Origin of the sequence: Rhizobium sp. J15 (assembly GCF_002531825.1) — a bacterium.
Lineage (GTDB): Bacteria > Pseudomonadota > Alphaproteobacteria > Rhizobiales > Rhizobiaceae > Rhizobium.
In genome coordinates, this window is the sequence record NZ_NWSX01000008.1 from 111436 (window position 1) to 221328 (window position 109893).

General features: G+C 62.3%; 118 protein-coding genes, 2 tRNA genes and 1 pseudogene (2 of these 121 cut by a window edge). 54 read left to right on the forward strand and 67 right to left on the reverse strand.

Features of this window, described 5'->3' with window-relative positions:
* Nucleotides 1-1255 carry the 3' portion of a nicotinate phosphoribosyltransferase gene (gene pncB / locus CO670_RS09625; protein ID WP_088676459.1) on the forward strand. It extends 50 nt beyond the left edge of the window, so the window shows 1255 of its 1305 coding nt (coding positions 51-1305); its start codon lies beyond the left edge, outside the window; its stop codon occupies nt 1253-1255.
* On the opposite strand, the gene CO670_RS09630 is transcribed toward pncB, so the two are convergent.
* The gene (locus CO670_RS09630; RefSeq protein ID WP_088686693.1) at nt 1237-1476 is read right to left on the reverse strand and encodes a CrpP-related protein; all 240 of its coding nucleotides are present in this window, start codon (nt 1474-1476) and stop codon (nt 1237-1239) included. The two genes, pncB and CO670_RS09630, sit on opposite strands and share 19 nt — an antisense overlap.
* Before the next feature lie 372 nt (nt 1477-1848).
* On the reverse strand, nt 1849-2058 hold the full coding sequence (locus CO670_RS09635; protein ID WP_097590031.1) for a KTSC domain-containing protein: 210 nt from the start codon (nt 2056-2058) through the stop codon (nt 1849-1851).
* A gap of 265 nt (nt 2059-2323) precedes the next feature.
* Between CO670_RS09635 and CO670_RS09640 the strand changes: the two genes are divergently transcribed.
* Nucleotides 2324-3085 carry a hypothetical protein gene (locus tag CO670_RS09640; RefSeq protein WP_097590032.1) on the forward strand — a complete coding sequence of 254 codons (762 nt, stop codon included), beginning with the start codon at nt 2324-2326 and terminating at the stop codon, nt 3083-3085.
* A gap of 241 nt (nt 3086-3326) precedes the next feature.
* On the opposite strand, the gene CO670_RS09645 is transcribed toward CO670_RS09640, so the two are convergent.
* Nucleotides 3327-3416 (reverse strand) — tRNA-Ser (locus tag CO670_RS09645).
* Between the two features lie 227 nt (nt 3417-3643).
* Between CO670_RS09645 and CO670_RS09650 the strand changes: the two genes are divergently transcribed.
* The 9 genes from CO670_RS09650 (at nt 3644) to deoA (ending at nt 12355) form a co-directional block, all read left to right on the forward strand.
* Nucleotides 3644-3961, forward strand: a complete 318-nt coding sequence (locus CO670_RS09650; RefSeq protein ID WP_097590153.1) for a hypothetical protein — start codon at nt 3644-3646, stop codon at nt 3959-3961.
* 319 nt (nt 3962-4280) lie between these two features.
* On the forward strand, nt 4281-5273 hold the full coding sequence (locus CO670_RS09655; protein WP_088686585.1) for a BMP family ABC transporter substrate-binding protein: 993 nt from the start codon (nt 4281-4283) through the stop codon (nt 5271-5273).
* An 88-nt stretch (nt 5274-5361) separates the two neighbouring features.
* Nucleotides 5362-6873: an ABC transporter ATP-binding protein gene (locus tag CO670_RS09660; RefSeq protein ID WP_097590033.1), complete on the forward strand. Its 1512-nt coding sequence runs from the start codon at nt 5362-5364 to the stop codon at nt 6871-6873.
* A gap of 7 nt (nt 6874-6880) precedes the next feature.
* Entirely contained in the window at nt 6881-7984 is a 1104-nt protein-coding gene (locus CO670_RS09665; RefSeq protein WP_097590034.1) for an ABC transporter permease, read from the forward strand.
* A gap of 11 nt (nt 7985-7995) precedes the next feature.
* On the forward strand, nt 7996-8967 hold the full coding sequence (locus CO670_RS09670) for an ABC transporter permease (protein WP_097590035.1): 972 nt from the start codon (nt 7996-7998) through the stop codon (nt 8965-8967).
* 2 nt (nt 8968-8969) lie between these two features.
* Nucleotides 8970-9359 carry a cytidine deaminase gene (locus tag CO670_RS09675; protein WP_097590036.1) on the forward strand — a complete coding sequence of 130 codons (390 nt, stop codon included), beginning with the start codon at nt 8970-8972 and terminating at the stop codon, nt 9357-9359.
* Nucleotides 9356-10156, forward strand: coding sequence for a purine-nucleoside phosphorylase (locus CO670_RS09680; RefSeq protein WP_097590037.1), 801 nt, complete (start codon nt 9356-9358; stop codon nt 10154-10156). Before CO670_RS09675 ends, CO670_RS09680 begins: the two co-directional genes overlap by 4 nt.
* 113 nt (nt 10157-10269) lie before the next feature.
* On the forward strand, nt 10270-11046 hold the full coding sequence (gene deoC / locus CO670_RS09690; protein WP_097590039.1) for a deoxyribose-phosphate aldolase: 777 nt from the start codon (nt 10270-10272) through the stop codon (nt 11044-11046).
* A 1-nt stretch (nt 11047) separates the two neighbouring features.
* Nucleotides 11048-12355 (forward strand): thymidine phosphorylase, encoded by a 1308-nt coding sequence (gene deoA / locus CO670_RS09695; RefSeq protein WP_097590040.1) that lies wholly within the window; start codon nt 11048-11050, stop codon nt 12353-12355.
* Nucleotides 12356-12361: 6 nt separating this feature from the next.
* On the opposite strand, the gene CO670_RS09700 is transcribed toward deoA, so the two are convergent.
* From CO670_RS09700 to CO670_RS09730, 7 genes are all read right to left on the reverse strand, one after another.
* Nucleotides 12362-12931 carry a TIGR02281 family clan AA aspartic protease gene (locus CO670_RS09700; protein ID WP_097590041.1) on the reverse strand — a complete coding sequence of 190 codons (570 nt, stop codon included), beginning with the start codon at nt 12929-12931 and terminating at the stop codon, nt 12362-12364.
* 127 nt (nt 12932-13058) lie between these two features.
* Nucleotides 13059-13688, reverse strand: a complete 630-nt coding sequence (gene upp, locus CO670_RS09705; RefSeq protein WP_004674949.1) for a uracil phosphoribosyltransferase — start codon at nt 13686-13688, stop codon at nt 13059-13061.
* Between the two features lie 131 nt (nt 13689-13819).
* Complete coding sequence (locus CO670_RS09710; RefSeq protein ID WP_097590042.1) at nt 13820-14788, reverse strand: adenosine deaminase; 969 nt, start codon at nt 14786-14788, stop codon at nt 13820-13822.
* Complete coding sequence (locus CO670_RS09715; protein WP_097590043.1) at nt 14785-16005, reverse strand: phosphopentomutase; 1221 nt, start codon at nt 16003-16005, stop codon at nt 14785-14787. Before CO670_RS09715 ends, CO670_RS09710 begins: the two co-directional genes overlap by 4 nt.
* A gap of 113 nt (nt 16006-16118) precedes the next feature.
* Nucleotides 16119-16700 carry a TadE/TadG family type IV pilus assembly protein gene (locus tag CO670_RS09720; RefSeq protein WP_097590044.1) on the reverse strand — a complete coding sequence of 194 codons (582 nt, stop codon included), beginning with the start codon at nt 16698-16700 and terminating at the stop codon, nt 16119-16121.
* On the reverse strand, nt 16700-17335 hold the full coding sequence (locus CO670_RS09725; protein WP_097590045.1) for a TadE/TadG family type IV pilus assembly protein: 636 nt from the start codon (nt 17333-17335) through the stop codon (nt 16700-16702). The genes CO670_RS09720 and CO670_RS09725 overlap by 1 nt, the downstream gene beginning before the upstream one ends.
* 116 nt (nt 17336-17451) lie before the next feature.
* A complete protein-coding gene (locus CO670_RS09730; RefSeq protein ID WP_097590046.1) occupies nt 17452-17859 on the reverse strand; it encodes a pilus assembly protein N-terminal domain-containing protein in 408 nt (135 codons plus the stop codon).
* Between the two features lie 390 nt (nt 17860-18249).
* On the opposite strand from CO670_RS09730, the gene CO670_RS09735 reads away from it, so the two are divergent.
* The 10 genes from CO670_RS09735 (at nt 18250) to CO670_RS09780 (ending at nt 27851) form a co-directional block, all read left to right on the forward strand.
* Entirely contained in the window at nt 18250-18438 is a 189-nt protein-coding gene (locus CO670_RS09735; RefSeq protein ID WP_088676474.1) for a Flp family type IVb pilin, read from the forward strand.
* Between the two features lie 124 nt (nt 18439-18562).
* The gene (locus CO670_RS09740; RefSeq protein ID WP_097590047.1) at nt 18563-19075 is read left to right on the forward strand and encodes a prepilin peptidase; all 513 of its coding nucleotides are present in this window, start codon (nt 18563-18565) and stop codon (nt 19073-19075) included.
* A gap of 110 nt (nt 19076-19185) precedes the next feature.
* Nucleotides 19186-20001 carry a Flp pilus assembly protein CpaB gene (gene cpaB / locus CO670_RS09745; protein WP_097590048.1) on the forward strand — a complete coding sequence of 272 codons (816 nt, stop codon included), beginning with the start codon at nt 19186-19188 and terminating at the stop codon, nt 19999-20001.
* 12 nt (nt 20002-20013) lie between these two features.
* The gene (locus tag CO670_RS09750; protein ID WP_097590049.1) at nt 20014-21504 is read left to right on the forward strand and encodes a type II and III secretion system protein family protein; all 1491 of its coding nucleotides are present in this window, start codon (nt 20014-20016) and stop codon (nt 21502-21504) included.
* On the forward strand, nt 21501-22259 hold the full coding sequence (locus CO670_RS09755; RefSeq protein ID WP_097590050.1) for a CpaD family pilus assembly protein: 759 nt from the start codon (nt 21501-21503) through the stop codon (nt 22257-22259). Before CO670_RS09750 ends, CO670_RS09755 begins: the two co-directional genes overlap by 4 nt.
* A gap of 14 nt (nt 22260-22273) precedes the next feature.
* On the forward strand, nt 22274-23551 hold the full coding sequence (locus CO670_RS09760) for a CpaE family protein (RefSeq protein WP_097590051.1): 1278 nt from the start codon (nt 22274-22276) through the stop codon (nt 23549-23551).
* A 22-nt stretch (nt 23552-23573) separates the two neighbouring features.
* On the forward strand, nt 23574-25049 hold the full coding sequence (locus CO670_RS09765) for a CpaF family protein (RefSeq protein ID WP_088676480.1): 1476 nt from the start codon (nt 23574-23576) through the stop codon (nt 25047-25049).
* A 4-nt stretch (nt 25050-25053) separates the two neighbouring features.
* Complete coding sequence (locus CO670_RS09770) at nt 25054-26061, forward strand: type II secretion system F family protein (RefSeq protein WP_097590052.1); 1008 nt, start codon at nt 25054-25056, stop codon at nt 26059-26061.
* A 15-nt stretch (nt 26062-26076) separates the two neighbouring features.
* Nucleotides 26077-27063, forward strand: a complete 987-nt coding sequence (locus CO670_RS09775) for a type II secretion system F family protein (protein ID WP_097590053.1) — start codon at nt 26077-26079, stop codon at nt 27061-27063.
* A gap of 155 nt (nt 27064-27218) precedes the next feature.
* Nucleotides 27219-27851, forward strand: coding sequence for a LysE family translocator (locus CO670_RS09780; RefSeq protein WP_097590054.1), 633 nt, complete (start codon nt 27219-27221; stop codon nt 27849-27851).
* Between the two features lie 7 nt (nt 27852-27858).
* Here the strand turns inward: CO670_RS09780 and CO670_RS09785 are convergent, their stop codons facing one another.
* Nucleotides 27859-28695, reverse strand: a complete 837-nt coding sequence (locus tag CO670_RS09785; protein WP_097590055.1) for a tetratricopeptide repeat protein — start codon at nt 28693-28695, stop codon at nt 27859-27861.
* Between the two features lie 144 nt (nt 28696-28839).
* Here CO670_RS09785 and CO670_RS09790 point away from each other — a divergent pair, with 144 nt between their 5' ends.
* From CO670_RS09790 to CO670_RS09800, 3 genes are all read left to right on the forward strand, one after another.
* Complete coding sequence (locus tag CO670_RS09790; protein ID WP_097590056.1) at nt 28840-30231, forward strand: M17 family metallopeptidase; 1392 nt, start codon at nt 28840-28842, stop codon at nt 30229-30231.
* Between the two features lie 114 nt (nt 30232-30345).
* A complete protein-coding gene (locus tag CO670_RS09795) occupies nt 30346-30696 on the forward strand; it encodes a MarR family winged helix-turn-helix transcriptional regulator (RefSeq protein ID WP_088676486.1) in 351 nt (116 codons plus the stop codon).
* Between the two features lie 10 nt (nt 30697-30706).
* A complete protein-coding gene (locus CO670_RS09800; RefSeq protein ID WP_097590057.1) occupies nt 30707-31564 on the forward strand; it encodes an NlpC/P60 family protein in 858 nt (285 codons plus the stop codon).
* Here the strand turns inward: CO670_RS09800 and CO670_RS09805 are convergent, their stop codons facing one another.
* The 11 genes from CO670_RS09805 to CO670_RS09855 form a co-directional block, all read right to left on the reverse strand.
* Nucleotides 31565-32428, reverse strand: a complete 864-nt coding sequence (locus CO670_RS09805; RefSeq protein ID WP_097590058.1) for an ABC transporter permease — start codon at nt 32426-32428, stop codon at nt 31565-31567.
* A gap of 2 nt (nt 32429-32430) precedes the next feature.
* Nucleotides 32431-33378: an ABC transporter permease gene (locus tag CO670_RS09810; RefSeq protein WP_097590059.1), complete on the reverse strand. Its 948-nt coding sequence runs from the start codon at nt 33376-33378 to the stop codon at nt 32431-32433.
* Between the two features lie 257 nt (nt 33379-33635).
* Nucleotides 33636-35162, reverse strand: a complete 1527-nt coding sequence (locus tag CO670_RS09815; protein WP_176538911.1) for an ABC transporter substrate-binding protein — start codon at nt 35160-35162, stop codon at nt 33636-33638.
* A 144-nt stretch (nt 35163-35306) separates the two neighbouring features.
* Nucleotides 35307-36227: a LysR family transcriptional regulator gene (locus tag CO670_RS09820; protein WP_097590061.1), complete on the reverse strand. Its 921-nt coding sequence runs from the start codon at nt 36225-36227 to the stop codon at nt 35307-35309.
* A gap of 202 nt (nt 36228-36429) precedes the next feature.
* Entirely contained in the window at nt 36430-37425 is a 996-nt protein-coding gene (locus tag CO670_RS09825; RefSeq protein WP_097590154.1) for a P1 family peptidase, read from the reverse strand.
* A 125-nt stretch (nt 37426-37550) separates the two neighbouring features.
* A complete protein-coding gene (locus tag CO670_RS09830) occupies nt 37551-37745 on the reverse strand; it encodes a hypothetical protein (protein ID WP_003544544.1) in 195 nt (64 codons plus the stop codon).
* 520 nt (nt 37746-38265) lie between these two features.
* The gene (locus CO670_RS09835) at nt 38266-41193 is read right to left on the reverse strand and encodes an aminotransferase (protein WP_097590062.1); all 2928 of its coding nucleotides are present in this window, start codon (nt 41191-41193) and stop codon (nt 38266-38268) included.
* Nucleotides 41194-41313: 120 nt separating this feature from the next.
* Nucleotides 41314-42198, reverse strand: coding sequence for a formyltetrahydrofolate deformylase (gene purU / locus CO670_RS09840; protein ID WP_097590063.1), 885 nt, complete (start codon nt 42196-42198; stop codon nt 41314-41316).
* A 218-nt stretch (nt 42199-42416) separates the two neighbouring features.
* Nucleotides 42417-43433 carry an acyltransferase gene (locus tag CO670_RS09845; RefSeq protein ID WP_097590064.1) on the reverse strand — a complete coding sequence of 339 codons (1017 nt, stop codon included), beginning with the start codon at nt 43431-43433 and terminating at the stop codon, nt 42417-42419.
* A gap of 166 nt (nt 43434-43599) precedes the next feature.
* A complete protein-coding gene (locus CO670_RS09850) occupies nt 43600-44880 on the reverse strand; it encodes a hypothetical protein (RefSeq protein ID WP_097590065.1) in 1281 nt (426 codons plus the stop codon).
* A 2-nt stretch (nt 44881-44882) separates the two neighbouring features.
* The gene (locus CO670_RS09855) at nt 44883-45941 is read right to left on the reverse strand and encodes a glycoside hydrolase family 5 protein (protein WP_097590066.1); all 1059 of its coding nucleotides are present in this window, start codon (nt 45939-45941) and stop codon (nt 44883-44885) included.
* Between the two features lie 136 nt (nt 45942-46077).
* Between CO670_RS09855 and CO670_RS09860 the strand changes: the two genes are divergently transcribed.
* The gene (locus CO670_RS09860; protein ID WP_097590067.1) at nt 46078-47685 is read left to right on the forward strand and encodes a GumC family protein; all 1608 of its coding nucleotides are present in this window, start codon (nt 46078-46080) and stop codon (nt 47683-47685) included.
* A gap of 61 nt (nt 47686-47746) precedes the next feature.
* On the forward strand, nt 47747-48079 hold the full coding sequence (locus tag CO670_RS09865; RefSeq protein ID WP_097590068.1) for a hypothetical protein: 333 nt from the start codon (nt 47747-47749) through the stop codon (nt 48077-48079).
* Nucleotides 48080-48084: 5 nt separating this feature from the next.
* On the opposite strand, the gene CO670_RS09870 is transcribed toward CO670_RS09865, so the two are convergent.
* From CO670_RS09870 to rfbF, 8 genes are all read right to left on the reverse strand, one after another.
* Complete coding sequence (locus tag CO670_RS09870) at nt 48085-48759, reverse strand: GNAT family protein (RefSeq protein ID WP_097590069.1); 675 nt, start codon at nt 48757-48759, stop codon at nt 48085-48087.
* A 25-nt stretch (nt 48760-48784) separates the two neighbouring features.
* Nucleotides 48785-49543: a CmcI family methyltransferase gene (locus tag CO670_RS09875; protein ID WP_097590070.1), complete on the reverse strand. Its 759-nt coding sequence runs from the start codon at nt 49541-49543 to the stop codon at nt 48785-48787.
* 32 nt (nt 49544-49575) lie between these two features.
* Nucleotides 49576-50724, reverse strand: coding sequence for a DegT/DnrJ/EryC1/StrS family aminotransferase (locus CO670_RS09880; RefSeq protein ID WP_097590071.1), 1149 nt, complete (start codon nt 50722-50724; stop codon nt 49576-49578).
* Between the two features lie 75 nt (nt 50725-50799).
* The gene (locus tag CO670_RS09885) at nt 50800-52038 is read right to left on the reverse strand and encodes a glycosyltransferase family A protein (RefSeq protein WP_097590072.1); all 1239 of its coding nucleotides are present in this window, start codon (nt 52036-52038) and stop codon (nt 50800-50802) included.
* A complete protein-coding gene (gene rfbC / locus CO670_RS09890; protein WP_097590073.1) occupies nt 52025-52576 on the reverse strand; it encodes a dTDP-4-dehydrorhamnose 3,5-epimerase in 552 nt (183 codons plus the stop codon). The genes CO670_RS09885 and rfbC overlap by 14 nt, the downstream gene beginning before the upstream one ends.
* Complete coding sequence (locus CO670_RS09895) at nt 52573-53808, reverse strand: class I SAM-dependent methyltransferase (RefSeq protein ID WP_097590074.1); 1236 nt, start codon at nt 53806-53808, stop codon at nt 52573-52575. Before CO670_RS09895 ends, rfbC begins: the two co-directional genes overlap by 4 nt.
* The gene (gene rfbG / locus CO670_RS09900) at nt 53805-54869 is read right to left on the reverse strand and encodes a CDP-glucose 4,6-dehydratase (protein WP_097590075.1); all 1065 of its coding nucleotides are present in this window, start codon (nt 54867-54869) and stop codon (nt 53805-53807) included. The genes CO670_RS09895 and rfbG overlap by 4 nt, the downstream gene beginning before the upstream one ends.
* Nucleotides 54860-55633 (reverse strand): glucose-1-phosphate cytidylyltransferase, encoded by a 774-nt coding sequence (rfbF, locus tag CO670_RS09905; protein WP_097590076.1) that lies wholly within the window; start codon nt 55631-55633, stop codon nt 54860-54862. The genes rfbG and rfbF overlap by 10 nt, the downstream gene beginning before the upstream one ends.
* A 359-nt stretch (nt 55634-55992) precedes the next feature.
* Between rfbF and CO670_RS09910 the strand changes: the two genes are divergently transcribed.
* Nucleotides 55993-56283: a DUF982 domain-containing protein gene (locus CO670_RS09910; protein WP_097590077.1), complete on the forward strand. Its 291-nt coding sequence runs from the start codon at nt 55993-55995 to the stop codon at nt 56281-56283.
* Between the two features lie 169 nt (nt 56284-56452).
* On the opposite strand, the gene CO670_RS09915 is transcribed toward CO670_RS09910, so the two are convergent.
* A tRNA-Leu gene (locus CO670_RS09915) sits at nt 56453-56537 on the reverse strand.
* Between the two features lie 168 nt (nt 56538-56705).
* Here CO670_RS09915 and CO670_RS09920 point away from each other — a divergent pair.
* Entirely contained in the window at nt 56706-57119 is a 414-nt protein-coding gene (locus CO670_RS09920; protein WP_097590078.1) for a BA14K family protein, read from the forward strand.
* Between the two features lie 11 nt (nt 57120-57130).
* On the opposite strand, the gene CO670_RS09925 is transcribed toward CO670_RS09920, so the two are convergent.
* Nucleotides 57131-57424, reverse strand: coding sequence for a SelT/SelW/SelH family protein (locus CO670_RS09925; RefSeq protein ID WP_088676501.1), 294 nt, complete (start codon nt 57422-57424; stop codon nt 57131-57133).
* A 128-nt stretch (nt 57425-57552) separates the two neighbouring features.
* On the opposite strand from CO670_RS09925, the gene CO670_RS09930 reads away from it, so the two are divergent.
* The 3 genes from CO670_RS09930 (at nt 57553) to CO670_RS09940 (ending at nt 59385) form a co-directional block, all read left to right on the forward strand.
* Nucleotides 57553-58290, forward strand: coding sequence for a type 1 glutamine amidotransferase (locus tag CO670_RS09930; RefSeq protein WP_097590079.1), 738 nt, complete (start codon nt 57553-57555; stop codon nt 58288-58290).
* An 11-nt stretch (nt 58291-58301) separates the two neighbouring features.
* The gene (locus tag CO670_RS09935) at nt 58302-58859 is read left to right on the forward strand and encodes a sugar O-acetyltransferase (protein WP_097590080.1); all 558 of its coding nucleotides are present in this window, start codon (nt 58302-58304) and stop codon (nt 58857-58859) included.
* A gap of 73 nt (nt 58860-58932) precedes the next feature.
* Nucleotides 58933-59385, forward strand: a complete 453-nt coding sequence (locus tag CO670_RS09940; protein ID WP_097590081.1) for a GFA family protein — start codon at nt 58933-58935, stop codon at nt 59383-59385.
* A gap of 2 nt (nt 59386-59387) precedes the next feature.
* Here the strand turns inward: CO670_RS09940 and CO670_RS09945 are convergent, their stop codons facing one another.
* The 4 genes from CO670_RS09945 to tenA form a co-directional block, all read right to left on the reverse strand.
* Nucleotides 59388-59687 carry a CcdB family protein gene (locus tag CO670_RS09945; protein ID WP_097590155.1) on the reverse strand — a complete coding sequence of 100 codons (300 nt, stop codon included), beginning with the start codon at nt 59685-59687 and terminating at the stop codon, nt 59388-59390.
* On the reverse strand, nt 59687-59917 hold the full coding sequence (locus CO670_RS09950) for a type II toxin-antitoxin system CcdA family antitoxin (RefSeq protein WP_007634006.1): 231 nt from the start codon (nt 59915-59917) through the stop codon (nt 59687-59689). The genes CO670_RS09945 and CO670_RS09950 overlap by 1 nt, the downstream gene beginning before the upstream one ends.
* Nucleotides 59918-59975: 58 nt before the next feature.
* Complete coding sequence (lepA, locus tag CO670_RS09955) at nt 59976-61808, reverse strand: translation elongation factor 4 (RefSeq protein ID WP_088676506.1); 1833 nt, start codon at nt 61806-61808, stop codon at nt 59976-59978.
* Nucleotides 61809-61885: 77 nt separating this feature from the next.
* Nucleotides 61886-62584 (reverse strand): thiaminase II, encoded by a 699-nt coding sequence (gene tenA, locus CO670_RS09960; RefSeq protein ID WP_097590156.1) that lies wholly within the window; start codon nt 62582-62584, stop codon nt 61886-61888.
* A gap of 135 nt (nt 62585-62719) precedes the next feature.
* On the opposite strand from tenA, the gene CO670_RS09965 reads away from it, so the two are divergent.
* The gene (locus CO670_RS09965; RefSeq protein ID WP_097590082.1) at nt 62720-63289 is read left to right on the forward strand and encodes an XRE family transcriptional regulator; all 570 of its coding nucleotides are present in this window, start codon (nt 62720-62722) and stop codon (nt 63287-63289) included.
* A gap of 24 nt (nt 63290-63313) precedes the next feature.
* Entirely contained in the window at nt 63314-63832 is a 519-nt protein-coding gene (locus tag CO670_RS09970; protein ID WP_097590083.1) for a GNAT family N-acetyltransferase, read from the forward strand.
* Between the two features lie 15 nt (nt 63833-63847).
* Here CO670_RS09970 and CO670_RS09975 read toward each other — a convergent pair whose 3' ends face one another.
* Entirely contained in the window at nt 63848-64459 is a 612-nt protein-coding gene (locus CO670_RS09975) for an HAD-IA family hydrolase (RefSeq protein ID WP_097590084.1), read from the reverse strand.
* Nucleotides 64460-64592: 133 nt separating this feature from the next.
* On the opposite strand from CO670_RS09975, the gene CO670_RS09980 reads away from it, so the two are divergent.
* From CO670_RS09980 to CO670_RS09990, 3 genes are all read left to right on the forward strand, one after another.
* Nucleotides 64593-65618 (forward strand): histone deacetylase family protein, encoded by a 1026-nt coding sequence (locus CO670_RS09980; RefSeq protein WP_097590085.1) that lies wholly within the window; start codon nt 64593-64595, stop codon nt 65616-65618.
* Between the two features lie 9 nt (nt 65619-65627).
* Nucleotides 65628-66179 (forward strand): recombination regulator RecX, encoded by a 552-nt coding sequence (gene recX / locus CO670_RS09985; RefSeq protein WP_097590157.1) that lies wholly within the window; start codon nt 65628-65630, stop codon nt 66177-66179.
* A 93-nt stretch (nt 66180-66272) separates the two neighbouring features.
* The gene (locus CO670_RS09990; protein WP_097590086.1) at nt 66273-67166 is read left to right on the forward strand and encodes an EamA family transporter; all 894 of its coding nucleotides are present in this window, start codon (nt 66273-66275) and stop codon (nt 67164-67166) included.
* A 4-nt stretch (nt 67167-67170) separates the two neighbouring features.
* Here the strand turns inward: CO670_RS09990 and CO670_RS09995 are convergent, their stop codons facing one another.
* Nucleotides 67171-67638: a truncated hemoglobin gene (locus CO670_RS09995; protein ID WP_097590158.1), complete on the reverse strand. Its 468-nt coding sequence runs from the start codon at nt 67636-67638 to the stop codon at nt 67171-67173.
* Between the two features lie 170 nt (nt 67639-67808).
* Between CO670_RS09995 and mbfA the strand changes: the two genes are divergently transcribed.
* Nucleotides 67809-68792, forward strand: a complete 984-nt coding sequence (gene mbfA / locus CO670_RS10000) for an iron exporter MbfA (RefSeq protein WP_088676512.1) — start codon at nt 67809-67811, stop codon at nt 68790-68792.
* Between the two features lie 219 nt (nt 68793-69011).
* On the opposite strand, the gene CO670_RS10005 is transcribed toward mbfA, so the two are convergent.
* Both CO670_RS10005 and CO670_RS10010 read right to left on the reverse strand, forming a co-directional pair.
* On the reverse strand, nt 69012-69611 hold the full coding sequence (locus tag CO670_RS10005; protein ID WP_088676513.1) for a transglutaminase-like cysteine peptidase: 600 nt from the start codon (nt 69609-69611) through the stop codon (nt 69012-69014).
* Nucleotides 69612-69771: 160 nt separating this feature from the next.
* Nucleotides 69772-70596, reverse strand: a complete 825-nt coding sequence (locus CO670_RS10010) for an alpha/beta hydrolase (RefSeq protein WP_097590087.1) — start codon at nt 70594-70596, stop codon at nt 69772-69774.
* A gap of 176 nt (nt 70597-70772) precedes the next feature.
* Here CO670_RS10010 and infC point away from each other — a divergent pair, with 176 nt between their 5' ends.
* The 5 genes from infC to pheT all read left to right on the forward strand — a co-directional run bounded on the left by infC (nt 70773) and on the right by pheT (nt 75939).
* Nucleotides 70773-71309, forward strand: coding sequence for a translation initiation factor IF-3 (infC, locus tag CO670_RS10015; protein WP_082928759.1), 537 nt, complete (start codon nt 70773-70775; stop codon nt 71307-71309).
* Between the two features lie 310 nt (nt 71310-71619).
* A complete protein-coding gene (gene rpmI, locus CO670_RS10020) occupies nt 71620-71823 on the forward strand; it encodes a 50S ribosomal protein L35 (protein WP_004108077.1) in 204 nt (67 codons plus the stop codon).
* 39 nt (nt 71824-71862) lie between these two features.
* On the forward strand, nt 71863-72267 hold the full coding sequence (gene rplT, locus CO670_RS10025; RefSeq protein ID WP_064693455.1) for a 50S ribosomal protein L20: 405 nt from the start codon (nt 71863-71865) through the stop codon (nt 72265-72267).
* A 149-nt stretch (nt 72268-72416) separates the two neighbouring features.
* Entirely contained in the window at nt 72417-73499 is a 1083-nt protein-coding gene (pheS, locus tag CO670_RS10030; protein WP_097590088.1) for a phenylalanine--tRNA ligase subunit alpha, read from the forward strand.
* 16 nt (nt 73500-73515) lie between these two features.
* On the forward strand, nt 73516-75939 hold the full coding sequence (gene pheT, locus CO670_RS10035; RefSeq protein WP_097590089.1) for a phenylalanine--tRNA ligase subunit beta: 2424 nt from the start codon (nt 73516-73518) through the stop codon (nt 75937-75939).
* Between the two features lie 54 nt (nt 75940-75993).
* Here pheT and CO670_RS10040 read toward each other — a convergent pair whose 3' ends face one another.
* Together CO670_RS10040 and CO670_RS10045 are read right to left on the reverse strand one after the other, a co-directional pair.
* Entirely contained in the window at nt 75994-76353 is a 360-nt protein-coding gene (locus CO670_RS10040; RefSeq protein WP_097590090.1) for a nuclear transport factor 2 family protein, read from the reverse strand.
* 84 nt (nt 76354-76437) lie between these two features.
* Nucleotides 76438-77433 carry an aldo/keto reductase gene (locus CO670_RS10045; protein ID WP_097590091.1) on the reverse strand — a complete coding sequence of 332 codons (996 nt, stop codon included), beginning with the start codon at nt 77431-77433 and terminating at the stop codon, nt 76438-76440.
* Nucleotides 77434-77562: 129 nt separating this feature from the next.
* Between CO670_RS10045 and CO670_RS10050 the strand changes: the two genes are divergently transcribed.
* Nucleotides 77563-78471, forward strand: coding sequence for a LysR family transcriptional regulator (locus CO670_RS10050; RefSeq protein WP_097590092.1), 909 nt, complete (start codon nt 77563-77565; stop codon nt 78469-78471).
* A gap of 31 nt (nt 78472-78502) precedes the next feature.
* Here CO670_RS10050 and CO670_RS10055 read toward each other — a convergent pair whose 3' ends face one another.
* Nucleotides 78503-79000 (reverse strand): ferritin-like domain-containing protein, encoded by a 498-nt coding sequence (locus CO670_RS10055; protein WP_097590093.1) that lies wholly within the window; start codon nt 78998-79000, stop codon nt 78503-78505.
* Between the two features lie 147 nt (nt 79001-79147).
* On the opposite strand from CO670_RS10055, the gene CO670_RS10060 reads away from it, so the two are divergent.
* Entirely contained in the window at nt 79148-79765 is a 618-nt protein-coding gene (locus tag CO670_RS10060; protein WP_097590094.1) for a hypothetical protein, read from the forward strand.
* Here CO670_RS10060 and CO670_RS10065 read toward each other — a convergent pair.
* Both CO670_RS10065 and CO670_RS10070 read right to left on the reverse strand, forming a co-directional pair.
* Nucleotides 79755-80198, reverse strand: coding sequence for a GNAT family N-acetyltransferase (locus CO670_RS10065; RefSeq protein WP_097590095.1), 444 nt, complete (start codon nt 80196-80198; stop codon nt 79755-79757). The two genes, CO670_RS10060 and CO670_RS10065, sit on opposite strands and share 11 nt — an antisense overlap.
* A 13-nt stretch (nt 80199-80211) precedes the next feature.
* On the reverse strand, nt 80212-81159 hold the full coding sequence (locus CO670_RS10070) for an aldo/keto reductase (protein ID WP_097590096.1): 948 nt from the start codon (nt 81157-81159) through the stop codon (nt 80212-80214).
* Between the two features lie 234 nt (nt 81160-81393).
* Here CO670_RS10070 and CO670_RS10075 point away from each other — a divergent pair, with 234 nt between their 5' ends.
* A complete protein-coding gene (locus CO670_RS10075; RefSeq protein ID WP_097590097.1) occupies nt 81394-82380 on the forward strand; it encodes a Gfo/Idh/MocA family oxidoreductase in 987 nt (328 codons plus the stop codon).
* Here CO670_RS10075 and CO670_RS10080 read toward each other — a convergent pair whose 3' ends face one another.
* Nucleotides 82381-82758, reverse strand: a complete 378-nt coding sequence (locus tag CO670_RS10080; protein ID WP_088676526.1) for a GtrA family protein — start codon at nt 82756-82758, stop codon at nt 82381-82383. It abuts the gene before it with no gap.
* Nucleotides 82755-83762 carry a glycosyltransferase gene (locus tag CO670_RS10085; protein WP_097590098.1) on the reverse strand — a complete coding sequence of 336 codons (1008 nt, stop codon included), beginning with the start codon at nt 83760-83762 and terminating at the stop codon, nt 82755-82757. Before CO670_RS10085 ends, CO670_RS10080 begins: the two co-directional genes overlap by 4 nt.
* Nucleotides 83763-83922: 160 nt before the next feature.
* On the opposite strand from CO670_RS10085, the gene CO670_RS10090 reads away from it, so the two are divergent.
* Nucleotides 83923-85770, forward strand: coding sequence for a hypothetical protein (locus CO670_RS10090; RefSeq protein WP_097590099.1), 1848 nt, complete (start codon nt 83923-83925; stop codon nt 85768-85770).
* A 15-nt stretch (nt 85771-85785) separates the two neighbouring features.
* Here the strand turns inward: CO670_RS10090 and CO670_RS10095 are convergent, their stop codons facing one another.
* Nucleotides 85786-86028 carry a hypothetical protein gene (locus CO670_RS10095; RefSeq protein WP_097590100.1) on the reverse strand — a complete coding sequence of 81 codons (243 nt, stop codon included), beginning with the start codon at nt 86026-86028 and terminating at the stop codon, nt 85786-85788.
* Between the two features lie 307 nt (nt 86029-86335).
* Between CO670_RS10095 and xseA the strand changes: the two genes are divergently transcribed.
* Nucleotides 86336-87916, forward strand: a complete 1581-nt coding sequence (gene xseA / locus CO670_RS10100) for an exodeoxyribonuclease VII large subunit (RefSeq protein ID WP_097590101.1) — start codon at nt 86336-86338, stop codon at nt 87914-87916.
* 2 nt (nt 87917-87918) lie between these two features.
* Entirely contained in the window at nt 87919-88509 is a 591-nt protein-coding gene (locus CO670_RS10105; protein ID WP_097590102.1) for an NAD(P)H-dependent oxidoreductase, read from the forward strand.
* On the opposite strand, the gene CO670_RS10110 is transcribed toward CO670_RS10105, so the two are convergent.
* The gene (locus CO670_RS10110; RefSeq protein WP_097590103.1) at nt 88510-89007 is read right to left on the reverse strand and encodes a MarR family transcriptional regulator; all 498 of its coding nucleotides are present in this window, start codon (nt 89005-89007) and stop codon (nt 88510-88512) included.
* Nucleotides 89008-89088: 81 nt separating this feature from the next.
* Between CO670_RS10110 and CO670_RS10115 the strand changes: the two genes are divergently transcribed.
* Nucleotides 89089-90000 (forward strand): EamA family transporter, encoded by a 912-nt coding sequence (locus CO670_RS10115; RefSeq protein ID WP_097590104.1) that lies wholly within the window; start codon nt 89089-89091, stop codon nt 89998-90000.
* Here CO670_RS10115 and CO670_RS10120 read toward each other — a convergent pair.
* Entirely contained in the window at nt 89948-91201 is a 1254-nt protein-coding gene (locus tag CO670_RS10120) for an aminopeptidase (RefSeq protein WP_097590105.1), read from the reverse strand. The genes CO670_RS10115 and CO670_RS10120 overlap by 53 nt on opposite strands.
* A gap of 123 nt (nt 91202-91324) precedes the next feature.
* Complete coding sequence (locus tag CO670_RS10125) at nt 91325-92008, reverse strand: glutathione S-transferase family protein (RefSeq protein WP_097590106.1); 684 nt, start codon at nt 92006-92008, stop codon at nt 91325-91327.
* A gap of 105 nt (nt 92009-92113) precedes the next feature.
* On the opposite strand from CO670_RS10125, the gene CO670_RS10130 reads away from it, so the two are divergent.
* On the forward strand, nt 92114-92557 hold the full coding sequence (locus CO670_RS10130; RefSeq protein WP_097590107.1) for a MarR family transcriptional regulator: 444 nt from the start codon (nt 92114-92116) through the stop codon (nt 92555-92557).
* 46 nt (nt 92558-92603) lie between these two features.
* On the opposite strand, the gene ybaK is transcribed toward CO670_RS10130, so the two are convergent.
* The 4 genes from ybaK to CO670_RS10150 form a co-directional block, all read right to left on the reverse strand.
* On the reverse strand, nt 92604-93077 hold the full coding sequence (ybaK, locus tag CO670_RS10135; protein WP_097590108.1) for a Cys-tRNA(Pro) deacylase: 474 nt from the start codon (nt 93075-93077) through the stop codon (nt 92604-92606).
* Between the two features lie 3 nt (nt 93078-93080).
* Nucleotides 93081-93431, reverse strand: coding sequence for an ArsC family reductase (locus CO670_RS10140; protein WP_097590109.1), 351 nt, complete (start codon nt 93429-93431; stop codon nt 93081-93083).
* Between the two features lie 101 nt (nt 93432-93532).
* Nucleotides 93533-94591, reverse strand: a complete 1059-nt coding sequence (locus CO670_RS10145; protein ID WP_097590110.1) for a succinylglutamate desuccinylase/aspartoacylase family protein — start codon at nt 94589-94591, stop codon at nt 93533-93535.
* A 95-nt stretch (nt 94592-94686) separates the two neighbouring features.
* A complete protein-coding gene (locus tag CO670_RS10150; protein WP_097590111.1) occupies nt 94687-95295 on the reverse strand; it encodes a 2'-5' RNA ligase family protein in 609 nt (202 codons plus the stop codon).
* 167 nt (nt 95296-95462) lie between these two features.
* On the opposite strand from CO670_RS10150, the gene CO670_RS10155 reads away from it, so the two are divergent.
* Nucleotides 95463-96026 (forward strand): methylated-DNA--[protein]-cysteine S-methyltransferase, encoded by a 564-nt coding sequence (locus CO670_RS10155; RefSeq protein ID WP_097590112.1) that lies wholly within the window; start codon nt 95463-95465, stop codon nt 96024-96026.
* Nucleotides 96027-96059: 33 nt separating this feature from the next.
* Here CO670_RS10155 and CO670_RS10160 read toward each other — a convergent pair whose 3' ends face one another.
* The 3 genes and pseudogenes from CO670_RS10160 to CO670_RS10170 all read right to left on the reverse strand — a co-directional run bounded on the left by CO670_RS10160 (nt 96060) and on the right by CO670_RS10170 (nt 97380).
* Nucleotides 96060-96794, reverse strand: a complete 735-nt coding sequence (locus tag CO670_RS10160) for an SDR family oxidoreductase (protein WP_097590113.1) — start codon at nt 96792-96794, stop codon at nt 96060-96062.
* A 56-nt stretch (nt 96795-96850) separates the two neighbouring features.
* A pseudogene (locus CO670_RS10165) lies at nt 96851-97006 on the reverse strand (short-chain dehydrogenase/reductase); the annotation flags it as partial.
* Entirely contained in the window at nt 97006-97380 is a 375-nt protein-coding gene (locus CO670_RS10170; RefSeq protein ID WP_097590114.1) for an Atu4866 domain-containing protein, read from the reverse strand. The pseudogene CO670_RS10165 and the gene CO670_RS10170, both read right to left, overlap by 1 nt.
* A gap of 125 nt (nt 97381-97505) precedes the next feature.
* On the opposite strand from CO670_RS10170, the gene CO670_RS10175 reads away from it, so the two are divergent.
* Nucleotides 97506-98414: a LysR family transcriptional regulator gene (locus tag CO670_RS10175; RefSeq protein WP_097590115.1), complete on the forward strand. Its 909-nt coding sequence runs from the start codon at nt 97506-97508 to the stop codon at nt 98412-98414.
* 24 nt (nt 98415-98438) lie between these two features.
* Here CO670_RS10175 and CO670_RS10180 read toward each other — a convergent pair whose 3' ends face one another.
* Nucleotides 98439-98981, reverse strand: a complete 543-nt coding sequence (locus CO670_RS10180) for a hypothetical protein (protein WP_097590116.1) — start codon at nt 98979-98981, stop codon at nt 98439-98441.
* A gap of 77 nt (nt 98982-99058) precedes the next feature.
* Between CO670_RS10180 and CO670_RS10185 the strand changes: the two genes are divergently transcribed.
* Nucleotides 99059-99985, forward strand: a complete 927-nt coding sequence (locus tag CO670_RS10185; RefSeq protein ID WP_097590117.1) for a LysR family transcriptional regulator — start codon at nt 99059-99061, stop codon at nt 99983-99985.
* A gap of 101 nt (nt 99986-100086) precedes the next feature.
* On the opposite strand, the gene guaA is transcribed toward CO670_RS10185, so the two are convergent.
* The 3 genes from guaA to CO670_RS10200 form a co-directional block, all read right to left on the reverse strand.
* Nucleotides 100087-101649, reverse strand: a complete 1563-nt coding sequence (gene guaA / locus CO670_RS10190; RefSeq protein WP_097590118.1) for a glutamine-hydrolyzing GMP synthase — start codon at nt 101647-101649, stop codon at nt 100087-100089.
* 112 nt (nt 101650-101761) lie between these two features.
* On the reverse strand, nt 101762-102400 hold the full coding sequence (locus CO670_RS10195) for a 5'-methylthioadenosine/S-adenosylhomocysteine nucleosidase (RefSeq protein WP_097590119.1): 639 nt from the start codon (nt 102398-102400) through the stop codon (nt 101762-101764).
* Nucleotides 102397-102846 carry a PaaI family thioesterase gene (locus CO670_RS10200; RefSeq protein WP_088676547.1) on the reverse strand — a complete coding sequence of 150 codons (450 nt, stop codon included), beginning with the start codon at nt 102844-102846 and terminating at the stop codon, nt 102397-102399. Before CO670_RS10200 ends, CO670_RS10195 begins: the two co-directional genes overlap by 4 nt.
* A gap of 238 nt (nt 102847-103084) precedes the next feature.
* Here CO670_RS10200 and CO670_RS10205 point away from each other — a divergent pair, with 238 nt between their 5' ends.
* Nucleotides 103085-104161, forward strand: coding sequence for a DUF2252 family protein (locus tag CO670_RS10205; protein ID WP_088676548.1), 1077 nt, complete (start codon nt 103085-103087; stop codon nt 104159-104161).
* Here the strand turns inward: CO670_RS10205 and CO670_RS10210 are convergent.
* The 5 genes from CO670_RS10210 to CO670_RS10235 form a co-directional block, all read right to left on the reverse strand.
* Entirely contained in the window at nt 104143-105240 is a 1098-nt protein-coding gene (locus CO670_RS10210) for a DUF1513 domain-containing protein (RefSeq protein ID WP_097590120.1), read from the reverse strand. The genes CO670_RS10205 and CO670_RS10210 overlap by 19 nt on opposite strands.
* Nucleotides 105241-105244: 4 nt before the next feature.
* Entirely contained in the window at nt 105245-106345 is a 1101-nt protein-coding gene (locus CO670_RS10215; protein ID WP_097590121.1) for an imelysin family protein, read from the reverse strand.
* Nucleotides 106345-108081 carry a di-heme oxidoredictase family protein gene (locus CO670_RS10220; RefSeq protein WP_176538907.1) on the reverse strand — a complete coding sequence of 579 codons (1737 nt, stop codon included), beginning with the start codon at nt 108079-108081 and terminating at the stop codon, nt 106345-106347. The genes CO670_RS10215 and CO670_RS10220 overlap by 1 nt, the downstream gene beginning before the upstream one ends.
* A gap of 43 nt (nt 108082-108124) precedes the next feature.
* The gene (locus tag CO670_RS10230) at nt 108125-109402 is read right to left on the reverse strand and encodes an imelysin family protein (protein WP_097590122.1); all 1278 of its coding nucleotides are present in this window, start codon (nt 109400-109402) and stop codon (nt 108125-108127) included.
* A gap of 192 nt (nt 109403-109594) precedes the next feature.
* A protein-coding gene (locus tag CO670_RS10235; protein ID WP_097590123.1) for an RsmB/NOP family class I SAM-dependent RNA methyltransferase crosses the window boundary here: on the reverse strand, nt 109595-109893 show its 3' portion. It continues 991 nt past the right edge of the window; the window shows 299 of its 1290 coding nt (coding positions 992-1290); its start codon lies off the right edge, out of view; its stop codon occupies nt 109595-109597.

A 109893-nucleotide genomic window follows, 5' to 3' on the forward strand; every position in this document is an offset into this window, starting at 1 on the left:
CGACCCGATCATCCGCAGCCTGATCGATACCGACTTCTACAAGCTCCTGATGCTGCAGATGATCTGGAAGCTCTATCCCGATGTGAACGCCTCCTTCACGCTGATCAATCGGACCAAGCGCGTGCATCTCGCCGAGGAGATCGACGAGGGCGAATTGCGCGAACAGCTCGACCATGCCCGTACGCTCCGGCTCTCGAAGAAAGAGATGATCTGGCTTGCGGGTAACAGTTTCTATGGCCGCGCCCAGATCTTCGAACCGGAATTCCTCGCCTGGCTTTCCAACTTCCAGCTACCCGAATACGAGCTGTCGAAGAAGGACGGGCAGTATGTCCTGGATTTCCACGGGTCGTGGAAAGAAACCACCATGTGGGAGATCCCGGCACTTGCCATTGTCAACGAGCTGCGTTCGCGCTCGGCGATGAAGGCGCTCGGCCCCTTCACCCTCGATGTGCTCTATGCCCGCGCCAAGGCGAAGATGTGGTCGAAGGTCGAGCGGCTGAAGGAGCTTCCCGGCTTGCGCATCTCGGATTTCGGCACCCGCCGCCGCCACAGCTTCCTCTGGCAGCGCTGGTGCGTCGAGGCGCTGAAGGAGGGCATCGGCCCGGCCTTTACCGGCACCAGCAACGTATTGCTGGCGATGGATTCCGATCTCGAAGCGGTCGGCACCAATGCCCATGAACTGCCGATGGTAGCCGCAGCACTGGCGGAAACCGACGAGCAACTGCGCAACGCGCCCTACAAGATCCTGCGCGACTGGAACAAGCTCTATGGCGGCAACCTTCTGATCGTCCTGCCGGATGCTTTCGGCACCGCGGCCTTCCTGCGCGACGCGCCGGAATGGGTCGCCGACTGGACTGGCTTCCGCCCGGACAGCGCACCGCCGATCGAAGGCGGCGAAAAGATCATCGACTGGTGGAAGAAGATGGGCCGCGATCCGCGCCAGAAGCTCTTGATCTTTTCCGACGGCCTCGATGTCGACGCCATCATCGATACCTACCGGCATTTCGAAGGCCGCGTGCGCATGAGCTTCGGCTGGGGCACCAATCTGACGAATGATTTTGCCGGCTGCGCGCCGACCGAAATATCAGGCCTCAACCCGATCTCCGTCGTCTGCAAGGTCAGCGACGCCAATGGCCGACCGGCGGTAAAACTCTCGGACAATCCGCAGAAGGCAACCGGCGAACCGGCGGAGGTCGAACGCTACCTGAAATTCTTCGGCGCCGAGGATCGGGTCGATCAGACCGTCCTGGTATAGGCGCGCGGCGCGGCGCGGCCGTCCCGGGGCATATCGATATGCCCCGCCATCGCATCCTCGATCGACCAGCCGAAGCGCCAGGCGTCGAACATCGAATACCATTCCTGCAGATCGGTGATCGGCAGCACATCCGGCTTCGACATCGGATTGTCGGCCAAGGTACGGCCAAGTGCACGGTCGCGCACGCCGCGCTCCTGCATCTCAAGCAGATTCTCGAACATCATCACCCCGACCCTCCATTCGATGTGTTTATGCAATCATGCTAATGAAGCATTGTCGAGTCCGGATATCGCCATTCCGGTTTTTCACAGGATTAGCCCCAATTCGCTATTTTGGGCCGATGACGGCCCGATCTGAGGTCGATCTCAGTGTAACGGAGGGAGCGTGACGGGGAGGTCCGGTTTCCTGGCTGGGGTCCGCCACCGAACCTCCCGGCTGTCCGAATCTCTCAAAGCCGGCAGCGTCGACAACTTGCCGCTTTCCGCTCTGCTCGATCCAACTGCGATGAGTGCGAGCATTAACCAAGGGTTAATATCCACCGGCCTCGTCCCAATCCGACCCAATCCCGACGTGGGCTGGCACCCCTTTCCGACCTAGGCAGCCAGTCTGCGAAACCGCGTCCTGATCCTGTCGAGATAATAATTACCGGGAGACGCCGCCGCCGTCATCGCATGGGCTTCCGACGACGGAACGCCCTCGAACAGGCGCTCTTCGCCATTCTTGAAGCAGATCCTGAGCCGCCCATCTTCCTGGTTGAAATAGACGGATTTGATGATCTTCGATTTGACCGAAAGTTCTTCCACCTGTTTTACCTCTGCTTCTTTTAATTGAGAGGAGCATAGCTCCACACGTGCAAAGATGCGGTGAAGCGGCATGGTAAAAAATCCGGAATCTTGCCACAGGTTGTGAGGACGTCAATCGCTTACCGTCGCCACACCTCGACCCCCGATTGATGGCTTCTGCGGGGTTTCGATACACGCATTAGCTGGAGAGAAAGATCGACGTTTGACAACGCCATACTTTATTGGCGATATCTTCCATCCACGGGCGAGGAATGGCAGGGGCATAATGTTAGGTGAAGCGATTTCCTTTGTAAGGCGTAATCTGTCTTTTGTATGTGTTGTTGTTGCAGTTAATTGCGCGCTGGTCGCTTTTGATGATTACAGCGGCGGAAACAAAAGTAGTTCGACGCAATTTTTCGTTGCCTTGTCTTTTGGATTCTTCATTCAGAATGCAATATTAAATGGGGACGGGAAAGTTTCAAACCTAACCAGCGGCATGCGTGGGTTTGGTGGCTACATCTGGAAGAACTTGCTTATCATGCTCGTCGTCATGGGAGTCGGGATTGGTGTCCCTGTCGCATTCGGCGCCGCTTCCCTATCCAGGAATGTATTTCTATTTTCATGTCTTGCGATGATAGCAATCATCTTTCCGCTGCTCCTTGCAGTTGTCGGCACCTGGCCCATTGCCGGAATTGCGGGCTCTAAAAGCGGGCTTTCAGATGCCTTCAACCGCGGGAAACGCGGTTTGCTCCGCACCTTTTTGCGCCTGTTTGGCGGATTTGCTCTTCCCTTCATCAGTGCTTCGATATTGATGGCGGCAGCGACATCGATGTCATACGAAGCCGACAGCATCTTCTCGGCCGGGAAACTGAACCTCATCGCTTTGGCAATACTGGTGATTTGCCAATGCGTGTCGACATTCGGCATATGCTATGTTTCGATCGTTCTGGCTCGCAAATTGCTAAATTCCGAGGCTCCGCGGCATCCTATAGACGGACGTCAAGGAGGTGCGGTCGCAGCGACGAGCGTCTCGGAAATTTTCGAATAGGATCAGAGCAACTCCAGCGCGAAGCGCTTTTGCCGGAAATTGCATCAAAACAAAAGGTTGGAGTGGTTCTGCGCGCCCGTGGACTATTCTGGTCGTGCTTCCACTGACCCAGCGGCAAGTCCAACATCTGCGACTGTCCGGGAGATATAAGCGGGCGCGTTGCGTGCTGCTGCCATAGTCGATGATCACCGCGAAGATTGTCGCGGTGTGCGAAGGAAAAAATAGCGGTTTTAACGGAAAATGGCGGACAGGGAGGGATTCGAACCCTCGGTACGCTTTCACGTACACACGCGTTCCAGGCGTGCGCCTTAAACCACTCGGCCACCTGTCCTTTGGCGTTCGCGCCCGGATAGGAGCAAATCGTCGGAACGGCGCGATATATACCGATGAATTTTTGCCGATCAACCCAAATCTAACAGTTTTTTGACTTCTTCCGATAAAACTCGCCTGCGCCCATCCCATTGTGCTTCACCTCATCGACGACTATGTAATTCTCAAGGTGGAGAATGGCGCGGGTTGGCCGGAATTGTCCGGCATATCGAAGCGTCGGAGGGATTGATGCGTTTCCTGTTGCGTCTGGCGAGTCTTGTCGCGCTTGCGGCAGCCGTTATTGCCGGGACCATCGATTCGATACAGTCGGTTGCGGCCTCGGCCGTGGTGATGACCCCGATCTCCGATGCCTGGCAGGATGTAAGCCCGGCGACCTTGACCTCGCTGCAATCGGCCCTTTCCTACTACGTCCATCCGCGTTTCTATGCTTTCATTTTCCAGTGGCTGATGCTGCAGCCGGCCTTTGCCGTCTTCCTGGTGATCGCGCTGCTTCTCTGGATGGTCGGCTACAAGAAGCCGCAGATTTCCGGTCGCTTCATCGCATAGAAGGAAAGTCTCGCCGGCACGATCCGGTGAGAAATTCGAAGGATTGCCGCCCTTCCTTCCTCTCGACGTCGATGGCCGGATTGGCTAGAAAATCCGCATTCAGGCGAGCGGGGACGTCCAAAAATCGGTCTCCAAGAACTGATTTTCAGCAATCGCCGCAAATCTTTACCAACCGAAAAATTTCTGGTGAATTTTTCCGTGAGCCATGCAAGGATGCGCGCAGCCTGGCCTCCGGGGGGAGGTCGGTGGTTCCGCAGACATGTCCTGAAAGGACTTGCGGGAGGACCCCTAACAAATAGCAACAACAGGGCTGCAACTCATGAAAAAATCCCTTCTCACCCTCCTTGCCATGGCTGCCATGTCGACGACGGCGCTGGCCGCCGATGTCAAGCCGGCGCTGGTTTACGGCACTGGCGGGAAGTTCGATAAGTCTTTCAACGAAGCGGCCTATAACGGCGCAGAGAAATTCAAGGCCGAGACCGGCATTGCCTATCGCGATTTCGAGCCGACGGGCGACACCCAGGGCGAACAGGCCATCCGCAACTTCGCAAGCCGCGGCTTCAATCCGGTGGTCGCCGTTTCCTTCGCCTGGACTTCGGCCATCGAGAAGGTCGCAGCCGAATTCCCCGATACCAAGTTCATCATCGTAGATTCCGTCGTCGACAAGCCGAACGTCCGTTCGGTCGTCTACAAGGAAGAAGAGGGCTCCTATCTGGTCGGCATTCTCGCCGGCATGGCCTCCAAGACCGGCAAGGTCGGTTTCGTCGGCGGCATGGACATTCCGCTGATCCGCAAATTCGAATGTGGCTATGAGCAGGGCGCCCGCGCCGCAAAGGCCGATATCGAAGTATTCCAGAACATGACCGGCACCACCGGTGCGGCCTGGAACGACCCGGTTCGCGGCGGTGAGCTCACCAAGAATCAGATCGACCAGGGTGCCGACGTCATTTACGCGGCAGCCGGCGCCACCGGCCTCGGCGTTCTGCAGACCGCCGCCGACAACAAGAAGCTGTCGATCGGCGTCGACTCCAACCAGAACCATCTGCATCCGGGCTCGGTGCTGACCTCGATGGTCAAGCGCGTCGACCTCGCCGTCTACAACGCCTATACCGACACCAAGAACGACAAGTTCACCGGCGGCGTCCAGGCGCTCGGCGTCAAGGAAGACGGTGTCGGCGCTGCGATCGACGACAACAACAAGTCGCTGATCACGCCGGAAATGCAGGCCGCCGTCGACAAGGCGAAGGCCGACATCATTGCCGGAACCGTCAAGGTTCACGATTATACCTCGGACAACGCTTGCCCGAAGTGATCCGCGCCCTGATGTAATCGACGATTGAGATCGGGCGTATGGCGGAGGGGATTTTCGCCATACGCCCTTTTCTTATTTGGAGCCTGCAGTGACAGATAAGCCCGCTATCGAGCTTGTCGGCATCGATAAGAAATTCGGTGCCGTCCACGCCAACAAGGATATCAACCTCACCGTTGCCAAGGGGACGATCCACGGCATCATCGGTGAAAACGGCGCCGGCAAATCGACGCTGATGTCGATCATCTACGGTTTTTACCATGCCGATAGCGGCGAGATCCGCGTCAACGGCAATCCGGTCACCATCCGCGACAGCCAGGCGGCGATCGCAGCCGGCATCGGCATGGTGCACCAGCATTTCATGCTGGTCGATAATTTCACGGTGCTCGAGAATATCATGCTTGGCGCCGAAGGCGGCTCACTGCTGGCGAGAGGCGTCGCTTCGGCCCGCGCCGAGCTGAAGCGGCTGGAAACGGAATACGGCCTGGAAGTCGATCCCGATGCGCTCATCGAAGAGCTTCCGGTCGGCCTGCAGCAGCGCGTCGAAATCCTGAAAGCCATGTATCGCGGCGCCGAGATCCTGATCCTCGACGAGCCCACAGGCGTGCTGACGCCGGCGGAGGCCGATCACCTTTTCCGCATCCTCAAGGTGCTGCGCGACCAGGGCAAGACGATCATCCTCATCACCCACAAGCTGCGCGAGATCATGGCGATCACCGATACGGTGTCGGTCATGCGCCGCGGCGAGATGGTCGCGACCCGCAAGACGGCGGAAACGACGGTGGAAGAGCTTGCCGAGCTGATGGTCGGCCGCCGCGTGCTGCTGCGCGTTCAGAAGGGTGAGGCGAACCCGGGGGCTGCCGTGCTCACCGTCCGCAACCTCACGGTCAAGGACAATCGCGGCGTTACCATGGTCGATAACGTCTCCTTCGACGTGCGCGCCGGCGAGATCGTCGGCATCGCCGGTGTCGCCGGCAACGGCCAGTCCGAATTGCTGGAAGCGATCGCCGGCATCCGCAAGCCCACTTCCGGCGAGATCCTTCTCGACGGCCAGACGATCGACAAGGCCGATCCCGCCCGCCTGCGCGAACTCGGCCTTGCTCATATCCCCGAGGACCGCCACCACATGGGACTGGTGCTGAAGTTCGAGGAATACGAAAATTCCGTCCTCGGCTATCACCGCCGCCCGGGCTACAGCAAAGGGCCGCTGCTCGATCTCGAAGCCATCCGCAGGGATGCGATGGAGAAGATCGAGAAATACGACATCCGCCCGCCGAATCCACGGCTGAAGACGGCGAATTTCTCCGGCGGCAACCAGCAGAAGATCGTCGTCGCCCGTGAGATCGAGCGCGACCCGAAGATGCTGATCATCGGCCAGCCGACCCGCGGTGTCGATATCGGCGCCATCGAATTTATTCACCGCCGGATCATCGAGATGCGCGATGCGGGCAAGGCGATCCTGCTCGTCTCCGTCGAACTCGATGAAATCCGCGCCCTTTCAGACCGTATCCTTGTCATGTTCGCCGGCCATGTCGTCGGCGAGAAGACGCCCGATGCCGGTGAACAGACCCTCGGCCTGATGATGGCCGGCATTGCCGCGTGAGGACTTTATGAGCACTGCTTCCGTTCCATTGCCCAACTGGATCAGTTACGGCCTGATCCCGCTTTTGAACCTCATTGTCGCCTTCCTGATCTCCGGCTTCGTCGTCTGGCTGATCGGCGAGAGCCCGCTCGGTGCACTGTCGCTGCTGATCGAAGGCTCGCTCGGCAGTGGCGAATTCATCGGCTTGACGCTGTTCTATGCGACGAGTTTCATCTTCACCGGACTTTCGGTCGCGGTCGCGATCCATGCCGGTCTTTTCAATATCGGCTCGGAAGGCCAGGCCTATGTCGGCGGCCTCGGCTGTGCCTTGGTGGCGCTTTCGCTCGACAATTACGTGCCATGGTATGTGACGATGCCGGTTGCGGTTGTTGGCGCCGCGCTCTTCGGCGCGATTGCCGCCTTCATTCCAGCATGGCTTCAGGCGAAGCGGGGCAGCCATATCGTCATCACGACGATCATGTTCAACTACATCATCGCCTCGCTGATGAACTACCTGCTTGTGCACGTATTGATCGTGCCCGGAAAAATGGCGCCGGAAACCCGGACTTTCCTTGAGGGTGGGCAGTTGCCGAAGCTGACGTGGTTGATGGAGATGTTCGGGACAAAGCTCGGCGCTGCCCCGTTAAACGTCTCTTTCATTATCGCGCTGGTTATGTGCTATGTCGTCTGGCTTCTTATCTGGCGCACGAAGCTCGGCTTCGAGATGCGCACGCTTGGCGTCAGCCCCACCGCCGCTTCCTACGCCGGTATTCCCTACGTAAGGATCGTGATGATCGCGATGATGCTTTCCGGTGCGCTGGCTGGCATGATGGCGCTCAATCCTGTTATGGGCGCGTCTGCACGCCTGCAGGTGGGGTTCGTCAGCGGCGCCGGTTTTGTCGGTATCGCCGTCTCGCTGATGGGCCGCAATCATCCCCTCGGCATCATCTTCGCGGCGATCCTCTTCGGTATCCTTTATCAGGGCGGCGACTGGATCTCCTTCGAAATGCCGAACATCACCCGTGAAATGATCCTCGTCATCCAGGGTCTGGTGATCCTGTTCGCCGGCGCACTGGAATACATGTTCCGGCCGGCGATAGTGCGTCTCTATCAACAGTTCAGGCGCGGCTAAGGAGCAGGACGATGGATTATTATGAAATTTTCGTCAGTGTTCTCGCCTCCACGATCCGTCTGTCGATCCCGCTGATCTTTACAGCGCTCGCAGGCCTGTTTTCCGAGCGCGCGGGCATCTTCGATATCGGGCTCGAGGGCAAGATGCTGGGCTCGGCCTTCGCCGCCGCCTGCGTGGCCTATCTCACCGGCTCGGCCTGGCTCGGTCTCGGCGCCGGCATCGTCTGCTCGGTGGCGCTCAGCCTGGTGCATGGCTTTGCCTCGATCACCAACCGCGGCAACCAGATCGTGTCGGGTGTTGCCATCAACTTCTTCATCGCCGGTATCACCATCGTCCTCGGCCAGGCCTGGTTCGGCCAGGGCGGGCGCACGCCGCAGCTGCCGCCGGATGCGCGCTTCGCGCCGATCATCCTGCCCGGCGCCGATGCCCTGCGTGGCATCCCGCTCGTCGGCCCGCTCTACGCCAACGTCATATCGGGCAACAATATCCTCACCTATCTCGCCTTCCTCGCCGTGCCCTTCTCCTGGTGGGTGCTTTACCGCACGCGCTTCGGCCTCAGAATGCGCGCCGTCGGCGAAAATCCGGGCGCGGTCGATACAGCAGGCATCTCGGTCGCCTGGCTGCGCTACCGCGCCGTCATGTGCGCCGGTATCCTCTGCGGCTTTGCCGGCACCTATCTCGCGATCGCCCAGTCCGCCGCCTTCATCAAGGACATGTCGGCCGGCAAGGGCTATATCGCGCTCGCCGCTCTGGTCTTCGCCAAGTGGAAACCGGTGCCGGTCATGTTCGCCTGCCTGCTCTTCGGTTTCCTCGATGCGCTGGCGAACTTCATGCAGGGCAAGCAGGTGCCGCTGATCGGCGAAGTGCCGGTCCAGGTCTTCCAGGCGCTGCCCTATATCCTGACCTGCGTCCTGCTTGCCGGCTTCATCGGCGTTGCAATCCCGCCGAAGGCCGGCGGCGTGCCTTATACGAAGGAGCGTTGATCATGTCCCACGACCTGTTCGAAGCCGCCCGCGGCGCCATGGCCTTTGCCCATGCGCCCTATTCGAAGTTTCCCGTCGGCGCGGCGATCCGCGCCGAGGACGGCAAGGTCTATGCCGGCGCCAACATCGAGAACCTCTCCTTTCCACAAGGGTGGTGCGCCGAACCGACGGCCATCGGCGCCATGATCATGGGCGGAGCCAGGAAGATCGTCGAAATGGCGGTCATCGCTGAAAAACTGCCGCTCTGCCCGCCTTGCGGCGGCTGCCGCCAGAAGATCTCCGAATTCGCCTCCAAGGATACCAGGATCTATCTCTGCGACGAGGCCGGCGTGAAGAAGACCATGACGATGGAAGAGCTTCTTCCGTTCAGCTTCGAGACTGAACTCGGATGAAGGCGACGGTCAGCCTGCTTGCCGCATTGCTCGGCGGCATCAAGCCGCGCCACGGCGTCGTGCTCGGCTCCGGCCTCGGCTCCCTTGTCGGCCAATTGGAGGGCGCTGTCCGCGTTCCCTACAAGGACCTGCCGGGTTTTCCCGTCAGTGCCGTCTCCGGTCACGCCGGCGAAGTCGTCGCCGGCCGTCTTGGCGGCGTGCCTGTGGTCATGCTCTCCGGCCGCGTCCACTATTATGAGAAGGGCGATGCCAATGCCATGCGCCTGCCGATCGAGGTCCTGAAGGCGCTCGGCGTCGAGGCGCTGATCCTGACCAATTCGGCGGGATCGCTCCGCGACGACATGCCGCCCGGTTCGGTGATGCAGATCACCGATCATATCAACTATTCCGGCATGAACCCGCTGATCGGCGAGGAAAGCGATCATCGCTTCGTCGGCATGACCAATGCCTATGATGCCGGTCTGGCCGCGGCGATGCAGAAGGCTGCGGCAAAGCTCAAGATCGAGCTGGCCCAGGGTGTCTACATGTGGTTCTCCGGCCCGAGCTTCGAAACGCCGGCCGAAATCCGCATGGCGCGCATCCTTGGCGCCGATGCCGTCGGCATGTCGACGGTGCCCGAGGTCATCATCGCAAGAATGCTGGGCCTGAGGGTTGCCGCCGCCTCCGTTATCACCAACTATGGGGCAGGCATGACCGGTAATGAGCTCAGCCACGAAGAAACCAAAGACATGGCGCCCATCGGCGGCGCCCGTCTTGCCGCCATACTGAAAGACATGCTTGCGGCCAGTACAGGATGATTTTAGGCCGGGTCGGCCTAAAATCTGAATCCTGTTCTACATTAAATAGTGAGAGCATGATGTCGTCCGAAAACCGCTCACACTTTCGGCCTCGTGCTCTAGAGGAAGCGAAAATGAACAGCCATTCCATCCGGGAGACGGCAGCCGTCGCCCTTTCCCTTCTCGATCTTACCAATCTGAAGGACGATTGCACCGAAGCCCAGATCGACGCGCTCTGCGCCCGCGCGCAGACGCCCTATGGCAACAGCGCCGCGATCTGCATCTGGCCGCGTTTCGTCGCCCATGCCCGCAATATTCTCGGCACGGGCCATGCGGTGCGGATCGCGACGGTCGTCAACTTCCCTTCCGGCGAGATGGAAGTGGCCGACGTCGCCGCCGAAACACGCGAAGCGATCGCCGATGGCGCCGACGAGATCGATCTGGTCATTCCCTACCGCAAGTTCATATCAGGCAATGAGAAGGCGGTGACCGACATGGTCAGGGCCGTTCGTGCCGAATGCGCCGGTCCGGTTCTCCTCAAGGTCATCATCGAGACCGGCGAGCTGAAGGATGCGGCATTGATCCGCCGCGCCTCCGAACTCGCCATCGAAGCCGGCGCCGATTTCATCAAGACTTCGACAGGCAAGGTCGCCGTCAACGCGACGCTCGAAGCCGCCGACATAATGATCCGCGCCATTCGCGAGAGCGGCCGCAAGGTCGGCTTCAAGCCGGCCGGCGGCATCGGCTCGGTCGCCGATGCGGCGCTCTATCTGAGCCTTGCCGGGACCATCATGACGCCGGACTGGGCGATGCCGTCGACCTTCCGTTTCGGCGCCTCCGGCCTGCTCGACGATATCCTGGCGGTTCTCGGTGGAGCGCAGTCGGTATCCGCCGCGGCGTCGAGCTATTGAAATGATCCCGCAGGAGATCATCCGGCGCAAGCGCAACGGCGAGGAGCTCGCGTCCAACGATATCAGCTCCTTCATCGGCGCGCTTGCCGCCGGGCAACTATCGGAAGGCCAGATCGGCGCCTTTGCCATGGCTGTCTGGTTCAAGGGCATGTCGCGGGCCGAAACGGTGGCCCTGACGCTGGCCATGGCCAACTCCGGCGACAGGCTGGAATGGGCCGACATCGATCGCCCGGTCGCCGACAAACATTCGACCGGAGGCGTCGGCGACAATGTTTCGCTGATGCTGGCACCGATCGCCGCCGCCTGCGGCCTCGCCGTTCCGATGATATCGGGACGCGGCCTCGGCCATACCGGCGGCACGCTGGATAAGCTCGAATCCATTCCAGGCTATACGATTACCCCGGATGCGGATCTGTTCCGCAGAGTGGTGAAAGAGGCGGGATGCGCCATCATCGGCCAGACCGGCGCCTTGGCGCCTGCCGACGGCAGGCTCTATGCCGTGCGCGATGTGACCGCCACCGTCGATTCCATTCCCTTGATCACTGCCTCCATCCTCTCCAAGAAACTTGCCGCGGGCCTTCAGACGCTGGTGCTTGACGTCAAGGCCGGCAACGGCGCCTTCATGGCCGACCGCGATCAGGCGGAGAACCTGGCGCGTTCGCTGGTCGACGTGGCGAATGGCGCGGGCGTGAAGACATCGGCGCTAATCACCGACATGAACGAGCCGCTCGCCGACAGCGCCGGCAACGCCGTCGAGCTGCGCAACTGTCTGGATTTCCTGGCGGGCAGGAAAGGGAATACGCGGCTCGAAGCCGTTGTTCTTGCCTTCGCCGCCGAGATGCTGCTGAAATCGGGCATTGCCGCTTCGCCGGATGAGGGCGAGGCGATGGCGCGCCAGGCCCTGTCGTCGGGAAAGGCGGCGGAGGTTTTTGCACGCATGGTATCCATGCTCGGCGGCCCGGCCGATCTTGTCGAGAACCGCGACAAATACCTGGCCCGGGCGCCGGTGGAAAAGCCTGTCATGGCCGCTCGGTCCGGCTGGCTCGCCGCCTGCGACGCCCGCGGCATTGGCGTCAGCGTCATCGATCTCGGCGGCGGAAGGCGCCATCCCGCAGACCGGATCGATCACCGCGTCGGCTTCTCCGAACTTCTGCCGCTCGGCACCCGCGTGACTGCCGGCGAGCCGATCGCTCTCGTTCACGCCGCCGACGAAGCTGCGGCGGAGAGGGCAGCCGCTGCACTTGCCGCGCACTACAGCATTGCCGAGGACGAGCCGGCGCTGAGCCCGGTCATTGCGGGTCTTGTCTGACGCAGTCTATTGCTTGAGGCTGAGCGAGCCGTCGGCGACGGAATAGGAGGCGAGCTTCTGCAGGAAGCTCATGCCGACCAGCGTCGTCGTCAGCGCTTCATCCTTGAGGACGAAGGCTTCGACATCGCGGACGCGAATGCCGCCGATTTCGATCCGGTCGAGCGTCACATGCGCGGCCTTGGTCTGGCCGTTCGCGGTGTTCACGCCATAGCGGAAATCGAGCTGGCTGGCTGTGAAGCCCAGCCGGCGCGCGAGCGTCTCGTTGAGCGCGACATAGGTTGCGCCGGTATCGATCAGGCCTTGCACCGGCTTGCCGTTGATCTTGAAGCTGCCGGTATAGTGACCCTGCGCATCCGCCCGCATGCGGATCACATTGCTGCCGGAGGCGGCTGCGGGGGCTGCGGGCTTGTCGCTCTCGGTCGAGATGTAGTTGGCGGAAAGAGTGTCGGCGGGCGACTGGCCGGTGCCTGTGAAGAAGGACGGCACCTGTGTGGCGAGCACCGCGGCGATGCTGGCGAATATGACGGTACGCACGAGCATGAAACAGAAATCCTTCCTGTATAAACCCCGCTTCATGCGGGGCCTCATGCTTCCAGACTGCTAAGCCCGAAGTGCTGACAAGTTGCTAATATCGACAGGAAAAAGGCCCGGGGCGAACCGCCGGGCCTTAAAAGTCTTTCGATTTGGTAAAGGAAGGCTGAAATTACTTGGTGCCGTACATGCGGTCGCCGGCGTCGCCGAGGCCGGGCACGATATAGCCCTTCTCGTTGAGGTGGCTGTCGATCGCCGCGGTGAACACGGGAACGTCGGGATGCGCCGCGCGGAAATTGCGGATGCCTTCCGGGGCGGCAAGCAGGCAGAGGAAGCGGATATTGTGAGCGCCGCGCTCCTTGAGCTTGTCGATCGCCGCGATCGAGGAGTTGCCGGTCGCAAGCATCGGATCGACGACGATGATCAGGCGCTCGGCCACATCTTCCGGCGCCTTGAAATAATATTCGACCGGCTGCAGCGTCTCGTGGTCGCGGTAGACACCGATGTGGGAAACGCGGGCGGAAGGCACGAGGTCGAGCATGCCTTCAAGCAGCCCGTTGCCGGCGCGCAGGATCGAGGCGAAGACCAGCTTCTTGCCTTCCAGGATCGGCGATTCGATCGTCTGCAGCGGCGTCTCGATCGTTTCCATCGTCAGCTCGAGATCGCGGGTCACCTCGTAACAGAGCAGCGTGGAGATTTCGCGCAGCAGGCGCCGGAAACTTCCCGTCGATGTCTCCTTGCGCCGCATGATGGTGAGCTTGTGCTGCACAAGCGGGTGATCGATGACCGTGACGCCGTCCATGGGGAAGCCTTTCATTCTTTCTATCGAATGTTTCTTTCACGGAAATCGGCCCAACCGCAAGAGCGGAGCCGAATTTGCGCCAATCTTCCCCAACCTCCGCAGCCTTTCCCGGCAAGGAAAGGCTCTCGTCCTCAAAGGCGGGCGAGCAGAGCCTTCCGCGTCTCCTCGTCGACGAACGCCGCTTCGATTGCGGTGCGCGTCATGGCGTCGATCTCCGCATCGTCGAAGCCGAAAGCTTCGGCGGCAAGCGCATATTCCCGTTCGAGCGACGTATGGAAGAAAGGCGGATCATCCGAGCTGATCGTCACCTGCACCCCCGCTTCCTTCAGCCGGCGCAGCGGATGCGAAGCGAAATCGGGAAAGACCCGCAGCGCGATATTGGAGCCGGGGCAGACCTCGAGCACGGTGCCGAGATCGGCAAGCCGCTTCACCAGATCGAGATCCTCGATGGCGCGCACGCCATGGCCGATGCGCGCGGGACGCACGGCATCGAGCGCATCGGCGACGCTGAAGGCGCCGCAAACCTCGCCGGCATGGATGGTGAGCCCCAGGCCGGCATCGCGGGCGATATCGAAGGCACGGGCATAGTCAGCGACGCGGCCCATGCGCTCTTCGCCGGCAAGGTTGAAACCTGTTATCAAGGGATTGCCGGCCTTGGCCGCATATTCGGCAGCGCCGATCACGCTCTCTGGGCCGAAATGCCGCTCGCCGGTGACGATCAGCCGGGCCTCGATGCCGCTCTTTTCCCGAGCGCGCCGGATGCCTTCGCAGACACCCGCTATATAGGCATCGGCGCCGAGCCCGATGCGCTTGCCGTGATCGGGTGATACGATGAGCTCGCTGTAGATCGTGTTGATGGCAGCCAGTTCATCAAGATAGGTTTCGGTCAGAAGCGCATAATCTTCCTCGGTCTTGTAGACCTCCGAAACCTTGTCGTAGCATTCGAGGAAACTTGCGAAATCATGCCAGACATAGGCGCCGTCGCGCAGCTGCCCGCTGATGTCGATGCCGTATTTCCGCGCCTGCGCTTCGGTCAGGGCAGGGGGTGCCGCACCCTCCAGATGGCAGTGCAGCTCAACCTTCTTCAAATGTGATGTCACAGAAAACTCCTTCCGTGCAGCCCGGCCGGAATGCCGAGATGCCGTGCAATGCTTTCGCCGATATCGGCATAGGTGCGGCGCACGCCGATCGAACGCGACCTTATGCCGGGGCCATAGGCGATGACAGGGACGCGTTCGCGCGTATGGTCCGTGCCGCGCCAGGTCGGATCGCAGCCGTGATCGGCGGTGAGCACGACGAGGTCCCCCGGCTTCAGCTTCTTATGGACTTCGGGCAGGCGGGTGTCGAAAGCTTCCAGCGCTGCGGCATAACCCGGCACGTCGCGGCGATGGCCGTAATTCATGTCGAAATCGACGAAATTGGTGAAGACGAGATCGCCGTCCTCGGCCTCGTCGATCGCCGAAAGCGACGCATCCATCAGTGCTTCGTTGCCGGTCGCCTTGATAACCCTCGAAATGCCTTGATGGGCGAAGATATCGCCGATCTTTCCCACGGCATGCACGCGCCTGCTGTGCTCGATAAGCCGGTCGAGCAGCGTCGGTTCCGGCGGGAGCACGGAGAAGTCGCGCCGGTTTCCGGTGCGCTGGAAGGTCGAAGCCGACTGGCCGATGAAGGGCCGGGCAATGACGCGGCCGATATTGTAGGGATCGAGCAGCCCGCGGGCGATACGGCAGAAGGCAAGCAGCCGATCGAGGCCGAAATGTCCCTCATGCGCCGCAACCTGGAAGACCGAGTCCGAGGAAGTGTAGCAGATCGGCTTGCCGGTGCGGATATGCTCCTCGCCGAGACGGGCGATGATCTCGGTTCCCGAGGCATGGCAGTTGCCGAGAATGCCGGGCACATCCGCGTCTCTGCACAATGCCTCGATAAGCTCCGGCGGAAAGGCATCGCCTTCCGTCGGGAAATAACCCCAGTCGAAATTGACCGGGGTTCCCGCGATCTCCCAATGGCCTGAGGGCGTGTCCTTGCCGCGGGAGATTTCGGTGGCGGCTCCGTAAACGCCGTAGACCTTGTCCGGCAGAGGCATGCCGGCCGGAAACTGGCCGGACGCGGCCCGCGCGATATGCATCAGCCCGAGCTCGGACATATTCGGCAGGCAAAGCGGCCCGCTGCGCAGACCGGCGCGATCCCCGGCTCCGGCTGCGCAGAACTCGGCGATATGGCCGAGCGTATCGGCGCCCTCGTCGCCATAGGTTGCCGCATCCGGCGCGCCGCCGACGCCGAAGGAATCCAGAACGAAAAGAAAGGCACGCGCCATTTTTAAAACCCGAAAGACCGATCGTCGACGCCTGAGACTTCAGGAGGCGGCAGAGGCTCAGGCATATAATGCCGCGATCGGCTTGGCAAATTCGTGGAAGAGGTGAACGTCGCTCAGCAGTCGCCGCAGGGGATCGAGTCGCCTTGCCGCTGGCGATAGAAGTAGCTACGGCTGATGGTGATCGTCCTGATCCCGTCCGGCATGAAGTTCGGCGCGAACAGGAACATCGTGTAGGGAATGCTGAGTTCGGTGCGCACCAGGAAGCTGTTCGCCGTCTTCATGTCCGCCGGCACATCGGCCACGGTCGCGTTCTTGGCATAGGGCACCGTCCCGTCCTGCGCCCAGGACCAGAGCACTTTGGCGTTGGCGCCGGCGTCGATGGTAATTCCGGTGATCTTCAGCTTCAGCGACGTCGTGTTGTAGGGGACGAACATCGCGGTGGCGACCGACGGCATCTGCGCCAGCGTGCTCTTCGTCACGGATTGCTGCTGGGTGACGATGTCGGCGATCGTTCCTGCCGCACGGGTCACGCGCTTGCTGACGCTGAGGCCGATCGTAATTTCGAAAGCGCCGATATAGAGCATGATGAGCACGGGAAACAGGATCGCGAATTCGATCGCGCCGGCGCCCTTGCGCTCCCGTGCCAGTCGCCGCGCCGTCAATACAAGCCTGGTGAACGGGTTGCGCAACGCCATTAGGGATACTGCTCGTTCTGGAAGGCCGTGGTCGCGACGATCAGATATTGTGTCGGCATCGAGCCGTCGGACGGCCTTATCGTCGTGATGTAAGGCCGCACCAGATCCGTGATGATTTCCCAGCGATAATAGGCGCGTAGCATGTTGATCGTGCCGGCGCCGCCCGGCGCATATTTGAAGGCCGCCGTGTTGATGTCGGCATACTTGTCGGTCGAGAGCTTGGGAACCGTCGTCGGGATAGCCGAAAAGGTGCTGAACGTCTGCACATCCAGGTACAGTTTGCTCGGTGTCGCGACCTCGGTCGCCGAACAGCTGATCAGGATCGAGATCTCGTTGCAGAAAGCCTGACGGAACTGCGTCTGGCTCATATCGGTCGTGCGGCCGAGATTGTAGGTGATCTGGCCGGTTCGCATCCGCCGGCCCATCGTGTCGACGGCGTTGGAGACGAGTTCCTCGGCGGCGAAGGCGACGAAGGTCTCGAGGATTGCGAAGATCACCATGAAATAGGGAATGGCGAGCAGCGCGAATTCGATTGCCGCCGCACCGTCGCGCGAGCGGGCCAGCGAGCGCAATCGTGAAAGACGGAACGGCGCGAAGGCGCGCTGCTTATCCGTCTTCTGATCAATGACCGTCATTGCCTGGACCCGTGCGAGATTTTCCAGCCGTCACACTAAGGGCCGTTCGTTGATTTTCCGTTTCAGCCTGATACGACGATTTTAACGAATGGCCGAAGAAGCCGCGGCTGAGCCGATCAGGGCGAGGTGGTGGTCGTGGCCTGCTGCGCATGCTGCTCGCAGTTCGGCGTGCAGGAAAGCACCGAGCGCTCCGTCTGCCGGTAGACGCGCACCGTATTGCCCTCGTCGATCGATACCAGGATGCGCTCGTCGAGGATGGCATTGCCGTCGGCATCGAGCAGGACGAGATTAGTGGTGCCGAAGCTGCGTCCCGTCAGCACGATGGTCTTGGCGTCGGCCACTGTCGCATCGGCGACTTTGGCGTTGCCGACGATCACCTTGCTGACCGGGCGATCGAGCTTCAAGACGCGCGCGTGATCCATATAGACACGCAGCATGTCATCGTCCGCGGCCGCACAAATGCCCGAAATGCCGAAAACGGCGGCCATGCCGGCAAAGAATATAATTTTGCCGCTCGATGACATCTGGTCCTCTTTCACGATCACAGCGCAATGATGCATAGAATGGGAAAAAATGGTGAACGAAGCCTTAAGGCATTTGCTCTATGTTCTGGAATGAAGCGTAACGGTTCGCTTTGAGACGGTCACAATCGGCAGTTGTCACAACGAGAGACGGTGCCCGTTCTATTTCGGGATGATTGCAGCCACAGCCGCGCAGCATGCTCTGGAATATAGGTAAATATTTACGGACTCAGGTAAGAAAACGCTTACCCTACAAGGGCCTGTTGTCTCATTCACAGCTTGTTAACTCTTTTCTTTAAGCGGATGGAAACGCCCATTCGTTAGGTTGCAGTCATCCGATCAACGGCAACAGTTGGCGGAGGTGCTGAACATCAACTGGAGTTAGGAGTAACCATGACCAAGCTTTTTAGCCGTTTTCTGAAGGACGAATCCGGCGCGACCGCAATCGAATACGGCCTGATCGCAGCTCTCATTTCTGTCGCCCTCATTGCTGGCGCCACGACCCTCGGCGGCAAGATCGGCAACACGTTCAACGGTCTGAGCACCAAAATGACGACCGCTGAAACCGCAAGCGGCGGCTGATCTGGTTACCGCCACGCGGCGTACGGATGATACCGGCCGGATTTGTTTCGGCCGAACTTTCGAGCGGGCTCACAGGCTGAACGGCCGTGAGCCTTTTCGTGTCTTGCTATGATCGGGTAAACTCATGATCGCAGCTTCAGTTTTCGTGATACTGCCACTCTGCCTCGCCATGGCGGCGTTTTCGGATCTGTTCACCATGACGATCCCGAACCGCATTTCCCTGATCCTCATCGCCTCCTTTATCGTTCTCGCGCCGCTGTCCGGTCTTGGCCTGCAGGCGATCGGCATGCATCTTGCCGGAGGCGCCATCGTCTTTACCGCCTGCTTTGCTCTTTTTGCATTCAATGTGATGGGCGGCGGAGACGCCAAGCTGTTGAGCGCCACCGCGCTCTGGTTCGGCCTGAACGAATCCCTGCTTTTCCTCATGACAGATGTCGCGGCGGTCGGGGGCCTCGTCACCTTGCTCATCCTGGCGGTGAGAGCGCAGTCGGACACGATCCTTGCCATCGGCCTGCCGGTGCCGAACTCGGTTCTGCTTGCCAAGAAGATTCCTTACGGCATCGCCATTGCGATCGGCGGCTTCATGGCCTTCCCGTCCTCGCCGCTTTTCCTGGCCGCGCTTGAAAGCCTGAAATAACGGCATTTTAAATGCCCGTTAACTTAAAATGTAAGTGTTCCATTAACCATAATTATACCAATTCCTGAGCATTCTGCAGGGCGAACATATCGTGCCCTGAGGAATGACCGATGAAACCGGCCCGCGTTATAATTCTAGGTGTTGCCTTGGTGGCAGCCGGTCTTGCCGGTTTCTTGGCGATGCAAATGGCGGGCAACCCTGACGTCGTTACCCAGGTGCAGTCGGTCGTCGAGAAGGAACCGACCGTCAACGTCCTCGTCTCGAGCCGCACTCTGCCGGTTGGCGAAAGGCTGGACGAGAAGGCGGTCCATTGGATGGCCTGGCCGCAGGACGGCGTCGTCCAGGGGCTGATCACCGAAGCCGAAAAGCCGGATGCGATCAAGGATCTGCAGGGCGCCGTCGTGCGTCTTCCGATCTTCGAAGGCGAACCGATCCGGCCGGAAAAGGTCGCAGATTCCAACAGTCGCATCCTGTCCTCACTGCTGCCGGCCGGCAAGCGCGCGGTGGCGACCGAGATATCGGTGGCGACGGGCGCCGGTGGTTTCATCCTGCCGAACGACCGCGTCGACGTCATCATGGTCCGCAAGGGCACCGAGGCCAACAAGCTCATCACCGAAACCGTGCTGAGCAATGTCCGCGTTCTCGCCATCGACCAGCAGATTCAGGAAAACCCGGATGGTTCGAAGGCGGTGGTCGGCACGACCGCGACGCTGGAGCTGACCCCGGATCAGACGAAGGTTCTCGCTGTCGCCCAGCAGATGGCGGACCGGCTGTCGCTTGCGCTGCGCTCGGTCGCCGATGCGCAGGAGCAGGATACCAGTGCGGCGGATTATCTGCTGAGCGGCGATAACGGCAGTGCGATCATCCAGGTCATCAAGTCGGGCACCATCGTCACGGATGCCGGCAGCGCGCCGAAGGCGGAGTAAGAGGACGTGCAAATGAGCAATTCAACGCGGCGCGCCAAGCTTCTCCTGACAGGCTGCATCTCGCTGGCAATCGGCGTCTCCGGCGTGACGCCGGTGCCGCTTCTCGGTATAGGCGGGGCGCTGGCCGACTCCGATAGCCTGGTCCGCATCTCGCAGACCGGCCCCAATGCCCATCGCCGGCTGAAGCTCGGGCTCAACAAGGCTGTCGTCGTCGATCTGCCGGAGGATGCGCACGATATCCTCGTCTCCGATCCCACCATGGCTGATGCGGTGACCCGCACCTCGCGGCGCATTTATCTGTTCGGCAAAAAGGTCGGTCAGACGAATATCTTCGTCTTCGGCAGTGACGGGCAGGAGATCGTCAATCTCGACATCGAGATCGAGCGCGACGTTTCCGGCCTCGAAGTCAACCTCCGCCGCTTCATTCCCGACTCCAACATCAATGTCGAAATCGTCTCCGACAACATCGTGCTCACCGGCACCGTACGCACGCCGCAGGATGCGACGCAGGCGGCCGATCTGGCGCAGGTCTTCCTGAAAGGCGGCGAAGCGACGACGAGAACCGAGACGGCATCCGGCACCGGCGGCGACAGCTCCGTGGCGCTCTTTGCCGAAGGCCGCCAGGCCTCGCAGGTCGTCAACCTGCTGCAGATCCAGGGCGAGGATCAGGTCACCCTCAAGGTGACGATCGCCGAGGTCCGGCGTGAGGTGCTGAAGCAGCTCGGCTTCGACAATCTCGTCTCCAATTCCTCCGGCATGACGGTCGCCCAGCTCGGCACCCCTTCCGCCGACAGCGCGACGGCGACTGTCGGTGGCGGCCTGGCGGCCCTCTTCAAGAGCTCGATCGGCAAATACGACATCTCAACCTACCTCAACGCGCTCGAGCAGGCGAAGGTCGTCAAGACGCTCGCCGAACCGACACTGACGGCGATATCGGGCCAGGCCGCGACCTTTAATTCCGGCGGCCAGCAGCTTTATTCGACGACCGACAGCGACGGCAATGTCACCGTTGTTCCCTTCAACTACGGCATCAACCTCGCCTTCAAGCCGGTCGTGCTGTCATCGGGACGCATTGCTCTTGAAATCAAGACCAATGTTTCCGAACCTGTGGCCGGCAGCGGCAACGCCACCTATCAACGCCGTTCGGCCGAAACCTCGGTGGAACTGCCCTCGGGCGGCTCGATCGCGCTCGCCGGCCTCATCCGCGACAACGTTTCCCAGACGATGGGCGGCACGCCCGGCGTCTCGAAGATCCCGCTGCTCGGCACGCTCTTCCGCCAGAAGGGCTTCGAGCGTCAGGAAACCGAGCTCGTCATCATCGCGACGCCCTATCTGGTGCGCCCGGTGGCGCGCAACCAGCTCAACCGGCCGGACGATAATTTCAGCCCCGAGAACGACGGTGCAACCTTCTTCCTCAACCGTGTGAACAAGGTCTATGGCCGCCGCGAGGCGCCTGTCGCCGACGCGCAGTTCCACGGCTCGATCGGGTTCATCTACAAATGAGCGGGGTGCGATCGGCAGCAATGGCACAGAACAGAGATCAGGCGATGGCCCATAAGAATGCGACGACACCCCGCCTCGGAATCTCCAAGGCGCTTCTTGCCACGGCCCTCGTTTCGGCGGCCGTCCTTTCCGGATGCGCCGGCCCGCACGACCAGCTGACGACCGGCGGCATCCCTGACGATTATCGCGCCCGCCATCCGATCATCGTCACCGAGGCGGAGCAGACGGTGGATATCCCCGTTGCCTCGACCGACCGCCGCCTGACCATCGCCCAGCGCGATCTCATCCGCGGCTTTGCCGCAAACTATATCTCACGCGCGTCGGGCCCGGTTTACGTCATGTCGCCGCAAGGCTCGCCCAATTCGGCAGCGGCCTATCAGCTGCGCAATCAGGTCCGCGCCGAGCTGGCGGCGAGAGGGATCGCAAGCTCGAAGATCGTCAACACCTCCTATACCGCCGCCGGTGTCGGCGATGCGGCGCCTATCCGCCTGAGCTTTACCGGTACGACCGCGGTCACCACGCAATGCGGCCAGTGGCCCAAGGATATCTCCGACGATTTCACCAACCAGAATTATTATAATTTCGGTTGCGCCTCGCAGAATAACCTCGCCGCCCAGATTGCCAACCCGGAAGACCTGATTGCGCCTCGCGGCATGACGCCGATCGATGCTCAGCGGCGCAACAACGCCATCCAGGAATATCGGACGACCACATCGACGATCGAAGACGTCGGCGACAGCAGCAGCGGATTCTGAGACGGAACGGGACGATGAGCGCGATCGAATACGAAATCAGGAACCCGAGCGAGCTTCGCCACGCCGAGGAGGCGGTGCGCATGGCGGATCTGGAAAACATGCGGCCGCTGCCGCGCATCTCCGTTCACGCCTTCTGCGAGAGCGAAGCGCTGCAACATGTCATGGAGCGCTGCGCCAATGACCGGCGTATGGCGAAGGTCAGCTTGCGCATCACCAGCGGCGGCATAGCCGCTGCCGCCAACATGTTTTCAGGCGCCCCGACGCCGAACCTGATCATCCTGGAGACCAAGGCCAGTTCCGGAAGCCTGCTCGGCGAACTCGCGCCGCTCGCCGCCGTCTGCGATCCCAGCACCAAGGTCGTCATCGTCGGCTATTACAATGATATCGGGCTCTATCGCGAACTCATCCGCAACGGCATTTCCGAATATATGGTCCAGCCGGTCGCCATGCCCGACATCCTGACGGCAATGGCTTCGATCTTCGTCGACCCCGAGGCCGAGCCGCTCGGCCGCAGCATCGCCTTCATCGGCTCGAAAGGCGGCACCGGCGCCTCGACCGTGGCGCATAACTGTGCCTTCGGCATTTCCAATCTCTTCTCCACCGAGACGATCCTCGCCGATCTCGACCTGCCTTACGGCACGGCGAACATCGACTTCGACCAGGATCCGGCGCAGGGCATCGCCGAAGCGGTCTACGCGCCCGATCGTCTCGACGAAGTCTTCCTCGATCGCCTGCTGACGAAATGCTCCGAGCATCTGTCCCTGCTTGCGGCGCCCTCGCTGCTCGACCGCGCCTATGATTTCGACGGCCAGGCCTTCCAGCCGGTGCTCGACGTCCTGCAGCGCAGCGCGCCCGTCACCGTGCTCGACGTTCCGCATGCATGGTCGGAATGGACCCGTTCGGTGCTGTCGAGTGTCGACGAGGTGGTTCTCTGCGCGGTGCCCGACCTCGCCAACTTGCGCAACGCCAAAAACATGCTGGACGCGCTGCGAAAGATGCGCCCGAATGACAAGCCGCCGCATCTGGTCCTCAATCAGGTCGGCATGCCGAAGCGGCCGGAGATTTCCCCGTCGGACTTCTGCGAGCCGCTCGAGATCGACCCGATCGCCATCATTCCCTTCGACATCAACCTCTTCGGCAACGCCGCCAACAGCGGCCGGATGATTTCAGAGGTCGATCCGAAGTCGCCGACGGCGGAAACCTTTTCGCAGATATCGCATATCGTCACCGGCCGCGTCGCGATCAGGAAGGCGAAGAAGGGCGGCCTGCTTGGCCTCCTGAAGCGTAAGTAGACGAATAGAAAGAAGAAGCGGCATGTTTGGAAAACGCGGAAACGAAGGTTTCGGAAAGGCCGGAGGCACGATCGCTCCTCCGCCGCCGGCTCCGGCCGCCGCCCCCGCGGCTTCCTCTCCTGCCGTCCTCGTCGAACCTTCGCGCGAACCCGCGCGCCAGCAGGTGACGCCGCCGCCGATGCAGGCGCCGCAGCGCAAGCGCCCGGTTCGCACCGACGAATATTACGACACCAAGGCGCAGGTCTTTTCCGCGCTGATCGACACGATCGATCTCTCGCAGCTTTCCAAGCTCGACGGCGAAAGCGCGCGCGAGGAAATCCGCGACATCGTCAACGACATCATCACCATCAAGAATTTTGCGATGTCGATCTCCGAGCAGGAAGAGCTGCTCGAGGATATCTGTAACGACGTCCTGGGTTACGGCCCGCTGGAGCCCTTGCTGGCGCGCGACGACATCGCCGACATCATGGTCAACGGCGCCGGCCAGACCTTCATCGAAGTCGGCGGCAAGACGATCGAATCGGAAATCCGCTTCCGCGACAATGCGCAGCTTCTCTCCATCTGCCAGCGCATCGTCAGCCAGGTCGGCCGCCGTGTGGACGAATCGAGCCCGATCTGCGACGCCCGCCTGCCCGATGGTTCGCGCGTCAACGTCATCGCACCGCCGCTGTCGATCGACGGGCCGGCGCTGACGATCCGCAAATTCAAGAAGGACAAGCTGACGCTCGATCAGCTCGTCCGCTTCGGCGCGATCACCCCGGAAGGCGCGACCGTGCTGCAGATCATCGGGCGCGTGCGCTGCAATGTCATTATCTCGGGCGGTACGGGCTCGGGTAAGACGACGCTGCTGAACTGCCTCACCAATTACATCGACAGGGACGAGCGCGTCATCACCTGTGAGGATACGGCCGAACTGCAGCTGCAGCAGCCGCATGTCGTGCGTCTCGAAACGCGCCCGCCGAACATCGAAGGCGAGGGCGAGATCACCATGCGCGATCTCGTCAAGAACTGCCTGCGTATGCGCCCCGAACGCATCATCGTCGGCGAAGTGCGCGGACCCGAAGTCTTCGACCTGCTGCAGGCAATGAACACCGGCCACGACGGCTCGATGGGCACGATCCACGCCAACACCCCGCGCGAATGCCTGAGCCGTATCGAATCCATGATCGCCATGGGCGGCTTTACGCTGCCGGCAAAGACGGTGCGCGAGATCATCTCCACCTCCGTCGACGTCATCATTCAGGCGGCGCGCCTTCGTGACGGTTCGCGCCGCATTACCCAGATCACCGAGGTGATCGGCATGGAAGGCGACGTCATCATCACCCAGGACCTGATGCGCTATGAGATCGAAGGCGAGGATGCGGGCGGCCGGCTGATCGGCCGGCACATGTCCACCGGCGTCGGCAAGCCGCATTTCTGGGATCGCGCGCGTTATTTCAACGAAGAAAAGCGCCTTGCAGCCGCCCTCGACGCAATGGAAGCGAAAACCAAGGATTAGGGTGATGTTCGGGTTCGATCCGATAGTCCTGGCAATCGTCGTGCTCGCCGCCGTCGCGGCGGCGGCGGTCGCCTATGCCCTGCTGTTTTCGCGGATCGAGGCCGACAAGAAATCGGCAAGCCGTATCAACCGCGTCAAATCGGCTGAAGTCGACCGGGTCAAGGTCAAGGCTGCCCGCGACCGCGTGCAGGAATTGTCGAAGCGCCGCAAGTCGGTGCAGGACAATCTGAAGGATCTGGAAAAGCGCCAGAACGAAAAGACCAAGAAGACCCTGTCGCTGAAATCCCGGCTGGTGCAGGCCGGCTTGTCGATCACGCTGACGCAGTTCTATCTCTTCAGCGCCATCTTCGCCTCGGTGCTGCTGCTCATGGCTTTCATCATCGGCGCGTCGTGGATGGTCCTGGCCGGCATCGCCGTCGTCGCCGGGCTCGGTCTGCCGCGCTGGATCGTCGGCTTCCTGATCAAGCGCCGCCAGAACAAGTTCCTCAACGAGTTCCCCAACGCACTCGACGTCATCACCCGTTCGATCAAATCCGGCCTGCCGCTCAACGATGCGATCCGTCTCATCGCGACCGAAGGCGTAGAGCCGGTCAAGAGCGAGTTCCGTCGGGTCATCGAGGCGCAGCAGGTGGGACTGAGCATTCCCGACGCCTGCGCCCGCATGACGAACCAGATGCCGCTCCAGGAAGTCAACTTCTTCGCCATCGTCATCGCCATTCAGTCCCAGGCCGGCGGCAATCTCTCGGAAGCGATCGGCAATCTCTCGAAGGTCCTGCGCGATCGCCGGAAGATGAAGGCCAAGGTTTCGGCGCTCTCCATGGAAGCCAAGGCATCGGCTGTTATCATCGGCGCTCTGCCTTTCATCGTCGCGAGCCTCGTCTACCTCACCTCGCCGAATTACATGATGGTGCTTTTCACCGACCCTCGCGGCCATTTCATCATGGGCGTTTCGGCGATCTGGATGTCGATCGGCATTTTCGTCATGCGCAACATGGTCAATTTTGACATTTAGCGGGAAGGAAGCACCATGTCGCAGGACCTTGCCGCAACGCTGACCAATCCGAGCATGCTGATTGCCGTTTTCGTCGCGATCGCGGTTTTCGCCACGTTTTACACGATCGCCATTCCTTTCTTCGAGCGTGGCGATCTCAACAAACGCATGAAGGCCGTGTCGACCGAGCGCGAACAGATCCGCGCCCGCGAACGCGCCCGGATGAACGCGGAACCCGGCGTCGGCAAGGCGTCGCTGAGGACCCAGAACAGCCGCCCGGTCCGCCAGATCGTCGAGCGCTTCAACCTGCGCAAGGCGCTCGTCGACGAGAATACGGTCAACAAGCTCAAGTCAGCCGGTTTCCGCTCGGAAAATGCTCTGAATACCTTCCTCGCGGCGCGTTTCCTGCTGCCCTTCCTTTTCCTGGCGCTTGCCGCCTTCTGGGTCTTCGGTCTCGGCGGGCTGGCCGATCGCGGCATGCCCATGCGCTTCTTGGCCGTCATCGGTATCGGATATCTCGGCTTCTATGCGCCGAACATCTATATCTCGAACCGCGTGACCAAGCGTCAGCATTCGATCAAGCGCGCCTGGCCGGATGCGCTGGATCTGATGCTGATCTGCGTTGAGTCCGGCATCTCGATCGAGGCGGCGATGCGCCGCGTGTCCGAAGAACTCGGGGAGCAGTCGCCGCCGCTCGCCGAGGAGATGGTGCTGACCACGGCCGAGCTCTCCTTCCTGCCCGATCGCCGCGTGGCGCTCGAAAATCTCGCCACGCGCACGCAGCTCGAGCTGGTGCGTTCGGTGACCCAGGCGCTGATCCAGGCGGACCGTTACGGCACCCCCATCGCGCAGGCTTTGCGCGTTCTCGCCCAGGAAGGCCGCGACGAGCGCATGAACGAAGCGGAAAAGAAGGCAGCCGCGCTGCCGCCGAAGCTGACGGTGCCGATGATCCTGTTCTTCCTGCCGGTGCTGATCGCCGTCATTCTCGGCCCGGCCGGCATCCAGGTGGCCGACAGGTTCTGACGGTTATTCCGGCGCCGCAAGCGGGCGCCGCGACATCGAAGACCCAACCTGCGTGACCGGCGCCGGCATAGCTGATAGATAGGATGGATGATCACCGGCAGGCGCGGATGCACTCCAGCCCCCGGCTTTCATCCGGTCTCGAAAGAGAGGTTTCGATGTCTTCCGCAGGCATTTTCATCAGCATCATGGCAGCCTTGATCGTCGGCGCGATGAGCCCGGGCCCGAGCTTCGTCGTCGTTTCCCGGATTGCCATCTCCCGTTCGAGGCTGGACGGGCTTGCGGCTGCGTTGGGCATGGGCGCCGGCGGCGTGGTTTTTGCCGTGCTGGCGCTCGCCGGTCTGACGGCGCTGCTGTCGCAGTTCGAATGGCTCTATGTGCTGCTCAAGGTCGCTGGCGGCGCCTATCTTGTCTATATCGCCGTCAATATCTGGAAGGGTGCGGGCGAACCGCTCGAAGTTTCCGACGCCGTCAATGGCCATAGTGCCCCTCTGCGCAGCTTCGTGACCGCATTGCTGACGCAGCTCAGCAACCCGAAGACCATCATCGTCTATGCCAGCCTTTTTGCGGCATTGCTGCCGAGGGAAGTGCCGCTCGATCTGGTCGTCGCGCTGCCGCTCGGCGTCTTTGCGGTGGAGGCGGGGTGGTATTCGATCGTGGCGCTCGCCTTTTCGGCCCGCCATCCGCGACGGCTCTATCTCCACGCCAAGGGCTGGATCGACCGGGCCGCGGGCGCCGTCATGGGCGGCCTTGGCCTGCGTCTCATTCTTTCGGGCCTCAGCGTCCGCTGAACACTATTTAGTTGGTATTGCCGCCATCCGCGGCGCCCGGCGTCTTGTCCTTGGCGGCGAGCTTTTGCCAGGAGTTCTGCTGCGAGAGCATGCTTCTGAGATAGGCGACGTTGGCATCGGCCTGCTGCGGCGAAAGTTCGCGCCGCGCGATCTGCTCGGCCTCGGGGAAGCGTCCCTGCAGGCCGACGACGAGGGCAAGATTCTGCCTGACGCGGCTGTCGGCGGTCGGCTGGCTGGCGGCGGACCGCAGATAGGTTTCGGCCGTGCGCAGGTCGCCGGTCAGCACGTAGGACATGCCGAGGTTGGACAGGATGGAGGGTTCGTTCGGCTGGATGTCGAGTGCGTCGCGATATCGCTTCCTGGCGTCGGTTGCCTTGCCCATCTGGTCGAGGATCGCGCCTTCGGCCGAGATCAGCCGCCAGTCCGGACGGTCGGGCGTCTGGGCGCGGCCGATCGTGTTGAGCGCCTGCTCGAACTGGCCGGCGGCGGCCTGCGCCTTGCCATAGGCGGCCAGGACGTTGCGGTCGCCGGGATTGGCGATCGCCACCTGCTGCATGACGGCGAGCGCCTGGGCATCGCGCCCGTTCATGCGCAGCAGATTGGCATAATTGACGCCGTTGACGGGATCGCGCGGGTTCTTCTCATAGGCCTGGCCGAGCCGGTCCGTCGCCGAGCGCAGCTCGGTCGCGTCCATCTCTTCGACCGGCTTGGTGATCTTCGGCACCGAACCCGTCGTCATCCGGTCCTTGGTGGTCGAGCAGCCGGCAAGCGCCAGGACGACCAGCGATGCCGCGGCACCCTGCAGGATACGATTGGTGAATGTGGTGGTGAGCGAGGCAGGCATGACGCGTTCCCGGATTCCAAAAATCGGCGCCTGACCTCGAACGCGGAACAGGGAAAGGTTTGACGCAATCTTCACTCCAGCAATAGTCTGTTAACCCTAACAGACCGTTAAGGAGTGATTCCTGACGACCGCCGAAGGACAATCATGGCCCCCTATCAGTTTATCGAGAGACCGACCCCCTTCAACACGAAGGGCGGATCGACGCTGCCGATCTTTGCCGTCACCCCCGCCCATATCGAAACCGGCACGATCGATCCGATCGCGCTCGACTGGGCGAAAAAGGCAGGGTTCAAGGCCGAAAGCGGATCGCTGCTGCTGATCCCCACGGCCGAAGGCCATCTTGGCGGCGCGCTTTACGGTCTCGGCATCAATCCGTCCGAACTGCCTTACATCACCGGCAGGCTGGCGCGTGCGCTGCCGGCCGGCGACTGGCACATCGAGACCGCGCCGCTGACGGCAAATCGCCTGGCCCTCGGCTTCGGCCTCGGCAGCTATCGTTTCGACCGCTATAAATCCGAGAAATCGACGGCGGCGACGCTGATGATCCCCCGGGATGCCGACGCCGCCGATATCAAGCGCCAGCTCGCCGGCGTCTTTCTCGCCCGCGACCTCATCAATACACCGACCAACGATATGGGGCCGGAGCAGCTCGAAGCCGCTTTCCGCGGGCTCGCCCAGCATTACAAGGCGGAGATGTCGGTCATATCGGGCGATGATCTGCTCAAGCAGAATTTCCCGCTGGTCCACACCGTCGGCCGCGCCAGCGCCGATGCGCCACGCCTTCTCGAATTGCGCTGGGGCAAGAAGGGCCATCGCAAGGTGACCCTCGTCGGCAAGGGCGTCTGCTTCGATACCGGCGGTCTCGACATCAAGCCAGCCGCCTCCATGCTGCTGATGAAGAAGGATATGGGCGGCGCGGCCAATGTCATGGGCCTTGCCCTGATGATCATGGACGCCAAGCTGAAGGTCGATCTGCGCGTCATCGTCCCGGTCGTCGAAAATGCGATCTCGTCCAATGCCTTCCGTCCCGGCGACATCTACCGCAGCCGCAAGGGGCTGACCGTCCAGATCGACAATACCGACGCCGAAGGCCGGCTGATCCTTGCCGACGCGCTTGCCTATGCCGACGAGGAGGAGCCCGACCTGCTGATCGACATGGCGACGCTGACGGGGGCTGCCCGCGTCGCGCTCGGCCCGGATCTGCCGCCCTTCTTCACCGACGACGCCAATCTGGCGCATGACCTGACCGAGGCGAGCCTCGAAACCGACGATCCGATCTGGCGCCTGCCGCTCTACGCCGGCTACGAAAAGGATATCCGCACCAAATTCGCCGACCTGACAAACGCCCCGGCCGGCGGCATGGCGGGGGCGATTACGGCCGCACTCTTCCTCAAGCGTTTCGTCAGCAAGACGAAGAGCTGGGCGCATTTCGATATTTACGGCTGGGCCCAGTCCGAGCGGCCGCACTCACCGGGCGGCGGCGAGGCGCAGGCGATTCGCGCGCTCTTCCACCATATTCGCCAGGCCGTGAGATAGAGCGATCGTTAAAATTTTATTCACCCTGACAGGCGGCAGTTTCTGCCGCCCCTTGCATGTGCATGGCAACTGCCGGAAAATGGAACGCTAGCGTAACGATTTTCCGGAGGGGCCGTGCCGATCGAACTGACCGCCTCGCAGGCCCTGGGGCTCTGGCATGGCGTGGCGCTCGATCAGGTGCGCCACGATGACCGCGATTTGACGTTGCGCCAGATGGCGATCCTGCTGCATATTTATCTGGTGCCGCCGCCGCACACGGTACGCGGGCTTGCCGCCACGCTCGGCGTCACCAAGCCGGTCATTACCCGCGCGCTCGATACGATGGGCGAGATGGGCCTGGTCGATCGCGTGCGCGATGACGCCGACCGGCGCAACGTGATCATCAAGCGCACCGTCGGCGGCGCGCTTTATCTGGAAAAGCTCGGCGATCTCGTCCGCGATCAGGGTCGCAGACTGCCGATCTGAAAGGACACCGATGACGATACTCGACCGCCGCCTGCATGCTTATCGGCCGGATCTCGCGGAAGCGGGGCTCGAAGGCAAGGTCGAGGCGTCGCGCTTCGTCGAAGGCGTCCCTGCGCGGGTCGCCGTTCCCCTCGTCGCCTTGCGCCCTGCACCGGATCTTGCGCGCGGCATCGATACCGAGTTGCTGCTGGGCGAAGAGGCAACCGTTTTCGATCGCGCCGGCGGCTGGTGCTGGGTGAAAGCCGCGTCCGATGGTTACGTCGGCTATCTCCCCGTAGAAACGCTCTTAGAAGGCAAGCCGGCGCCGACTCATATCGTCACCGTACAACGCAGTTTCGTCTATCCGGAACCGGAATTGCGCAAGCCTCACCAGGCCATCCTTTCGATGGGAAGTCGCGTTCATGTCGCAGGCGAGGCGGAAGCGCGGGGCAATCACTATGTCGTGCTGGAGGATGGAACGGCGCTCTTTTCGAGGCACGTCCAGCCGATCGGCGCGCTCGACGGGACTGACTATGTCGACATCGTCACCCGTTTTCTCGAAACACCCTATCTCTGGGGCGGACGGTCCGGCCTCGGCATCGATTGCTCCGGCCTCGTCCAGCTTGCGATGCTGATGACGGGCAGACATGCGCCGCGCGATACCGACATGCAGGCGGCGGGTCTCGGCGAGCCGATCGACCGCTCCGAAGTCCGCCGCGGCGATCTTGTGTTCTGGAAAGGGCACGTCGCCGTCTTCGAGGATCCGGAAACGATCGTCCACGCCAATGGCTACAGCATGACGGTGGCGCGCGAGAATTTCGAGGCCGCCGTCAGGCGCATCGGCTCGCTCTACGAGCAGCCGACCGGCTATCGCCGCCCGATCGCCTGATCAGCGGTTGGCCTCGCGCGGATCGAGGAGATCGCGCAGCCCGTCGCCGAGCATGTTGAAGCCGAAGACGGCAAGCGCGATGGCAAGGCCGGGCAGGATGGCCAGCCAAGGGGCCGGCCCCAGATAGGTCTGCGCATCGGCAAGCATGCGGCCCCAGCTCGGCGCCGGCGGCGCTATGCCGAGCCCGAGAAAACTCAGACCCGCTTCGGTCAGGATCGCGAGCCCCAGCTGGATCGCGCCATGCGCGATGATCGCGCTCAAGATGTTCGGCAGCACGTGCCGCAACGAAATCGAAAGCCGCGTATTGCCGATGGCGCGCGCCGCCGTGACATAGTCGCGGCTCCAGGCCTGCAGCGAGGCCGCAAGCGTCACCCGGGCAAAGACCGGAATCATGAAAACCGCGATCGCGGTGATCGCGGTGAACCGCCCCGGCCCGAGAAAGGCGCCGAGCATCATGGCGGAGAGGATCGGCGGCAATGCGAAGATGACGTCGCAGATCCGCATCAGCAGTGCTTCGAACGGACCGCGGAGCGCGGCTGCCGAAATGCCGGCGATCGAACCGAGCGTCCCGCCGATGGCAACCGCGGTGATGGCGATGGACAGAGAGTTCCAGCACCCCGCCATCAGCATCGACAGCACGTCGCGGCCGAACTGATCCGTCCCGAGCAGGCCGAAGGCAAGCGGCGGCTGGAGCTTGTGCACGATCTGCATTTTCGCCGGCGGCAACGGCGTCCAGACGAGCGACAGGAGTGCGACGGCGATCAGCATACCGATGATGACGGCCCCTGAAATCAAATTCATTCGCCGGCTAAGTTTAAAAGCCCGGCGGCGAGAGGTCGGAGCGGAGGAGATGACGGGCGCCATGCTCAGACCGTCTTTCTCATCCGGGGGTCGATCGCCAGATAGGAGAGATCGACGATGAAATTCATCACGATGACCAGAGCCGCGAAGAACAGCACGACATCCTGCATCACGATGATATCGCGCTGGGCAAGGGCCTGAAGCGCCAACCGCCCGAGGCCGGGCAGATTGAAGACATTTTCCACCAGCACGGCACCGGCGATGAGGAAGGTGAATTGCAGCCCGATCACCGTGAGGATCGGGATCAGCGCATTCGGCACGACATGCCGCCACAGCACCGCGCTGCGTGAAAGCCCCTTGGCCACCGCGGTGCGGGCAAAATCCTCATGCATCGTCTCCAGGACCGCGGAACGCGCCACGCGCGTCAGCACGCCGGCCTGCGGCATTGCCAGTGCGATGGCGGGCATAACAAGCGCCTGCAACGCCGGCAGAAGGCCGGCTCTCCAGCCCGGGAAACCGCCTGCCGGCATCAGCCCGAGCGTCGTGGAAAACAGGATGATCAGCAGCAGGCCGACCCAGAAGCCGGGCACGGCGATGCTGACCTGCGAAAAGACTGTTGCGATGACGGCGAGGATGCCGCCGCGCCGGGCGGCGGCCAGCGCGCCGAGCGGCAGGGCGATCGCCACGGAAAGCACGATCGCCATCAGCGCCAGCGGCAGCGTCACCGCCAGCCGCTCGACGATCAGCGCCGCGACCGGGACGCCATAAGTATAGGACTGCCCGAGATCGCCGGAAAATACCCCGGTCAGCCATTGTCCGTAACGGAGGATGAGCGGTTGGTCGAGCCCGAGATCGTGCCGCAGCGCCGCCAGCGTCTCCGGGCTTGCCGAGGTGCCGAGCATAATCGAGGCGGGATCGCCGGGCAGGAGATCCATGACGGTGAAGATCAGCAGCGAGACGATGAGAAGGGTGAGGAGAAGACCGGCGAAGCGGCGGGCGAGCAGTGCTATCATGTGCGCCACGCTGCCGGAGTGGTGGGACGGCCACCCCATCCACCGTCATTCCTGTGCTTGTCACAGGAATTCAGCCACGGCGCGTCTGCGCCGTGAGTGACTTTCAAACGAGAAAGGAAGTCTCCCGCGCCCAAGGACTTGGGCGCACTGGATTTCTGTGACAAGCACAGGAATGAGGGGCGGGAAGCGCGGTGACCACCATCGAACGATTCGCTATGCGGCTTCTCCTCGCTCATCCCCATACCGCTCAATCTGCCTCACTCTTCCCACGAAACCCCGGACAGCACATTGGACGGAATCGGCTCGTTCTCCCACAGCCCCTTCAGCTTCCTGTCCCAGACGCCGAGCTTCGGCATGACGAAGAGGTAGAGCGCCGGCACGTCCTCGGCGAGGATCTTCTGCGCTTGCCCGTAGATCGCATTCTGCGCAGCCGGATCGGTGGTCTCCTGAACCTTCTTCATCAGCGCGTTGAAGTCAGGGTTCTTGTAGTTGAAATAATAGGGGTCGCGCGCGTAGATATCGATGTCGAGCGGTTCGGCATGGGCGACGATCGTCATGTCGAAGTTGCGGTCCTTCATGATGTCCTGGACCCATTTCGCCGGAAACTCCGTCGGCTCGATATTCATCGTCACGCCGATCTCGGCCAGCATCGCCTGCATCACCTCGGCACTGCGCGGCGCATAAGCCATCTGCGGTGTCTTGATCGTAAAGGTGAAGCCGTTGGGATAGCCGGCTTCGGCCAGCATCGCCTTGGCCTTCTCGACGTTGTAGGGAAGCACGCCGGTCATATCCTGATAGCCCGGATCGTTCGGCGTGTAGTGGCTGCCGATCGGCGTGCCGAGGCCGGACCAGGCGCCGTCGATCACCGTCTTGCGGTCGATCGCCATCATCAGCGCCTGGCGCACGCGCTTGTCGTCGAAAGGCTTCTTGGCGTTGTTCATGCCGGCAACGACCTTGAGTTCGGTATTGCCGATCCTGGTGACGAGCCTTGTATCGCCGTCGAAGGAACTCATCAGCTCGGGTGCCGCAAACTCCGGAAACGCATCGAGATCGCCGGCTTTCAGCGCCGCGGCCTGCGCCTGCGGATCGGCGATGAAGCGGAAGGTCACCCTGTCGAGCTTGGCGGCCGCGTCCTTGTTCCAGTAATCGGCATTTCTTTCGAGCTCGACCTTGTCGCCCTTCGCCCAGCCCGCGAATTTGAACGGGCCGGTGCCGATCGGCGTCACCTTGTCCTCGGCCGCCGTCTTCGGCCCGACCATCACCGAGGCCGGCCAGCCGAGCCAGTAGAGCAGGCTGCCGGTCGGCGCCGAGAGGTGCAGCACCAGAGTTTCGGCGTCGGGCGTGTCGATGGAGGCGATCGAGGCGAAGAAGCGTTTCTGCGGATTGACCGAATCTGGTCCGCGGGCGCGGTCGAGTGAAAATTTGGCGCTAGCGGCATCGAAGGCTTCGCCGTCATGGAATCTGACGCCGCTCTGCAGCTTGAACGTATAGGTCAGCCCGTCCGGTGAAATCTCCCAGCTTTTCGCCAACTGCGGCTGAACCTTGCCGGCCTGGTCGATCCTCACGAGGCCCTCGAACACGTTTTGCCAGGTCACCTGGCCGATCGCGACCGGTGCGGCGATCGTCGGATCGAGGCCGGTCGGCTCGACGCTCATGCCGAGATTGAGAGTGGTCTTCGCCGCCTCGGCCGGCGCCATCGCCGCCATCATGAGTCCCGCCGAAAGCACGGCTCTGAGGGAAAACTGCCGGGCGAAGCGCGCCGAAGTGAAGGAAAGCTTGATCATCATATCCCTGTCCGGCCGTGCACGGGGCGAAGGCCTTCATCAATAGGCTGCGGCTTACCAGATGCACACATTATGATGATTTTTAGCGCTCTGTGTAGCCAAAACAGCTACACAGCAAATCCGACGACAATGCAAGGGCAGGCGCTAGCCTTTGGTCTTCGACCGGTCACCCGTACGGTTGCCCATGAAATTTTCGATGAAATCCACCAGCGTCGCCGCCGCGAAAGACAGCTGCCGGTCCGGCGCGACGCAGAGATCGACATGGGTGCGGATGCCGGTCTTGCCGGCAAGCGGGATGGCACGCAGCTGGCCGGCTTCGATTTCGCGGCGAACGGCAAGCGCCGGCAGCAACGTGACCGCAGCACCGCTGAGCACGAGCTCCTTCAGCATCTCGATCGAGCTCGTGACGAAGACGGGATCGAGCTCCAGCCCCTCCTTCTCGATCAGCGCATCGAAAGCCTGGCGGAAGCCGAAGGAGTGCTCCGGCAGAGCCAATGGATAGTCGGCGAGCTTCCTCAGGGTGATATCGGCCTCAGCGGCAGCCGGATGCTGCGGCGTGACGATCAGATCGTAGGCGATCTCGGAACGCAGCCGGACCTTGGTGCCTGACATGACGGGCGCAAACAGCGTCACGGCGATATCCGCCTCGGCGCTGCTGACGGCGTCGACCGCTTGCCGCGCGCTGGTGATCGTCACCTTGAAGCGCAGCTTTGGATATTGCAGGCTGAATTCGGCAAGCGCCGGCGCCAGCAGATTGGTGACGGTGGCGCCATTGGCATAGATGCTGACATGGCCGTGCTGCAGCCCCTTAAGATCTTCGATCAGCTGCTGGACGTGATCGAGTTCACGCAGCGTCCGCCCGGCGCGGGCGGCAAGCAGCTCACCGGCGGCCGTCAGCTTGACGCCGCGCGAGCTGCGCTCGACGAGCGGCGCGCCGAAATGAGATTCGAGGTTTTCGATCTGACGGCTGATCGCCGTCGGCGCGACGTTGAGGTTCTCGGCGGCCTGGCGCATGGAATTGGTTCTGACCAGCTCGTCGAAATACATCAGCGCCCGGATCTGCATTCACGTCTCTCCGCCATTCGGCATTCTAGAGCGCGTCGCAACCTTTCAGGTTCGCTCGTCGCGCTTCAGCTTAGAGCGTGTCGCGCAAAAGTGTGCGCGGTTTTGCGATAACGACACGCGTAAAAACAAAGACCTAAAGCACGGGGAGCGAATCTGAAAGATCGCGACGTGCTTTAGTCTGTACGGCTGCGACCTTATTCAATCAGCTTCGGTTCGGGTAGCGGTCGCGCCACGCCTTTTGCGCGCCCTCGGCGGGAAGGGCGGTTGCCTCGTAGACGCCGCGCGCCACTGCCCGCGCCATGACGACAGCGGCAAGATGACAAAGCGCCATCAGACTTGCCATATCGTCTCTTTGATGCCTGGCCGTCGACGCGGCGAAGACGGTGTCGCCGTCAAGCGGCAGGTGCGCCGGCAGCAGCGCCCGGGCAAGGCCGTCATGGCCGGCGAGCGAAAGCCGGTGCGCTTCGGCCTTGGTGAGTTGCGCGTCGGTCACCACCGCGCCGATCGTCGTCGCCGGTCCGCTCATCCCTTTGAGCCGCATCCGATGGTCGACTGCCGCAGGCATGCCGAGGCCGCCGAATTCGCCGTCCTTTTCGAAGGGCGCCGCCCAAAAATGCGGCCCGTCGCCGATCGTTGCCGAACCGAGCGCATTGACGGCGACGATTGCCGCCACACGATGCCCGGCACTGCTGACGGCGCTCGCCGAGCCGAGCCCGCCCTTGAAGGTTGCCGTCGTTGCTCCCGTGCCGGCGCCGGCGGTCCCGAGCGCGAATGCGCCCTTGGTGGCGGCCTTCAATGCCGCATAACCCATGTCGCGATAGGGGGAGTGAAGGCCCCAATCCTTGTTGCCACCGTTCAGCAGGTCCATCAGGATCGCCTGCGGCACGATCGGAATCCTGACCGGCCCGACTGCAAAACCGCGACCGGCTTCGCGCAGGCCGGACTGCACGCCGCCTGCGGCATCCAGTCCGAAGGCGGAGCCGCCCGAGAGCACGAAGGCATCGACGGCGCTGACGGTCATGGATGGGTCGAGCAGACTGGTGTCGCGCCCGCCGGGCGCGCCCCCGAGCACCGTGCCGGATGCGACGGCCGGTTCGTCGAAGACGATAACAGTGACGCCGGAGCCGAGCGCGAGGTCGCTCGCATGGCCGACGGAAACGCCTTCGATGTCGGTGAGCAGATTGAGAAGATCGGGCAAGGGCTGATCCTGGTGGCGCTGATCCGGCCGATAGGACTGCAATTGACCTCAAAAAACAAGACCGGCCCTGTGGCAGGACCGGTCACATCGGAAAAGCCGCGAAAGTCGGCAGCGGCCGCATGCCGTCAGGCATGAAGCGGCTTCGGATGACGGCGGGTCATCAGATCGTGAATCGCCAGCCGCACCTCGTCGGGCGAGCCGAACCGCTGCTCGTCGAGGTCGTGCACGTGGAATTTCACGGCGATGAACTTCAGCCGGTCTTCATCCGGAATGACGATCCCGACGGGGACGCCTGCATATTCGATAACTTGCTTCTTCATAGATAGAACTCCTGCCGCGCGAAATGCACAGCCATGGCGAATTGACTTGTCTGGTACCGTTGAAAGGAAGGACGAACGTCACATTCGACAGTTCGGGCGGGAGAGGGCGCCCGGACGGTCATTGCCAAGCACGGACCGCCCAAGGACAGTGGCGAGAATATCGATGTCTATCATGTCTCGTTCCTTGTGTTGGCGTTGCGCTTGCTAAGCCCCGGCATGACCAGGGCCCGGTGAAGGCTGTGTTCAATATCTACTAACTTAGTAGAGATTACCCGATAGCCTGTCAGAAACATATTCCGAAACGTGTCAAAATATCGACGATCCGAAAAATTTAATTCCGCCCCAGCCGAACTTACGGAAAGAAACATATCAGCTCTTCGTAAAATTCGCATGACAGAATCGCAATCGATCGATCGTCGCAGCAGAAATAGGAAGCCCGTCTGATTCAGGCAATGGGCCGCATCATTAAAAATCGAAATGCCGCGAAATGACCGATTTGGTTAACGCCGAAAACCCTGTGTCACCAGCCTTCTTCGAGCACCTTTTCCAGCATGTCGGCGAAGAAATCCGCGTTTTCGATGCTGAGGCAAAGCGGCGGTTTGATCTTCAGCACATTTTGGTGATCGCCCGTCGGCTGCATGATCACGCCGAGTTCGAGAAGCCGGTCGCAGATCGCCGTGGTCTCCTCCGTCGCCGGCTCCAGCGTCGTTCTGTCGCGCACGAATTCGAGGCCGAGATAAAGTCCCATGCCATGGACGGCGCCGGCGATCGGGTGGCGGTCGATCAGCGCGGCAAGCCGCGCCTTCAGATGATCGCCGACCGTCCGGGCGTTTTCCTGCAGCTTTTCCTCGGCCATGATGTCGAGCACCGTCATGCCGGCGATGCAGCCGACCGGGCTGCCGCCGGTCGAGGAAAAGAAAGAGCCCTCTTTCTCCAGCGACTGGGCAATCTCTCGCGTGGTGATGACGGCGCCGAGCGGATGGCCGTTGCCGATGCCCTTGGCGATGGTGATGATGTCGGGCACCACTCCCTGCTGCTCGAAGCCCCAGAAATAATGGCCGAGCCTGGCATAACCGACCTGCACTTCGTCGGCGATGCACAGGCCGCCGCGGGCGCGCACCTGCGCGTAGACGTCCCTGAGATAACCGTCCGGCAGCGGAATGCCGCCGGCATTGCCGTAGACCGATTCGCAGATGAAGCCCGCCAGGCCCTCGCCGCCGGCGTCGATCGCCTCCAGCACCGGCGTTACCGCATGCAGATAGCTCGCCGCCGTATCGGGACCACGGAACGCGCCGCGATAGGTGTTCGGCGAAACGACGGCATGCACCCAGTCAGGCCGGGTGGTCAGAGCTTGCGGATTGTCGGCGATCGAGGTGGAGACGGCGTCGCTCGCCGCCGACCAGCCGTGATAGGCTTCGAGCAGGCAGAGCATGTTCCGGGCGCCGCTATGGGCCTGCGCCAGCCGGATCGCCAGATCGTTCGCCTCCGAGCCGCTGTTGACGAGGAAGACCGTGTCGAGCCCGTCCGGCGCAAGGGCGGCGAGACGTTCGGAAAATTCCGTGATCGCCGCATAGTGAAAGCGTGAATTGGTGTTCAGCCGCAGCCACTGGGAATTGATCGCCGCCGCGAGCCTGGGGTGACCATGGCCGAGGATGGTGACGTTGTTGACCATGTCGAGATAGGCGCGGCCCTCGACATCGAACAGATATTCCCTCCAGCCGCGCTCTATCTGCGGCGGCGCTGCGTAATAGTTCTTCTGCGCACCGGCGAGATGCGCCTGCCGCCTGGCCAGCAGCTTATTGGCTTCCGGCTGCGGCGCATTGGCGCCCTGGCCGAGAAGCAGCGAAGGCGAAGGGCAAAGCACCGACCAGGCCTCAGCTTCGCGCGGTGCTGCAAAGAGCGGCGGTTCGAGCCCCGCGATGCTGCAGAGCTGAACACGCAGCCCGCCAAGCGACGAAGCCTCTCCGAAAACCGCGCCGAGCGGATCGCCCGCGGCGACCTCTGCGCCATCCTCGATCGCGGCGTCGAGCCCGTCGAGATGCAGCGTCATATTTTGGCTGGTCAGGGCCAGGTGCTGTTCCTTCCAGCCGATACGGCCGGCAAACGGTGCGGCAACGGCGCTTCCGGCGGCAAGGCATATATCGACATGCAGGGCGCAGGTCGCCTGCGCCTTCGTGCTTCCCAAGCCGGCGCGGGACAGCCGGTATTCGCCGTAACGGGTCGTGGCTGCGCCGTTCTCGGTCGCGGCGCGGGCAAGCAGCCGCCAGTCCATATCGGCGTTCAGCCAGTTGCCGGCCGAAAAATGCGGGCTCTGCACGCCGAGATCGACATAGGCGATGCCGTCGAGATCGATATCGGGCAGCAAGGGCTGCCATTCCGATGTTTGCGGAGCGGCGACCTCGGCGCCCGCCGCCTTCAGGATCGCCGCTTCCATCAGTTCGAAGGGAACCGACATCGCCGTATCGAAGATCGCCCGTTCATGGTCGAGATTGCCGCGGACATAATCATTGTCGGGATCGACCGAAATCTGCTGCTCGCTGCTTGCGACGAGAATGACCGCGCGCGCGACGATCAGCGGCCAGAGCGCCTTCAGCTCGTCCTCGCTCAGCGGATAGATCGCCTGATAGGCGGTGACGGCGGGCAGGATATGAAAAGGGTCGCCATCGGCCTGATGCAGCAGCGACGCGCAGGTGACGGCGAGATCGCCGACCAGCCAGCCGCGGATGATGTCGCCGAAATCGATCACCCCGTCGGGGATCATGTGGCCGCGGGCGTCGTGATGGCCGACGACATTGTCGCCGGTGACGTCGTGATGCACGGCCTGCAGCCGAAGCGACGGCGCCAGGGGCTGGATCCGGCGAACGGCCATCACCATGGTCTTGGCGATCCGGTCGCGCGCGGCACTGTCGGTGATAGCCGAAAGCAGCTGCACGGCAACCGGCCCGGCGCGCCGGAGATCCCATTGCAGGCTGCGGTCGAGGCCGGGATGGCTGAAATCGGCAAGCGCCTGGGCCAGCCGCGCGCAGAGCGCGCCGAGTGCCGCGACGGAAGCCGGGGCCACATAAGTCAGTCCCGTCAGGCCCTGGCCTTCCAGATATTCCAGCAGCCGGACCTGATAATCCCGCTCGCGCAGCGTGATGGCAACGATCTCCTGCCCGTCACTGGCAGGGATCACAGCAGGAACGCGCGGCGCGTTTTCCTTGCTCCTGAGGTGATGGATCGCGGCATTCTGCGCCTCGAGTTCGCGGGCCTCGTAGGCGGCATGGCAGATTTTCAGGACGTAGCGGCCGCTCTCCGTATCGATGCGGTAGTTCCGATCCTGCTGGCTGCCGAGTTCGGCAGCCACGCCGGAGAGGCCGTAATGGGTAAGGAGGATCTCTTCCGCGTCCGCGACGCTGACGTCGGGACGCGGCAGCGCCATGCGATCAACAAGCACCTCGTCGGTCATGGCACCCCTCCCGCAGCATGATTCGATGACCTATTGGACGAGATAATCAAATACTTGCTGCTGGGAGGCAACGGCAGATCGCCATCCGCGAACAAAAGAGATGCAGGTCTTTGCCTTCACTCAACCCATGCGTTCGGAGGCATAGCTTCCGGGGCTGGCCGGGAAGACGACGGTGCGGTTGCCGTTGATGAAGGTACGGTGATGGATATGAGCGTGGATGGCGCGGGCCAGCACCTGGCTTTCGACATCGCGGCCGATCGAGACATAGTCGTCGGGCGACTGCGCATGGGTGATGCGCGCCGTGTCCTGCTCGATGATCGGGCCTTCGTCGAGGTCGGCGGTGACGTAATGCGCCGTCGCCCCGATCAGCTTGACGCCGCGCTGATAGGCCTGCTTGTAAGGGTTGGCGCCCTTGAAGGACGGCAGGAAGGAGTGGTGGATGTTGATGATCTTGCCCGACATCTGCTTGCAGAGCTGATCCGAGAGAACCTGCATGTAGCGGGCGAGCACGATGAGCTCGGTGCCGGTCTGGTTGACGAGATCGACGAGCTGGGCTTCCGCCTGCGGCTTGTTCTCCTTGGTCACCTTGATGTAGTGGAAGGGGATGTCGTGATTGACCACGACCTTCTGGTAGTCGAAATGGTTGGAGACGACGCCGACGATGTCGATCGGCAGGGCGCCGATCTTCCAGCGGTAGAGCAGGTCGTTGAGACAATGGCCGAAGCGCGACACCATCAGCAGCACCTTCATGCGCTTCTCGCTGTCGTGGAATTCGTAGTCCATATCGAAGGGCGCGGCGACGGCTGCAAAATCGGCGCTGATCGCCGAGCCGGACAGGCCCTCTTCCGAAATGAAGCTGACGCGCATGAAGAACTTGCCGGTATCGAGATCGTCGAACTGCGAGCTGTCGATGATGTTACAGCCCTTCTCGGCCAGATAGCTCGAAATTGCCGCCACGATGCCGCGCGTCGATTTGCAGGATACCGTCAATACATAGTTTGTCATGTCTCTCCCTCTTCCCTCTTGAAGGCCGCCGCCGTGCTTAGATCAAAGCCCCGGCCGCGAATAGGTCGGCGCACTTTCATTCATGCGACAAATTGCAAGAGAAACCATCACGTTTCTGCAAGTTCTCTCATTGCCAGGCCCGCAGCTTAGAAGAACTTGCGCGAAAAACTGTGCCGCTAGCGCCGCCGGCATGCGTATTCTCGCCTTCGATGCGAAAGTCAGGCCGGCGGACGGCTCGCCACGGCCACTTTCCGGCGGGGCGTGGTGATTTCGTGGATGACGGCGCCGCCGATCGACGACAGCACCAGGGAGAGGATGACGAAGAGCACCGGCTGCTGCAGGATGCCGATCGGCAGGCGGTCGGCGACGACCCTGAGAAAAGCCAGGGTGAAGGCGTGGGTGATATAGATGCTGTAGGAGCAGTCGCCGAGATAATTCAGCCACCCCAGAACCGGCAGCCGGGAAAAGTCGATGGAAACCGCGCCGTAGATGATGAAGATCGCCGGGATTCCCCAGGCGTAGAACCGGCTCTCCGGCGGCATCAGCGCTTCGTTGACGAAGAGGAACGCAAAGCCGGTGGCGAATGCGGCCCATGCCCAGCGGTTCGGCAGGAGGATCTTCTGCCCGTAAAGCCGGCCGAGCACGACGCCGGCGAGAAACTCCAGCATGATCGGCTCGCCGTAGAACCGAGTGGCCGTCGTTTCCGGCAGCAGCCGGCAGGCAATCAGGATCACCGCAAAGACGGCAAACATCGCCGGAATCCGGCGTGCTTCCGAAAGCGGCAGCAAGAGCGCAAACACGAAATAGAAGAACATCTCGTAATTCAGCGTCCAGCCCGGCACGACGACCGGTGTGATCGTGCCGGGATCGGCGGCATTGGCCCATGGCAGGAAGAACAGCGAAGCGACGAGATGCGGAAGGTCGAACACCGTCGACTTCAGGAGTGACGGCGCCACCAGCGCCACAACAGCTGAAAACAACGTCGCCAGCCAATAGAGCGGCACGATCCGTCTGATGCGGCGGCGGGCGAAATCGACGGGGCTCATGGCGCGCCCGCTCGTCGTCAGCCACATCACGAAACCGCTGAGGACGAAGAAGATGTCGACGCCGGTTTCACCATAAAGAAAGGCCGTAGCGTCGACGGCGGGATTGACTTTGGCAAGCTGCAATATCGCATGGAAATAGACGACCATCAGCGCTGCAATGGCGCGCAGATACTGAAGCTGGACAAGCATCGAGCGTCTTGCTCCCAGAGCATGATGCCGAAAAGTGTGGGCGGTTTTCGGACGGCATCATGCTCTATTTTTTGATTTAGAACAGGATTCAGATTTTAGGCCGATCTGGCCTAAAATCATCCTGTTCTAGGGCTCGCGGCCGCCGGTCCCTACCGTGCCGCTGCGGTCAACTCTCTACATCTGCCGCACGACCCTGCCGGATGCGCGGGCTGTCGTGGAAACGCATATATCCGACGACGAACCAGAGGAGGCCGGCGATCTTCATCGAGAAAACAGCTGTCCCCCCGATCATCATATTCAGAAAAATGAAAAGAGAAAGTGAATGGGCGCAGCGCCGCTGCGCCGCCGTGCGGCCGGCGGGAAAGAGGCAGACGAACAGCCACAAAGCGATGACGCCGAAGATCGTCGCCGCGTAAATCAGGTAGACATAGCCGCTGTCGGCGAATTCGGCGACCCGGTCGACAGAAAGCCCGAGCACGGCGAGCGGATCGAGCTCCATGATCTTCTTCATCGTCAGGTTGATGCGGCCGGTGAAATTGTCGCCCGTCGCATTGGGTTTCATGGTGTAGACGAGGAAACCCGCGGCGACGATCAGCGGCATCAGCGCCAGATTGAAATTCCTCGGGATCTTCGGAAAGACGAAATAGCCGACAATGCAGGCAAAGCAGAAGATCAGCATCGTGCGCGTATCGTTCGTCACCAGGATCAGCACGGCGGTGGCGACGAAGAGCAGCCGGTCCCAGCGGCCCAGCCTCTCCCAGGTGGAAATCAGGTAGATCGCGATCACGCCGCAGAAATTGGCGAGCGACACCTGTTCGAGGAAGATCGACGACGAGCGGTGGTCGATGATGCCGAAGGAGAAGCGCTCGGGAAAACCGAGCGCATTCTGGAACAGGCCTGTCGTGTTGTAGCTCAGCGGCAGCAATCCGCGCGTATTGGCGAAATAATCGGACGGATGCACGATGCTGACATAGAAGGGCACGCTGACGATCTCGAAGATCAGGAAGATCAGCACGACGAGGCTTGCCCAGCGAAAGGCAAGCTTCATCGTTTTCTCGTTGCTCCAGCCCCCGAGGCCGGAAAAGCAGAAGATGATCAGCACGTTGCGGAAATGATCGACGAAGGGCACGCGGTTGAGCACGCTGACATAGATGGTCACCATGAGCGTGAACAGCAGGAAGAGAAAGGCCGGCAGATCCGTCTCATAGATCCCCTTGTGAAGGATATAGATGATGGCGCTTGCCAGAATCAGCCCTTCGCTGGCGGCGACATGCGTCATCGACAGCGGCATGATGTTGTGGTTGATGAAGGCGAGAATGCCGTTGTAGAGCATGGAGAGCAGGCCGAGCCAGAGCACCACGTGATCGACGCGCGACGCCGCGCCGGCGGCATCGAGCCGGTTGCCGGCAACAGTGAAGGCCGCAGCCTTGTGGTCGCTGACGGCCATGCTCAGTTCCCCGTTGCCTTGACGGCGGCACACGCGCCGGCGCCGGCTTTGGCCTTCGCCGCGTCAGCGAGAAGCCGCATTTGCGGCCGTTCGGCCTCGCCCTTGCGCGGCTGGACGTTGAAAGGTTCGTTTGCCGGCCACCATTCGCCCGCCGCCCAATATGACCAGCCGAGCCAGACGTCGCTATTGCCTGACATCGTGGCATAGATTTCCTTCAGCCCGCTCATGCAGTCCTTGTCGGTAGAGGCGCCGAATTCTCCGAGAAAGCCGCGCTTGTGGTTCCGCTTCAGCCAGGCGGTGACCCCGGCGATTGCCTCGACCGCGCCATCCCTACCTTCGCAGGTCGGGTGCGTTCCGGAGGAATCGACGTCGAGATACTGGTGGACCTCGTAAGCATAGAAGTCGAGCGGATCGCGCACGCCGAGCATGACCGTGCCGTTGGCGCCGCCGATCACATCCTTTTCCCAGCTGTGAGCCCCGCTCCATGCCGTGCCCGGCACGAGAATGAGGTTTCGCGCGCCCACTGCACGGATGCTCCGGATCGCTGCATTGGCGGCGTTCAGCCAATCCGTCGCCTTGATGTCGTGCGGCTCGTTCATCAGGCCGAAGAGGATGCCTTCCTGGCCGGCGAATTCGACGGCGAGCCTCGCCCAGAAATCCGCAAATGCCGCATTCGTCGCCGGCGCCGTGCCGACCTGCGTCTTGTCGTAATAGCCGAAATTATGCGGGTCGAGCAGAACGGCCATGCCGTGCTTGCGGACCAGTCCAACGGTATCCTTCAGCCGCTTGAGTTCGTCGTCGTCGAGCCGCCCGCCAAGCGCGGGCTGCAGCCGCTCCCAGCGGAAGGGCAGGCGGATGATCGTCATGCCCTGCCTGGCGAAATAGGCGATCGTCTCTTCGGTGGGATAAGTGTAGTTCGTGCCGTAAATGCCGCCGCGTTCGCCATATTCGCCGCCGGAAAGATTGACGCCCCGATAACAGGGGCTGCCGGCCGCAAGCGCCGGGGCGGGGCCGAGAGCGGCGGCAAGCAGCAGCGCCATCAGATGTCGTATCGTCCTCATGGCCGTCCCTCGCAGCAGCGGCAAATGCAACATCAGCGTCGCGGCCGATATTTTAACGGTCCGTTAGCTAAGAATTTCTAAAGTCGCAGCCACCTCGGCTTCAGTCTTTCACGCTGGGCGGGACACGAGTGCGCGTATGAACCAGTATGACAGGAACAGGGTAAGCCGGCTTCCAGGCTGGCGCAGTTATGAGTCGTCTCAGACTGCGCCGGAAGGCGTGCGCATGCGCAGCCCTGTCGTGCGCCCGGATGATTTCGCCCGTCCCGCGCCTGAGCCCGCCATGCCCCCGGTCGTGCCGCCGGCAACCATTGCGGAAAGCCGCCAATACGAGCGCCCCGCGCCTCAGCCGGCCAGACAGCCCTTGCCGGATGCGCCGTCGAACGCAGCACCCGTGCCTGCCGGCCCGCTCATCGATCTCCGCTCCAGCATCGCCGCGATCTGGAGCCGGCGGCTGGTCGTGCTGGCCCTGGCGCTTCTCGGAGCCGTCGGCGGCGCAGTTGTGGCGCCGCGCATCGCGCAGAAATACACTGCCGTCAGCAGCCTCTATTTCGACCCGCGCCAGATCGGCCTTGCCGATGCCGGCGCGCAATCGTCGGGACCCTCGCCGGAAATGATCTCGGCGCTGATCGACAGCCAGGTGCAGATCCTGACTTCGGGCAACGTCCTGCGCCGTGTCGTCGACGCGATGAAGCTCGATCAGGATCCTGAATTTACCGGCGGTAGGTCGGATGGCGCCGCCGTGATCGGCACGCTGCAGAAGGCGCTTGTCATCACCCGCGAGGCCAGCACCTATGTCGTCTCGCTTGCCGCGACGACGAACGACCCGGAGAAATCCGCAAGGCTCGCCAACCAGGTCGTCACCTCCTTCACCGAGGAGGAGAACAGCGCCTCGAACGGCCTCTACGAAAATACCTCCTCGACGCTCGATGGCCGCCTCAACGACTTGCGCCAGAAAGTGCTGGAAGCCGAGCAGGCTGTCGAAACCTTCCGCGCCGACAACGATATGGCCGCGACCGAGGGCAACCTGATTTCCGATCAACGGCTCGCCTCTTTGAACACGCTGCTGGTGACGGCCCAGGAAAAGACCATCCAGGCCAAAGCCCGTGCCGATGCCGTCGCCGATCTCCGCGTCGAGGACATCGTCGCCGGCAACCAGGCGGAGGGCGGCGTGACATCCCCGCTCGTCAGCCTGCGTCAGCAATATGCCACCCAGGCCGCCGCCGTCGGCAGCCTCGAAAGCCAGATGGGCACGCGCCATCCGCGCCTGCAGGCGGCCCGGTCCTCGCTCCAGAGCATATCCGGCGAAATCAAGGGTGAATTGCAGCGCCTCGCCACGTCGGCAAGGGGCGAATACGAGCAGGCCAAGGCCGCCGAAGACAGCGTCGCCAAAGAGCTCGCCGTTCAGAAGGCGCTGCAGGCGACGACGTCGGACAAGCAGGTGGAATTGAACGAATTGCAGCGCAAGGCGACCGCGGCGCGCGATATCTACGAGACGGTGCTGAAGCGCTCCAGCCAGACGAGCGAGGAGCAGAGTCTCAGCCAGAGCAATATCCGCGTCATCTCGCCGGCCGAACCGCCTGTTAAGGCCGATGGTCCCGGCAAGACGATCCTGCTCGTCGCAGGCATCATCGGCGGCTCGCTGGCCGGCTTCTTCCTCGGCGCGGGCTTTGCCATCCTCGCCGGCCTCTTCGCCCATCCCGTCATCAGAAGTTATTTCAGGAGATCGCCGGCCGCCGCAGCTTGATCGCAGTCGCCGATCTTCCTACATCCGCAAAAGCGGCTTATCGCCGGCAGGAGAGCGTCCCATGCGGCTGTTGATGATGTTCCTGATATCGCTCGGCGTCGCGTCTGGCCTCGCCCCGGCCTCCGCCTTTGCCGTCGACTGGACGAGATCCGTCACGTCAGACGTTCAACCCCTTTATCCCTACAAGGGCCTTCCCGGCGTCAAGGCGCAGCCGGACAAGAAGGAAGAGGAATCCTACAATTGCCGCACTGAAACCGTCCAGATCCGCCGCCGCTACGACGAGATCTTCCGCTCCGGCGGCATGCCGACCTTGATGTACGTCTGCGAACGCGACGGCTTCATCTCCATGGGCGGCAAGGTTCCACTGCGCGGCCATTATCAGCCGGTGCGGTAGCCGCTTCAGCTGGTCGGCAAAGCCCCTGGATGCGAGCGCCGGAAACGTTCGGCCGGAAGCTCCATCTTGAGATAGTCGAAGCCCGCATTTGCTTGCGATCGATCAACGACCGAATATTTGACTATGCCCGTTTCTTCGGTGCGCCGCAGCGGCAGGCTTTCGGCGGCTGCAAAGCCCAGCCGCCTGTAAAGGCCGATCGCCTTCTCATTATGGGAGAAGACCTGTAGCTCGGCGGTTTCGATCTCAAGTCCGGAAAACATCCATTCCAGCAAAGTCATGCCGCAATGGAACATCAGGTTGCGGGTATCGCTCGCCCGGCCGCGGATGACGTTGTCGAATTCAGCCGCACCGTGCCGGATATTGCAAACGCCGAAATTGCCGAACCGGTTTCCGGCGGGATCGCAAATGACGAACAGGATCCGGTCGGCGGCGGGCAGGGAAATGCTTTCGAGCCAGCTGCGTGTGCGCTCCTCAGTGGCGGTAAACTGCGTGAGGAAGAACGCCATCGACTGGTTTCGCCACGTCGTCAGGTCCTCGATCAGGCCGGGCTCATCGAGCATCGACCTGTCGATGCATTGCAGGTCGCCCACATGCTGGCCGCTATCGTTTCTGATAGGCAAGCGGAGCCGTTTACTCGGATCCCTATTTTCCTTCAGGCCGACGATATCGGTCCGCGTCATGGGCGATCCACACCTGTTCTTCCGGTTACGCCTTCCGGCAGACGCAATAGCCGCCTGGCGAAGAAGACAGAACGAGCTTGCCGTTGAGAACCGGATCGACTTCGAAGCGGTCGGTTTCGTTGAGATAGTCCGTAACCGCCTGCAGCGGCTCGTTGCCGCGCAGCCAGACCTTGGAACGCTTGGTGAATGCCTGCTCCTCGGTGAGGTGGCCGATGAGGGTGTCGGCGACGACGAGGTAACAGCCTTCAGTCACGAGCGGGCCGTAAGCACGGCATTCCGCCAGAACATGCTCGTAGGAATGGTCGCTGTCGAGCACCACCATCACGCGCGCGCCTGGCGGGATCTCGGCCTTGACGGCGGCGAGCACCTCGTCGTCGACGGAACCGCCCTGAATCATCTTGATCCGGTTCGACATAGGATGAGATTCGATCGATTCGCGATTGTGGGCGCGGATGTCGATGTCGACGCCGATGACCTTGGCCTTGTCGTTGCCGATGGCGGCGAGAATCGATGCCATGAAGATCAACGAGCCACCGCGCGCGACGCCGGTTTCGATGATGACATCCGGCTTCGTCGCCCAGATGACTTCCTGGGTCGCGAGGATATCGGCCGGCAGCTGGATAATCGGGACGCCCATCCATGACCAGAGATAGAAATAATCGAACTTGTCGAGCCCGATCAGCGTGTTGAGCGATTGCTGGAAGCTCGCTTCGTCCCTGCCGAGCGCCAGTGACATTTCCTGCTTGCGGGCTTCGAATTCGAGACGATCGTCCGTCGTGGTCATGACTATTCTTTGTCCTTCACTCTATAGCTGTCTTAGGCCGGCTGCTGCAACGCCGTGCTGTTGTGGTAGGTTCGCCCGGCCGCCAGATCGATCAGTGTTGCCGCCACCCGGTCGATATCGGCTTCGCTCATGTCGTGATAGCTCGGCAGGTTGATCGCGCGCCCGGGAATGTTCCAGGCGTTCACGTTCTCAGGCCGGTCCTCGAACATGGAGAGGCTGGAAAGGGGATAGAAGAAGACGCGCGCGTCGATATTGGCGGCCTCGAAGGCCTGCTGCATCATCTCGCGGGTAATGCCCGTCGAGGGATGAAAGACTGCGGTCGGCATCCACGCGCCGTTGATCGTGCCGCTGTATTCCGGGTTCATCGAGATGCCGGGCAGGCTGGAAAGCCGGACCATGTAGGCGGCGAGGATTTCCCGCTTGCGGGCGATGAGCTCTTCGATGCGCTCAAGCTGCGCGCAGCCGATGGCCGCCTGGATGTTGGACATCTTGTACTTGAAGCCGATCTCGTCGGGCCAGAACTGCTTGGTCTGGCCGCGCGCGCGGCCGTGATTGCTGAGCGTCAGCACGCGCTCGTAGAGCGCGGCGTCGCTGGTAACGAATATGCCGCCTTCGCCTGTCGTCAGCGTCTTGGTCCCGTGGAAGGAGAAGGTGCCGAAGGCGCCCATCGAACCCGCCCGGCGCCCGTGATAGACGGAGCCGATCGCCTCTGCTGCATCCTCGATGACCGGAATGCCGGTGCGTTTGCCGATCTCGAGCAGAGCATCCATGTCGCAGAGATTGCCGTATATGTGGGTCGCGATGATTGCCTTGGTTTTCGGGGTGATGTGCCGCTCGACCTCGCGCGGATCGATGCACCAGGAATCCGGCAGCACGTCGACGAAGACCGGCTTGGCGCCGAGATGAAAGATCGGCGAGACGGTGGCGACCCAGTTGGTGTCGGCAAGGATCACTTCGTCGCCTTTGCTGACGCCGAGTGCGGCCAGACCCATGTGCATGGCGCCGGTGCAGCTCGATGTCGCAATGGCGAAGTCGCTGCCGAGATAGGTTTTGAAGTCGCGTTCGAAGCGGTTGATGTAGTCGTAACAGCGCGCGCCCCAGCCGGTTTCTGCCGCGTCCGTGGCATAATCGGTTTCAAGCTGGGTGATGGAGGGCTTTGTGTAGAAGATCCTGTTTGTCATGCCGCTATTTCTGTTGAATTGAAGTCAAGACGCAGGCGCCTGCCACGACACTAGTTTTTGAAACTGGTGCCAGGCTCACATGAGAACGTGCCGAGCAATGTCGTGCTCGTGGAACACGAGATTGGGCAGGTAACCGAGAGCCACGAAATATTCCCGGTCCCTTTCGACGCTGACGAAGACGGCTGTGCTTTCCAGTGGGCTATCGGTGAGTTCCGTCGTTACCTTCACCTTTTCGCTGAGGCCGAGTTCCCGCATCAGATTTTCGAGTGCGATGATTTCCGTGAAGCCGGCAAGAAGCAGCGTATCGATTCCGATTGCCGAATTCACCTCGCTGACGAGCGTCTGGATGGCGACCATCAGGGGCAGCCCTTCGCGGAAGGGGCGGATCTCCGGGTGGTCAAGCATCCCGCCCCACATGACACGCGTATAGAGTTCATACGCCTTGATGAAATTCTTGCGCGCCGCCCAGAAGCGGAAGGCGACTGCCATGCGGTTGAGCGTGAAGATCTTGCACATCTCCTCATACTTGAGGCGTGTCTCGGGCGTTAGATTCAGTGCGCCGCGTCTGGCCCCGGTGTAGAGAAAATATTCAAGCCCTCCGCGATACCGGTCCCAGCTCGTCATAACATCGTTGGTGCCTTCCTGAGGGCGGTCGCGAACGATCGCCGAATTGGCGATGGAGCGATAGAATGGCCGTTGCAGGAAGGCGACCGCACCTTGATCGAGGAAATGCGCAAGGAACGGGAACGGATAGAAGCAAATATCTCGCGGAATCCAGGCCGATCGCAGCGCCGACGCGCGGTAGATAGCGATTTCCGGAAAGATGTGGCGTTCGAATATATAGTGGAAGACTTCAGTGAAGCTGCCATGCGCAAACTTCCGGCTCTCTTCGACATTGTAGAACTTTGTGATATCGGTTTTGGCGACTTCGTCATAGAGGAACCACGGCGCATGGGCGCAGCTTACGTCTTGGTTCTCATCGAGATATTTGACGGTTTCAGCCACCGCATCCGGAATCAGTATGTCGTCGTCCGCGAGATAGATGAGGTATTCGCCCCTGCCGAGGCGCAGGGCGCTCGTGACGTTGGCGTTGGCGCCCGCATTGATCTCACGCTTGTAATAGCGGATCGGCAATCCGTGGCCGATGAACTCCTCGACAACCTGCTGGGTGTCGTCGGTGGAGGCATTATCGCAGATGACGATCTCGAAGGGAAAGTCGAACCTGTAATCGTTCCGGCAATAGGTCAGCGCGTTTCTGAGGTAGGCTTCGCGATTGTACGTCGGGATGCAAATGCTCAGTTTAATGCCGCTCAAAGTTTCTCTCCTGGCTGTAGCTTTCAAGCGCGGCGTCGCGCTCGCTGATGATGACTGGCGTAAAAGGCCAGGCGATAGAAAACGCGGAATCGTCCCAGCGGACGCCACGGGCAAGTTCCGGTGCGTAGGCTTCCGACATCTGGTAGAAGAGCTCGCAGTCGTCCTCGAGCGTCAGGAAGCCGTGTGCGCAACCGGCGGGAATGTAGAAGGCGTTGCGCCGGGCCGCATCGAGCTCCGCAGCGGCCCAGGTAAGATAGCTCGGCGAATCCGCCCTCAGATCGAGTGCCACGTCGAAGACCCGGCCGCGCACGGCCCTGACGAGTTTCGCCTCCGGCTTCGGGTCGGCCTGATAGTGCATGCCGCGCAGCGTCCCGCGCCTGTGGTTCTGGGAGACGTTGCACTGCGGATAGACCGAGGCGAGTCCGTGAGCGGCGAAGCTTTCCGCGCAGAAGGTCCGCGCAAACATCCCGCGGTCGTCGGCGCGTTCCTCGACCTCGACGACGAAGGCGCCTCCAACCGCGGTCGGCACAAATCTCATCCGAGCACCGTCAATTCAGGCACCGCGACGGCAAAGCGTCCGCCCCAGGCGACGACCTTGCTGTTGCCGGAAACCACCTCGTTCTTGATGTTCCAGGGCAGGATCAGCACGTAGTCCGGCTTGGTTTCTTCCATCTTTTCCGGCGCATAGATCGGCAGCTTGCTGCCCGGCAGATAGTGGCCCTGCTTGTGCGGATTGCGATCGACAACATAGGCGATGAGGTCGGTGCCGACACCGCAGAAGTTCAGCAGCGTGTTACCCTTGGCGGCGGCGCCGTAGGCTGCGACGCTCTTGCCGTTCCGCTTGGCTTCGTTGAGGAAGGCGAGCAGCCCTTCCTTGATCGGCGCGACATGGCTTTGGAAGGCCTCGTAGGTTTCCGTCCTGTCGAAGCCGGCCGCCTTTTCATCGGCCCGCACCTTGGCAAGGCCATCGCCGATCGCGTGGGCTGTCGAGGCCGCGCGGCAGGCAAGGATGCGCAGGCTGCCGCCATGGGTCGGCAGTTCCTCGACGTCGAACACCTTCAGGCCATGAGCGGCGAAGACCTTTTCGACGGCGAGCAGTGAAAGATAATAGAAATGCTCGTGATAGACCGTGTCGAACTGGATACTTTCCATCAGCCGCAGGAGATGTGGAAATTCGACGCTGACGACGCCGTCGGGCTTCAGCACGGCCGAAAGCCCGCCGACGAAATCGTTGATGTCGGGCACATGGGCAAGCACATTGTTGCCGATGACGATATCGGCGGCATGTCCGCGCGAAACGAGATCGGCGGCCGTCGCCTTGCCGAAGAAGCGCGCCTCCGTCGGCACGCCGATGCCGCGGGCGACCTCGGCGACGTTTTCGGCCGGCTCGATGCCGAGCACCGGCACGCCCGCCTCGACGAAATGCTTCAGCAGGTAGCCGTCATTGCTCGCCACTTCGATGACTTGTGATGTCGCGCCAAGGCCGAAGCGCTCGCGGGCCATGATGGTGAACCGGCGCGCATGCTCCACCCAGCTGTCGCTGTAGGAGGAGAAATAGGCATAGTGGCTGAAAATGTCCTCCGGCGGAACGAAGGCATCGGCCTGCACCAGCCAGCATTCCGAGCACACGAAGGCGCGCAACGGATAGGACGGCTCCGGCTGCGTGAGTTGCTCTGCCGTCAGATAGGCATTGGCGAGCGGCGTCGAGCCGAGATCGACGAAACGATGCTTCAGCGGAGCATCGCAAAACCGGCAATTGTGCGCTGTCATGATACTGCTTCCTCATATGCCGCGATCTGGCCGAGCGAGAAGGCGCGCATGTCTTCGCCCTCGCGGTTGGCCTTGTACCAGGCGGCAGTCCAGTCGATGGTCTGTTGCAGGCTGAGGCGTGGCCGCCAGCCGATGGTGTCGAGCGCGAGCGCGGAACTCAGCGTCAGCGCCGGCGCTTCGGGCAGGTGTTCGCCCGGCGCAAGCCGCCACACGTCTTCGACGTTATGCGCGCGCCCGAGAGCTTCGGCGAGTTCGGAAACGGTGGCGAAGCTTTCGGGATGCGGGCCGAAATTCAGCGCATCCGGCAGATTCCTGTCGCACGCTTCCGTCAGCGCTTCGGCGAAGCTGAGATAGCCGCCAAGCGGCTCCAGCACATGCTGCCAAGGGCGGATCGCCTCGGGATAGCGCAGCATGATCGGCTGGCCGCCTTCGAAGGCACGGATGAAATCCGGGATCAGCCGGTCCCTGGACCAGTCGCCGCCGCCGATGACGTTACCGGCGCGCACCGTGGCGAGCTTGATATCGCGTCCCTTGAAGAAACTGTCGCGATAGCTTTGGCAGACGAGTTCGGTGCAGGCCTTGGAGTTGCTGTAAGGATCCTTGCCGCCGAGCGTGTCGGTTTCGACGAAAGGTATGCCGCTGCCATTGTTGGCATAGACCTTGTCGGAGGTGATGACGAGCACCGTTTTGACGGAGGGCGCCTGCCTCACTGCGTCGAGAACATTCGCCGTTCCCATGACATTGGTCGAGAAGGTTTCGGCTGGGCTCTCATAGGAGCGCCGCACCAGCGCCTGCGCCGCCATATGAATGACGATCTCCGGCTCGAAGCTTTGAAAGACGTCAAGAAGTGCGCTGGCATCACGAATATCGATGATATGGTGGCCGCGATCGTCCCAGGGAGCGAGTTTCCGGTAGAGCGACGGTTCGGTCTCCGGCGCCAGCGAAACCGCGGCGACATCAGCGCCAAGGCGCTCCAGCCAAAGGGAGAGCCAGGATCCCTTGAAGCCGGTATGTCCGGTCAGGAAGACCCGCCGCCCTTTCCAGAAGTCCCTCAGGCCCATAGCTTCCACGGCGCCTTTCCGGAATTCCAGAGTTCCTCCAGATGGGTGCGCTCGCGAAGCGTATCCATCGGCTGCCAGAAGCCGTCATGCTTGAAGGCGGCAAGCTGGTTGTTGGTGGCGAGCCACTCCAATGGTCCGGCTTCCCAGATCGTGTCGTCGGTCGGGATGAGATCGATCACCGAAGGGTCGAGCACGAAGAAGCCGCCGTTAATACGCTGGCCGTCGCCTCTCGGTTTCTCCACGAAGGAGGTGATGAACTGACCTTCGATATTGGTGGCGCCGTAACGTCCGGGCGGGGTTACCGCGCACATCGTCGCCTTCAGGCCATGATCGCGATGGAAGGCGACCTCGGCGGCAATGTCGATGTCGCCGACACCGTCGCCATAAGTCATGCAGAAGGGTTCGCCTGGTGTCAGATACTCGCGAATGCGCCCCAGACGGCCGCCGGTCATCGAATGCATACCGGTATCGACTACGGTCACGCGCCAGTTCGGTCGTTTGCCGCCGTGATAGTTGATATTGTTGGCGCCGAGGTCGACGGTGATGTCGCTGTGATGCAGAACAAGGTTTACGAAGTATTCCTTGATCATGTAGCCCTTGTAGCCGGCGCAGATGATGAAATCATTCAGCCCGTGATGGGCATAGATGTTCATGATGTGCCAGAGGATCGGCATGCCGCCGATCTCGACCAAGGGCTTGGGCCGCACGCTGGTCTCTTCGGCAAGACGCGAGCCAAGGCCACCGGCGAGAATTACGACTTTCATCCCAAGCGAACTCCAGAGTGTCTAGCGATAGTCACGGCTTCCCGCAGGCTCTCGCCGAGATCCCGACAGGCGGGATGACTCTCTTCGGGCGAAACGGCCGTATGTTCATCCTCGTCCCGGTATCCGATTTCGTTCTTGTGCGAGGCTTGCGAGGGATGTGACGTGGAAGCGGCGCGCTTTCTTACAAGCTTATGCATTGAGCAATGGAACAGCTGAGCTTGATCGCAGCGTTCACGCACCTCGCTGCCGAGGCGGTCAAAACAAGAAAACCGTTCTGTCCGGTAACGATGCCGCTTTCGCCTTGCGCGGCACGCTAATTGCATTACTACTAATATTCTAATCCTTGTGGAGAAAGTGCCATGCAATGGGACACATCGGTGGATTTTGCACCTCTCGTTCTCTTTGTCAGGGGCCGGGGAAAGATCGTCCGGACGCTCCGGGACGCAGCCGAGGTTCTGATGATCGAATGGCCGCTTGACGACGGAGAGGAATACGTCGCGGCCGTGAAGGCTTGCGCCGATGCCATCACCGGGCAGGCCGGAATGGACGAACTCAGGGACTTGCTTCTGAGAGCCGCCAGAGAAGCCGGCATCGTGGTTTTGTCGGTGATTGCCGATGGCGGGAAGACTGCGCCACACATGGCAGCGTGAAGGCCGGGAATCACGCCATCATATGCTGCCCGGGTTCGGCTTTCAGAACCAGCATCATGAAACAAGCCATGTCGATAAAGCGCATCGTCAACGGCCTTCGTTCGAAGGCGCCAATGCTCAATTTTTGGCAGGTCTAGTTATCTGATCTCGGTAGCGATCAAGATTGGAATGGTGCCCAGAAGAGGACTCGAACCTCCACGCCTCGCGGCACAGGTACCTGAAACCTGCGCGTCTACCAATTCCGCCATCTGGGCGACGGAGAGCGATGTAAGGGGGTGGCCTGCGACTGTCAACTGGGTTTTTGAAGTTTTCCTGACAGTTGGCAAAAAACTGCAATTCACATCGGGAGAAGTGCTGCCGGACAGGCATAGCGCCGGTCACTGCGCGCCCTATATAAGGGAAGGATCAAAAGGAAATGGATCATGTCCGCTCCCCGCACGCTTCTGCTCGCCGGCCTTTTGGCCATTCTGTCGCCCGCAATTGCCGCCGCCGATTCGCTGAAGGTGGGGAGGCCGGGGCTCGGGCCGGTCAATACGGGATCGACGCTCTGCGATTTTCGCGGCTGCTTCGGCTTCGGGCCGCAGCAATGGCATCGTCCCGCTTATGTTCAGCCGAATTACCGTCCGAGGGGCGCGGGGCCGACCTATTACCTGCCGGGGGCGGCCGGGCGGCCGCAGCTGACCTATGATCCGCCGCCGGTGCGCCGCGTGCAGCCGAAGGATCCGAACAAGCACATCGCCTGGTGCACCAATGAATACCGATCCTACAATCCGAGGACTGATCATTTCCTCACCTATGAGGGCGTCTACAGGGTCTGCCGCTCGCCCTATCGCTGAAGCTGTTGCAATCAGCTTTCGAGCGAGGCGCGGTCGACATGGCCGAGATCGCGGCCGGGCTCGACGATGTCGCGGACCCGCTGCTTCAGCTCCTTCGGCCCGGGAAAGCCGCCGTCACGCTTGCGCTCCCAGATGAGGTCGCCATTGACGCGGATCTCGAAATTGCCGCCGGTGGCGGGGATCAGCGCCACTTCGGCGAGGCTGTCGGAAAAGGTGTGCAGCAGCTCCTGCGCCATCCAGGCGGCGCGCAGCAGCCAGTTGCATTGGGTGCAGTAGAGGATCGAGACGCGGGCTTTGTCGGTCATGGCGGTTTCCTTTCGTTCCGACTGGTTTAAGCCTTGCCTCGTGCGCGCGCAATCGGCCTCGCACAAGCGTCTTGCCTGCTGCCTACTGGCATGATCTTCTCCCGCCATCGGCCATATTGGGAAAGCCTATGCGAGTCGCAGTCGTCGAAAACATGAGGAACACCGGTCTTGGCGCGCTTGCCAGGGCGCTCGACGAGGCGGGAGCGGAGATCGAGTGGTTCCGGGTCTGGCAGGACGGTATCCTGCCGCAGGACATATCGGGCCATGACGCGCTCGTCGTTCTCGGCGGCGAACAGAGCGCGCTGGATGACGAGACGCACCCGTACCTGCCGGAGCTCGTGCGGCTGGCGCGCCGCTTCGGCGATGCCGGCAGGGCGGTGCTCGGCATCTGCCTCGGCAGTCAGATTCTCGCCCGAGCCTATGGCGCCGACAACCTGCTGGGTGCCGCGCGCGAGTTCGGCTGGCACAGCATCGGCGTCACCAGTGAAGGCCGGGCCGATCCGCTGCTGTCCGATGTGGGCGGCGAATTCACCATCTTTCAATGGCACGCCGATACGTTTTCCTTGCCCGAAGGCGCGGTTCGTCTTGCGTCGAGCCCCATCGCCGAGAACCAGGCCTTCCGTATCGGCCGCGCCGTCTACGGCACCCAGTTTCACTTCGAGGCCGACACCGGGGTCGTCGGGCAGTGGAAGGCCGAGTTTCCCGGCACGATCGAGCGCATCGCTCCCGGCTGGCTGGAGGATTATGGCGAATTGGCAGCGCGCCATGGTGCCGCCGCCGATGCCGCAGGCCTTGCCATCGCGCGCGCCTGGGTCGGCCTCATCGAGCGGCAGGAGGCCCGTCCGCTGTCGCAGGCGATTGCGTGAGGGGCGAGGCGATGCCGGCAAGCGAACGCGAAAAGATGGCGGCCGGTGAATGGTATTGCTGCCTCGACGACGAACTCAATCTGCTGCGCCGGCAGGCGCGACTGGCCGTCCATGCCCATAACACCTTGCCGCCCGATGAGCGCGGCGCCGCAGCACCTGCCCTGAGGGCGCTCTTTGCCGAGGCCGCGCCCGATATCTTCATCGAAGCGCCGTTCCACTGCTCCTACGGCATCAATATCGTTCTCGGCGAGCGCGTTTATTTCAATGCCGGCTGCACCATCCTTGACTCCGGCAGCGTCATGATCGGCGATCGCACCATGTTCGGGCCGGGCGTGCAGATCTATTGCGCCGAACATCACAAGGATCTCGCCCTTCGCCGCGCGGGCATCGAGATCGCCCGGCCGGTCGAGATCGGCAGCGACGTCTGGATCGGCGGCGGCGCCATCATCCTCGGCGGGGTGGCGATCGGCGATGGCGCGATCGTCGGCGCCGGTGCCGTCGTGACGAAGGACGTGCCGGCGGGTGCAACCGTCGTCGGCAATCCCGCGCGCCAGATAAGCCGCTTCTGAGATTCCGGCTCGCGGGCTCCCTCGACAATGGCGCCGGCTCCGCTAGATCAGATGGCGGAAGGGGAGAAATACCATGACAGCACGGAACTTACCCATGGAAGGCGGCTGCCGCTGCGGCCGGGTGCGGTTGAAGATCAGCGCGCTGCCGCTGCTCACCATGGCCTGCCATTGTACCGGCTGCCAAAGGATGACGGCAAGCGCCTATTCACTGAGCGCCGCCATCCCCAGCGAAGGTTTCGAGGTCACGAAAGGCGAGCCCGTCATCGGCGGCCTGCATGGCACGACGAAGCATTATTTCTGTCCGCATTGCATGAGCTGGATGTTCACCCGGCCGGAAGGCATGGACTGGTTCGTCAACCTGCGCGTCACCATGCTCGATGATCCGAGCTGGTTTACGCCCTTCATCGAGACATGGACTAGCGAGAAGCTGGCCTTCGCCGAGACGGGAGCGGTTTACAGCTACGCGGCGCTGCCTGAAATGGCGGCGTATGAAGGGTTGGTCAACGAGTATATGGCGCGAAACTGAATTCAGAAGCCTTGGAAGAGAAAATCCAGGGCGCCGGTAATGATATCGCTTTTATCAGATAGATCCGCGACCGCTATTCCCAATTCGGTTGTCGGAATCGATGCCATGCGCTGAGTCGCCATGACATGGATTTCACCGTCGATGGCAAAGCGCGGATTCAGCCGTGAGATTGACCAGCTCAGTTCTTGTACTGGATGCAGCGGAACCATGACTCGCGAAGGCAGATCGTCAAGCAGGTTGGCTTGAAGGTCGATGGCGAGGGCATTCCCGCTTTTCAGGCGATAGACATGAAAGCGCGCCATCAAAACTGACGATACTTGGCAAACGGCAACCCGTGCTTTTCGACATACTCGTTTTCCAGCCGGATAGCCTCGGCATTCTCGATACGCCACAGCCGCTCGCGTTCCGCCTTTATGGCTTTCGCGATTCCATCCTCCGCTGCCCGGGATATGTTGATCTTCAGCTCGCGCGCCTGCGAGACCAGTCCCTCATCGAGAGAGAGGTTCGCTGCTTTCCTTGCCTGCTGGGCCATAACTATCTCCTGGATTTCATGCGCAGATCATATGCGCATGAAATGCCATTGAGAAGCGTTATTCGTCGCCCATCTTCAGCGCCGCGATGAAGGCTTCCTGCGGAATCTCCACCTTGCCGAACTGGCGCATGCGCTTCTTGCCGGCCTTTTGCTTGTCGAGCAGCTTGCGCTTGCGCGTGGCGTCGCCGCCGTAGCATTTCGCCGTCACGTCCTTGCGCAGCGCTGAGATCGTCTCGCGGGCGATGACGTTGCCGCCGATCGCGGCCTGGATCGGGATCTTGAACATGTGCTTCGGGATCAGCTCCTTGAGCTTCTCGCACATGTCGCGGCCGCGCTTTTCGGCGGCGGTGCGGTGCACCATCATCGACAGCGCATCGACCGGCTCGCCGTTGACGAGGATCGACATCTTCACGAGGTTGCCCTCGCGGTGGTCGGTGAGCGTATAGTCGAAGGAGGCATAGCCCTTCGAGATCGACTTCAGCCGGTCGTAGAAATCGAAGACGACTTCGTTGAGCGGCAGGTCGTAGGTGAGCATCGCGCGCGTGCCGACATAGGTCAGCTCGATCTGGATGCCGCGCCGGTCCTGGCAGAGCTTCAGGATGCCGCCGAGATAATCGTCCGGTGTCAGGATCGTCGCGCGGATCCACGGCTCGTGGATTTCCGAGATCTTGACGACGTCGGGCATGTCGGCCGGATTGTGCAGCTCGCGCTCCGTGCCGTCGGTCATGAACATCTTGTAGACGACGGAGGGTGCGGTGGCGATCAGGTCGAGGTCGAACTCGCGCTCCAGCCGCTCCTGGATGATTTCGAGATGCAGCAGGCCGAGGAAGCCGCAGCGGAAGCCGAAACCCAGAGCAGCAGACGATTCCATCTCGAAGGAGAAGGAGGCATCGTTGAGGCGAAGCTTGCCCATAGCGGCGCGCAGATCCTCGAAATCGGCGGCGTCCACCGGGAAGAGCCCGCAGAACACCACCGGCTGCGCCGGCTTGAAGCCCGGCAGCGCCTGCGCTGTCGGCCGCTTGTCCTCGGTGATGGTATCGCCGACGCGGGTGTCGGCTACCTCCTTGATCGAGGCGGTGATGAAGCCGATCTCGCCGGGGCCGAGGCTTTCGACATTGACCATCTTCGGCGTCAGCACGCCGACACGCTCCACCTGATATTTGGCATCGGTGCCCATCATGCGGATCGTCTGGCCCTTGGTCAGCACGCCGTCGATGATGCGCACGAGAACCATGACGCCGAGATAGGTGTCATACCAGCTGTCGACGAGCAGCGCCTTCAGCGGCGCCTTTTCGCCGCCCGCGCTCTTCGGCGCCGGCAGCTTGTGGACGATCGCTTCCAGCACGTCGGGAATGCCGAGACCTGTTTTGGCCGAGATCAGCACCGCTTCGGAAGCATCGATGCCGATCACTTCCTCGATCTGTTCCTTGATGCGGTCAGGTTCGGCCGCCGGCAGGTCAATCTTGTTGAGAACGGTGACGAGCTCGTGGTTGTTGTCGATCGCCTGATAGACGTTGGCGAGCGTCTGCGCCTCCACGCCCTGCGAAGCGTCGACGACGAGCAGCGAACCCTCGCAGGCCGATAGCGACCGCGAGACTTCATAGGCGAAGTCGACGTGGCCGGGCGTGTCGATCAGGTTGAGGATGTACTTTTCGCCATTGTTCGCCTGGTAGTGCAGGCGCACGGTCTGGGCCTTGATGGTGATGCCGCGCTCCCGCTCGATATCCATATTGTCGAGCACCTGCTCGGACATTTCGCGCTCGGCAAGGCCGCCTGTCGTCTGGATCAGGCGGTCGGCCAGCGTCGATTTGCCGTGGTCGATATGGGCCACGATCGAGAAGTTGCGGATATGGGACAGCGGAGTGGTGGAATTGGTGCTCATGCGCGCCATATAGCAGCGCCGCCCCGTGCCGCAAAGCGGTAATTATCCCGCTGTTTACGCTATTTTGCCGGCCGGTCGAAGACGTATCAGACCGGCCAGGTCTCCAGCCGCCAGGCCGAATCCCAGAACATCCATTCATATTGGGAGGCGCGCACGAAAACATCCATCATTCCGGCACGTTCCGTCGGCGATGCGGCGCGGGCGGCGATATCGGTGAGTGCGATTACCTCGCGCGCGCCGGCTGCGAACTGCGGATCGCCGTAGGTGTTGATCCATGCCTGGAAAACATTGCCGTCGATCGCCGGCCTGTTCTTGATGCCTTCGCCGACGTGCCAGTAGATCCAGAAGCACGGCAGAATGGCGGAAAGCGCGACGGCATAGGAGCTGTGATAGGCGGTCGCCAGGAGGAAGTTCGTATAGGCAAAGCAGGAGGGCGAGGGCTCGGCTGCCGTCACATCCGCGCTCGAAATGCCGAACTGCGAGAGGAAGCCGGCATGCAGGCCCTGCTCGACGGTGATCGCCTTCTGCGCCGAGCCGAGAAAGCGCAGCACCTGCGCATTATCAGGCGCTTTGGCGGCGACGATGGCGAGGCACCGGGCATAATGTTTCAGGTAGATCGCGTCCTGCAGGATATAGTGGCGGAAAACTTCCGGCGGCAGCGTACCGTCCGAAAGCCGCTGCAGCAGCGGCAATGCTTCGATCTCGGCCATGATGGGTTTGATCCGGTCCCAGGCATCAGCAGTGAAGCTCCCGGTGATTTCCGTATTCTGCATGCTGCCGTCCATGATGTCCTCCGTATCGAGCGCCGCCGCCATATATCGGCGGCGCCGCGGGGAAGGCAAGCGGAATGCAGCGTTAGGGCGCCCTTGATTCCATCATGAGATAATGTATTTCTCTTATAGTAGAATCGGGAATTCACGATGGAACAGGAACTCGAACAGGAGATCGGCATCCGCATCCGCAAGCTGCGGCTGGAAAAGGGGCTGACGCTGGATGATCTGGCCGAGGCCTCCGGTGTCAGCCGGGCGATGATCTCGCGCATCGAGCGGGCGGAGGCGAGCCCCACCGCCTCGCTGCTGGCAAGGGTCTGCGCCGCCCTCGGCCTGTCGCTCTCGGCCTTTTTCGCGGAGGAGGGGCAGCAGGCCTCGCCGCTCGCGCGCCGGCAGGAGCAGCAGGTCTGGCGCGATCCGGAGACCGGTTATCTCAGGCGCGCGGTGTCGGCGCCCGGCACCGCCTCCACCGTCGATATCGTCGAAGTCGAATTTCCCGCTGGCGCCCGCGTCAGCTTCCCCCCGCATGCCGCATCGCACGACATGACGCAGCATGTCTGGCTCTTCGATGGCGAATTGGAGATGACAGCAGGCGAGACGGTCTATCGGCTGCGTCCAGGCGATTGCCTCTTCATGCCCGTCGGCGAGGGGCATTCCTTTCATAATCCCGGCAACGCGCCGGCGCGCTATTGCGTCGTGCTCGACCGCGGCGGCCGCTAACGATTTTCATTTCAGGAGAAGAATATGCCCGACATTCGCACCCTTTCGGCCGAGGAAGCACGCGCGGCCATCCCTGATCTTGCAGAGGTGCTTGCCGATTGCGTCGCCGGCGGTGCTTCCGTCGGCTTCATGCAGCCCTATGCGCCCGAGGATGCCGGGCCCTACTGGCTAGAAGTCGCCGAGGCGGTTGCCGGCGGCGGCAGCCTGTTGCTGGTCGCCGAACTCGATGGCCGGATCGTCGGCACGGTGCAGGTCGGCGCCGCGCAAATGCCGAACCAGCCGCATCGCGGCGATCTGAAGAAGCTCCTGGTGCATCGCTCCGCCCGCGGCAAAGGCCTCGCTCGCCTGCTGATGGAAGCCGCCGAACGCGAGGCGGCCACCCGCGGCAAAACCCTGCTCGTGCTCGACACGGCAACCGGCAGCGATGCCGAGGCTATCTATCCGCGCCTGGGCTGGCAGCGCGTCGGCGTCATTCCCGATTATGCGCTGTGGCCGGAAGGCGGTTTCTGTGACACCACTTTGTTCTACAAGCGGCTCACCTGATTGTCCTCGTCTCGCTTATGCCGCTCTGACGAATTCGGAAAGAGCGCCGGCCAGCGTCGCGCCCGCCGTCCATTGCGCCGCGTTCCAGCCGAACTGCCGCGCCGCTTCGATATTCATCGCCATGTCGTCGATGAAGGCGATCTCGTTGGGCATGGCCTCGGCCCGTTCGGTCGCCAGCCGGAAGAAGTCGGGCGAAGGCTTGCTGTGTCCGAGTGCCGCGGAATAGAGGATGTCGTCAAAATGGGCGCTGAGGCCCAGCTGTTCCATCAGGTAGCGCGCCCGCCGGTGCTCCTGGTTCGTCGCCAGGAAGAGCGTAACACCGCTTTTCCTGAGCAAAGCGAGATCTGTCAGCAGATTGCGGTCGAGGCGCGAATCGTTTTCGAACCAGTAGTCGATCAGCGTTGGAGCGCGGAGATGGGGCGCGATCCTTGCCAGTACGCTGGCGAGCCGTGGCTCCAGCTCGTCGCGGCCGATGATGATGTCGCCCCAGTGAGTCTGAAAGAACTCCCGTTGCAAGAGGTCAGGCCGCAGTCCGAGGTCGCGTTCGAGATAAGTGAAATGGGGCAGCCCGTCGGCCGGGCGGCCATGAATGAGCACGCCGTCGACATCGACCATCAGCACTTTCATGCGGAATTTCCTTCGGTCTCGAAACATCGAGAAGGTGCAGTCATCTTCCTTGGCGATCAAGAGCGCCGCGCCGGCTTTTTTGTCGCGGCCGACCCATGTAAACCTCGACTCTCAACCAGCGACAGGATCTGAAATGCGCGTCATCTATTCCGAAGACCACAAGCTGCGCGATGCCAGAACCGAGCTCTATGCCGGCCGGCTGGTGACGCCTTTCGAGGCGCCGTTCCGCGCCGAATGGATCCTTGCGGCGGTGAAGGAGGCAGGCTTTGCCGATGTCGTGGCGCCCGATGCGCACGGGCTGGAAACGGCCCGAAAGGTGCATGATCCCGTCTATCTCGATTTTCTCGCCACCGTCTGGGAGCGCTGGGTGGCGGCGGGCTTCGAAGGCGAGGCGATCGCCAATTCATTTCCGGTGCGCCGCACCAGCAGCCGCGTGCCCGACAATATCGTCGGCGCGATCGGCCATTACGCCAATGCAGCCGATACCTCCATCACCAAGGGCTCGCACGAGGCGGCTCTTGCCTCGATGCGATGCGCGATGACGGGCGCGGATTGGCTGAACGCCGGCCACCGTTTCGCCTTCGCGCTCTGCCGCCCGCCCGGCCACCATGCCGGCATTGATCTCTTCGGCGGCTATTGCTTCATCAACAATTCCGGCGTCGCAGCCCAGCGTCTGCTCGATCACGGCGCCAAGAAGGTCGCCGTGCTCGACGTCGATTTCCATCACGGCAACGGCACGCAGGATCTCTTCTATCGGCGCGGCGATGTCTTCACCGCGTCGCTGCACGGCGATCCCATGTTTGCCTTTCCTTATTTCCTCGGCCATGCCGATGAAGAGGGCGAAGGGGAGGGCGCCGGCGCCAACCGCAACTATCCGATGCCGCCCCATACGCCCTGGGAGGCCTGGTCTTCGGCCCTTGCCGATGCGCTCGCCCGCATCAAGGCCTTCGGCGCGGAGGCGATCGTCCTGGCGCTCGGCGTCGATACGTTCGAGCGCGATCCGATCTCGTTTTTCCAGCTGAAATCGGAGGATTTCATCCGCATGGGAGAGATGATCTCGGCCGCCGGCCTGCCCGTTGTCACTTGCATGGAGGGCGGGTACGGGGTGCCGGAAATCGGCCTCAACGTCGCCAATGTCCTCAAGGGCCTTGAAGCCTGATTGCTTGATATGACTGACGAGACCGTTCCATCCGATATACCGACACCGCGCATGCTGAGCTGGGCGCGCAACTCCGCGATCTATCGCCTGGAGCGGCGGATGATGACGGAAAAGCAGCTCTTCGACGCAATCGCCCGCAAGGCGAAGGAGAAGTTCGAGGAGATCAGCGCGGGCCAGGTGAAGGCGCTTGCCGATTTCGCCGTCAAATTCGCCTATGACAATAAGGTGCTCGACGATCGCGCCTATGCGGAGATCAGCACGCGCTCTGCCGTGCGCGGCGGCAAGTCGAAGCGCGCCATCGCCCAGAAGCTTGCCGCCAAGGGCGTCTCCAGCGACAAGGTCGAGGCCGCGCTCGGGGAGGCTGACGATCTCTATGCTGCCGCGATATTTGCCCGCAAACGCGCCTTCGGCCCCTTCCGAAGAGTCGAGCTTGATGAAAAACGCAAGGCGAAAGAGCTTTCGGCTTTCGCCCGCAACGGCTTCAGCTTCGACATCGGCAGGACAGTTTTCGAAATGAGCTTCGAAGACGCCGAAGAGGTCATTCTGGCCGGCCGCCTCTGATGTCGCATCAAACCTCTTTCTGGCTGGATCAGAAGTTTGAATTTGTCGCTCGCCGGCTCCCTTCGTAAGAAGAGCCGCGATCGGGAGACGAGCATGGAAGAAAAAGCGAATGCCGGCGCGGGCACGCTGAGCGCAGAGACATCGACGGCATTCGGGGGCGTGGCGGCTGGCGGGCTGATGTGCCTGCTGTCCATGTCGTCGATCCAGTTCGGCGCTGCGCTTTCCTCCTCCGCCATCGCCACCTATGGACCGGCCGGCGCCAGCTGGCTGCGGCTCGCCTTCGCGGCCATCATCCTGGCGATCGTCGTGCGGCCGCGTATCTCAAGCTACAACAGGGCGCAATGGACGAGCGCTCTGGTTCTCGGCACCACGACGGCGCTGATGACCATGAGTTTCTTCGCGGCGATCGAGCGCATTCCGCTCGGGCTTGCCGTGGCGATCGATTTTCTCGGTCCGCTTTCCGTGGCGACCATCGGTTACGGTCTTGGCCGGCGTCTCGTTTGGCCCCTCCTCGCCGCGCTCGGCGTGCTGGCTCTTGCCCATGACGGCGAAGGCTGGGTCGGCGATATCGAGGGTATTCTCTTCGCGCTTGGCGCAGGAACCGGCTGGGCGATCTATATCGTCCTGACGAAAAAGATCGGTGCGAGCTTCAAGGGGCTGGAAGGGCTTTCCATGTCGCTGATGGTCGCCGCGCTGGTCGCGACACCCTTCGGTTTCGCCGGCGCCGTGCCGAAGCTCGATGGCACCGGCCTGATTGAAATGGTGGGCCTTGCCATTCTCGTGCCGCTGCTGCCCTACACGCTGGAGCTGATCGCCCTGCGGCGCATGCCGACAGCCTCCTTCGGCATTCTCATGAGCCTCGAACCGGCGATTGCCGCACTTGCGGGCTTTCTCATCCTGACTCAGCCGATGACGCTGCTGCAGATGGCCGGAACTGCCCTGGTCGTCGCGGCAAGCGCCGGCGCGACCTTTTCGGCGAAGCAGTGAAGGATCAGCCCGCCCTTTTAGCCGGGTCGTCGAGCGCGGGATTATAGAACAGCGACAGCGTCAGGCTTTTGGCGATCCGCTCGGCGGTCGCCATGAACCAGGCCTTGGCCTCCGGCGAGGGGGCGACATCGTCGAGCGTTGCGGCAAACAGCGACAGCCACTTCGGAAAAAGATCAGGCGTCAGGTTCTGAACGCCCGTGTGCGCCTGCACCGGCTTGCCGCCATAGGCGCCGCTGCGAAAGGCGACGGCCGACCAGAAGCTCTTCATCTTCTGCATATGCTCCGGCCAGCGGCCGGAAAGCCGCGCGTCGAACACCGGGCCGAGATCGGGATGCTCCAGCACCCGTCCGTAAAAAGTCTCGACCAGCCTATCGATAAAGGCCTCGTCGACGCCCATCGCCCGCATTTCGGCCTCCGCCTTTTCGCGGATCGCCGCGACATGGGCAGGGCGGCCCTGAATTTCATTGTCCATCATAAACCCCGGCGCCGCATGATGCGGCGCTCCTCATATAGATGTTTGTGCCGGCGCGCCAAAGCCATGCTTGCGGATTGCGGCAATCTGTCAGCCGGCCCGTCCGTGCACTTGACCGCCATTGGCTCCTTCTTTAGATTTAGAATAATTCTAAATTATGGAGAATAGTTATGCTGGCGCGATTTTTCAGATCACCGAAACGGTCTTTCGAGTCGCTGTCCGAGCAGGAGATCCTCGCCCTCGCAATTGCCTCCGAGGAAGACGATGCCCGCATCTATCTTGCCTATGCCGACAGGCTGCGGAACGAATTCCCGGCCTCGGCCAAGGTTTTCGAAGATATGGCCGAGGTCGAGGATACGCATCGCAAATCCCTGATCGAGATCCATCGCCAGCGTTTTGGCGAGCGCATCCCGCTGATTCGGCGCGAGCATGTGCAGGGTTTCTACGAACGCAAGCCCGACTGGCTCAGGGCAAACCTTTCGCTCGATGCAATACGGCAGGAAACCGAAGCGATGGAGGATCAGGCATACCGTTTCTATATCGAGGCGGCCAAGCAGACCTCGGATGCCTCGACGCGAGAGCTTCTCGGCGATCTCGCGCTCGCCGAACAGGGGCATGAAGATATCGCCCGCATGCTCGGCGACAAACACACGCCCGAAGACGTCAAGCGCGACGAGGACGAGACGGCGCATCGGCAATTCGTGCTGACCTATGTGCAGCCGGGCCTTGCCGGTTTGATGGATGGTTCGGTCTCGACGCTGGCGCCGATCTTCGCCGCCGCCTTCGCCACGCAGGACACCTGGCAGACATTCCTTGTCGGTCTTTCCGCCTCCGTCGGCGCCGGCATCTCGATGGGTTTCACCGAGGCCGCCCATGACGACGGCAAGATCTCCGGCCGGGGTTCGCCCGTCAAACGCGGCCTTGCCTGCGGCATCATGACGACGCTCGGCGGTCTTGGTCATGCCCTGCCTTACCTGATCCCGCATTTCTGGACCGCGACGATCACCGCCGCCGTCATCGTCTTCTTCGAACTCTGGGCGATCGCCTTCATCCAGAACCGTTATATGGAAACCCCCTTCCTGCGTGCCGCCTTCCAGGTCGTCCTCGGCGGCAGCCTGGTTCTCGCCGCCGGTATTCTGATTGGGAATGGGTGAGCTGCGGTCGGGCAAAGCCCGAGCAATCGATCCAGCGAATCGATTGCAGCAGCGAACGCCCGGAGCCATGCGAAGGGCCGGGAGACGGTGCGGCATAGCAATTCTTTATCTTGCGCGAGGGTTCAGCGATCAGCCCTCATCAGGGAGCGCACCCTGCAGCCCCCCAAACAAAAAGGCCGGCTTTCGCCGGCCCTTTTCCCCACATCCCCCTGGAAATCCTCAGCGCAGAGCGCCGACCAGAACGTCGCGGCCGTTTTCGATGGTGACCCAGCGGCCGGCATTGTAGCTCGACTGGCGCTTGACGAAGGTATATGGCGTCCCGAACCACGGCTTCACGTCGGAAGCGAGATTGTCGAGCACGAAATCGCCTTCGGCGGTGCGCAGCGTCAGCACGGCATGGCCTTCGCCATCGGGCTTGCGAACGACGGTCATCAGCAGGTCGGCGGCCGGAACACCGCGCTGGATCAGGATGCGGCGCTTCAGAAGCGCGAAGTCCTCGCAGTCGCCGGCGGTGGTCGGATAGGCCCAGACCTCGTCCTTGCCGTAGATTTCCTTGTCGGTCATCGGGGTGATCGTGCGATTGACCGTGGCATTGACCGAACGGACGAGCGACCATTTCGCCGGGTCCATCTCGATCGGGCCGGAATTGCGGTTTGCGCCGCATTCATTGCGATGAATCTGACAGAAATCGTAGTGGCCGATCGGTTGGGAAGTGGCATTGCCTGTTACCATGGAAGCATTTCTGCTTGGTGCCGGGATGGCGGCAGTCGCCATCGCAAACACGGCCATCATGGCCACGAAGATACCCTTGATCCGCACGCCCGCTCTTCCTCGCATCGCCCCTTAATTATTAACAAAGTGTTAATGGAGAGGGCCGAGGAGAGTCAATCGTTACTTCTTAGGAGGACCTGGCAACTCGCCGACATGGTTAAAATGCAACGGGACCGGGAACTTGCTTCGGGATGATCGGCGCCGCCCCTCAAGCGGGTTTTTCTATATTTGCCGATGAACGGAGGATGCCTTTGACGGCGCTGACGAGAAGCGCGATGTCGCCGGGGCGGGAAAGGCGGTGGTCGCCGTCGCGGATGAGGGTCAGCACAACATCGTCGGCGGGAAGATGCTCGACGAGTTTCATTGCATGCTGATGCGGCACGTCGGGGTCTTTCATGCCTTGGAGGATATGCACCGGGCAGCCCGTCTCGATGATGCCGTCGAGCACCCGGTTGTCGCGGCCGTCCTCGATCAGCGCCTTGGTATAGATGTTCGGTTCCGGGCTGTATTGCGAGCGCTCTTCGAAATAGCCGCGCTCCGCAAGCGACTTCTTCTCCTTGGCCGTCAGGTGCGGCTCGATCAGTTCGGACGTGAAATCCGGTGCCGGCGCGATCAGCACCATGCCGTCAAGCTTCGGCCCGCCCTGCCGCGCAAGCTCCTGCGCCAGCCTGAGCGCGATCCAGCCGCCCATCGAGGAGCCGACGAGGAGCACGCGCTCGGGCGCGGCATGCCGCAGAACGGCAAGCGCCTCTTCCAGCCAGCGCGAGATCGTTCCGTCGCGGAAGCTGCCGCCCGAAAGTCCGTGGCCGGAATAGTCGAAACGAATGCAGGCGAGGCCGAGTTCGGCCGCCAGCCCGTCAAGCTCCACCGCCTTGGTGCCACTCATGTCGGAACGGTAGCCGGACAACCAGACGAGCGACGGCGCGCCGTCGCCAGCTTTTGCCGGGCGGACGAGGAGGGCGATCTCACGCGCCGCTTCGCCCTCGCCGACCGTCAGGAATTGCGGCGCGGGATGGGGCATCTGATCGGACATCGGTCAACTCCTGTTGTTTTGGCCTATAAAACAGATTCTTGGCAGGCTGACAGCAGGTGATTTTTCCGCTAAAGGATGATATCGACTCCGTTGCAGCGATGACGAGATACGTTTGTGCACCCTGATCGGGAGCGCGCCGCTGCAACGTTCCGAAACAACGCGAGGAGAATACGACCATTCGCAGACCTTTTAAGACCGATGCGCCCGTGAAGGACGGCCCGCGCTCGAACCGTGAAATCCGCATTCCCAAAGTTCAGCTGATCGCGGCTGACGGACAGAACATGGGCATCGTGCCCACCGACCAGGCCTTGAGAATGGCTGAGGAAGCCGGCCTCGATCTCGTCGAGATTTCCCCTAACGCCGAACCGCCGGTGTGCAAGATCCTCGATTTGGGCAAGCTGAAATATGCCAACCAGAAGAAGGCTGCCGAGGCGCGCAAGAAGCAGAAGATCGTCGAAGTCAAAGAAATCAAGATGCGCCCGAACATCGACACCCATGATTATGAGGTGAAGATGAAGGCGATGGGCCGCTTCTTCGATGAAGGCGACAAGGTCAAGGTGACACTGAAGTTCCGCGGCCGCGAAATGGCCCACCAGGAACTCGGCATGAAGCTTCTGCAGCAGGTCAAGGCCGATACGCTTGAGATCGCCAAGGTGGAAGCCGAGCCCAAGCTCGAAGGCCGCCAGATGATGATGGTACTGGCGCCGAAGTAAGCGCCAGATACCCTTTTGCCCAAGGCCGTCCGCAAGGGCGGCTTTTGTGCTTTCGGTAATGTGCATTGGGTCGGCGAAGATTCCTCTCGGGCCCCGTTGCACTTTCATGACGCTGCGGTTATAAGCGCGCGTCCGAACTGACCGGCAGGGCATGCCGTGGCAGTTTCGAATGCTTGCGGAACGGTTCGTCGCCGATGCCGCAGATCAACAACAAACGCTCCCGCACCTTGTTGCGACGGCCGGAGAACCGGACTGCGCGAGGAGGGCTTTTTGATGAAGCGCGCAGGGAGGACAGAAACGGAGTAGCAAAATGCCCAAGATGAAGACGAAGTCCTCTGCCAAGAAGCGGTTCAAGATCACCGCTACCGGCAAGGTCAAGGCGGCTGCCGCCGGCAAGCGCCATGGCATGATCAAGCGCACGAACAAGTTCATTCGCGATGCACGCGGCACCATGGTTCTGGCAGAACCCGATGGCCGCAAGGTCGTGAAGAACTATCTGCCGAACGGTCTCTGAGACTATTCCGGTAACGCGTTAGATTAAGGAGATCATGAAATGGCACGTGTAAAAAGAGGCGTCGCTGCCCACGCCAAGCACAAGAAGGTTCTGAAGCAGGCCAAGGGCTTCTACGGCCGTCGCAAGAACACCATCCGTACTGCCAAGGCTGCCGTCGACCGCGCCAAGCAGTACGCATACCGCGACCGCAAGGTCAACAAGCGCAACTTCCGCGCCCTCTGGATCCAGCGCATCAACGCTGCCGTCCGCGAATTCGGCCTGACCTATGGCCGCTTCATCGACGGCCTGAACAAGGCTGGTATCGAAGTCGACCGCAAGGTTCTCTCCGACATGGCGATCCATGAGCCGGAAGCATTCGGTGCGCTGGTTGCTGCCGCCAAGAAGGCCCTTGAATACCTCAAGGAAACCGGCACGGCTAACGAGTTTGAAGGCGCGGTTCGTTAACCAGCGCTTCCCAAGCTTTGAAGTTATGATTTTGGGAAACCCGCGCTGGTTTGGGCTAGTGCGGGTTTTTCTTTCTTTATATTCCTTGCGCCGGTCGGCGCCACCTGCCTCCCGATCCCCCGCCTGATACTGGACGGAAAGAAGTGACAATGTCAGATATCGACCAGCTCAACTCATCGCTGCTCGCGGAAATCGCTGCTGCCAATGACGAGGCAGCCCTGGAAGCCGTGCGCGTGTCCGCGCTCGGCAAGAAGGGTTCCGTCTCGGAGCTCCTGAAGACGCTCGGCGCCATGACGCCGGAGGAGCGCCAGACCCGGGGTGCCGCGATCAACGCGCTGAAGAATGCGGTGACGGACGCCATTGCCGAACGCAAGTCGGTGCTGAAGATGGTGGCGGTCAATGCGCGGCTGAAGGCCGAAACGGTCGATGTCAGCCTGCCGGTGCGATCCTCGCCGGCCGAGCGCGGCCGTATCCATCCGATCAGCCAGATCGTCGACGAGATCACCGCGATCTTCGCCGACATGGGCTTCTCGATCGCCGAAGGTCCCGATATCGAGACCGATTACTACAATTTCACGGCTCTCAACTTCCCCGAAGGCCATCCGGCCCGAGAGATGCACGACACCTTCTTCTTCAATCCTGACGAGAACGGTGAGCGCAAGGTGCTGCGCACCCATACCTCGCCGGTGCAGGTGCGCACCATGGAAGCGCAGAAGCCGCCGATCCGCATCATCATTCCCGGCAAGACCTACCGCCAGGACTCGGACGCCACGCACTCGCCGATGTTCCACCAGGTCGAGGGCCTTGTCATCGACAAGAAGGCCAATGTCGCCAACATCCGCTGGGTGCTCGAGGAGTTCTGCAAGACCTTCTTCGAAGTCGACAGCGTGACGATGCGCTTCCGCCCGTCCTTCTTCCCCTTCACCGAGCCCTCTTTCGAGGTCGATATCCAGTGCGACCGCTCCGGTCCGATCGTCAAGTTCGGCGAAGGCACCGACTGGATGGAGATCCTCGGCTGCGGCATGGTCCACCCGAACGTGCTGCGCTATGGCGGCCTCGATCCGGACGAATATCAGGGCTTTGCCTGGGGCATGGGCCTCGACCGCATCGCCATGCTGAAATACGGCATGCCCGACCTGCGCGACTTCTTCAATGCCGACGTCCGCTGGATGACGCATTACGGCTTCCGCCCGCTCGACATGCCGACGCTGTTCGGCGGCCTCAGCGCTTGAACGGAGAATTGGAACGATGAAATTCACGCTCTCCTGGCTGAAAGAGCATCTGGAAACGGATGCCACGCTCGATGAAATCTGCACCCGCCTCACCGAAATCGGGCTCGAGGTGGAGGATGTCGACGACAAGGCCGCCTTCAAGCCATTCGTCATCGCCAAGGTCCTGTCGGCGGAAAAACATCCGCAGGCTGATCGCCTGAAGGTGCTGATGGTCGACACCGGCGCCGGCGCGCCGGTCCAGGTCGTCTGCGGCGCTCCGAATGCGCGCGCCGGCCTCGTCGGCGCCTTCGCCGCACCCGGAACCTATGTTCCTGGTATCGACGTGACCCTTGCCGTCGGCAATATCCGTGGCGTCGAAAGCCGCGGCATGATGTGCTCCGAAAAGGAACTGCAAATCTCCGACAGTCACGACGGCATCATCGATCTGCCGGACGACGCGCCGGTCGGAAAGAGCTATGCCGCCTATGCGCATCTCGACGACCCGGTCATCGAAATCAATCTGACGCCGAACAGGCCGGACTGCACGTCGATCCACGGCATCGCCCGCGATCTCGCCGCTTCAGGCCTCGGTACGCTGAAGACACGCGCCGCGCCGAGCTTCGCCGTCGACGGTGATACGCCGGTCAAGTTGACGCTCGATCTCGACGATCCGAAACTCTGCCCCGGTTTTTCGCTTCGCCTCGTGCGTGGCGTCAGGAACGGCCCGAGCCCGCGCTGGATGCAGCAGCGGCTCCTCGCCATCGGCTTGCGCCCCATCAACGCGCTGGTCGATATCACCAACTACATGACCTTCGATCAGGGCCGGCCGATGCACGTCTTCGATGCCGCCAAGGTCACGGGCAATCTCACCGTCCGCCGCGCCAGGGAAGGCGAGACCGTGCTGGCGCTCGACCAGCGTGAATATAAGCTCGGTCCGAACAACGTCGTCATATCAGATGAAGACGGCATCGAATCGATCGGCGGCATCATGGGCGGCGAACATTCCGGCTGCGACGAGAACACCGTCGACGTGCTGATCGAGTCGGCCCTCTGGGACCCGATGAACATCGCCAAATCGGGCCGCAGCCTCGGCATCATCACCGATGCCCGATACCGTTTCGAACGCGGCGTCGATCCGGAATATATGGTTCCGGGCCTCGAACGCACGACGGAACTGGTGCTTGAGCTCTGCGGCGGCACGGCCGCACAGGCCGAGGTCGTCGGTTACAAGGGCTATGAGCCGAAGGTCGTCGATTTCCCCTATTCCGAGGTCACGCGCCTGACGGGCCTGGAGGTCTCGACGGAGGAAAGCAACGCGATCCTCGCCCGCCTCGGCTTCACGGTTTCCGGCTCCGGCGAACGCGTTTCGGTCTCGGTTCCCTCATGGCGCCCCGACGTCGACGGCAAGGCCGATCTCGTTGAGGAAGTCATGCGCATCCACGGCGTCGACAATATCAAGCCGGCGCCGCTCGAAAGCCATACCGCCGTCAACGGCAGGATCCTGACGACGCTGCAGATCCGCACCCGCGCGGCCAAGCGCGCTCTTGCCTCGCGCGGCATGCTGGAGGCCGTCACCTGGTCCTTCATTCCGGAGGATCAGGCAAAGCTCTTCGGCGGCGGCTCGGCCGCCCTGAAGCTCGCCAATCCGATCGCCGCCGAGATGTCCGATATGCGCCCCTCGCTGCTGCCGGGCCTGCTGACGGCTGCGCAGCGCAATGCCGACAAGGGCTATGGCGACGTGGCGATCTTCGAAGTCTCCGGCACCTATGAGAACGACCGGCCGGAAGGCCAGCGTCGCGTCGCCGGCGGTATCCGCCGCGGCACGGCCTCGCTTTCCGGCGCGGGCCGCATGTGGTCGAACACGGTGAAGGGCGGCGGCAAGCCGGTCGACGTCTTCGACGCCAAGGCCGATGCGCTTGCCGTCATCGAAGCCTGTGGCCTGCCGATGGGCAATATCCAGATCGAGCAGGGTGGCCCGGAGTGGTATCACCCCGGCCGTTCCGGCACGATCAAGATGGGACCGAAAGTCGTGCTCGGCTATTTCGGCGAATTCCATCCGCTGACGCTGGAAGCTCTCGACGTCTCCGGCGCTCTCTGCGGCTTCGAAGTCTACCTCGATGCCATGGCCGAGCCGAAGAAGAAGGCGACCCGCACCAAGCCGGCGCTCGATCTCTCGCCTTTCCAGGCGGTCAAGCGCGACTTCGCCTTCGTCGTCGACAAGACGGTCGAAGCCGGCGCCATCATCAAGGCTGCGACCAGCGCCGACCGCAAGCTCGTCACCGGCGTCAACGTCTTCGATATCTTCGAAGGCGCATCGGTCGGCGAGGGCAAGAAATCGGTGGCGATCGAGGTTCAGATCCAGCCGGTCGAGCGCACGTTGACGGACGAGGATTTCGAGGCGCTGACGCAGAAGATCGTGGCGAGCGTCACGAAATTTACCGGCGGCGTCCTGAGAAGCTGATCTTTCGGATCTTTGACGAGAATAAAAGACCGGCTGCGAAGGCAGCCGGTCTTTTCATCTGTGCAGATGGTACAGCTTGCTGACGATCACCCAGCGGCCTTCAATCTTCAGCAGTGAGAGGTAGTCGGTAAAGCGCATGCCCGCGAAGTCGTCGGTGACCTTGACGCTTGCCGCGTCGCCTTCGACATCGACGTTCTGGATGTCCATGAAGGGCTGTGTGCCGGGCGGGGCCGGTTCCTCCGCCAGGATCGCGGCGATGAACTCGTCCCGGGTCAGCCATTCGACGGCATTCTGGTAATAGCCGATAATCGAGCTTTGCGGGTGAAAGGCCTTCTTCAAGGCTGCCGCATTGGCGAAGGCCATGCCTTCGACATAGAGATGAACCGTCTGTTCGACCGCCTGCCTGTCCGACATCTTTCCGTTCTCCGAGATGACGTTAGATAGTTTTGCCGGCGGCAAAGGCAAGCCCGGCCGCTGCGTCAGGCCGGGCTCTTTCGATTACAGATTCGTCATGGCAAGCGAGGCATCCGAATAGCGTTTGCCGGCCACCTCGCCAGCGGGGATCGCCTTGCCGAGCTGCTCGATCTCGGCCGCGCTGAGCGTGATATCGGCGGCGGCGACGTTCTGTTCCAGGTGGTTGATCTTGCGCGCGCCGGGGATCGGCACGATGTCGTCGCCCTGGCTCAGCACCCAGGCCAGCGCCAGTTGTGCGGTCGTCACGCCCTTCTCGGCGGCGAGCTCTTCGAGCATTGCGACAAGGGCTGCATTGGCGTCGAAATTATCCGAATGGAAACGCGGCACCTGCCGGCGGAAATCGTCGGCGGCAAGGTCCTCCACTTTGCGGATCGCTCCGGTCAGGAAACCGCGGCCGAGCGGGCTGTAGGGCACGAAGCCGATGCCGAGTTCGCGGCAGGTGGCAAGCACATCCTCTTCGGGGTCGCGCGTCCACAGAGAATACTCGCTCTGCAGTGCCGCGATCGGATGGACGGCATGCGCACGGCGGATGGTGGCGCTGCCGGCTTCCGATAGGCCGAGCGCGCGCACCTTTCCTTCCCTCACCAGCTCGGCCATGACGGTGACCGTCTCCTCGATCGGCACGTTGGGATCGACCCGATGCTGGTAGAAGAGATCGATGGTGTCGATCCCAAGCCGTTTCAGCGAGGCTTCGGCGACCTCCCGCACATGCTCGGGGCGGCTGTCGACGCCGGCGATCGCGGCAGCGCCGCTCTGGCTGGTATCGATCTTGAAGCCGAATTTGGTGGCGATCACCACGCGGTCGCGGAACGGCTTCAGCACCTTTCCGAGAAGAAGCTCGTTGGTGAACGGACCATAGACCTCGGCAGTGTCGAAGAAGGTGACGCCGAGATCGACGGCGCGATTGAGCGTCCTCACCGATTCCGCTTCGTCGCTGGCGCCATAGGCGAAGCTCATGCCCATGCAGCCGAGGCCGACGGCAGAGACGGTCAGATCGTTTCCGAGTTTTCGGGTTTTCATGATGCGCTCCTTTTCTGAGCTGATTTGAACCGCTGAAGGGATCAAGGCGGTACGGGGCAGACCATATCGGGGCTGCATCAATCAGAAAACACATGCAATTTCTAACAAGTCGTTCTATAATTTCGATCAATGAACAGGACACAGCTCTCGCAACTCGCCGTTCTCGCCGCCGTCGCGGAACACCGCAGCTTCCGGGCCGCAGCCAAGGAACTGCTCGTCGCGCCGTCGGCGGTCAGCCATGCCATATCGAGCCTGGAAGAGAGTCTCGGCGTGCGGCTTCTGGCGCGCACAACCCGCAGCGTGGCGCCGACCGAGGAAGGCCGCCTGCTTCTCGAAAGGCTGCGTCCGGCGCTCGAGGAGATCGACATAGCGCTGGAAGCGGTCAACGATACGCGCGGCAAACCGGCCGGAAACCTGCGCATCACCGCGCCGCGCTTCGCCTCCGATATCCTGCTTGCCCCGCGCCTCGGCGATTTTCTCAATCTCTATCCTGATATCACGCTGGAGATCGCCAACGAGGACGGGTTTACCGATATCGTCAAGGAGGGTTTCGACGCCGGCATCCGGCTGGAGGAGAGCCTGGAGGCCGATATGATCGCGGTCAGGATCTCGCCCAATCTGACGACGGTCATCGCCGCTTCGCCGGAATATTTCGAGCGCTACCCGAAGCCGGAGCATCCGCGCGATCTGGCCCGCCACCGGTGCATCAAACGGCGCTTCACCAATGGCTCCATTTATCGCTGGGAATTCGAAAAGGACGGGCAGGAACTGATCGTTGCGGTCGACGGGCCGCTCATCGTCAGCGAGGACCGGTTGGCTCTCCTTGCGGCGCTGAACGGCGCCGGCCTCGCCTATCTCTTCGACATGCGGGTTCATGCCGAACTGGCGGCCGGCAGGCTCGTGCGGGTGCTGGAGGATTGGTGCGCGCCCTATCCCGGTCCGTTTGTCTATTATCCGAGCCGGCGGCAGATGCGGCCGGCGCTGCGCGCCTTCATCGATTTCTTCAGATATGTCGAGAGGGATGCGGGCGGCCGGTAAGGCCGGTCGGCCGCCTGTTCCCATCGGTGCGTCAGGCGGCTTTCGCCTTCTGGTTTGCCGCCGTCGTGGCAAGCCGCGACAGGGTCTTGTCGGTCGCCGTCTCCTCCTGCAGCGTCTGATCGAGCAAAGCGACGACGTCCTTGAGGCCGAGCGTCGCGGCCCAGGTCTTCAGCGTGCCGTAGCGGGCGATTTCATAATGCTCGACGGCTTGCGCGGCAGAGATCAGGCCGGCATCCAGCGCCGCCGTGCCCTTGAATTCTTCCATGATCTCTTCGCCTTCGGCGATAATGCCCTGGATTGCCTCGCAGGTTTTGCCCTGGGCGCGCTTGCCGATCTTCTCGAAAACCTGCTGGAGACGCTCGACCTGGCCCTCGGTTTCCTCGCGGTGCTTCTCGAAGCCCGCCTTCAGGTCGGAGGACTGGGCGGCGCGCGCCATCTTCGGCAGGGCGCGCAAAATCTGCCGCTCGGCAAAATAGATGTCCTTGAGCGTGTCGTAGAAGAGATCTTCCAATGTCTTTTCCTTGGCCATTTCCTCGATCCTTGTTCTGGGAAAAACCGCGAATGCGGCGACACATTAAGAAGAAAAGATCGTGCAAATTGTTCCGGATCGATTTCGGGTGGACTGGAAATAGGCTCCTTGCGATGGTTTCCCGTCATTCGAGGAGGGCAATGGCCGATGCGAAAACCAGGTTCGATGAAAGGTCTCGAGGATCTCGGGCGTGTGCGGCTGTCGCAAAACTTCTTTTTCCGCGATTTCCTGCATTCCGAAATCGCCGATTTCTACCGCATTCCCAACATTCCCGAGGATCCCGATCTGGCGATCGAGGCGGGCAGGCGGCTTTGCCAGGAATTGCTGGAGCCGCTGGAGACGACCTTCGGTCGCCTGCATATCCGCTCCGGCTATCGCTCGCCCGCCGTCAACCGCTTCGGCAACGAGAACAATCTGAATTGTTCGACCAATGCCGCCACTGCGGCGCATCACATCTGGGATATCAGGGATTTTGACGGCTGCATGGGTGCCGCGGTCTGCATTGCCGTGCCGTGGATGCTCGATCGCTACAGCGATGAAGGCGACTGGCGGCGGCTCGCCTGGTGGATTCACGACCACCTGCCTTATGCCTCGCTCTGCTTCTTTCCCAAGCTATGGGCCTTCAATATCCAATGGCATGAACGGCCGAAGCGGGTAATCCAGAGCTATGTCAGCCCGCGCGGCATGCTGACCAAGCCGGGCATGGCCAATTGGGAGGGCGACCATTCCGAATGGTATGGGGGATTTCCGGCATTCAGAAACTGATGCGGTAGCGGATGTGGCCGTCGCTTTCGACATAGCTGTCGTAGAGCGCGCGGGCCGTCTTGTTCTTTTCGCTCGTATGCCAGTAGAGCCGCGACCAGCCCTTCGTCTTGCTGAGCGCGATGAGATCGTCCATCAGCGCCCGCCCGACACCCTTGCCGCGCGCATCGGGATCGACGAAAAGATCTTCGAGATAGCAGTCCCGGGTGCGGATCCAGGTGCCCTCATGCGTGAGATAGAGTGCAAATCCCATCAGCCGGCCATCGACTTCGGCGACGCGCATCGCGATCGCCGACGCCGGATCGAAAACCCGGCGCCATGTCTGATCGGTGATATCGGCATCGACCGTCACTTCGTAGAAGGCGAGGTAGGCCGCCCAGAGTTCGCGCCAGCGGACCTCATCCTCGGGGCGGGCATCGCGTATCGTCACGGTCATGGGCTTTCCTTCTTCAGGCGCCGGCTTCGTCGAGCAGCGCCATCGCTTCTTTGGTGAGCGAAAGTGTCGCCGATTTCACCAGACTTTCAAGCTGTGAGAGACTGGTCGCACTGGCAATCGGCGCCGTCACGCCCTTCTTGCGCAGCAGCCAGGCGAGCGCGATTTCCGCGGGCTTGGCGCCGGTCTCGGCCGAAACTTTGTCAAGTGCTGCCAGGATGCGCAGGCCCTTAGCGTCGAAATATTGCGAAACGCGGCCTTCGCGGGCGCGGCCCTGCGTATCGGCCTTGCTGCGGTATTTGCCGGTGAGGAAGCCGGCGGCGAGACTGAAATAGGTGATGACGCCGATATCCTGCCTGACGCAGAGTTCGGCGAGCGGCCCCTCGAAACTGGCGCGCTCGTAGAGATTATATTCCGGCTGCAGCACATCGTATCGCGGCAGGCCGGCCTTCTCGGCGGCATCGAAGGAGGCCTGAAGCAGCGCGGCATCGTAGTTCGAGCAGCCGATGGCGCGGATCTTGCCCTGCTGTTTCAGCTTGGCAAAGGCGCCGAGCGTTTCCTCGTGCGGCGTATCGGCATCCGGCCAGTGCGCGAGATAGAGGTCTATGTGGTCGGTCTGCAGCCGGCGCAGCGAATCCTCGACCGCCTTCAGAATGTAGGCCGCCTTCAGTGTCTTTCCCTGACCCATGTCCGAGCCGACCTTGGTGATGATGACGGCCTTGTCGCGGGAAATCCGGGATTGCTTCAGCCAGCGTCCGATGATCTCCTCGGAATCGCCGCCCTTGTTGCCGGGAACCCAGGAGGAATAGACATCCGCCGTGTCGATCGTGTTCAGGCCCGCATCGAAGAAGGCGTCGAGAATGGCGAAGGACGTTTTCTCGTCGGCCGTCCAGCCGAAGACATTGCCGCCGAAGACGATCGGCGAGACCGAAAGACCAGTTTTTCCAAGCCGGCGCATTTCCATGACGCTCTCCAAATGAATGAAATGATTTGAAATTGCGGATGCGGCAGAACGCCGTCCCGCAGCATGATGCCGAAAGCGTCAGCGCTTTTCGGCCATCACGCTCTGACTGCCCAGCATAACCTAGCGCGATCCCGGCGTCAGGGAAGCCAAACTTCCGTGATTTCGCCCCGCGCCATTGCGCCGCAGCGGGCGCCTGAATATGGTTCGCGGAAATCAGCTTGGGAGATTGGGATCATGTTGCGCTTCGGTATCATTTCAACCGCCAAGATCGGCCGCGACAATGTCGTTCCTGCGATCCAGGATGCGGAGAACTGCGTCGTCACGGCGATTGCGAGCCGCGATCTCGCGCGCGCAAGGGAGATGGCGGACCGCTTCTCGGTGCCGCATGCCTTCGGCTCCTACGAGGAGATGCTCGCCTCCGACGTGATCGATGCCGTCTATATTCCGCTGCCGACCTCGCAGCACATCGAATGGTCGATCAAGGCTGCCGATGCCGGCAAGCACGTGCTCTGCGAAAAGCCGCTGGCGCTGAAGGCGGCCGATATCGACGAAGTGATCGCTGCCCGCGACCGCAACCGGGTGATCGTCACTGAAGCCTATATGATCACCTATTCCCCGGTCTGGCAGAAGGTACGTTCGCTGATCGATGAGGGCGCGATCGGCTCGCTCAAGCATGTGCAGGGCGCCTTCACCTATTTCAACCGCGACGCCGCCAACATGCGCAACATCCCCGAACTCGGCGGCGGCGGCCTTCCCGATATCGGCGTCTATCCGGTCATGAGCACGCGTTTTTCCACCGGCAAGGAGCCGCTCTGGATTCAGGCGATCACCGAGCGCGATCCCGATTTCGGCACCGATATCTATTCCAGCGTCAAGGCCGATTTCGGCGACTTCGAGCTGAGCTTCTATGTCTCGACGCAGATGGCCAACCGCCAGGTCATGGTCTTCCATGGCACCGACGGCTACATCGAGGTCAAGTCGCCCTTCAATGCCAATCGCTGGGGGCCGGAGGAGATCGAGCTTGCCGACCGCAGCCACAATGAATCGCGCATCTTCCGCTTCCAGGACAGCCGCCAATACAAGCGCGAGGTCGAGGCCTTCGCCCGGGCAGCAAAGGGCGGCAAGGAAGAGATCGTCACGCTGGAAAATTCGAAGCTGAACCAGAAGGTGATCGATGCGATCTACCGCGCCAGCGAGAAGGACGGCTGGGAAGCCGTCTGATTATTCCGCGCGGAAGACGAAGCGCGAATAGCCGAAGAAGCTGAAGACCATGGCGGCGACGCTGGCAACCACCATCGCCGCAAGCGGCTGTAGCGCCGGCAGCGAAAGCAGAAGCGCGGAATAGAGCCCGTAATTGACGAGCGCCGCCGTGACGCCGACCGAGCCGTAACGGAAGCCTTCGGCGGCGAGCGAGCGGCCGGAGCGATCGAAGGTGAAGTTCCGGTTGAAGACCCAGGTTGACGCCATGGCGAGGGCGATCGCGATGAGCCGGGCCAGGAAAGGCCCGAGCGGTGTCAGCGCCAGCAGCGCCGACAGCACGCCCGCATCGACGAGAAAACCGATGCCACCGGCAATCGCGAAGCGGATGAGCTTTTTCATGCCGCGTCCGCCTTGCCGCGGCCGGCGCGGGGCGCAGGCGCTACGTCGCCATCCAGCAGCTTGGCCGCGCCTGGCGTCTCCAGGCTCATATAATGGATGCGCAGCTGTTCGGCGCGGGCGCGGGCGACGGAATCGAGGATGACGCCGGCGGTGAACAGCATGAAGGAAATCATCATCAGCGCCATCGACAGCACCCAGGTCGGCATGCGGCTGACGAGGCCCGTCTCGAAATATTCCGCCAGCACCGGCGTCATGAATCCGAGGCTTGCCAGCATGAAGGCGGCGCTGATCGCGCTGAAGAAGGCGAAGGGCCGCGTCTCCTTCATCAGCATCGCAAACATCCAGAGGATCTTGCCGCCGTCGCGGAAGGTCGAAAGCTTGGAATGCGAACCCTCCGGGCGGCGGCCATAGTCGAGCTCCAGTTCGCTGACCGGCAGCTTCAGCCGGGAGGCATGCACCGACATTTCGGTCTCGATCTCGAAGCCGCCCGACACAGCCGGGAAGCTCTTGACGAAACGGCGCGAGAAGGCGCGGTAGCCGGAGAAGATATCGGTGAAATCAGGGCCGAAGATCGTCCGGTAGAGCACGTTGAAAAGCCGGTTGCCGAGCGCATGGCCGTGACGGCCGGCATCGGCATGCACGCCGCGCCGCGTTCCCACAACCATGTCGGCGCGCTCCGTCAGCAGCGTGCGCACCAGTTCTTCGGCGTCGCCGGGCGCATAAGTCCCGTCGCCGTCGGCCATGATGTAGATGTCGGCATCGATGTCGGCGAACATGCGGCGCACCACATGACCCTTGCCCTGCCGCCGTTCGCGTACCACGTGCGCGCCGGCCAGCATCGCCTGCAGCGCGGTCCCGTCGGTGGAATTGTTGTCGTAGACGTGGATCGCTGCATCCGGCAGGATCGCTCGGAAGCCTTGCACCACGGGGCCGATCGTCGCCGCCTCGTTGTAGCAGGGAAGCAGGACGGCGATATCAAGATTACCGGTACGCGATCGGGCCATGACTTTACTCGTTACACAGAAGCCGTGCCGAGCCTAACCCACTCGGCGTTAATAAGACGCTATGACGCAGGCGAAATCGGCGGTGGCCGGAGACGGCTTTACACTTTCTTGATCGGCGGGGGCTAAGGTTCAGCGATCTGGGAAACGAACTGCTAACCACATGAATGCCGTGCAGCCGATCGCCAATGCATTATCCGCGACTGAAGCCCATCGCAGTGGAGTACGCGGCCTGCTGACGCGGCTGTGGCCGGCCGTCACCGCCTACAGCATCATTCTTGCCGCCGTCATCGTCGTCACCAGGCTTTCCGGCGCCACCGATTATGTCGGTCCCGACAATGACGATGGCATGCGTCTCGTCGAGGTTCGCGATTTTCTCGCCGGCCAGGGCTGGTTCGATCTGATGCAATACCGGCTCGGTCTCGGCGGCGGCACGCTGATGCACTGGTCGCGGCTGATCGATCTGCCGATCGCCTCGCTGATCTGGTTCTTCGGCCTGTTTGCGCCGCGCGAGACGGCCGAGGCGCTGGCGCTCGCCATCTGGCCGGTGTCGCTCATCCTGCCGGCAATGCTTGCCATGGCCGTTGCCGGCCGGCGGATCGGCGGTGTCGCCGGCATGCATATCAGCCTCGGCATGACCTGCTTCGTGATCTACACCGGCAATCGTTTCGCGCCCGGCGCCATCGACCATCACAATGCGCAGCTGGCGCTGGTCGCGACGATGACGGCGATGCTGCTGGATCCGCAGCGTCGCGGCTGGAGCTATGCGGTTGCCGGCATCGCCGCGGCTGTCGCCATTGCCATCGGCGCCGAGACGACGCCCTTCGTCGCCGCCGTCTGCCTGGCCGTTGCCGTGCTCTGGGCATGGGAGGGCCGGGATTTCGCCGTCGCCGCCCAGTCCTTCGGCCTGGCGCTGGCGATTGCAATCAGCATCCTGTTCTTCGCCACGGTGCCGCCTCGGCTCTATTCCATGGTCACCTGCGACAATCTCTCGCTCGGCTATTACAGCCTTGCGGCGATCGGTGGCGGTCTTCTGCTGTTCTGCGCGGTTTTTGCGAGCCGCCTTGCCCGCCCCATGCGCTTTCTGGCGCTGGCCGTCGTCGGCGCCGGCGTTCTCGGCTCGGCGATCGTGATCGCGCCGCAATGCCTGAGCGATCCGCTGGCTGGCCTCGATCCCATGCTGGTCGAGCTCTGGCTGAGGAATGTTTCCGAAGCGAAGTCGGTCTTTGCGCTGGCGCGCACCGAGCCCTTCGATGTCGGCGCCTTCTATGCGGCCGGCCTCTTCGGCATCGCCGTCTGCATCTTCCGCATCGTCCAGCGCGACCGGGCCCAGATCCATCTGATCCTGCTTTTCCTGCTCGCCATCTGCTGGGGCATAGCGCTGGTGCAGGTGCGCGGCTCGCCCTTCTCCAACCTGCTCGCCATCCTGCCGCTTAGCCTGCTGATCATCGATATCAGGCGCATCTCCAACGGCGACAGCGAGAATGTCGCCGCCGCCTTCGTCTATATAATGACGGTGTTTGCGAGCGTACCGGCCGCCTGGGCGGTCGGTGGGGGGCTTCTGTCGATGCAGCTGGGGAACGACGGGCAGAAAAAGGTTGCCGAACCGGCCAAGGAGCATTCCTGCAACTCAAGGCAGGCGCTGGCGCCGCTTGCCGGGCTTCCTGCCGGCCTCGTCTCCGCTCCGGCGGAAATGGGTGTTTCCATTCTCCGCTTCACGCAGAACCGGGTTCTCGCGGCGCCCTATCATCGCGATCAGGGCGGCATGCTGACGGAGCTGCATATCGGCATGGCTAAACCGCAGGAGGCGGAATCTTTTCTGAAGGGGGCGGGCGTGACCACGCTCGCTTTCTGCCCTGACGATCCGCAGACGCGCCAGCTCGCCAGATTGAAGCCGGATGGGCTCTATGCCGAACTCGGCAAGGGCAATATTCCGCCTTATCTCGAGCCCCTCCCGAAACCGGCGGGGGCAGGCGTGCAGTTCTTTCGCTATCGGCCGGCGGCGAATTGACGCCGGCAGCGGTCTTTACTGAAAGACGCGCAGTGCACGAAGACGCGCGCTGGCATAGAGGCCGAGCACGAAAAGGATGAGGCCGCCATTATAGCCGAGGATGGCATAGAGGAGCGCCAGAAGCGAAACCGGCCCGGGCGAAAATATCGCCGCCAGCGCGAAGGTCATCCCGATCAGCGCGGCGACCAACGCGATCACGCCGGCCGAGCGCATTTGCCCGGCGCTGATGCCCAATGCTGCTGCTGTGAGAATAATCATTTCAGCACCTTCCCAGAGAGAACGAGGGGAAGCATAGGAAGCGCCAACTAACAAAGATTTACCGGCCAAGTTCGCCGAAAAGCCTTTGCTTTGCGGTGGTTAGCAATCCCTTTCGGGTAAAACGCAAAGTCTAACGATGCGTTCCGCGAGGAAACTAATTTTTCCCGATTTTGTTGTTCTCGGCGAAACTGCAACAATGACATGTATGGAATACTCGGTCTGACGGCAGCATCCAACAGCCGGGAAAACAGGTCTCGGCCGGCATCGCGACCTTCCCGTTTCCCGCGGATGGTCATAGAAAGAAGGCATGAGCAACGTCTTCGACAGCGATTCGCCGACCAACCTTGCCGAATATTCGGTTTCGGAGCTTTCCGGCTCGATCAAGCGCACCGTCGAAACGGCTTTCGACCAGGTGCGCGTGCGCGGCGAAATATCAGGTTATCGCGGTCCGCACTCTTCGGGCCATGCCTATTTCTCCTTGAAGGATGACCGCGCCCGCATCGATGCCGTCATCTGGAAGGGCACCTTCTCACGCCTGAAGTTCCGTCCGGAAGAGGGCATGGAAGTCATCGCCACCGGCAAGGTCACCACCTTCCCGGGCTCCTCGAAATACCAGATCGTCATCGAGACGCTGGAGCCCGCCGGCGCCGGCGCGCTGATGGCGCTGATCGAGGAGCGCAAGCGCAGGCTTGGCGCCGAAGGCCTGTTCGATGCCGCCCGCAAGAAGCGGCTGCCCTTCATGCCCAAGGTGATCGGCGTCGTCACCTCGCCGACCGGCGCCGTGATCCGCGATATCCTGCACCGCATCTCCGATCGTTTCCCCGTGCATGTCCTCGTCTGGCCGGTCAAGGTCCAGGGGGAGGGGTCCGGCGAGGAGGTGGCGAACGCAATCCGCGGCTTCAATGCGCTGGAGCCGGGTGGCGCGATTGCCCGTCCCGACGTGCTGATCGTCGCACGCGGCGGCGGCAGCCTGGAAGATCTCTGGAGTTTCAACGACGAAATCGTCGTGCGCGCCGCGGCCGAAAGCCGGATACCGCTGATCTCGGCCGTCGGTCACGAGACCGACTGGACGCTGATCGATTATGCCGCCGATGTCCGCGCCCCGACGCCGACCGGTGCCGCCGAAATGGCCGTGCCCGTCAAGGCGGAGTTGGAGGCGCAGGCCGCCGCTCTTGCCGCGCGCCTGCAGGGCTGCATGAACCGGCAGATGGATCAGCGCCGCCAGTCCGTCCGCGCCCTGATGCGGGCACTGCCGTCGCTCGATCAGCTTCTCGCTTTGCCGCGGCGCCGCTTCGACGAGGCAGCCGCCGGCCTCGGCCGCGGGCTGGAACTCAACACCATCAACAAGCGCCGCGGCTTCGAGCGTGTCGCCTCGCATCTGCGCCCTGATGTGCTCTCCAACCGCATCGCCGAGCGCCGCCAGCTTCTGAACGAGCGCATGGCGCGGGCCGAACGCACCGTCGAACGCCTGCTCGACCGTTCGAAGTCCCGCATCGACCGCGCCGAGGCCATCCTCGCATCGCTGCCCACCCGGCTGAAGACGCAGACCGATCGCGGCCGCGAACGTCTCGGCAATCTCACGCGCCATGCCGATACGGCGATCCGCCACCAGCTGACGCGCGCCCGCGCCGAGCTTTCCGCGCAGGACCGCGTGCTCCAGTCGCTCTCCTATAAGAATGTGCTGAAGCGCGGTTACGCCGTCATTCGCGATGAAGATGACAGGCCGGTCTCGCAGGCCGCAGCTCTCTCCGCCGGCATCGGCATCGCCATCGAATTCGCCGATGGCCGCGTCGGCGCGATGACGACGGAAGGCGGCACTCCACCTGTCGGCGCCAAGAAACGCAGTGCAAAACCTGCGGATCCAACGAAACAGGGAAGCCTGTTCTGACAATGCGGATCCTGCTGGTGCTTGCCCATCCGCTGCCGGACAGTTTTGCCGCCTCGGTGGCGCGCACCGCTCGCGAAGCCTTGGAAGCCTCCGGCCATGTCGTCGACCTGCTCGATCTCTATGCCGAGGATTTCGATCCGCGCCTGTCCGAGGCGGAACGCCGCGCTTATTTCGACGTGCCTTATGATACTTCGGCCGTCGCCGATGCCGTAGCCCGGCTGCGGTCGGCCGACGGGCTCGTCCTTGTCTTTCCGCAATGGTGGTTCAATTTTCCGGCTATCCTGAAAGGGTTCTTCGATCGCGTCTTCGCGCCCGGCGTGGCCTTCACCCACGATGCCGCCGGCGGCCGCATCGTGCCTCAGCTTACCAATATCAGGCTGCTCTATGCGCTGACGACGACGGGCTCGCCCTGGTGGCTGGTGCATCTCTACATGGGCAATCCCGTTCGCCGCCTGCTGAAGCGCGGCATCGCCAATTTCTGCTCGAAGAAGCTCGTCTTCCGCATGCTGAGCCTGCACGACATGGACCGGGCGACGGAGGCCAGGCGCAAGGCGCATCTGGAGCGTGTCCGCAAGGCGCTTGCCGCCGTCTGATTATTCGAAATCCGACAGGAATTTCTTCAGCAGCCGGTCGAACTCGGCCTTGTCCTCGGCTGTCAGATTGCGCGTCAAGCGCTGCTGGTTGGCGACATGGGCGCCGACCGCCTCTTCGACGGTCGCGAGGCCCTTTTCGGTCAGCGCGATCAGCACGCTGCGCCTGTCTTCCGGATTGAGGATGCGCTCGACGAGGCCGGCTTTCTCCAGCTGGTCGATCCGGTTGGTCATCGTGCCGGAGCTGACCATCGTCATCTCCAGAAGTTCGCCCGGCGAGAGCCGGTGCGGCGCGCCGGAGCGGCGAAGCGTGGCCAGCACGTCGAAGGCCGAGGTGGAAAGCCCGTGCTTCATGAGCGCGGTTTCCACTTCGCGGCCGAGATGGGTGCCGAGACGCTTCAGCCGCCCGAGGATGCCCATCGGTTCGACGTCGAGGTCCGGCCGCTCGCGCCGCCACTGCGCCAGGATCCTGTCGACGTGATCTTGCTTCCCTTCACTCATGTCACATCGATAACAGGCGATATCTTGACGTCAAGATAAATTGCGCTATGTTGAATTTATCTTGACGTAGAGATTCTTGATATGAAGACAAACTCGCGATATCTGGCCGATGTGCTGATCACCGCCGTCGCTCCGGCCATCTGGGGCAGCACCTATTTCGTCACGACATCCTTATTGCCGCATGGCTATCCGCTGACCGTTGCGATGCTGCGCGCCCTGCCGGCGGGCCTGCTTCTGCTGCTCATCGTCCGCAAGCTGCCGACCGGTGTCTGGTGGGGCCGGGCCTTCATTCTCGGCGCGCTCAACTTTTCATTCTTCTGGGCGATGCTCTTCGTTTCGGCCTATCGGCTGCCGGGCGGTGTGGCGGCCACCGTCGGCGCCGTGCAGCCGCTGATTGTCATCGCCTTGTCGCGCCTTTTCCTCGGCAAACCGATCCGTTTTCTCGCCGTCGTCGCCGGCCTGATCGGCATGTCAGGGGTGGCGCTGCTGGTGCTGACGCCGAATGCGGCACTCGATCCAGTCGGCATCGCCGCCGGTCTTGCCGGCGCGGTGTCGATGGCCTTCGGCACGGTGCTGAGCCGCCATTGGCAGCCGCCCGTTTCCAGCCTGACCTTCACGTCATGGCAGTTGACCGCCGGCGGCATCCTGCTCGTGCCCGTCGCCTTGCTGCTGGAGCCGGCGCTTCCCATGCCGACGACAGAAAATATTCTCGGCATTGCCTATCTCGGCCTGATCGGTGCGGCCTTCACCTATCTGCTCTGGTTCCGCGGCCTGTCGCGCATCGAACCCTCGGCGGCCGCATCGCTCGGCTTTCTCAGCCCCGTCGTTGCAACCCTGCTCGGCTGGCTGGCGCTCGGCGAGAGCCTGACGCCGGCGCAAATCGCCGGCTTCGCCATGGTGCTCGCCAGCGTCTGGCTCAGTCAGCGGACGATGATGCCGGTCAGGCCCACTCGCCCTGGCGCATCACCGCAACCCGCGATCCGTCAGGCTTGACGCCGTCGATATCGACCTTGTCGGAGCCGATCATCCAGTCGATATGGATGAGGCTGGAATTGCCGCCCTGCGCCTTGATTTGTTCCTGGCTCAAGGTCGCGCCATCGAGGAAGCATTTGGAATAGCACTGGCCGAGCGCGATGTGGCAGGAGGCGTTTTCGTCGAACAGCGTGTTGTAGAACAGGATGCCGCTCGCCGAGATCGGGGAGGAATGCGGCACGAGCGCCACTTCGCCGAGCCGGCGCGCGCCTTCGTCGGTATCGAGCACCTTGTTCAGCACCTCTTCGCCGCGCGACGCCTTGGCCTCGACGATGCGCCCGCCTTCGAAGCGCACCTGGATGTTGTCGATCAGCGTGCCCTGATGCGACAGCGGCTTGGTGCTGGAAACATGACCTTCGACGCGCAGCGCATGCGGCGTCGTGAACACCTCTTCGGTCGGGATATTCGGATTGCAGGTGATGCCGTTCTTGGCTGTGGAAGCGCCGCCATGCCACTCGTGACCATCGGCGAGACCGACGGTCAGGTCCGTGCCCGGTCCCGTGAAATGCAGCGAGGCGAAGCGCTCGCCGTTCAGCCAGGCGGAGCGTTTGGCAAGGTTGGCATTGTGCTCGGCCCAGGCGGCGACGGGGTCGCTGACATCGACGCGCGAGGCGGCAAAGATCGCCTTGGCGAGCTTGGCGATCGCGATCGGTTCAGGATCGTCGGGGAAGACCACCTTGGCCCAGGAAGGGTTGGGATAGGAGACGATGTTCCAGTTGATGTCGAAATTCGAGATCTTTTCCAGCGCCGGCTTATAGGCGGTGGAGGTGGCGCGATTGGCGCGGCCGACCTTGCCGGCATCCTGCTCGGACAGCAGCATCGGATTGTCGCCGGCGATTGCAAGACGGGCCGCCCCGTTGGCATAGGCCTTGGCCATGCCCTCGTAGAGCCAGCCCGAAGCGCGGTCGAAACTTTCGTCGCTGCCGTACTGATAGCGCGCCAGCGTCGTTTCCTCGTCGGAATAGAAGGCGCTCACCAGCCCTGCGCCGGCCCGATAGGCCTCTCTGGTGATCAGGCGGACGAGCGGCAGCGCCACCACGGGCGCGGTGATCACCAGATCCTGGCCTTTCTGCAGCTGAAGGCCGACCTTGACGGCGACCTCGGCAAGCTTTTCCAGCTTGGCGGGATCAACGGTGTTCTGGGTCTGGGACATGAAATTCATGGTGCAACCTGCCTCTTGTCGACGGTGGGAGGCTGGAAGACTTAGACCCGTTTGCGGCGAAATTGAAGCGTGCCGCATCCGAATTGACAGCGGCCGGATGCCTGTCCGGCCGCTTGGCGCGCCTCAAGCGGCAGCGGGCAGCCTGAGCAGGATCGAGTTATGTTTCTCCAGGAACTCCGTAAGCCGCTGCGGATAGTCCTCGCCAACCGCTGCCCGAACGCTTGCCCGCGCCGACAGCGCCGTGCGCCAGCGCTTGACCCGATCGAGCCCGTCGAAGATGCCGCTGTCGCCGAGCGTATCGAAAAGATCGAAATAGCGGAAAACCGGCGCGAAGACGGCGTCGACGAGGCTGAAGCTGCCGCCGGCGAAATAGGGTCCGTCCGCCAGCGCGGCCTCGATCGTTGCGAATTTGGCGGCGAGCGCCTTGCGCTTGGCTTTCAGCTGCGCCGCATCCTGTGCCGTTTCATAGCCCCAGAGATCGGAGAGCACGGACGAGCCGAATTCCATCCAGCCGCGGTGGTGGGCGCGAGTCAAAGGGTCCGCCGGATGCAGGGCGGCGCCTGCCTGCGTTTCCTCCAGATATTCGCAGATGACGCTGCTTTCGAACAGCACGGCCTCGCTGCCGTCTTCCTCCTCGATCCTGAGCAGCGGCACTTTGCCGAGCGGCGAGATCTTCAGGAACCAGTCGGGTTTGTCGGCGAGATCGATGTTGATGCGTTCGAAGGGCACGCCCTTTTCGAGAAGCGTTATCGCGGCACGCTGCACATAGGGGCAGAGGTGATGGCTGATGAGGGTAAGCCTGCTCATGAAAAATCTCCTGGCGGTTTGCGGAAGGGATCGGCTGTCTCAAATTGCATGCATATGCATCTAATATCGCTTGCGGCGAAATTCAAGATAGATGTAATTGCATTTATGTCCGAGAAAATGCCCAAACCCAGCGAAGCCGTCATTTCAGCCTGGACGCATGTCATGCGCGCCCGCGAGCGCCTGCTCGGCGCGATCGAGGCCGATCTGAAGGCGGCCGGCATGCCGCCGCTTGCCTGGTACGACGTGCTGTGGGAACTGGCGCGTTCGCAATCCGGCCGGCTGCGTCCCTATGAGATCGAGGAGCGGACATTGCTGACGCAGTATAATCTTTCCCGCCTGCTCGATCGGCTGGAAAGAGAGGGCCTGGTCCGGCGCGAGATCTTCGCCGAAGATGGACGCGGCCGCTGGATCGTCATCACCGAAGCCGGGCGTCAGCTGCGCGAGCGCATGTGGGTGGTCTACGGCAGATCGATCGAGACCCATATCGGCGGCAAGCTTGCCGAAAGCGAGGCGAGGTCGATCGCCGGCCTGCTCGACCGCTTTCTGTAGTGCCTGTCATCGGGAAATATGTGGCGGGTTCGGCATCATGCTCCGGTCAGGCGATCAGCGGCGCGGCGACGGCGTTGAGCACCTTCAACGCCTCCTTCGGATCGAGCCGCACCTGAAGCCCGCGCTGCCCGCCGTTGATATAGACGAGCGGTTCGGCCAGGGCGGCCTCCTCGATCGCCGTCGGCACCATCTTCTTCTGGCCGAAGGGGCTGATGCCGCCGACATGATAGCCCGTCAGCCGCTCGGCATCGGCGGGCTTCATCATATTGGCCGACTTGCCGCGGAAGGCGCTCGCAAGCTTCTTCATGCTCACTTCGCGATCCGACGGCACGACCACGCAGACCGGCTTGCCGTCCACCTCCGCCATCAGCGTTTTCAGCACCCGTTGCGGTGCCTCGCCCAAAGCCTCCGCCGCCTGCAGGCCGACGCGTTCGGCGCCGGGGTCGTAGTCATAGGCGTGGACGGAGAAAGCGACGCCCGCCTGGGAAAGAACCTGTGTCGCGCGGGTGGTCTTGGACATGGCTCAGCGCTCGAAAGCACCGGCGTAAATCTCCGGCTTGAAGCCGACGAGCAGCTTGCCCTTTGTCTCCAGCACCGGCCGCTTGATCATCGACGGCTGGTCGAGCATCAGCGCGATTGCCTTTTCCCGCGTCAGGTTTTCGCGTTCGGCATCGGGCAGTTTCCGGAAGGTGGTGCCGGCGCGGTTGAGCACGGTATCGAGGCCGGCTTCGTCGATCCAGGCTTCCAGATGGGCGCGGTCGATGCCCGATGCCTTGTAGTCGTGAAACGCATAGGCGACATCATGCGCTTCCAGCCAGCTGCGAGCCTTCTTCATCGTGTCGCAATTCTTGATGCCATAGATGGTGACGGCCATGCCGGATCGATCTCCCTGTGATGACAGCGGGATAACATGCGCAAAGCCCGGCGCAAACGCCGTGCGGCGTTTTATCCCCCAGCGCGTCGATCCCGCCCGGCTCAATTCTCCAGCGCGCCGGCCCTGCGTGAAGCCTTGCTGGCGCTACCGCAGGCGATCTTCATCAGGTCGCCGCGCCGCCGCACCAGCCGGTCGGAGGTGCGGGTCAGGACCAGCCCATCCTGCGGCGCATGCAGGTCAAGGCTGCCGCCCGGCTGGCCCGGCCGGGTGACGATCGTCGCCAGAAGGTCGCCTTCCGCAACGCGCTCGCCGATATCGCGATGGAAGAGTACAGCCCCGCCTTCGGGCGCGCGAAGGATCTCGATATTGTCGAGCGGCACGGCCGGACCGGAAAATGCCGCGGCCGCCGTCCCGCCCCGGACGATTCCCCGCGCCGCGAGGAAATGCCAGAGCCCGTCCGCATCCTTTCTCGCCAGCACCGGATCGACGTCGCGCTTGCCGCGCAACTCGACGGTGACGGAGAGTTTGCCGGGCAGCCGCGACCGGCGCTCGCCGGGAACTTCATATTTCCATGCAAAGCCGACAGCCTCCTCGAAGGCGGAGCTTTCGCCGTCCGAAAGCAGCACGGCCTCCATGTCGAGCGCGGCAGCGAGATCGGCCGCCTCCGGCCAGAAGGCCTCGTCGATATAGGCATATTGCAGGGATTCGTCGTCGCAATGCAGGTCGAGGACCAGATCGGCGCCGAGCGCCATATGCAGAAGCTGCCGCTTCAAACTATCGGTAGCCGGATAATCATCGAGATCTTCGACCAGCTCGGCGCGATCGGCAATGGAGATCAGCGGGAAATCCCGGTTGAAATTGGTGCGGGAGCCGAGGTCGAAACGGCCCTGCAGCTCGCCGAAATGCGATTGCGCCGCACCGATCGGATTGGCCTGCGGCACGATGGTGATGTCGCCGGCGATCCGGCCTTCGCCTTCCGCCTGCCGCAGCCTCTCGCAGAGGAAATGCAGGAGCGCCGTTCCCGGCAGTTCGCCGGCATGAAGGGCGGCCTGGATATAGGTTCTCGGCGCCTTCGGATCGTCCCCCGTAAAGCGCAGCACCGGCAGCCGCCACTCCGTTCCCGGTGTGTCTCCCGGGATGATGATCTCTGAAATGTCCATGGGGTCATTGCTCCCTGCTTGAATCAGGTCCAGGCTTCCCGAGCTTTATGCGCGGAAACCGAGGAAGCGCAAGCCTTGCTCCTCCTGTGCTGCCTTCAACCGAGCAGCGGCCAGCGATCGATGATGTGGTGCTCGGTGTTTCCGAGAACGCTATGAATGAGCAGAAACTCATGCGCAGTCCAGGAAACCGGTTGATCGAGGCGCGTCGGCGGCACCGCCTTGCGGTCATAGAGCAGCGTCATATGCGGCGTGAATTGGCGATCGATATTGTGACGCAAGCCGGTATTGTGCATGCCGACGCCCAACTGGACATGCAGGCGCATGAGCGGCATCAGTCCGCCTTCGCTGCAGAGCACCAGCGGCCGCGCCTTGCCTTCCCGCCTGAAGCTCATGATCCTGTCGAAGGTTACCGCAATCGGCGCTCCTTCGACTGTGGCGCCGGCCTGGCATGCCGCAAAGATCACGTCCTCCGGCAGCGCCTCATAGTCACCGATCCCGATAACGCTCACATGCAGCGTCGTCAGGCGCGGCTTTGCGGAAAGGGAGAAAGCTTTGCCATAATCATGGGCGATCGAAGCCGCTTGCGGTTCGACGATCGGAGGAGGGCAGAGCGCGAAGAAAAGCCGATGCCAGCCGATGTGGCTTTCATCCGGCCCGCCACGCCGATTTTGCCCATGGCCGAAATCGAAGGAAATCTGATTCATGATCTGTCAGGTCGTCATGACCCACCTCGTCGTTCCAACGCGATCGAAAATACGCCGGCAGGACGGAATGGCAAGAACAAAAAAAGAACAAGATGCGCAAGAAACGGGTTGAAACAGCGCCCGCTCCGTACGATTTTGGTGGCAACCGCAAACACGGAGGCTGCGTCATGCCCCAAACAACGCACCACTATCTCATCTTCGAAACCGCCGGCGGCTTCTGCGGCATCGCCTGGAGCGACGCCGGCATTTCCCGCTTCCAGCTGCCGACGAAAACCGCCGAGGCGACCGAACGTCTGCTGCTGCGACGTCTGCCGGACGCCGAACCCGGCGCGCCGACGGCGGCCGTGCTCGAAACGGTCGCGGCCGTGAAACGTTACTTCCAGGGCCAGGAGACCGATTTTTCCGGCGTCGAGCTCGATCTTGCCGGCCAGGATGCCTTCTTCAGGGAAATTTATGCGGCGGCGCGACGCGTCGGCTGGGGCCATACGACCACTTACGGCGCGCTGGCGAAAGAGCTCGGTGTCGGGCCGGAGGCTGCCCGCGATGTCGGTCAGGCGATGGCGAAGAACCCCGTGGCGCTGATCATCCCCTGCCATCGCGTGCTGGCCGCCGGCGGCAAGATCGGCGGCTTCTCGGCCCCCGGCGGTTCGTCGTCGAAGGCTCGCATGCTGGAGCTCGAAGGCGTCCAGCTCGGCCCGCCGCCGCCCGCCCAGCAGTCGCTGGGTTTCTAGGCGGCGGAGGCCTTCGCATAAGGAGTCAGCAGGTTAATGCGGGCTGGCTGTCGGCCGGATGATGATTTCGCTGACATCGACGTCGTCAGGCTGGCTGACGGCGTAGAGGATCGACTTGGCGACGGCCTCGGGGCTGATCGTGACCGCCCTGAAAGCCTTCATGGCGTCCCGGGCCATCGGGTCGGTGATCGTGTCGGCCAGTTCCGATGTCGTCGTGCCGGGCGAGATGACGGTGACGCGGATACGGTCGGTCTCCTGCCGCAGTCCGTCGGAGATGGCGCGGACGGCGAATTTCGTCGCGCAATAAACGGCGGCTGTCGGCGAGACATAGTGGCCGCCGATCGAAGACAGGTTGATGATCTGCCCCGAACCCTGCGCCTTCATGATCGGAAGGGCTGCGGCGATGCCGTAGAGAACGCCCTTGATGTTGACATCGACCATGCGGTCCCATTCGTCGACCTTGAGGGCGTCGAGCGGAGAGAGCGGCATGACGCCGGCATTGTTGACGATGACATCGAGCCGGCCGAACTCGGACCTGACGAAACCGGCAAAGGCTTCGACCTGGGATCGGTCGGTGACGTCAAGCTTTCGAAAACGCACGCTGCCGCCTGCGGCTTCGATTTCGCCGGCGAGCGCCTCCAGGCGGTCGGTGCGGCGCGCGCCGATGACGAGACGGGCGCCTGCGGCGGCCAGCACTTTTGCCGCGGCTTCTCCAATGCCGCTGCTGGCGCCGGTGATGGCGATGACTTTTCCGTCGATATCAGACATTTGGCTCTCCTTTTCTGTGCTCCAGACGCCGATGCGCCGGAGGGCGGGGCGTTGGATCAGCTGGGAAAATCGGCGCTGACTGTCGTCTCGGCCAAGGCGTCGAAGTTTGCCCTGAGCGCATCGAGCCGCTCGCGGGCGATATTCAGGGCGGAGGTTCCAAGCAGTAGCCGCAGCGGCGGCTCATCGGCCTCGAATACCGAAATGAGGCACGTCACCGGCGCCGCAGCACCATGCCGCCGTGATGCAGGGTGTTGTCATCGACGAAATCGCCGTCGGCGGTGAAGCCGGTGTCGTCCCAATATTCGATGTGGGTTCCGGTGACTTCGTAGCGTCCCTGATAGGCGCTCTCCCTGCTGCCGCGGGCCTCGTCGTAACGGCCATTGGGCAGAAGCTCGTGGCGGACGCGGCCGTCGTCCGTCATCCACATGCCGACATAGGGGTGTTGCTGCATCGTGTTCTCGCTTGACTGTTGATGGGCAGGGTTTCGGTCGTTTGCGGCATCTGCATGGGATGCCGACGTCGCCGCGCCGGCGAGCGCCGTCACGGCCAAAAGATGCAGAACAACGTTCCTGGATATGCTTCGCATCGTTCTTCTCCAAAGCAGGCCTGCGCACCGCCATCGGTCGCGCTTGACCATGAAGGGAAGATAGCAATCACCACTGAAGCGATTAAGTTGCCAATTCGGAATAGCTTGGTTAGTTATACTAACCAATGATTGATGATCTCGAAGGCATTTCGGTTTTTCTGGCGGTGGCGGAGGCGCGAAACTTCCGCCTTGCCGGCGAGCGGCTCGGCGTCACCCGATCCGCCGTCAGCCAGGCGCTGCAGCGCCTGGAGGATCGGGTCGGCGTGGCGCTCGTCCAGCGCACCACCCGCAGCGTCCACCTCACCGAAGCCGGCGAGGTGTTCCTCGAGACGGTTCGTCCATCGGTGCGGCAGGTCAGGGAGGCGGTGCAGACGGTCCGGGAAATGCAGGCGCGTCCGAGCGGCCTGCTGAGGATCACCGTTTCCTCGATCGCCGAGAGCTTCCTCTCCGGCCCCCTGCTGGCCGGCTTCATCGAAGCCTGTCCTGATATCAAGCTCGACATCACCATCACCGATGACGAATTCGATATCGTCGAGGCCGGGTTCGACGCCGGCGTCCGGCTCGGCGAGGTGATCGAGCAGGACATGATCGCAGTGCCCGTCTCCAGGGAGCAGCGGCAATGTCCGGCCGCGTCTCCTGCCTATCTCGATCGCCGTGGCCACCCTCGCCATCCCCGCGACCTGCAGGACCATGCCTGTATCGGCTGGCGGCCGCGCCCCGACACGGCGCCTTATCGCTGGGAGTTCACCGAAAACGACCGCGACTTCGACGTCGCCGTCGATCCGGCCGTGACGACGAACGATATGGGAATGATGATCCGCATGGCCTGCGCCGGAGCCGGCATCACCTTCGGCATGGTGGAGACCTTCCAGCCTTATTTCGATCGCGGCGAACTCGTGCCGTTGCTCGAAGATTTCTGCCCGCCCTTTCCCGGCTTCTATCTCTATTATCCCAGGCGCCAGAGGCAGCCGCTGAAGCTGCGCGCTTTGGTGGATTTTGTGCGGAAATTCGAGAGGCGCGAGATAGGTCCGTAGCCCTTGACCTAAGTGGTGCCGGCTTCAGGACGACGGCGCGTTCGAAGATGTTCTCGGCTGGCCGGCAATGGCTTGAGCCTCGCTAAGCTGAGGACGCACTAGCAGATAGAGCGCGAAGACGTGAGTGATCATCAGCAAGGGCACGTAAATGATCGGGATCGCGTATGCAGCGCCCAATTCCTCAGCCTGCGCCGGAAGACCGGCCTGAATGGCGTGATAGTAGTCGAGGATGAGGTCGGCCATTCCCGCAAGGTTGAAGATGACGACGAACAGCCAGAAGACCCGAGCTATCCTGATCGTCATCAGCGCCAGCATGGCGAGCAGCCCGGTCGCGAGGTCGCCATAGGCCGCGAAGGTGGCGAAACTGGCTGGCAGATGGGCCCCGACGACGCCCGGGAGAATGAAGACGAGCCCGAAGAAGCGGAAGCTATGCAGAGTGGCGATGGCGCGGTGCGCTTTAATCCGGTCCATCGACTTGAGCCAGGGCAGAATATACGCGCCGAAGCAAAGCAGCCACGCGACATAACCGAGGACGAGATGGGTTTGGAAGAGGGATTCCGTCGACATTGGAGCACTCCTGATTGGCAGGTCCAGATGTACGACCGCTTCTCGTGATCGACTATTCGCGATAATATCGATGCGGTATGAAGCAGAACTTCACAGTCAGGCAGGGAGCGCTGGACGGCGTCGAGGCATTTCTGAGCGTTGCCCAGCACCGTAGTTTTCGGAAAGCAGCCGCGGAACTCGGCGTGACCCCATCGGCGATGAGCCAGGCTGTACGCGCTCTCGAGGAGCGTGTCGGAGCGGTGCTTTTCATCCGCACGACACGCAGTGTCGGCCTGACCGAAGCCGGCGAGCGATTTCTTTCGCGCGCAAAACCCGCCTTCGAGGAACTGGTCGCCGCAAGCGAGGTTGCTCGGGACCTTGGGCAGCGGCCAGCCGGATTATTACGGCTGACAGTGCCGCCGGCAGTGGTGCCGATCCTGCTGGAGCCACTGATCGCATCCTTCTGCCAAGCCTTTCCCGAGGTCGAGGTGGAGGTCGCCGCGAATGAAGAGTTGGTCGATATCGCGACCGAAGGATTCGATGCCGGCATTCGCCTCGGCCAGTTCATCGCAGCCGATATGGTCGCGGTCCGGCTGACACCACCTTTTCCGCTGATGGTTGTCGGCAGTCCCGAATATCTGCACCGGAGAGGACGGCCGGAGCGTATCGATGATCTGCGTCAACATGCCTGCATACGCATTCGTCGCTCGGACGGATCGATCGCGCCGTGGTCGTTTCTGAGCGCCCAAAAGCCGATCGAGGCGGTCGTTTCCGGGCCGCTGATCGCCCACGATTTTCCGACCATGCTCGGAGCTGCCGTCGAACATATGGGGCTTGCGCAAGTGCCGGAGCCGATGGCCAGTGGGTTGGTGAAAGCGGGAAAGCTCGTCCGCGTTCTCGAGGCATTCGCAACGCTGGCACCGGGTGTGTTCCTCGATTATCCCAGCCGCCACCAGGTGATGCCGAAGCTGCGCGCCTTCATCGATCACGTGAAAAGTCGAACGGACGCGACCGAGAACAGCTGATCAGCGGCAAGGATGCGCTGACGCGGGAGCGGCACGCTGAAATGCGAACCGCTTTGCGGAGACTGTCACGTCGCCGCCCGCTCCATGCACTTACGTGCGCCTCACTCCCACTCGATCGTGCCGGGCGGCTTCGACGTGACGTCGTAGACCACGCGGTTGATGCCGCGGACCTCGTTGATGATGCGCGTTGCGGCGCGGCCGAGGAATTCCATGTCGTAGTGGTAGAAGTCGGCCGTCATGCCGTCGACGGAGGTGACGGCGCGCAGCGCGCAGACGAATTCGTAGGTGCGTCCGTCACCCATGACGCCGACGGTCTGGACGGGGAGCAGCACGGCGAAGGCCTGCCAGATGGCGTCGTAGAGGCCCGCCTTGCGGATCTCGTCGAGATAGATCGCATCGGCTTCGCGCAGGATCTCCAGCTTCTCGCGGGTGATGCCGCCGGGGCAGCGGATGGCAAGGCCGGGGCCGGGGAAGGGGTGGCGGCCGATGAAGCTGTCGGGCAGGCCGAGTTCGCGGCCGAGCGCGCGCACTTCGTCCTTGAAGAGTTCGCGCAGCGGCTCGACGAGCTGCATCTTCATGCGCTCCGGCAGGCCGCCGACATTGTGGTGCGACTTGATCGTCACCGACGGGCCGCCGGTGAAGGAAACGCTCTCGATCACGTCGGGATAGAGCGTGCCCTGGCCGAGGAAATCGGCGCCGCCGAGCTTCTTTGCCTCTTCCTCGAAGGTTTCGATGAAGAGCCGGCCGATGATCTTGCGCTTGGTTTCCGGGTCGCTGACGCCTTCGAGCTCGCCGATGAAGCGGTCCGAGGCGTCGACGTGCAGCAGATGCAGATTGTAGTGCTCGCGGAACATGGCGACGACGTTTGCCGCCTCGTCCTTGCGCATCAGCCCGTGGTCGACGAGGATGCAGGTCAGCTGATCGCCGACCGCCTCGTGGATCAGCAGGGCCGCAACCGAACTGTCGACGCCGCCCGAAAGCGCGCAGATGACGCGCTTGTCGCCCACCTGCTTGCGGATCTCGTCGACCGCCTTCTGGCGGTAGGCCGACATCGACCAGTCGCCCTTGATGCCGGCGACGTTGTGGATGAAGTTGCCGATCAGCTTGGCGCCGTCAGGCGTGTGCACGACTTCGGGATGGAACTGCACGCCGTAATATTTGCGCTTCTCGTCGGCGATGAAGGCGAAGGGGGCGTTGGAAGAGGTGGCGACCACTTCGAACCCTTCAGGCAGCGCCGTCACGCGGTCGCCATGGCTCATCCACACCTGATGGCGCGAACCGGAGGACCAGAGGCCCTCGAACAGCTGGCAGTCCTTGTCGACGTCGAGGAAGGCGCGGCCGAATTCGCGGTGGTGGCCGCTTTCGACCTTGCCGCCGAGCTGCATGCACATGGTCTGCTGGCCGTAGCAGATGCCGAAGACCGGCAGGCCGCTGTCGAAGATGATCTGAGGCGCTCGCGGCGATCCTTCGTCGACCGTGGAAGCCGGGCTGCCGGACAGGATCACGGCCTTCGGCTGCAGGCGCTTGAAGCCTTCTTCGGCCGATTGGAAGGGAACGATCTCGCAATAGACGCCGGCCTCGCGCACGCGCCGTGCGATGAGCTGGGTCACCTGGCTGCCGAAATCGACGATGAGAACGGAGTCGGGATGTGCTGTGTGGGTCATGGCGAGGCTTTAAAGAAAAGCGCTTCGCCTTGCAATCCGGGAAATCGGCGGCATCGGGTTTTTATTGTTCCGATTGTCCCCGCGTCCGATAGGCGCGCGGCTTTTTGCCGGTTCAGAACCAGAAAATCCCATCCTCCAGCGCCGTGAACAGGCTGTCGACGCCGTAGGAGAGCTTGCGGTCGACGATGTGCAGATATTCGGTCCAGCCCGAGATGTGCTGTAGTTCGACGACACCGTCGGAAATGCCGCGCAGCCCGATCAGCGGCAGCTTGTAGCCCTGGCAGGCGCGCAGCACCGCATAGGTCTCCATGTCGACCATGTCGGCGCCGATGCCGTTATAGGCGGCCCCCGAAATGACGTTGCCGCCGGTGGAAAGGCTCGCCTCCGGGATCCCCGGGATGCGCAGCGGCAGCTCCAGCTTCACGGGCAAGTCGAGGAAAGGCGTCTGGCCTTTTTCGAAGCCGAGCGGCGAGGCGTCCATGTCGCGATAGGAAACCGAGCTCACCTGGTAAATTTCGGTCTGTTCGAGCTTGGCCGAGCCGGCCGAGCCGAGGGAGACGACGAGATCCGGAAGATCGTCCGCGGCATCGAGCCGCGCCAAGGCTTTGGTCAGCGCGATCGCCGCCTCCACCGGGCCGACGCCGGTCATCAAGGGTTCGATGCGCGAACGCAGGAAAGGGCCGTACTCCGCCTCTGCCGCCATCACGAAAAGAATGGATTTTCCCGCGACCGACTTCAGTTCGAACTTCATCCAGTAATTCCCTCTCTACCGCGAATGACCATCATCGTCCCGGTCATCGAGGCGATGAGCTTCGCCGGCCCGTCGCCGATCGCATAGCCCCGCCCGTCGGCGACGATGATGGTGGAGCCGGGCTTGGTGATTTCCCCGCGGAACAGGAAACGATCGCCGCGCCCCGGCGACATGAGATTGACCTTGAACTCGATCGTCAGGATCGAGGCTTCGGGGTCGATAACGCTGTAGGCGGCAAAGCCGCAGGCGGAATCGAGCGCCGCGGAAATGATGCCTGCATGCAGGATGCCGTGCTGCTGCGTCAGTTTGACGTCGAAGGGAAGCTCGATCTCGACGACGCCGTGCTCGACGCGCGTCAACTCCGCGCCGATCGTCTGCATCGCTGCCTGGCGCGCAAAGTTGCGGCGGATTCGCGCGCGGAAATCGCCCCTGTCAGTCTCGCTCATGGCTACCCCTCTCGAAGCCGCGAAAGTGGCATGACACGCCGGATTCGACAAGCTGGACATCGCCGAAATCGATCTTGGCGGTGCTGGAAACCTCAAGCCGTGTCGCCCGGGCCACCTTTCGCCCTTCCTGCGGTGCAGACCCGCATCTCGAAGCTGCCGGCTTCGTGCAATGCGATTGCAGCTTCGCGCCGAGCGCGTATTCTCGTGCCGAACCTCGAAATGATGGAGCACCAGCGGCATGACGACGATATCGCAATCGGTCCGGAATTTCGAGGACTGGCTCGCCGGCGAACTGGGCGACGATCTCGTCAGGAAGGATCTGCGCGAGAAACACGAGAAGATGCGCAGCGATGGTTTCGTCTTCCTGCGCGCCACCTATTGGCGCTGGTGCGAGATCATCCTCGATATCTGCCCGGAGCTTGCAGGCGCGCCGGAAGTGCTGGCGGTCGGCGATACGCATCTGGAGAATTTCGGCACCTGGCGCGATATCGAAGGCCGGCTCGTCTGGGGCGTCAATGATTTCGACGATGCGGCCGCGATGCCCTATGCGCTGGATCTCGTTCGTCTTGCGGCAAGCGCCGTCCTGGCGCGCGGCGATAATGGCCCGTCTGTCCGCATGATCGGCGAGCTGATCCTGAACGGCTATCGCAGAGGTCTCGAAAATCCGCAGCCCGTCATCCTCGAGCGCGATCACAAATGGCTGCGCAAGGCGCTGATGCTGCCGAATTCCGAACGGCGGGAATTCTGGGAGAAATATGAAGCCTTGCCTGAAGGAAAGGAGCCGGCGCCGGCCGCCTATATCAAGGCGCTCGCAGACGCGCTGCCGCCCGGCGCTGGCTCTTTCGTGGCAAAGCCGCGCAGCGGCGGTACCGGCAGCCTTGGACGGCCGCGTTTCGTCGCTTATGCCGAATGGCAGGGCGGGCCGGTGCTGCGGGAAGCGAAGGCGCTGGTGCCGTCGGCGTGGTCGCTTCGCCACAGGCCGCAGGACGTGGCGATCCATGCGGGCGAGATTGCCGGCGGCCGGATGCGCTCGGCCGATCCCCATTACCAAATCATTAGGCGTATCCTGGTGCGCCGGCTTTCGCCGAACAGCCGCAAGATCGAGATCGACGAGCATCCGGAGATCCTGCTCTCTCCCACCATGCTCGAATTGATGGGTTTCGAGATCGGCAATTGCCATGCCGACGATGCAGAGGCCGTCGCGGCGATCCTGCACGACTTGCAGGCGCGGGGTCCCGAATGGCTCCATGAAGCGGCGAGGGCGGCCGCCTCGGCGGTCAGTGCCGAGCAGAAGGCCTATGCGCGCGCCGGCTGAGAGATCCGCACGATGTGCTGATCCCAGGCGACGTCGCTGCGGGTCGAGCGGAAGTCGCCGTCATAGGAGGAGACGGCAAAGCCTTCTTTTGCCGGCGCGATGCCGGCCGCATCGGGAACGGCGGTCTCGGCCAATACCTCGCCGGTCCTCGCGTCGATCGTCACCGAGGCGCCGCCCTTCGGCGAGGTGACGCCGACGAGACCCTCGCGGCGATTGACGGCGATGGCGCCGACATAATTGGCAAGCCTGCGCGTCGTCTCCTCCGGCAGGTCGATGAAGAAAAGATCCTCGCCCTTGGCGAAATGGCCGACGAGCGGCGGCAAATCGTTGCGATGGCCTTCATACTGGCATGCGAACCAGATGCGGCCCTCGCTGTCGAGATCGACATGGCGGGTGGAGAGCGCCGACCATTGCGCCGGCAGCACGTGCTTTTCGACCAGGGCGCCGGTCGCCGCATCGATCAGCGCCAGCGACGGCTGCATCGCCCCGAGATTGAGCTTGGTACGGCCGAAATCCGGATGGGTCTCGATGCCGCCATTGGCGACGATGAGAAGGCGCCCGTCATCGGACACCGTCATGTCGTGCGGGCCGATGCCGTATGTCTCGAATTCGCCGATGCGGGTGAAGCGGTCGGTGGCGTTGTAGATGCCGATCATGCCGCGATTGCCGTCGAAGTCGTTCTCGCTGGCGTAAAGCAAACGGCCGTCGGGAGAGAAGGCGCCGTGGCCGTAGAAATGCCGGTCTTCCCTGGAACTGATGACGACCGGCTCACCCTTGTTCCTCGGGTCGAAGATCATCGCATAGGTGCCGGGGCGGCGCGCGAAGGCGACGGTCTTGCCGGTGGCGGCACTGAAGGCCATGCCGTGTGCTCGTGCCGGAAGCGCCACCTGATCGATGATTTCGCCGCTCTCGGCCACCGTCGCGACCGCAAACGAGCCGTCGGCGGCGCGAATGCCCGAGGCATAGACCGCCTCGGCCCGTTCGAGAGCCATCAGCGCTCTCGGCGTCAAGCTCGCGAGGAAACCGAGACCTGCCGCCTTGACGAAGCTGCGTCGGTCGATCGCGGCACTTCTCCACATCGCATCAATCTCCGTCGGAAAAGGAAAAGCCGGCCGAAAGCCCGATGGCCGCACCATAATCGTCGCTGATCTTGGTGATCAAATTGCGGCTGTCGGCCAGCAGCGCATCGAGCTTGGCTTTCTCCTCATCGCTGGTTGCGGCCTCGATGTCGGGATTGAGCTTCGGAACGGTCTCAAACAGCGATTTGAAATCCTCGTCGATCGCGGCGGCGACCGCCTGTTTGTCCGCCGGCAGAAGCTCGGCCATGCCGGCCTTCTGCCAGAGCGTGCGCAGGCCCTCCAGGTTGGCGGCCATCGACTTCCAGGTGTTCTTGGAGCGCCAGTAGATCGCCATGCGCGGGCGCGGCGCAGTATCCTTGCCCTTGTAGAACTGCTCCAGCCGCTGATCGCGGACATTCTCCGCGCCGTGGACGAGAATGCCGAGCAGCGCGGTGACGGCTTCCTTGTTGTCCATGAAGTCGTCGCTCTGCGGGCCGGGATGTTTCCAGCTCGCCTGCACGCCGTCCGGCTTTTCCCACGCGGCGACCACTTCGCCGGCCTCGCGCTGGATATTGCCGGCGACGGCGGCGCCGTAAAGGCAGCGGAAGCCGCCTTTCAGCTTGATCAGATCGTCGGAGCCGTTGCCGTAAAGCACATATTCCAGCGCCGTCAGGCCCTGCAGCGCCACGCTCTTGCCGGCGATCGCATCGACCGTCGCGTCCTTCGGGTCGGCCTTGGCGATCAGCGCCTGCACCTGCTTGAGGCCGACGCCCTTGCGGTCGGGATAGAACAGGATGTGCTCGAAGAGATTGTCCTGAATGACAGGGCCGGTCTGGACGATCTCGATGATCGACCAGTAGCGGACCGTATCGTCGAAGGCGGATTTCGCCTTGTCGAGCGTCTGCTGCGTGCCGCCGTCGCAGAGGTCCTTCATCGCCGTCGTCAGCCGTGCGGCCGATTGCTGCATGTTGCGGTAGCCGGGACGGATCACCTCGTCGACGGCGCGCTGCATGACGGCAGGAACGGCATCCTCGTTCAGCCCTGCCGGAGGAGCGGCGGTCTGGGCGGCGGCCGATGTGGCGAGGCCGATCAGAGTGAGGCAGAGCAGGGGGTGCCAAAGGCGCATCAAAGTGACTCCAGGAATGTAATCAGGGCCGCCCTGTCGTCTTTGGTCAGGGCGGAGAAAGCGTTGCGGGCCTCTTCCGCTTCACCGCCGTGCCAGAGGATCGCCTCGGTGAGATCCCGCGCACGGCCGTCATGCAGGAAGAAGCTGTGTCCGCTGACAGTTCGGGTCAGTCCTATACCCCATAGCGGCGGCGTGCGCCATTCACGTCCGCTTGCAAGGCCGACCTGTTGCCCGTCGGCTAGGCCGTCGCCCATGTCGTGCAGAAGAAAATCGGAATAGGGCCAGATCAGCTGGAAGGACTGCGCCTTCTCAGGCGTATCCCGCCGGGTGACGAATTTCGGCACATGGCAGGAAATGCAGCCGGTTTCATAGAAGATCCGCTTGCCCCGCAGCGTTTCGGCGAAGCTCGCCTTGCGCCGCGCCGGCACGGCAAGGTTTTCCGAATAGAAGGTCACGAGATCGAGGATCGGACCCGGCGCCTCTTCCGCGCCCAGCCGTTTCTGCACGCCGGTCGGCATATCAAGGCATTTTTCTTCCGCCTTGGTGCAGTCGCCATGCGCGTCCGGCTCGTCGGGCGTCGAGATGCCGATATCGTTGGCGAAGGCGTCGGCGCTCTGGTCGCGCACCGTGGCGTTCTGCGCCTTCCAGCCGAAGCGGCCGAGCGTGACCTTGCCGCTGCGATGGTCGCGCACGACCGCCGCCTTGCCCGAGATGCCGTTGCCGTCTGCATCGTCGGGGTCGGCATGGGCAAGAATATCGGCTTCTGGAATGGCCTCGATCAGGCCGAGGCCGATCATGGCGGGGGCAACGCGCGCCGAAATGGTCGTCGCTGCGTCGAGCGGTCCGTAGGCAAGGTTCGTCGCCGCATAATGCGGCCGGCGCAGCGACACCGTTTCGCCGTCGCCGAGCGTCACCGTCTCTTCGTCATAGCGGATCGCCATCTTGCCTTCGGCGGCAAGCCCGGGAACCGCGAGATCCTGCAGCTGACGGCCGTAGACCGGATCGGGGAAGTTGACGACCTCGGCATCGGCGATCGCCTTTTCCTCCTCTGGCGTCCTTGCCGCGCGCGAAAGCCGCAGGAACATTGAGGTGGCGCTCGCGCCTCCCTCCGGCGGTTTGCCGCGGCCGTCATTGACATGGCAGCTCATGCAGGAGCGGGCGTTGAAGAGCGGCCCAAGGCCATCGGAGGCCTGCGTCGAAGAGGGAGAGGAGACCCAAAGCTTGCGGAAGAGCGCGTTGCCGAGCTTGAAATTCTGCTCTTCCTCGAAGGGGATATTGGCCGAAATATGCGAGAAGCTGTCTTCGGTGACGGGATCGACCGAGGTCGCAGCACCCGCCTGCATCGCTTCGTATTGCTCGGCCTTGGAAAAGTCCTGGGTCGGCCGCGTGACATCCACGACGCGTTTGAGATCGGTCTCGGAAAGGTCGGCGCGTTTCGTCGCCAGATCGAAACCGGCGGCAATCGTTGCGGGCGCTATCGCAAGGGCAGCGAAAGCGGCGATGCGTAGGGGTAAGCGGAGTTTTGGGAAAAAGCGATGGTGCCTCGCGGCATGTTCGAGGGTTCTGGCGCGCGCTTCCCTTTCCGCGCCCTCATTCCTGTGCTCGTCACAGGAATCCAGTGCGCCCAAGTCCTTGGGCGTGGAAGACCCCCCTTTGACCGAGTCATTCACGGCGCCGACGCGCCGTGGCTGGATTCCTGTGACGAGCACAGGAATGAGGGAGGCAATAGATGGCATTTCAGGGTTCGGGCCGCCCCAATGGAGCGGCCCGCCTTTTTGCTTATTTGAAGACGGCGTTAGGATTATCCAAGCTGTCGGAACCTTCAAGCTGAACCGTGCCGAGATCGAGTGCGGCAATAACGCGCTGGATCGATTTCGTCTGGTCGATCAGTCCGTCGATGGCCGCCTGGACGACGGCGTTGCCTTCCTTGTTGCCCTCGCCGATCATCTGGTCGTACTTCTCGACCGTCTCGCCGCGCTTTGCCATGGCGTTCATGGCATCGAGCGTCTTGTTGAGCTTGCCTTCCATCTCGGCATCGAGCGCCTTGTCCTTGGCGCCAACGAGGTCGTGCAGCGACGGGCCGCTGAGCTTGGTGCCGTCGGCGCGGGTGTAGTTGCCGGTATAGGCGGCGGCAATGCCGATCGCGTCGTTCAGATGCGAGTTGTAGGTGTTGTCGGAGAAGCAATCATGCTCTTCCTCGGGATCGTGCAGCAGCAGGCCGAGCTTCATGCGCTCGCCGGCAAGCTCGCCATAGGAGAGAGAGCCCATGCCCGTCAGGATCGCAACGAGGCCGGCCTTCGGATCGGCCTCGACGTTCTTCGTCGCTGCTCCGTCCGGCTTCCAGTTGTCGGTCATTTCCTGCAGGTCGGAAACGAGCAGGGTGGATGCGGATTTCAGATATTCGGCGCGGCGGTCGCAATTGCCGTGCGTGCAATTCTTGAGGTCGTAATCCGTTGCCGGGCGGTTGCCGGCGCCGGGACCGGTGCCGTTCAGATCCTGGCCCCAAAGCAGGAATTCGATCGCGTGGTAGCCCGTCGCCACATTGGCTTCGATGCCGCCGGCTTCCTGCAGCGTGCCGGAGAGGAATTCCGGCGTCAGCTTCGAGGCGTCGACATCCTTGCCGTCGATCTTGATCGTCTTGTTGGCGATGACATTGGCCACATAGAGCGAATTCTCGTCGCTTTCGCTGCCGTAGGAGGCATCGACATAGTCGATCAGGCCTTCATCGAGAGGCCATGCGTTGACCTTGCCTTCCCAATCGTCGACGATCGGATTGCCGAAGCGATAGACTTCCGTCTGCTGATAGGGAACGCGCGCCTTGATCCAGGCATCCCTGGCGGCCTTCAGCGTTTCGTCGGTCGGCGCCTTGAGGAACGCGTCGATGGCAGCGTCGAGCGCCTTTGCCGTGGTCAGCGAATCCTCGTATTTGGCGTGCGCCACCTCGGCATAATGTTTCACCACGGCGGCAGCATCGGTCTCGGCCTGCGCGGGAAGCGCGAGCAGTGCTGCGGGGGCAATCGCCAGCACGGCTGCGCGGAATTTGCGGTTAAGCGTCATGATCCTCTCCTGTGACGGATATTCCGTCTAATGGGGCTCAGTCTCTTCGCGCAAAAGCAAACTGGTGTCAAATGCTCTAGTTTGGAATGATTTTAAGGATGCGAGACCGCTTCCAGACCGCCTGTTTGAAAGGCGCCGGCCCAGGAAAATCAGCGGCAATCGCGCCGCCGTCCCGGCATCCGCCAAACGGCGTCAGCCGTTCCGCTGCATGCGGCAGAAGAAGAAGCCGTCCGTATCGGTGGAGGCGGGCGTCAGCGTCACCGAAAGGCCGTCGGAGGAGTGCGGGCGGGGCGCGTTCTTGCCGAACAGGCCGTCCCACGCGGGCAGGGCGCTGACGATCTGGAAATCAGGATTGCCGGCGGTGAAGCGGCGCACCTGCTCTTCGTTTTCCTGAGGCAGCACCGAGCAGGTGACGTAGATCAGTTCGCCGCCCGGTTTGACGAAGCCGCTTGCCTGCGCCAGCGCATCCTGCTGCTGGGCAGTGCGTTCGT

Bases quoted from the DNA above. Each gene is read 5' to 3' on its own strand.
- purU (WP_097590063.1), bottom strand. From the start codon at position 42,198: ATGACAAACTATGTATTGACGGTATCCTGCAAATCGACGCGCGGCATC.
- CO670_RS09910 (WP_097590077.1), top strand. From the start codon at position 55,993: ATGCAATGGGACACATCGGTGGATTTTGCACCTCTCGTTCTCTTTGTC.
- CO670_RS10010 (WP_097590087.1), bottom strand. From the start codon at position 70,596: ATGTCCGATCAGATGCCCCATCCCGCGCCGCAATTCCTGACGGTCGGC.
- CO670_RS09815 (WP_176538911.1), bottom strand. From the start codon at position 35,162: ATGATCAAGCTTTCCTTCACTTCGGCGCGCTTCGCCCGGCAGTTTTCC.
- CO670_RS09990 (WP_097590086.1), top strand. From the start codon at position 66,273: ATGGAAGAAAAAGCGAATGCCGGCGCGGGCACGCTGAGCGCAGAGACA.
- CO670_RS10070 (WP_097590096.1), bottom strand. From the start codon at position 81,159: ATGGAAATGCGCCGGCTTGGAAAAACTGGTCTTTCGGTCTCGCCGATC.
- CO670_RS09855 (WP_097590066.1), bottom strand. From the start codon at position 45,941: ATGAGGACGATACGACATCTGATGGCGCTGCTGCTTGCCGCCGCTCTC.
- CO670_RS10220 (WP_176538907.1), bottom strand. From the start codon at position 108,081: ATGCCATCTATTGCCTCCCTCATTCCTGTGCTCGTCACAGGAATCCAG.
- CO670_RS09665 (WP_097590034.1), top strand. From the start codon at position 6,881: ATGAGCACTGCTTCCGTTCCATTGCCCAACTGGATCAGTTACGGCCTG.
- CO670_RS10210 (WP_097590120.1), bottom strand. From the start codon at position 105,240: ATGTGGAGAAGTGCCGCGATCGACCGACGCAGCTTCGTCAAGGCGGCA.
- CO670_RS09975 (WP_097590084.1), bottom strand. From the start codon at position 64,459: ATGAAAGTGCTGATGGTCGATGTCGACGGCGTGCTCATTCATGGCCGC.
- CO670_RS09655 (WP_088686585.1), top strand. From the start codon at position 4,281: ATGAAAAAATCCCTTCTCACCCTCCTTGCCATGGCTGCCATGTCGACG.
- CO670_RS09785 (WP_097590055.1), bottom strand. From the start codon at position 28,695: ATGCCTGCCTCGCTCACCACCACATTCACCAATCGTATCCTGCAGGGT.
- tenA (WP_097590156.1), bottom strand. From the start codon at position 62,584: ATGGACGGCAGCATGCAGAATACGGAAATCACCGGGAGCTTCACTGCT.
- CO670_RS09970 (WP_097590083.1), top strand. From the start codon at position 63,314: ATGCCCGACATTCGCACCCTTTCGGCCGAGGAAGCACGCGCGGCCATC.
- CO670_RS09755 (WP_097590050.1), top strand. From the start codon at position 21,501: ATGAGCGGGGTGCGATCGGCAGCAATGGCACAGAACAGAGATCAGGCG.
- CO670_RS09880 (WP_097590071.1), bottom strand. From the start codon at position 50,724: ATGACAAACAGGATCTTCTACACAAAGCCCTCCATCACCCAGCTTGAA.
- CO670_RS09675 (WP_097590036.1), top strand. From the start codon at position 8,970: ATGTCCCACGACCTGTTCGAAGCCGCCCGCGGCGCCATGGCCTTTGCC.
- CO670_RS09810 (WP_097590059.1), bottom strand. From the start codon at position 33,378: ATGATAGCACTGCTCGCCCGCCGCTTCGCCGGTCTTCTCCTCACCCTT.
- CO670_RS10125 (WP_097590106.1), bottom strand. From the start codon at position 92,008: ATGAGCAGGCTTACCCTCATCAGCCATCACCTCTGCCCCTATGTGCAG.
- CO670_RS10045 (WP_097590091.1), bottom strand. From the start codon at position 77,433: ATGAAAACCCGAAAACTCGGAAACGATCTGACCGTCTCTGCCGTCGGC.
- CO670_RS09770 (WP_097590052.1), top strand. From the start codon at position 25,054: ATGTTCGGGTTCGATCCGATAGTCCTGGCAATCGTCGTGCTCGCCGCC.
- CO670_RS10215 (WP_097590121.1), bottom strand. From the start codon at position 106,345: ATGCGCCTTTGGCACCCCCTGCTCTGCCTCACTCTGATCGGCCTCGCC.
- ybaK (WP_097590108.1), bottom strand. From the start codon at position 93,077: ATGTCCAAGACCACCCGCGCGACACAGGTTCTTTCCCAGGCGGGCGTC.
- CO670_RS09730 (WP_097590046.1), bottom strand. From the start codon at position 17,859: ATGTCATCGAGCGGCAAAATTATATTCTTTGCCGGCATGGCCGCCGTT.
- CO670_RS09715 (WP_097590043.1), bottom strand. From the start codon at position 16,005: ATGGCGCGTGCCTTTCTTTTCGTTCTGGATTCCTTCGGCGTCGGCGGC.
- CO670_RS09895 (WP_097590074.1), bottom strand. From the start codon at position 53,808: ATGACAGCGCACAATTGCCGGTTTTGCGATGCTCCGCTGAAGCATCGT.
- CO670_RS10230 (WP_097590122.1), bottom strand. From the start codon at position 109,402: ATGACGCTTAACCGCAAATTCCGCGCAGCCGTGCTGGCGATTGCCCCC.
- xseA (WP_097590101.1), top strand. From the start codon at position 86,336: ATGAGCAACGTCTTCGACAGCGATTCGCCGACCAACCTTGCCGAATAT.
- CO670_RS10145 (WP_097590110.1), bottom strand. From the start codon at position 94,591: ATGGACATTTCAGAGATCATCATCCCGGGAGACACACCGGGAACGGAG.
- CO670_RS10195 (WP_097590119.1), bottom strand. From the start codon at position 102,400: ATGAAGTTCGAACTGAAGTCGGTCGCGGGAAAATCCATTCTTTTCGTG.
- CO670_RS10095 (WP_097590100.1), bottom strand. From the start codon at position 86,028: ATGATTATTCTCACAGCAGCAGCATTGGGCATCAGCGCCGGGCAAATG.
- CO670_RS10200 (WP_088676547.1), bottom strand. From the start codon at position 102,846: ATGAGCGAGACTGACAGGGGCGATTTCCGCGCGCGAATCCGCCGCAAC.
- CO670_RS09875 (WP_097590070.1), bottom strand. From the start codon at position 49,543: ATGACCACGACGGACGATCGTCTCGAATTCGAAGCCCGCAAGCAGGAA.
- CO670_RS09640 (WP_097590032.1), top strand. From the start codon at position 2,324: ATGTTAGGTGAAGCGATTTCCTTTGTAAGGCGTAATCTGTCTTTTGTA.
- cpaB (WP_097590048.1), top strand. From the start codon at position 19,186: ATGAAACCGGCCCGCGTTATAATTCTAGGTGTTGCCTTGGTGGCAGCC.
- CO670_RS09980 (WP_097590085.1), top strand. From the start codon at position 64,593: ATGCGCGTCATCTATTCCGAAGACCACAAGCTGCGCGATGCCAGAACC.
- CO670_RS09965 (WP_097590082.1), top strand. From the start codon at position 62,720: ATGGAACAGGAACTCGAACAGGAGATCGGCATCCGCATCCGCAAGCTG.
- CO670_RS09670 (WP_097590035.1), top strand. From the start codon at position 7,996: ATGGATTATTATGAAATTTTCGTCAGTGTTCTCGCCTCCACGATCCGT.
- CO670_RS10155 (WP_097590112.1), top strand. From the start codon at position 95,463: ATGCCCCAAACAACGCACCACTATCTCATCTTCGAAACCGCCGGCGGC.
- CO670_RS09790 (WP_097590056.1), top strand. From the start codon at position 28,840: ATGGCCCCCTATCAGTTTATCGAGAGACCGACCCCCTTCAACACGAAG.
- CO670_RS09780 (WP_097590054.1), top strand. From the start codon at position 27,219: ATGTCTTCCGCAGGCATTTTCATCAGCATCATGGCAGCCTTGATCGTC.
- CO670_RS10055 (WP_097590093.1), bottom strand. From the start codon at position 79,000: ATGGCCAAGGAAAAGACATTGGAAGATCTCTTCTACGACACGCTCAAG.
- CO670_RS09940 (WP_097590081.1), top strand. From the start codon at position 58,933: ATGACAGCACGGAACTTACCCATGGAAGGCGGCTGCCGCTGCGGCCGG.
- CO670_RS09925 (WP_088676501.1), bottom strand. From the start codon at position 57,424: ATGACCGACAAAGCCCGCGTCTCGATCCTCTACTGCACCCAATGCAAC.
- CO670_RS09800 (WP_097590057.1), top strand. From the start codon at position 30,707: ATGACGATACTCGACCGCCGCCTGCATGCTTATCGGCCGGATCTCGCG.
- CO670_RS09760 (WP_097590051.1), top strand. From the start codon at position 22,274: ATGAGCGCGATCGAATACGAAATCAGGAACCCGAGCGAGCTTCGCCAC.
- CO670_RS09680 (WP_097590037.1), top strand. From the start codon at position 9,356: ATGAAGGCGACGGTCAGCCTGCTTGCCGCATTGCTCGGCGGCATCAAG.
- CO670_RS10075 (WP_097590097.1), top strand. From the start codon at position 81,394: ATGTTGCGCTTCGGTATCATTTCAACCGCCAAGATCGGCCGCGACAAT.
- rfbC (WP_097590073.1), bottom strand. From the start codon at position 52,576: ATGAGATTTGTGCCGACCGCGGTTGGAGGCGCCTTCGTCGTCGAGGTC.
- CO670_RS10110 (WP_097590103.1), bottom strand. From the start codon at position 89,007: ATGAGTGAAGGGAAGCAAGATCACGTCGACAGGATCCTGGCGCAGTGG.
- CO670_RS09630 (WP_088686693.1), bottom strand. From the start codon at position 1,476: ATGTTCGAGAATCTGCTTGAGATGCAGGAGCGCGGCGTGCGCGACCGT.
- CO670_RS09945 (WP_097590155.1), bottom strand. From the start codon at position 59,687: ATGGCGCGCTTTCATGTCTATCGCCTGAAAAGCGGGAATGCCCTCGCC.
- CO670_RS09805 (WP_097590058.1), bottom strand. From the start codon at position 32,428: ATGGCGCCCGTCATCTCCTCCGCTCCGACCTCTCGCCGCCGGGCTTTT.
- CO670_RS10050 (WP_097590092.1), top strand. From the start codon at position 77,563: ATGAACAGGACACAGCTCTCGCAACTCGCCGTTCTCGCCGCCGTCGCG.
- CO670_RS09820 (WP_097590061.1), bottom strand. From the start codon at position 36,227: ATGCAGATCCGGGCGCTGATGTATTTCGACGAGCTGGTCAGAACCAAT.
- CO670_RS10205 (WP_088676548.1), top strand. From the start codon at position 103,085: ATGACGACGATATCGCAATCGGTCCGGAATTTCGAGGACTGGCTCGCC.
- CO670_RS09765 (WP_088676480.1), top strand. From the start codon at position 23,574: ATGTTTGGAAAACGCGGAAACGAAGGTTTCGGAAAGGCCGGAGGCACG.
- CO670_RS10180 (WP_097590116.1), bottom strand. From the start codon at position 98,981: ATGTCGACGGAATCCCTCTTCCAAACCCATCTCGTCCTCGGTTATGTC.
- CO670_RS10060 (WP_097590094.1), top strand. From the start codon at position 79,148: ATGCGAAAACCAGGTTCGATGAAAGGTCTCGAGGATCTCGGGCGTGTG.
- CO670_RS10080 (WP_088676526.1), bottom strand. From the start codon at position 82,758: ATGAAAAAGCTCATCCGCTTCGCGATTGCCGGTGGCATCGGTTTTCTC.
- CO670_RS10085 (WP_097590098.1), bottom strand. From the start codon at position 83,762: ATGGCCCGATCGCGTACCGGTAATCTTGATATCGCCGTCCTGCTTCCC.
- rplT (WP_064693455.1), top strand. From the start codon at position 71,863: ATGGCACGTGTAAAAAGAGGCGTCGCTGCCCACGCCAAGCACAAGAAG.
- CO670_RS10040 (WP_097590090.1), bottom strand. From the start codon at position 76,353: ATGTCGGACAGGCAGGCGGTCGAACAGACGGTTCATCTCTATGTCGAA.
- deoA (WP_097590040.1), top strand. From the start codon at position 11,048: ATGATCCCGCAGGAGATCATCCGGCGCAAGCGCAACGGCGAGGAGCTC.
- CO670_RS10120 (WP_097590105.1), bottom strand. From the start codon at position 91,201: ATGAATTTCATGTCCCAGACCCAGAACACCGTTGATCCCGCCAAGCTG.
- lepA (WP_088676506.1), bottom strand. From the start codon at position 61,808: ATGGCGCGCATGAGCACCAATTCCACCACTCCGCTGTCCCATATCCGC.
- CO670_RS10140 (WP_097590109.1), bottom strand. From the start codon at position 93,431: ATGGCCGTCACCATCTATGGCATCAAGAATTGCGACACGATGAAGAAG.
- CO670_RS10185 (WP_097590117.1), top strand. From the start codon at position 99,059: ATGAAGCAGAACTTCACAGTCAGGCAGGGAGCGCTGGACGGCGTCGAG.
- CO670_RS09775 (WP_097590053.1), top strand. From the start codon at position 26,077: ATGTCGCAGGACCTTGCCGCAACGCTGACCAATCCGAGCATGCTGATT.
- CO670_RS09950 (WP_007634006.1), bottom strand. From the start codon at position 59,917: ATGGCCCAGCAGGCAAGGAAAGCAGCGAACCTCTCTCTCGATGAGGGA.
- guaA (WP_097590118.1), bottom strand. From the start codon at position 101,649: ATGACCCACACAGCACATCCCGACTCCGTTCTCATCGTCGATTTCGGC.
- CO670_RS09700 (WP_097590041.1), bottom strand. From the start codon at position 12,931: ATGAAGCGGGGTTTATACAGGAAGGATTTCTGTTTCATGCTCGTGCGT.
- mbfA (WP_088676512.1), top strand. From the start codon at position 67,809: ATGCTGGCGCGATTTTTCAGATCACCGAAACGGTCTTTCGAGTCGCTG.
- CO670_RS10160 (WP_097590113.1), bottom strand. From the start codon at position 96,794: ATGTCTGATATCGACGGAAAAGTCATCGCCATCACCGGCGCCAGCAGC.
- CO670_RS09720 (WP_097590044.1), bottom strand. From the start codon at position 16,700: ATGGCGTTGCGCAACCCGTTCACCAGGCTTGTATTGACGGCGCGGCGA.
- CO670_RS10090 (WP_097590099.1), top strand. From the start codon at position 83,923: ATGAATGCCGTGCAGCCGATCGCCAATGCATTATCCGCGACTGAAGCC.
- CO670_RS09835 (WP_097590062.1), bottom strand. From the start codon at position 41,193: ATGACCGACGAGGTGCTTGTTGATCGCATGGCGCTGCCGCGTCCCGAC.
- CO670_RS10150 (WP_097590111.1), bottom strand. From the start codon at position 95,295: ATGAATCAGATTTCCTTCGATTTCGGCCATGGGCAAAATCGGCGTGGC.
- CO670_RS10175 (WP_097590115.1), top strand. From the start codon at position 97,506: ATGATTGATGATCTCGAAGGCATTTCGGTTTTTCTGGCGGTGGCGGAG.
- CO670_RS09870 (WP_097590069.1), bottom strand. From the start codon at position 48,759: ATGACGCGGACCGATATCGTCGGCCTGAAGGAAAATAGGGATCCGAGT.
- pheT (WP_097590089.1), top strand. From the start codon at position 73,516: ATGAAATTCACGCTCTCCTGGCTGAAAGAGCATCTGGAAACGGATGCC.
- CO670_RS09735 (WP_088676474.1), top strand. From the start codon at position 18,250: ATGACCAAGCTTTTTAGCCGTTTTCTGAAGGACGAATCCGGCGCGACC.
- CO670_RS09935 (WP_097590080.1), top strand. From the start codon at position 58,302: ATGCCGGCAAGCGAACGCGAAAAGATGGCGGCCGGTGAATGGTATTGC.
- CO670_RS09740 (WP_097590047.1), top strand. From the start codon at position 18,563: ATGATCGCAGCTTCAGTTTTCGTGATACTGCCACTCTGCCTCGCCATG.
- pheS (WP_097590088.1), top strand. From the start codon at position 72,417: ATGTCAGATATCGACCAGCTCAACTCATCGCTGCTCGCGGAAATCGCT.
- CO670_RS10170 (WP_097590114.1), bottom strand. From the start codon at position 97,380: ATGCGAAGCATATCCAGGAACGTTGTTCTGCATCTTTTGGCCGTGACG.
- CO670_RS09725 (WP_097590045.1), bottom strand. From the start codon at position 17,335: ATGACGGTCATTGATCAGAAGACGGATAAGCAGCGCGCCTTCGCGCCG.
- CO670_RS09830 (WP_003544544.1), bottom strand. From the start codon at position 37,745: ATGAAGAAGCAAGTTATCGAATATGCAGGCGTCCCCGTCGGGATCGTC.
- CO670_RS10065 (WP_097590095.1), bottom strand. From the start codon at position 80,198: ATGACCGTGACGATACGCGATGCCCGCCCCGAGGATGAGGTCCGCTGG.
- CO670_RS09920 (WP_097590078.1), top strand. From the start codon at position 56,706: ATGTCCGCTCCCCGCACGCTTCTGCTCGCCGGCCTTTTGGCCATTCTG.
- CO670_RS09930 (WP_097590079.1), top strand. From the start codon at position 57,553: ATGCGAGTCGCAGTCGTCGAAAACATGAGGAACACCGGTCTTGGCGCG.
- upp (WP_004674949.1), bottom strand. From the start codon at position 13,688: ATGGACGGCGTCACGGTCATCGATCACCCGCTTGTGCAGCACAAGCTC.
- rpmI (WP_004108077.1), top strand. From the start codon at position 71,620: ATGCCCAAGATGAAGACGAAGTCCTCTGCCAAGAAGCGGTTCAAGATC.
- CO670_RS10130 (WP_097590107.1), top strand. From the start codon at position 92,114: ATGTCCGAGAAAATGCCCAAACCCAGCGAAGCCGTCATTTCAGCCTGG.
- CO670_RS09845 (WP_097590064.1), bottom strand. From the start codon at position 43,433: ATGCTTGTCCAGCTTCAGTATCTGCGCGCCATTGCAGCGCTGATGGTC.
- CO670_RS09650 (WP_097590153.1), top strand. From the start codon at position 3,644: ATGCGTTTCCTGTTGCGTCTGGCGAGTCTTGTCGCGCTTGCGGCAGCC.
- CO670_RS09850 (WP_097590065.1), bottom strand. From the start codon at position 44,880: ATGGCCGTCAGCGACCACAAGGCTGCGGCCTTCACTGTTGCCGGCAAC.
- rfbF (WP_097590076.1), bottom strand. From the start codon at position 55,633: ATGAAAGTCGTAATTCTCGCCGGTGGCCTTGGCTCGCGTCTTGCCGAA.
- deoC (WP_097590039.1), top strand. From the start codon at position 10,270: ATGAACAGCCATTCCATCCGGGAGACGGCAGCCGTCGCCCTTTCCCTT.
- CO670_RS09750 (WP_097590049.1), top strand. From the start codon at position 20,014: ATGAGCAATTCAACGCGGCGCGCCAAGCTTCTCCTGACAGGCTGCATC.
- rfbG (WP_097590075.1), bottom strand. From the start codon at position 54,869: ATGGGCCTGAGGGACTTCTGGAAAGGGCGGCGGGTCTTCCTGACCGGA.
- CO670_RS09860 (WP_097590067.1), top strand. From the start codon at position 46,078: ATGAACCAGTATGACAGGAACAGGGTAAGCCGGCTTCCAGGCTGGCGC.
- recX (WP_097590157.1), top strand. From the start codon at position 65,628: ATGACTGACGAGACCGTTCCATCCGATATACCGACACCGCGCATGCTG.
- CO670_RS09865 (WP_097590068.1), top strand. From the start codon at position 47,747: ATGCGGCTGTTGATGATGTTCCTGATATCGCTCGGCGTCGCGTCTGGC.
- CO670_RS10105 (WP_097590102.1), top strand. From the start codon at position 87,919: ATGCGGATCCTGCTGGTGCTTGCCCATCCGCTGCCGGACAGTTTTGCC.
- CO670_RS10115 (WP_097590104.1), top strand. From the start codon at position 89,089: ATGAAGACAAACTCGCGATATCTGGCCGATGTGCTGATCACCGCCGTC.
- CO670_RS09995 (WP_097590158.1), bottom strand. From the start codon at position 67,638: ATGGACAATGAAATTCAGGGCCGCCCTGCCCATGTCGCGGCGATCCGC.